Consider the following 111286-nt stretch of genomic DNA (forward strand, 5'->3'; position numbering starts at 1 on the left):
GGGCAATCTCGGTGGTCTTCAAGGGCAACAGATGGGCGAAGGCGCTGACCGTCACCGACAGCCCACCCAGCAGCGCCACGTTCATCGCCACGCTCAGGCGCAGCAGCCAGGCCAGACGCCGATGGGCCACCCCGAAGCTGTACGGATCGGCCCTGAACACCGCCGCATGGCTCACCGTCCGGTTCTCGTCCAGGGGGGTCAGCTCATCCATTTGAAGCCTCTTCCGTCAAACTGGAGGGGCAGGCAGGCACAGGGGCTTTGGCGCATCTCATCGGCCCCGGAACCCTCGTTGGTCGGCATTTCCACCTGTGGGGTGACGGCACAGCCGCCCAATCCAACGACGGCCAGGAGCAGCAGCAAAAGCACCAGCAGAACATTCCTCATGACGGTCGCCTCCTTCATGGCTTTGCGTTGATGTTGCGGACTCGGTTCAGGATTTCAGCGGCGCGGGTCGAGACCTGCTCGAAGGCCGCGATAGGATGGCTTGCGGCCCCGGCGGTCCAGCCGGTGGCCTGAGCGGCACCACTGGCCGCCTTCCCGAGAACCATCGCCGCAGGTCCGCCCGGCATGGCGACGAGGCCCTTCTTGGCGAAGGAGAAGGCCGTGCCAGCGATCCCCGCCGTCAGGACACCTGCCGCCGTGTTGGTGAGGGCCGATCCGGAGATGGAGTTGGCGAGGCCGGTGGCTTCGGTCATGAAGGCAGTGCCCATCCAGCCCAGGGCCATGGCCAGCAGCAACGCCGTGTTGTTCATCGACAGGTCTTCCTGGTCGAAGGTGACCGGATCGCCGACATTGAGCGCCGTCGTGCCGTACATGACCACGGCCAGGGCGGCGGTCGAAGCAAACAGGACCATGAACGACGAGATCAAGGTGCGCATGCCGCTGACCGCCATGCCGCGCCCCCAGCCGAAGCCAAAGCCCAGCATCAGATAGGGACTGAAGGTGGCCAGCATCATGATCCGGAAGATCGACACCACCACCTGGCTGAAGTAGACGATGAGCAGCAGGAAGTACGGAACGACCAGCGCGATGGCATAGAAGATCGGCAGGGTGTTGGTGAGCGAAGTCTTGCGGGCCAGCTGACCGGCCAGGCCGAGCACCTGCATGATCCCGGTCTCGGCTTTCTCCACCAGGGCCGTCATGCCCGCAAGGCCACTCGGTTGCACCGAGGATTGCCCCGCTTCGCCGACCGACAGGGCGACGCTCGCGGCCGATCCCATCACCGACAAAGAGGCCTGATAGATGTTGTTGACAAGATCCGGACCCTGGCCCGTCAGCAAAATCCATGCTATAAATACGAAGATGAACTCCTTACCAAAGGCTGCGAGATCGGCCTGCCCGAGGATCATCTTGAGACCGTGAATCACCACCCACAGACCGACCAACGACAGAAAGAGCAATTGCATCGGATCGACCAGAACCGCACTCAAATCCTGCGTGAACTGATTGGCCAGATTGACGTATTCGGTGACAATCTCGCAGGTGAAGCAGTTACCGGTCATGACCCGATCCTCCAGGAGAAAATGCGATGGATGTTTTGAGAGCGTTGATGGCCTGGTTGGGTGCGGCTGTTCTGCGAGCGGTCGTCTTCGTGATTGCCATCGCCCTCTTTGTGGGATTCATCGGCTCCGTTCTTGGCGCGTTGTACGTGTTCTTCGCCTACGACGAGTACAGCCTTTACGCGGGGGCCTATATTCTGGCGGTGGCTGCGTTGACCTTGTTCATTCAGGCCCGCCAGGGAGACAATCCCGTGACGGAGACCAAGGCCAAGCCCAAGCCCCAAAAGAACCCCAATCGGCCCATCGGTGGACTGCACACCGTCGAAGTGATGCTCTTCGAAGATGATCGCGAGACGGTCCGCTTGGCCCGCAAGTGGCGCAACATGTTGGACTGACGGAGCGCTCATTCGTCCTTCTCCTCTCCGTCCCCGGCCAAACGGCTGTCCAGCGGCACCCCGGCTTTCATCACGTAGGCCGACTGCACCTTCAGCAACTGCGCCAGGATCTGCGTCTGTTGCGCCATGGCCCGGGCCATCAGCACCTGCCCCTTGGCGATGACCGCCAGCCGGTCATTCTGATCCTTGGCCGCGTCGGCCGCCGTCTCCAGTTCGCCCGCCGCCTTGTTCAGGGCTTCCGCTCCTTGCGCTGCCACGTCGCCCTGACCCAGGCCCTTGGAGGCCGCATCAACGATCATGTTGTCGCGCCGCACCTCCACCGCCTTGCGCGCCTTTTCCTGGTCCTCCCAGGGTTTGGCGGTGATCGTCTTGGGATCAATCCATAGGGTTTGCCGATAGGCGTCTCCGGCCTCGCAGATGGAGGTGAAGTCCATGTCCTCGAACTCGACCGAGGGCATGAGCTTGCTCAGATCGGGCACCAGACATTGGGCATCCTGCCGCAGGTCGCGCCCGACCTTGGCCAGATTGATCAGCGGCAGGGTAATCTGTCCCATCTTGCCGAGGGCGTTGAGCTGTTCCTGAGCCTTCTTCGACAGCTCGGTGAGCTTGTCGATCTGCTGCTGCATTTTGCTCAACTGGTCGGTCAGCTTGCCGATGGCGGTGGTGTCGATGACCGGATATTCAGCCCGCGCCGGACCGGCGACGGCGAGCAGCAACAGCAGCGGCAGCGGCAGGGTCTTTTTTGACCGTCGTTCAACTTCTCCGATCCATTCCACCAGCAGCTCGAAGTAGCCGTCGTCCCAGCCCCTCACCCCGAGGAAGGACAACCGATGGCTCACCGTCGCGGGGGCGATCTTGAGCTTGCGCGCGATCTCCCGATTGCTCTTGCCCTTGCGGCGCAGACCGACCAAGGCCAGGTCCCGCTTCAGGGTCCAGTGGGTCACAGATGATCCGGCCATGCCGCCCCCCATTGTGCCTGAAGGGCCGCCAGTCGCCGGTTGGCGTCCGGTCCGGCCTGATAGAAGCGCAGCGCCGCGCCCAGGGGCCGCAGGTCCACGTCGATGATGGCGCTCTCGTCGAAGCCACTGGCCGCGTCACGCTTGATCACCAAGGCCCGCCGCTCGCCCGGACGCCGCTCTTCCCCATCGCCGCAGACGAAGGCGATCTGTTCGTCGTTCAGCTTGAATGGGCGCAACGAGGCTTCGCTGGCCTGACTGTTGGGCAGGAACAAAAAGGTCGAGGTGTTCTCGATGAAGGCGTCTGCCCCCGGCGACTTGAACAAGGCCGCCGGGTCCTGGAAGGCCAGACCGACCGAGCCGTTGAGCTTGCGGTACTCGCGGAACATCTCCATGGCCAGATTGCGGAAGCCGTCGTTCTGCAACAGCTTCGCCGCCTCGTCGATAAAGATGGTGAAGCCCTTGGCATGGCCTGCCGCCCGATAGATGGCCGAGGCGATATGCGCCACCACCGGCGGACCGACCACCGGATCGTCTAGCGCCTCGTTCATGTTGATGCCGACCATGTGAGAGCGATCAAGGAAGCCGCCCAGACTGTCGTGCGGGGCATTGAATATGTGGCTGTTCAGGCCCCGGTTGCCTTTCTCGTCCACCACCCAGCGGGCAAAGGCTTTGCGCAACGCCGTTTGCTTCTCGAAGGCGAAGGGATAGATGGTGTTGAGACTGCGTTCCGGCGGCTGCACGGTGAAGGCCAGTTCCACCGCATGGGCAAAAGCCGCGTCGTCGTCGTCCCCCTCGCCCCTTCCCGCGACCATGGCCTTGAGGATGGAATAGATGCGATGCCGGTTGGTCGGCGTATCCTCCCCCACGTCGAGCGGGTTCAGCGCCAGGTCGTCATAGCCCTGATAGACACCGCCCAGGGCCTCGACCATGAACCGGGCCCCCTCCTTGGAATCGAAGATGTAGGAACGCACCCCCTCGAACTTCGCCAGGCCGCCCAAGATATGCATCATCAAGGTGGACTTGCCGCCGCCGGTGGGCGCGAAGACCAGATAGTTGCCGCGCGACTTCGGCTTCTCCGAGACATGCAGTTGCAGGGCATAAGCCTGCCCCGAAGGGGTGCGGAACAGGCGCACCGGTGCCGCCCCATACGGCCCCTCGGTCATGCCGGTGGCCGAATGGGGAAAGGCCCACAAGGCGGCGATGTTTTCCTCGCGCAGGGTCAGCGGGCGCAGCAGGGAACTCATCCCCGGTCGCCGCGAGGTCCGGCGCGGCAGCCGGTCGAACCAGCACAGCGCCGCCGCCTCGGTCTCGACGCTATAGAGCACCCGGCGCTTGCCGAGCCGTTCGCCCGCCGCCTCGGTGAGAGCGTCCAGGGCCGCTTCGTCGGGAGCCCGCAAAATGATCTGGAACTGGGTATGGAACAGGGTCGTATGACCTTCGGCCAGCAACTGCATGGTCGCCTCGCATTCCGCCGCTACCGCCGGATTGCCGATCAGCCCGGTCTCTTGCGCCTGCTTCTTGCGCTTGAGCAGCATCAGCGCTTCCTCGCGTCCCCAGGGCTCGCAGAGCTGCGCCACCTCCACATCCCCATGCAGAGCCAGCAGTTCGCCGACCAGTCGTCCGGAGACCGCTTCCGGCCATTGGCGTACGGCAATCACCCGATGCAGTTGACGCGACGGCAGGCGGGCCGTGATCAGGCCGCTCCGCCGGTCGATGGACAGATCGGCGGCAGGCAGGTTGCCGGAGATCGCCCTGGAGACGGCGGGCAGATCCTGGCGCAGGTCGCCGCTGACCAGAAAGTTGAGGAACCCGGTCAGTTCACAGGGCGCGTCCGGATCTTCGGCCAGACCGAGCACCCGGGGGGCATAGTCCATCCCCATGGCCATCACCTTGCCCTGCCCCTCGTGCAGGGGGCGCAGACTGCGCGCCGACAGCACCAGATACCATTCGATGTGATAGGAGGACTGGAACAGCCCCCGTTCCGCCGCGCCGATCTCGGCCAGGGCCGGGGATGGCCAACGGGCCTCGAATCTCAGTTCCCGTCGCCGCTTGACCCCGAACAGTCGGATCGTCAGCCCCAGTTCGCCGAGCAGATGCAACAGCGCCGCCCGACCCTTGAGCATCTGCACCTGCTGCGTCTCCACCTTGGCATTGAAGTTGGAACCGCGCAGACGAAAGACCCGGAACAAAACCCCGTCCTTCAGCCGCACGGTCAGGCCATCCGGCTCGATGCTGTCCAGCTCCAGCTCGTCGGCCAGCCAGTCGTGATCGACCGCGCCGAGCATCAGCCGCCGGGCAGCGGGCACTACCAGACCGCCCGCCAGCAGGGCCGAGGTGCCGGTGAAGAGCAGCGACCCCCACATCAGCGGGGCGCTCCAGAGATCAACACCCGATGCGGGCGACCGCGCCAGAAGCGCTGACCCCGGAAAAGCAGGGTGGCGAAGTGCGGATCGGTGCGGTTCGCCTTGAACGGCAGCACCCAACTGACGGCCCCGACGGCCATGGCCCCGATCAGCGCCAGACCGATCAGATCGACGGCGACAAACACCCCGAAGGCGATGGTCGTCGCCGTGACAACCAGGATGAACATCTCCGGGGGCACGCCGAACTGGGTCAGCGGCATCTGTACCCCCCGCAGGATGACGCTCTGCGCCTTCATTGCGCCGTCTCCAGCAGGGCGCGCAGGGCCGCCGGACCGGTCATGATCAACAGACCGCCGATCACCACATAGCCGAACTTGGACCATTCCATGCGGCTGGTGATGCAGGCCACCAGGCCGACGATGATCACCCCGACCCCGACCGCCGCCGAGCCCATCTTGACCAGCCCGCTTTCCAGGCTCTCGATGAGGTTGGTTGCCGGGGCCACCCAATCGGCGGAACCCGCCGCCAGGGCCGGATCGGCCAGCGCAGCGGCGGCCAGCAGAACGAGCAGGGATTTGAACAAAAGGTTGGTGCTCATGGATCGTGTTCCTTATCGCAGAATGTGAAGAAGAACGGCCAACGCCAGGGCCACCGCGCCGACGTTGATCAGGGTGAGGACGCTCAGCAGCAACAAGGCGCTGCGCAGCCGTCCCCGGATGCGGTCGGCCAGGCGGACCTGAGCAGTCATCTGTTCGAGACGGTTTTCCAATCCGGCGGTCAGGGCCTTGTCGCGGAACGCCTCAATGGAGCCCAGGATCTCCGCCGAGAACCCCCGGGCCGCCGTGGCCACGGACGCCTGCAATACCTCCCCGTGCCGCGCCAGCAGCCGCTCCGTATCGGCCAGAAAGGCCCGGTGCAGGCTGTGCAGCAAAAGGATCGGATCGTCCGCCCCGACCGTCACCCGATGGACGCGCCACAGGTATTCCCGCAGCTCCTCCAGGGAGGCGTTCTCCGGCGGTGTGATCGCTTCGGTTCGGGGTGCGGGCAGGTCCATCAGAGCTGCGCCTTGTCCATGGCCTCACGCACCGCGCCCCAGACCATGCGCAGCCGTTGCCGGGCCATCAGGTTGAAGTCCCCGCTGGTCATGGCTTCGGCAAAACCGAGCCGGGCCTTCAGCATGGTCTCGATATCGAAGCCGAAGGTCTCGCGGCGCAGCTCCGGCAGCCGAACCAGAGCGATGATGCGCGCCATGTTCTTGCGGTAGAGGCCGGATTCTTCGAAGCTGACCGTCTTGCCGCCGCTGCGCTTCTCGACCCGCCCGAAGTATTCGTTCAGCCAGACGACGATGGGAGCCGAGGGAAAGCGCTCCAGAACCTGCGACAGGCCGAGCAGGGTGTCGTCGAAGGCTTGCCCGCCGGTCAGCACGCTGTGAATGCGCACTTCGTGCCCTGCCTCGGTCAGGATCTCCAGGGCGGCATTCTCCGCCGCATAAGAAACGAAGGGCAGAAAGGTCGCCGCGCCGTTGTCCACCACCACCACGGCCTCTTCCGAGGCCTCGACGATCTTCTCCAACAGCCCATCGAAGCAGCGCGGGTTCACCTCGTCCGCCGTTTCGCCGAGCCGCACCCGTTCCACGTTATAGGCCGGGAACCCGGCAAATGTGGCGTTCACCGGATCGGTGTCGAAGCACAAGGGCACTGCGCCGCGTTCCATGTGGTATTGGGCCAAGAGCCCGGCGACGAAGGACTTGCCCACGCCGCCCTTGCCTTGGAGCATCAGGTTGATCTGTGCCATTCAGTCTTCTCCATCGCTTTCGTTGGGTTCCCCCGTGTCGCCATCCCAGATCCTGGCGATCAGGTCCGGCGTGGCTTGCGGATTGAAGGTCACACGCGACGGCAGCCCGACCGGAGGAACCGTCGGGGCCGTCGTCGCGGGAACGTTCTTGTGAGGGCGGGCAAGAGGAGCAGTGCGCACGGGTACGGCCTGACCGGCCTCCTCCCGCGCCGCTTCGCTGCGCAGGGTGTTGACGTGGCGGTAGAAGGGCGACCGGGCCAGACGGATCTTCCCGCTCGCTGTCAGTTGCTCGTGAATCCTTTTGACCGGCAAACCTTGGCACATAAGGGCCAGGATCTGCTCTCGAAGTGCCGAGACCTCCTGTTTGCCCTCGCCCCAACACAACGGGGCGTCAGACAGATCCTTCTGACGATCTTCGATCAAGCATGAGCCGCGTTTTGACCGCACACTGGTTCTCCTTTCCGGGCGAAGAGATACCCATGAAAAGGCTGCTCACCATGCCTGTCAAACTTATATTTTGTTTAATAACAATGGCTTATATCACTACAGATCACCCAAGATCATGCCTGATCCGTTGTGGCAATTCCCGCCCAGAGGATTATTTTTTGAGAGGGGCCCGATGAATCGGCCCAGGCCACCCCAAGGGGAGATGGCTTCGGGAAAAAAATTGCGGCGAATCGGTTTGCTTGCGCCCTAGAGCGGGATGAAGCCGGAGTGAATCGAAAGGGGATTCCCAAAGTCTCGCAATTCTGATTCAACATACTGGCTGGAAAAGGAGGCCAGTATGGATGACGAAACCCTATTCGAACGATCTCCGCGAGCGTGTGGTCGCCGCCGTTGAGGAAGGCGGCCTCTCTCGGCACCAGGCCGCGGCGCGGTTTGCCGTTGGTGTCAGTTCGGTCATCCGCTGGGTGACCCGTTTCCGCGAGACGGGCAGTGTTGCGCCCGACAAGATGGGAGGGAACCGGCCGAAGACAATCCGAGGAGAACACCGTGATTGGCTTATCCAGCGGTGCAAGGAGAAGGACTTCACGTTGCGTGGGTTGGTGGCGGAACTGGCCGAGCGCAAGGTGATGGTCGACTACCGCAGCGTCTGGGAATTCGTGCATGCCGAAAAACTGAGTTTCAAAAAAAAGCGTCCTTCCCAGGGAACAGGATCGGCCCGACGTGGCGCGTAAGCGTGAACAGTGGAAGGCGTATCAGGACCGGGTGGCCATTGATCGCCTAGTCTTCATCGACGAAACCTGGACCAAGACCAACATGGCGCCGCTCCGGGGATGGGCGCCGGTCGGCCAAAGGCTCGACGCCAAGGTGCCGTATGGCCACTGGAAAACCATGACCTTCCTCGCCGCGCTCCGCCACGACCGCATTGAGGCGCCCTGGGTTCTCGACGGGCCGATCAATGGCGAACGCTTCCGGGTCTATGTCGAGAAGGTGCTCATCCCCACCCTCAAGCCCGGCGATATCGTGGTCATGGACAATCTCGGCAGCCACAAGGGCGAAGCCATCCGCCGCCTCATCCGAGGCGCGGGTGCCAAGCTGTTCTTCCTGCCGAAATACTCCCCCGACCTGAACCCCATCGAGCAGGTCTTTGCCAAACTCAAGCATCTGCTGCGCAAGGAGGCCGCGCGCACCGTCGATGCGCTCTGCGAGGCCATCGGAAGGCTACTCGATGCCTTCCCGCCGCAGGAATGCGCCAACCTCGTCAGAAACGCCGGATATGGACCAACCTAAATTCATCCCGCTCTAATTTCGAGGCCGCACGGGCATCGGCTCTGGCCGATGAAGGTCCAAAAAGCCGATGCCGAAGTCGAGAATACAGAGCGGCGTCACTCCCTACTCAACTGCTTCGGTGGAACGCTATGACGATGGTTGGTCGGACGATCCGGCGATCCAAGCGCGCCGCGTTGGAGGACATCAAGTCGAAACGGTTTGTCCGGTGAAGTTGCGCTTGTGGTCGTCGATCCAGGCTTCCAGATCAAGACGGTCATAGACCACCCGGCGTCCCGCCTTGGCATAGCGGGGTCCTTCGCCGGTGACCCGCATACGGTTCAACGTACAGATGCTCAATCCGACATATGCGGCCGCTTGTTTGGTGTTCAGATATCGGGTATCCGTCTGGCTCATCTCTCATTCCTCCTGGTGGTTCAGGACGATTCAAGACCGAGCATGACTTCTCGGGTACGGTCGAATATGGCCCCCATTGAATCGACCGCCCTCCAGAGCCCCAGACCATCGGTTCAAGACTCCCCCATCAACAAGGAGCGATAACCCCCATCTCGCAGATGCATTGCCTTTTGGATCCGACGTCGTACCCGGCTGCGGACCCAACTCCCTGCATCCCAATCGGCAGCGACTGTCGCCGCTCCGAACAGGTCCATGGCAATTTGTCTGTGGGATTTATTGACGCTCAAGCCATCAAGGGCAAGCAGGAGATCTGAAGGATTCGCCGGACCGCGAACACGGCTTTTTTGACACAACCGCCGTCGGCGAGACACCAAAGGTCATGGGCGGCGGCGAGCAACCCGGGTATTGAGGGGCCCAACGGCAAACGAAGAACGACGCCGAACCTTGCGTCTGGATCAAACTTCCGGGCAAAACGGAGTTGGACTTCCGTCAGGCCTTGCCCGATCCGCAACAGGAAACCTCCATCAAGCAACGACAGGCCGGACAGTCGTGCCGACGACCGAAAAAGCGTCGGCATAAACGGCGTGGCGTCGTTCTCTACGATATGGGCCTCCAAGGTTGGACCAATGTTCCAAAACGGCATAGTGGCACCACCGTCCACATTGGCATGCTCATAAACATGCAGGCCCCATTTTGCGGCAACCCGATCCCGTTCGGTCTGTTGGCGGATCGGGAATCTGCCAGGGTCAGTTCTGACCGGCGGACCGGACAGGGCCTGCCCACATTCGCGTCGATAAGCCGGATTCCGACGCAGGAATTCCCAGGCCAGGAGCGGGTCGGAGAGTGTTTGAGACATCATGGTAACCTCTATGATTGCCAAATCAGACAAACACCATGACATCGCATTTATTAAAAATGGTTCTACTTTTGGGATAACGGCAGTCAATTTTTTAGGCTCCGCAGAATTGTCCACTCGAATTCGCCGCCCGATCCTCTCATTGCTCGTTGCAGACCGAGCGTATGGAACGCCGAGAGGAGCGACAATGGACAACACACACGCGCAGAATGCCATGACCGAGATCGCCCTGGCCCTGGCCATGGGATTTTTCTGCATCATGATTCTGGCAATGGTCTCCATGGGGGTGAGCCCGGAACAGGCGGCGCCCTCGAAGTCCGCCTTTGAGGGCGCGGTTCTGGCGCCTCCGCAACAGGACGCCAAGACCACACAAGCGCCCGACGACACCACCATCCTTATCTTTCACGACAACCGGTATTTCACGCCGGATCTGTTACCGTTGGATCCTGGTGCGCTGGCCCGTAACAAGCCGGTCATCCTGGCCGTCGCCCCTGGCCTGTCCATGGCCGAGGCTTTGCAGGCCCAGTCCGATCTTGCGGTTGATAGCATTACCCTTTCCACCCTGAGCCCTGAATGGCAGGCGCGCCTGGCGCATCTGTCCCGCTAACGGAGGACCCGTCATGTTACATCCAAGAAAATTGCGTCTTTTCATTTTGTCTGGCCTCGGGGCTCTGTTCCTGGGGATCGGTACTGCCGCTGCCACGGTTCCGGATAAAGCCGAAATTCAGCAGTTGGTGGTCGAGGAGGCGCTGCATAACGGGACGGTGCCCCCGTCTCTGGCCCTTGGCGTGGCCAAGGTGGAGTCCGGGTTTGATGCTCGGGCGGAAAGTCGGGTGGGTGCCCGGGGCGTCATGCAGATCATGCCGGCGACGGCACGGGGCGAATTCCAGGTTTCGGCTGACAGTCTGTGGGATGCGCGGACCAATATCCGGCTCGGCGTGACCTACCTGGAACGGCTCTATCGTCAGTATGGCAACCGCTGGGATGCCGCCCTGTCCCATTACAATGGCGGCACCTTGAAAGACGGCCGCCCGCACGACTATACCCGGCGCTATGTGGCCGACGTGATGGCCTGGGCCCGGCGGTTTGAGCGGGACCGCACGGCGGCAACCCTGGTCGCGGACGCCGGCACCATGCCGCCTGCCGATGCGGTCGCTTCGTCCCCTGCTCCCTACTGGCTGTTCGAAGAGCCGGGCATTGAGCGCAATTGGCGGGATTACCTGAAAACCGCCGACCGCTGGCTGAAGGACCCCAAGGGCGCCCGCCTGCCCGAAGCTGAGCCGTTCCGCGACGTGTGGGAGCCCCCGTCCACCAATACCTGGACGCCGGTATCGGATACGACCCGCCCCTCGGAACAACTGCGCCAAAAGATCCAGGACTTCCGGCGTGGCATTCTGAATCGGATCAACGAGGCCCCCGATCATAAATCCGCCCCCCGGGTCGGTCCCCGGTTCGGCTGAGAGGGTAAAAGGCAGTTCAACTTTTGAGATGGGTGGGTTATGGTTGCCCGCCCATCAAGACGGGGGACGGGGATGAAACAGTTCACCAAATCGCGGACAGGATCCCTTGCGGCGGCGCTTTTGCTGGCCGGGGTGATGCTTGCATCCGCCGGTGCCGATGCCAAGACGCGCGGCCTCAGCGTTGAGGTCAAGGAACGCGGTGGCGATACCGTGGCCCTTTACGCCGAAAGCCATGCCCTGCTGATCGGGGTATCGGACTACAATAACGGCTGGCCGCGTTTGCGCGGTGTGAAGGAAGACATCCCGGCGGTCAGGACAGCGCTGGAGAAGCAGGGTTTTGATGTGACCGTGGTTATGGACCCGGACCGCGATGGGCTCGACAGGGCTTTCCGCAATTTTGTCAGCCGCCATGGCCAAAATCCAGCCAACCGCCTGTTGTTCTATTTTGCCGGACACGGCCATTCCATGAAGCTGGGTTATGGCGGCCAGATGGGCTATCTGGTTGGCCTGGACGCGCCCAATCCCCGGCTTGACAAGATCGGCTTCAAGAACAAGGCGCTGTCCATGCAGGTCATTGAGACCTACGCCCGCAATATCGAGAGCAAGCACGCGCTGTTCGTGTTCGATAGCTGCTTTTCCGGATCGGTGTTCGAGGCCACCCGGGCCATCCCCGATGCCATCCAGATGAAGACCGGGCAACCGGTGCGCCAGTTCATCACTTCGGGCACGGCGGATCAGAAGGTGCCGGACCGCAGCGTTTTCCGCAGTCAGTTCGTTGCGGCGCTGGAGGGTGAAGGCGACTTGGACAACGACGGCTATGTGACCGGGGCGGAACTGGGGCAGTTCCTGGAAACCACGGTGACCAACTACACCCGGCGCAGCCAGACCCCGCAATACGGAAAACTGCGCGATCCGCTGCTGGACAAGGGGGACTTCGTGTTCGCCCTGCCCGGTGCGGGGAAATCGGCTCCTGCGACATCGGCAAAGCAAGTGACCAATAGCATGACGCCGGAAATGATGTTCTGGCAGTCGATCCAGTCGAGCAAGCAGGCTTCTGACTATGAGGCTTATTTGAGCCAGTATCCCAACGGTTCTTTTGCGGCTCTAGCCCGCAGCCGGGCGGCGCAGTACAAGCCGCAACAGGTAGCCTCCCTGCCGCCGGAGCCGCAGCCAGCGCCGCGCCCGAGTTATCGAGTTCAGGTGATGGACGAGACGTTGTATGCGGTAAAGACGGCGAACGTTAGGTCTGAGCCGAGTGCGACATCGGACAAGCTGGGTTTGCTGGATGCCGGTCGTCCGGTGGGGGTGACGGGCAGGACGGAGGTCTCCGGGGCGACATGGTACCGGGTGGCCTTGGCCAATGGGGAAGCCGGGTATGTCTATGGCAGTCTGTTGGGCGAGCGGGAGCCGCTCCCCATTGCCCCCATAGGTCCTGCCGCCCCGGTCCGCACGGGGAATCTGTCGCCGGGCAACACGTTCCGGGACTGCGAGAACGCGCTGGTGGCGACGGCGGGGCAGTCGGTGCCGTCGGGGGTGTTCTGCGGCCCGGAGATGGTGGTCATCCCGTCCGGATCATTCCAGATGGGCTCCAACGGCGGGGATGGTGACGAGAAGCCGGTGCACCGGGTGAACATTGGGTATCAGTTCGCGGTCGGGAAGTACGAGGTGACCCAGGCCGAATGGCAGGCGGTGATGGGAAGCAACCCGAGCTATTTCAAGGGCAGCAATCGTCCGGTGGAGAAGGTGTCCTGGGAAGACGCTCAGACGTTCATCGAGAAGCTGAACCGCAAGACGGGCCAGCGCTATCGGCTATTGAGCGAGTCTGAATGGGAATATGTGGCCCGCGCCGGGACGACGACGACGTACAGTTGGGGCAACAGCGCCGGATCGGGCAATGCCAACTGCGCCGACTGTGGCAGCCGCTGGGATAACAAGGAGACGGCTCCGGTGGGAAGTTTCCGGGCCAACCCCTTTGGCGTTTACGACATGCATGGCAATGTTTGGGAATGGGTACAGGATTGCAAAGACAGCTACGCCAATACCCCGGCCGACGGCAGCGCCAGAGGAGGAAATAATTCCTGCTATCGCGTCGATCGCGGCGGGTCCTGGTACAGCGGTCCGAGGGGCCTCCGCTCGGCCTATCGCAGCGGGAACCCTCCAGGCTACCGTAACAGCTATCTGGGGTTCCGCCTTGCCCGGACGCTTTAGGCATGCATGCCTAAAGCTTACCTTTTATGTTTTAACCCTTTTACCTTTTGGGGGTCTGGGGACGCAGCTCCCAGCGGAATTAATAATGGGATTTTGACATGCGACGGAGCCTTTCGATTGGTCTGGTCATTCTGGTGTTTCTGGGTTGGGCCCTCCCGGCCCAGGCCGAGAAGCGGGTGGCGCTGATCATCGGCAACAACAGCTATGCCACCCTGAAGGACCTGCGCAATGCCCGCAAGGACGCCCAAAGCGTTGACGCCAAGCTCAAAACCTTGGGCTTTGAGACCATTCTCCGGCTGGATGTCAAACTGCGCGACATGGGCCGCACCCTCGACCAGTTCGAAGCCAAGCTGGCCAAGGCGGATGTGGGGCTGGTGTTCTATGCCGGGCATGGCATTCAGGCCAATGGGCGCAACTATCTGATCCCGTCCGATGCCCGGGTGGAGACGGAAAGCGATTTGGACTACGGCGGCGGCATCCCGGTGCGCAATATTCTCGAAACCATGAAACGGGCCGGGACGGCGCTGAACATCATCATCCTCGATGCCTGCCGCGACAACCCCCTGCCGACCCGCTCCGGATCGCGGGGGCTGACCGTGGAGACCGCGCCGTTGGGCATGGGGGCCAAGGGCACGGCGATCCTCTATTCGGCTGCCCCGGGTCAGGTGGCGCTGGACGGTCCGGGCGGCGGCCATGGGGTGTTCACCGGCGAACTGTTAAAGGTGCTGGATGAACCGGGCCTGACCGTGGAGCAGGTGTTCAAGCGCACGGCGGCCGAGGTGGCGGCGAAGACCCACAACAGCCAGGACCCCTGGATCAATTCGTCGGTCAAGGGCGACTTCTATTTCAAGCCGGGGCAGTCGAAACCGGCGCAGGTTGCTTCGTTGCCTCCGGCGTCCACACCCTCTGTAAACGCGGCGGCCCTGTTCTGGGAAGGGATCAAGGACAGTGGGGACAAGTCCGATTTTGAAGCTTTTCTGAAGGGCTACCCAAACAGCCCGTTGGCCCATCTGGCCCACAAGCGGATCAGGGACCTTTCCTCGCCCGAATACGTTGTCGCCAGTCTAAACACCCGGATGTGGGTGTAGGGCAATGGCGCGGTAAACGTACGCGTTGAACCGACGACCGAGGGGGCCAATGTGGGACGCCTGGAGGGACGCTCGGAGGTTCGGGTCACCGGGCTTGTGGAGGACGGTGACTGGTACCGGGTTGATTTGCCGACAGGAGGGGTTGGCTACGTTTACAGCAATCTCCTGACGGGCAGTGAACCGCAGCTTGACCCCGCGCACAGTCTATCGCCGGGCGACACCTTCCGGGACTGCGAGAACGCCTATGTGGCGACGTCAGGACGTTACGCACCCTCCGGGGCATTCTGCGGCCCGGAGATGGTGGTCATCCCGTCGGGCAGTTTCATGATGGGGAGCACGGACCGGGAGCGGCGCTGGTTCACCGATGACATGGGTGGGGACCAGGAGTTTCTGGACTGGGAGACACCGCGCCACCGGGTAGATATTGGCTATCAGTTTGCCGTGGGTAAATACGAAGTGACCAAGGGTGAGTTTGCCCGTTTCGTGCGCGAGACCGGACGCGATGTGGGCGGCAACTGCTATTATTACGACGATGGCTGGAAACAGGAGGCCTCGAAGAACTGGCGCAGTCCCGGATTCAGCCAGTCGGACAATGAGCCCGTGGTCTGTGTGAATTGGGACGACGCCAAGGCCTTTGCCCAATGGCTTTCCCGCAAAACAGGACAGAAATATCGCCTGTTAAGTGAATCCGAATGGGAATATGCGGCGCGAGCCGGAACGCAGACCATGCGCTACTGGGGTGACGACTGGGAGAATGAGCAGGGTTGCCGCTATGGGAACATGTCAGACATTGTTCATGCCAAGGAACTCGCCTTTCCTCAGGACAAAAAGAACTTCTTCATGTGCCGGGACGGAGAGACCTATACGGCCCGGGTGGGCAAGTACCAAGCCAACGCCTTTGGCTTGCATGATATGATCGGCAATGTCATGGAATGGACGGAGGATTGCTGGAACGAAACCTATCGCGGTGTACCGACAAATGGCAAGGCAGATACAACTGGTGATTGTTCCCTGCGCGTTAATCGTGGCGGCTCCTGGAGCTACATCCCCGGGTCCGACCGCGCGGCTCAACGCGGCAGGGGCACCACATCAGGCCGGAGCCTCAATTTGGGGTTTCGGCTGGCCAGGACCTTTTAGGTGGGACACCTAAAAGTTACAACTTGGATCTTAACCCCTTTACCCCTTGGGGGTCTAGGGGCGAAGCCCCCAGCGAATCGGAACGGACTGCGAGGTGGAGACTCTTAATCGGCCATTTGGCCCAACGGGCTTCCGTGATGGGCCTTTGGCCCCCAAGCGGAAGACTGGCGCTCCCGGTGATCCAAGCGCGTCAATCGTGGCGGCTCCTGGAACAACAACCCCAGGAACGACCGCGCGGCACAACGCAACAGGAACACCACATCAAACCGAAACAACAATTTGGGGTTTCGGCTGGCCAGCACACCCCTTTGCCGGAGCCGATGCATTCAAGGATGTATCGGGTGTGCACCGGGTGAGTCCAGGGGGCGTCATTGTGATAAGTCGGCATTGAGCCGCACGGCCGACATCCGTCTTGCCTCCGTCGCGAGGGACGGGTGTCGCCCTCCTCCTTCGCCTTCAAAATCGGGTTTTGTGTCTGTCCCGGAGCTATTTTTCCGAGCAAAAACTGAAAAAAACTTGCCTGTCCATCGCGGACCTTGGAATATCCATCGGCGATATTAAAAAACTTTGCCCGGCCTCTCATTGGCGGGAACAGTTGAACGCCATTTAACGGAGGGACCCATCCATGTTGAGCCATTTGACCAAATTCGCCCGCTCGTCGAGCTTCGCTGCCCTGGCCCTGGCCGCCGCTGCTTGCAGCACCACCGGCTTTCCGGCCCACGCCCAGACCCAGGACAACATCCCGGTCATCGTCATGCCCGAAGACTCCGACACTCGGTCGGTGACGCGCTCCAGCGACATCAACAAACGGGTGTCGGCGGCGCTGAAAGACAGCATGTTCCGCCACGGCTTCCGCATGGTCGATGAGGAAATGCTGGCCGTCGATCTGGGCTGGGCGGTGCGTGACCGTCGCCCGAAGACTGAACTGGTCGACAGCGCCAAGCTGGCCAACAAGGCGGCCAAGGCCAACCTGCAATCCCGCGCCCTGGCCCTGTACCGCATCCATGCCTATAAGAAGGATGTGGGTTACGCCACCAAACTGGAAACCCGCATCGACGGCGAACTCTACGATCTGGACAACAACACTTTCATTGGCAGTTTCGAACTGCCGCGCGAGTCCTATCCCGCCCCCGCCGATTGCAGTGCAGCCTGCATTACTGAAATTGTCGGCGACAAGGCCGCTGAAATCGCCGCCAGCATCGGCGACGTGTTGGGCTCCAAGCTGGCCTACCTATCGCCCGCTGTGGGCCAGGGCAATAGCACTCCGGTCGGCTCCTCCGCGCCTGTTGCAGCCTCCAACGATCCGCGCTGCCAAAACATGGTCTCGGCCTTCACCATGACCTTCAAGCGCTTTGAGCAGGACGAGATCTATCAGGTCATGAACACCATGACCAACAATGCCGGGGACATCGCCGAAGCCGACCGCTTCCCCTGCTTCGTGCGCAGCGACCTGATGGACAGCAAGCCCGCCATTTCCAAGTACAGCTACACCTCCACGGCCAACCGCGGCAAGCTGAAGCAGTGGGTCGACATGATCCTCATGGACATGGGCCTGACCCCGAACCGCGAAGTGGCGGTCATCCAGCAGGGTAATGAATTGATCCTCGACAAGATCATCACCCGCACCCCCCCCATGCAGCGGGTCCCGACCGGCGCCCGGTTCAACTGACCAACATAAATGGGCAAAAGGGCGGTCTTAGGGGCCGCCCTTTTTTCATAACATATTTGGAGGTCTGCACGGTGAAAACGGTATTCAATCCCCTAAACCTGTTGTTTGGACTTGCCGCTTTCGCAGTGGTGAGCGGCCCTGCCATGGCCTCCCCTCCGACCCGTACGGCTTTCGTTGGCGACAATGTGGTTCAGGTGACGATCAAAGGGGCCACCCCGGAGAGGCTTGCCCGTATCGGATATCTGGATTTGGTGGGGCATTCCGACAATCAGCTTGATCTGATGTCGGGTATCCGCCATGGTCAGAGGCAAAAAGACAGACTGGAAGATGCTTTCTGACACGATCTTTGCTGGTGAACCTTTCGATCTCCGACTCACCACATCGAACGATATTCAATGGCAAGAGGCTGACCTCCTCGTCTGGGCACCGGGCGGCGATGTGGCGCTCAAACTGCCTGTGAATATAGCTTCCAACGGGTCATTCCAGGTTCCACATCTAAAAAAGCCAGGGCTTCATCGTTTGCAAGTGAATGCAGCGGGAGTGACTTCAGTCGGGGACCGACTCAATCGAGTGTTCGACCGAACAATTGATGTGCAGCCCTCACGACCGAAGGTTCAGCCGGTTGCGCCAAAACCCGTCGTGAAGGCGGCTCCCGCACCGCCACAAAAACCGCTTCCGAAACCAGTGCGGCAACCCACTCCAGCCGCCCCTTCGTCTGACGGCTGGCAGTCGATTACCGATTAAACCCTCAGTTCCGCACCGTCACCGTCATCGAAGCCTCCGAAATGCGAACACCGGGGATCGAACGGAAAGCGGCGGATAGCTTGCGGAAATCCTCCTGTGGGATCGGCTCCAGGTCGGTGGCCCCCAGCGCGGGGGGAAGTTTGGCGCTGACCGCCTGATCGGTGGCGAAGCAATGGACCGTCTCCGTGCCCTCTGGGGGCGTCATGGTGAAGGAGAACGGCATCCCGGAACCGGGGAGCTTGTTGATCTCTCCCGCCTTGACCCGGTTGCCGGTGGTCAAATGGCGGTTGGGGAAAAAGCGGAAGGCGGTGCCGTCGGCCTGTTTGTAATAGCAGTTGAGATGAGCATCCCGTTGCACCTCGACCATCAACACCATGGTCTCGCCGAGCCGGAAACGGGGGTTGCGTCCCTTGTTGGTGCTGAGTTCCAGGCCGATGGGGCCCACGTCGTCCTGCGGCACGCTGGCAACGGTGGCCTGGGCCTCGGGATCGGCCAACAGTTCGGCAGGGATGCTGGCCCGTCCGATGCGTCCGGTCCAGTTGGCCCGTTCGCCAAGACCATTCTGAACCGCCAGATTCACGTCGATGCGGTCGGGAAACACCCAATAGGATCCGCCCAGCTTGAATGTCGTCGCGGCGGATTTGGGATCCGGTTCCGACGCACTGCCGCTGACCGCCTTCGGTCCGGCGGTAATCGGAATACCCCGGGTGCGGACGCTGGACTCGGTGAAGGTGGCATCCTTCACCTTGAGCCGGAAGTCCACCAGGGTGGCGCTGATCTGCTTTTCAATTTCGGCCGCCAGACGGTCGCTGAAATAGTCGCTGAACGGGGCCACCCGCTTGCTGGGTTCCTCGCGCAGGCCATAGATTTCCAGGGTCTCGATGTCCAGACCACGTCCGGCGATGGCCTTGGCCGCCTGGGTGATGGCGGCGGTCAGCGGCAGGGTCTTCTCCCGTCCCTCCGCCTCGCCCAGGTCGAGCGGAAACAGCCGGTGGCGGGTCGAGGCCACCAGTTCACCGGTGGCGACGTTGACCCCCTTATAGGCCAGTTCGACCCCGCCGGTGGCGGCCCGGACCTCGCCAATGATCAGGAAGTTGACGGCGGCGTTGCGGGCCAGGGTCTCGGTGGGGTTGACCACATCTTCGAAGGCTGTGATGGATTGGGTTTCGAGCAGCAGCTTTTTAAGGTGCTGGCGGGTGATCATGCGCATGTGAGCGGGTTTCTTGCGCACCATGGCGGCGACCAGTTTTTCATTCCAGCGGTCGGCGGTGGTCTTCGGCACCGGCAGGTCTTCGCCCTGGAACGGCCAGACGGCAACGGAAAGCTGCCCGAACCCGGCCTGGAACAACATCCCCTGCAGCATCGGGTTGGCGGGCAGAGAGGGTTGCGCCACCGCGTTGCGCTGGATGGTGGCGATGAGTTCGTCGGCAAAATCCTCGAACGGCGTTTCATCGGCCCCGGCGGACCCGGGAAGGACCGCAAAGACGGCAATCATGACCCCACAGATCAGCATCTGCCCACGTTTCAGAATTTCCACCCGCACCTCCTTTTGCTTGATCCCTGACCTCAATGACAGGCCGGGAGCCCTTTTCACCAGGGAACCATAGTCATTGCTGAATCGCAATGCGGCAAGGTTGCGTCTTTATCCCCTTTATTGTTGAATTGAGCCCTGAGCCTTGCATTGGGGAAAATGGATAAAACAAAGGCTAAGGGGTAAGGTCATGAATCTGGCTCGTCGGATCGTAATGCTGTTTTTGATCGGCGCGGCGTTCTCTGTGATCGCCGCAAACGCCGAAGCCGCCAAGCGCGTAGCCTTGGTGGTCGGCAATGACAGTTACGCGACCCTGCCCAATCTCAACAACGCCCGCCGCGATGCCCGTGACGTGGCGGCCAAGCTGAAAGCCCTGGGGTTCCAGGTGATATTGCATCTCGACGCCGGGGAACGGCAGATGGGCCGGGCCATGGCCGATTTCGAAAACAAGCTGGCGGGCGGCGATGCTGGCTTGGTGTTTTATGCCGGGCATGGGGTGCAGGCGGACGGCCACAACTGGTTGATTCCGTCTGACGCCAGGGTCGAGGACGAGACCGACCTGCCCTACGAAGCCATCGACGCGGCGGATTTTCTGACCCGGATGCAGCGCGCCGGGGCACCGGTCAATATTGTCATTCTCGATGCCTGCCGCGACAATCCGCTGCCCAAGCGCAAGCGCAGCGCGGCCCGCGGATTGTCGGTGACGGCGGTCCCGGCGGTGCAGGGCATCGCCATGCTGTTTTCCGCCGGTCCGGGCGAGGCGGCCCAGGACGGCGCGCGTGGCGGCAACGGCGTGTTTACCGGAGCGCTGCTGAAGTCGTTGGATCAACCCGGCCTGACCGTGGAGCAGGTGTTCAAAGAGACCGCCCGACAGGTCAACCGGGCCACCCTGGGCCAACAGACCCCCTGGATCAACGCCTCCCTGACCGGAGATTTTTACTTTGCGCCCGGCGCGGCCAACAAAAGCGCGGCGACGAAGAGCGGCAACAATGCAGAATCCGAGCTATGGCGCCTGGCGGAAGAGTTGCAGGCACGTAGCGGTTATGAGGCCTACCTGAAGGACTATCCGTCGGGCCAGTTTTCTACCCACGCCCGGCTTCGGCTGCAGGCGCTTGAGCCGCAACAGGTAGCCTCCCTGCCGCCGGAGCCGCAGCCAGCGCCGCGCCCGAGTTATCGGGTTCAGGCGATGGACGAGACGTTGTTTGTTGTGAAGACGGCGAACGTTCGGTCTGAGCCAAGTGCGACATCGGACAAGCTGGGTTTGCTGGATGCCGGTCGTCCGGTGGGGGTGACGGGCAGGACGGAGGTTTCCGGGGCGACCTGGTACCGGGTGGCCTTGACCAATGGGGAAGCCGGGTATGTCTATGGGAGCCTGTTGGATGAGCGGGAGCCGCTCCCCATTGCCCCCATACGCCCTGCCGCACCGGTCCGCACGGGGAATCTGTCCCCCGGAGATATCTTTCGGGACTGCGAGAACGCCTATGTGGCGACGGCAGGACGTTACGCACCCTCCGGGGCATTCTGCGGCCCGGAGATGGTGGTGATCCCGTCCGGATCATTCCAGATGGGCTCGAATGATGGCTACGATAACGAAAAGCCGGTGCACCGGGTGAACATCGGTTATCAGTTCGCGGTGGGCAAATACGAGGTGACGCAGGCCGAATGGCAGGCGGTGATGGGCAGCAACCCGAGCAAGTTCAAGGGCAGCAATCGTCCTGTTGAGCAGGTCTCCTGGAACGATGCTCAGACGTTCATCGAGAAGCTGAACCGCAAGACGGGGCAGCGCTATCGGCTATTGAGCGAGTCTGAATGGGAATATGTGGCCCGCGCCGGGACGACGACGACGTACAGTTGGGGCAACAGCGCCGGATCGGGCAATGCCAACTGCGACGGCTGTGGCAGCCGCTGGGATAACAAGGAGACAGCACCGGTGGGAAGTTTCCGGGCCAACCCCTTTGGCGTACACGACATGCATGGCAATGTGTTGGAATGGGTGCAGGATTGTTACCAGGACAGCTACGCCAATACCCCGACCGACGGCAGCGCCAGAGGAGGAAATAATTCCTGCGATCGCGTCTATCGCGGCGGGTCCTGGATCAGCATTCCGAGGGACCTCCGCTCGGCCAATCGCTACGGGCTCCAACCTGACTACCGTAGCCTCAGTCTGGGGTTCCGCCTTGCCCGGACGCTTTAGGCATGCGTGCCTAAAGCTTACCTTATATGTTTTAACCCTTTTACCCTTTGGCCGCCGAAGGCGGCCAAATTTTGTTGGGGATGGCATGACCATTGACCGCAGCCCCCGACGGGCGAACGCCATTGGAGCCCTGATCGGCGGCAACGCGCTCATCCAAACGGATTCACCACCGGCACCCCGGTGGGTTCGAAATGGCGGACGTTGCGGGTGACCACGGCGAGACCGTGTTCCAGCGCCGTGGCGGCGATCATCAGGTCGGCCCCGCACATCCCCGGATGACAGCCTGAACCGGTTTGTCTATCCTTTCCCGCCATGGAACAGGTCACCGCGCAATCGTTGGTCATGGAAGCGGGCAAGAGCGCCGAACTGCGCGCCTTGTTCCTCGCCCTGGCCGACATGCGGACGGTAAAGGGCGACCCCTGGCACCTGCCCAAGGCGCGGCGCTGGGTCGAACAACTGATCGCCTGTCGGGCCTATGCCCCGGCGCTGCATCAGCTTTGCCATTTGCTGCCGGTGGCGGAAGCCCTCGGCGGTCGGGACGGCTATCTGGGCTTCTTCTGGCGAGAGTCCACCGCCCGGAGTGCCGGGTGCCGGGCCTTGCTGGCCGACCTGCCGCGCGCCGCCGGACGATTGACCGAGGGCACCCTCACCATTGCCCTGGCCGACCGTTCCTATGATCTCTCGGTAGGCACATTGCCCCGACTGGTCTGTCTGATGCATTTCCTGCAATCGCTGCTCGGTTATGCCACCCTGCGCGATGTATTGACGCCCCTGCGGTCGAGCGGCCTGCGGTCCGCCGAGGTCTCCAGGGTGGCCAACGACATGGCCAAGCGGACCTATGACGCACTGGCGGCCCATCTGCCGACCGTCCAGGCGCAACGGCGCACTCAGGCGGTGCTGGTGTTCATGACCGAACGGGCCGGGCCGGGGTTCGGGAGGGACGCCGTCGACGATGCGGCCATTCTCGATCTGTGGGATGGCCTGATCGACCTGGACGGCGACCTGGGGCGCTCCTTCGAGGCCGCCTACCATGCCGCCCTGGATCTGCGGCGGCTCCTGGCCCAGGGGCACGACCTGCGGGTCTTCGAGCACCAAGCTTCCATCGGCGGCGACCGCGAGGCAGGCGAGGTGGAGCCCGACAACGCGGCCCTGCTGGCGGCCTGTGAAACCCTGCAGGAACGGACCTCGCCGCTCGATCAACTGGCCGAGCCGCCGGCGGATACGGTGAAGGCCCTCAACAAGCGCGAAACCGCCCGGCTGGCCGATCTGGTCGAAGCCGGGGAGGAAGCCGGGGCGCTGGCCCTGTCGCTGCTGCGGCTGGCGGTGTTCCGTCCGGCTCAGTTGCGGATCAGCCAGGGTCTGCGCCGCAAACTCACGGCCGCGCAAATGAAAGAGCTGATCGAAACGGCGGCGGAAACCGACTATCCGGCGGAAACCGACGAATTTACCGCCCTGGCCTCGCATTTGCTGACAGTGAGGCTGGCGAGTGCCGCCGTCCTGGCCCAGGCCGGACATGAGGCGACCTTCACCCTGGCCAGCCATTTGCTAACCCATGACGAGCGGCAGGACATGCAACAGATCATTTCCCAACAGCCGGACCTGATGCGGGCCTTGGAAGACTGCGGCTTCCTCAAGCGGGCGGCGGCGGGACTGAAGAAGATCAACCGGCAGGGTTTCCGCCCGACGGATCTTGAGGATGCGGCCACCATTGAGGGCCACGGACAGGCCATCGCGCCCTTGCAGACCGTGACTGAACAACTGACGGCTTTCGAAGCGGCCCTGGCGCGGTTGGATGCGGAGCATCCCTGGGCGACACGGTTCGCCGAAGACCTGCCCCGTTTCACCGACCGCTTCCACCGCCTGTATGGGGAGGCCTCATGATGAGCGACCGGACCCCCGACCTCTTGCACATTCTGACCGCGCGGGAAACCGCCCGCCTGATCGGGGCCGATCTGGCCCGCGCCGAGGGCGTCGAACCGGCGGCCTGTTTCGCCGATCTGTATGCCTATGTCGCCGGCGGCGATCCGGTGATGGCCCCCGGACTGGCCCGCGCCCTGGCGGTGGATGCCCGGTTGCAGGCCGACCTCAGGGCGCTGGTTGCCGACATGGCCGTCTACCGGGCCGACCGGGTGGCGGCGGCGAGCAGCGGTGGCGTGACCCAGCGCCGGGGCGACGGCTTCACCCTCGACCTGCGTCCCTCGCGCAGCGGCGATGGGCAGGTCTATGGGCTGATTACTCTGGTCGAGGCGCAAAAAGTTCCCCGAGTGCTGTTCGTGCAGCCGCAAGACGGCCCGCCGATGAAGGCGCTGCTTCCCGAGGCGGCGCGCGGACGGGTACAGGTGATGTTCGAGCCGGAAGATCCGATCCTCGCCGCGTTGCAAGACCCGGCCTCGGAGGTCTATCTGGCATGACTACCCTGCGGGTTTACATCGCCACCACGGACGGCCCGTCGGAGGTCCAGCGGCTGACCCCCGAGGACCCGGACCTGCAATCGGTGATCTGTCTGAACGGCCGGGCGCAGCCGCTGCCCATCAGCGCCGCCTACGACGCCTTCGTGCGCAAGCCGACCGGGGTGGTTGAGCGGATGGTTGGGCACCCGGTGTTCCGGGCCGACGTGGCCCGCCCAATCACCGATGGTACGAGCTGGCAACTGGGGTTGCTGCTGGCCCATGTGCTGCATCATCGCGGACGGCTCTGCGGGCGGGAAACGGATCCCGACGCCCTGGTCTGGGTAACCGGCGAGGTGGATACGGACCTCAATCTGCATCCGGTGGCGGGGATCGCGGCCAAGATCGCGGCGTCCGCCGCCCTGTTCCAACAGGCGCGGGCGGACGGCAAGCCGGTGCACCTGATCGTGCCCACGGACAACGAGGCGGCGGTTCGGGCCGCCCTGGGGCAAGACATCGCGGGCCTGGAGGTGGTGGCCGTCGCCCGGTTCGACGATGTTGAGTCCCATGTGGGCATGAGGCAACCTCTCCCTCGACGACGTTTCGGGTGGGCGATGGTTTTTTCTCTCCTGCTGGTTCTGGCCTTGGCCGTTCCCCTTGTGGCCGGACTTGCGCAGGCGCTCGATTGGCGCGCCATGCAGCGGGACGGCCAGTATATTGATCTCGCCGAGGCCCTCGCCCAGAGGCGGGCCACGGGAGGCATATTGGATCGCGTCACCCTGGCGCTTTTCTCATGGGCAGTGCAACCGGCTCCATCTTTGCCGACGCCGGTGTTGCATTATGCGCTGCTCAAGCCGTCCCGCTTCGGCGGCTGTCCCGATGAGGCGGGCCTCGCCGCTCTGAAGCGTGCGCCCATCGAGCCGGTGGACGGGCAACTCGATATCGGAAGTCTAAAAATCTGCGGCCTGCATGTCAGCCTGGAGGATATGGAAAACAGCAAGGAGATCCTCGCGGGACAGGTGGGGCACACTATGTATAACGGCGCCACGGCCATGACCTTGCCCCTACAATCAGGCAAAGAGACATCGACGATCAGCCTCACCGCCATACGAGTCTCCGATATTCTGGCCGACGAGGCCTCTGCATGGGTTCGGGAAGGGACTGCACTGGAAGCGAGGGCTCTCGACATCCTGGCGCTGTCCGGAGGGCAAGTTGTCCATCAGGAGTTGACCATCGTTCGCGAAGATGTACCATCACCTAAACGCTATAAGTTTAATTGACCCTGGGGGGGGGAGGACTGATGCGTCAACAAAAAATTTGGGGTGTTATTATTGGCGCGTCCCTGCTGATTTCGGGGACCGCCGCCGCTGAGGATTGCCAAGAAGCGGACCGGCTGTTTGAAACCTCTCGGACAGCCAGTCAACCAGAGGCGCTGCTGGAAAAGGCCATCGGCCTTTGCCCCACCCATGCCACATCCCTCAACAATCTGGCCGTCCTCAAGGAGCAACAGGGAGACTTGGCGACCGCCGAGGCCCTCTATCGGCGGGCCATCGCCGGTGGCGGCGGGGCAGTGCCCTATGCCGGTCTCGGCGACATCCAGGCGGTGCGCGGCGACAAGTCGGGCGCGCGGCAGGCCTACAGCCGGTTCCTGGAATTGCTTGCCCAAGAGATCGCGGCGGGAGATCCCTTCGGCCTGGCGCCCCACGAGGCGGCCTATCGGGAGAAGCTGCGCGCCCTCGGTGGCGCGGCAACCCAGGTGGTGAACGCCGACGTGGTGACCCGGGGTCTGACCCAGAAGCCGGTCCTGACCCGCGGCCTGACCGTGACCCACCACGAAGAGCCACATATCGACATCCCCATATTGTTCGAAGTGGATTCCGCCCGCCTGTCGTCCGAGGCGGAGAGCCAGTTGCTGGAGATTGCCCGCGCCCTGCAAACGCCGCAACTGAGCAGGACGCGCATTCTGGTCGAAGGTCATACGGATGCCACCGGGGATGCCGGCTATAATCTCTCGCTCTCGGCACAGCGGGCGCGGGCCGTCCAGCAGAGCCTTGTCGACCTGGGCGTCGATGCCCAACGGTTGCGCCCCGAAGGCCGGGGAGAAACCCAACCGGTCGCCGACAACGCCACCGAGGACGGTCGCAGCCGCAACCGGCGGGTGACCTTGGTGAATATCGGGGGAGGAAGCTGATGCGATGGATTATTTGTCTGGTCGCTGTTTTTTGGCTTCTGGCCCTCCCGGCCCAGGCCGAGAAACGTGTTGCCCTGATCATCGGCAACAACAGCTATGCGACCCTGAAGGACTTGCGCAATGCCCGCAAGGATGCCCAGGGCGTTGACGCCAAGCTCAAAACCTTGGGCTTTGAGACCATTCTCCGGCTGGATGTCAAACTGCGCGACATGGGCCGCACCCTCGACCAGTTCGAAGCCAAGCTGGCCAAGGCGGATGTGGGGCTGGTGTTCTATGCCGGGCATGGCATTCAGGCCAATGGGCGCAACTATCTGATCCCGTCCGATGCCCTGGTGGAGACGGAAAGCGATTTGGACTACGGCGGCGGCATCCCGGTGCGCAATATTCTCAACACCATGAAACGGGCCGGGACGGCGCTGAACATCATCATCCTCGATGCCTGCCGCGATAACCCCCTGCCGACCCGCTCCGGGTCGCGGGGGCTGACCGTGGAGACCGCGCCGTTGGGCATGGGGGCCAAGGGCACGGCGATCCTCTATTCTGCGGCCCCGGGTCAGGTGGCGCTGGACGGCCCGAGCGGCGGCCATGGGGTGTTCACCGGCGAACTGTTGAAGGTGCTGGATGAACCGGGCCTGACCGTGGAGCAGGTATTCAAGCGCACGGCGGCCGAGGTGGCGGCGAAGACCCACAACAGCCAGGACCCCTGGATCAATTCGTCGGTCAAGGGCGACTTCTATTTCAAGCCGGGGCAGTCGAAACCGGCACAGGTGGCCTTGCTGCCACCAGCCTCGACAAGTGATCGGGATACTGAGTTCTGGACCGCCATCAAGGACAGCAGCGACAAGGCAGACTTCGAGGCGTATCTGCGCAAGTTCCCGAACGGCACTTATGATTACCTCGCCAAGAAGCGGATCGAGGACCTTTCCTCGCCCGAATACGTAGTCGCCAGTCTAAACACCCGGATGTGGGTGTCGGGCAATGGCGCGGTAAACGTCCGTGGTGAACCCACGACCGAGGGGGCCAAGGTGGGTCGCCTGGAGGGACGCTCGGAGGTCCGGGTCACCGGGCTTGTGGAGGACGGTGACTGGTACCGGGTTGATTTGCCGACAGGAGTGGTTGGCTACGTTTACAGCAATCTCCTGACGGGCAGTGAACCGCAGCTTGACCCCGCGCACAGTCTATCGCCGGGCGACACGTTCCGGGACTGCGAGAACGCCTATGTGGCGACGGTAGGACGTTACTCACCCTCCGGGGCATTCTGCGGCCCGGAGATGGTGGTGATCCCGTCGGGCAGTTTCATGATGGGCTCGAATGATGGCGATGGCGACGAGAAGCCGGTGCACCGGGTGAACATTGGCTACCAGTTCGCGGTCGGGAAGTACGAGGTGACGCAGGCCGAATGGCAGGCGGTGATGGGCAGCAACCCGAGCAAGTTCGAGGGAAGCAACCGTCCTGTTGAGCAGGTCTCCTGGGACGATGCGCAGGCGTTCATCAAGAAGCTGAACCGCCGCACGGGGCAGCGCTATCGGCTATTGAGCGAAGCGGAATGGGAGTATGTGGCGCGCGCTGGGACGACGACGACGTACAGCTGGGGCAACAGCGCCGGATCGGGCAATGCCAACTGCAACGGCTGTGGCAGCCGCTGGGATGACAAGGAGACAGCACCAGTGGGAAGTTTCCGGGCCAACCCCTTTGGCGTTCACGACATGCACGGCAACGTTGGGGAAAGGGTACAGGATTGCATAGACAGCTACGCCAATACCCCGACCGACGGCAGCGCCAGAGGAGGAAATAATTCCTGCCTTCGCGTCTATCGCGGCGGGTCCTGGTTCAACCTTCCGGGGGACCTCCGCTCGGCCAATCGCGGCAGGGACCTGCCAGGCGGCCGTGGCAGCCTTCTGGGGTTCCGCCTTGCCCGGACGCTTTAGGCATGCGTGCCTAAAGCTTACCTTATGTGTTTTAACCCTTTTACCTTTTGGGGGTCTGGGGGCTCAGTCCCCAGCGAGAGCCGCAAGGAAGGCAGAGATGAAGCGAACAATTATATTCTACCTCTGCTTGATAGTGGCGATGGCATTTGCAGCTCCCGCCCAAGCCGAGAAGCGGGTCGCCCTGGTGATCGGCATCAACGACTACCGGCATCTGCCTAGTCTCAACAACGCCGAGACCGACGCCAAGGGCATGGCCAGCAAACTCCGGTCCCTCGGCTTTGACGTCACCCTCAAGCTCAACGCCCGTCAGCGGGACCTGTATCGCGCCCTGGACGCCTTTGAGGGCAAGCTATCCGGTGGTGCCACCGGCCTTGTGTTTTATGCCGGGCACGGCATCCAGGCCGACGGCCACAACTATCTGATCCCCACCGACGCCGATGTGGAAGTGGAATCCGATCTGGCGGCGGAGGCCCTGCCCGCCGAACGCATCCTCGCCGCCATGGAGCGGGCGGGCAATCCGATGAATATCATCATACTCGATGCCTGCCGGGACAATCCGTTGCCCAAGCGCAGCCGGTCGGCGGCCCGTGGCCTGACGGTACTGAACATGCCTCGGGGGGCCAAGGGCACGGCGATCCTCTATGCCGCAGGGCCCAACCAGACGGCCCAGGACGGCGACCCAGGCGGACACGGACTGTTTACCGGAGCGTTGCTGAAGGCCATGGGCCAGCCGGGCCTAAAGCTGGAGGAGATCTTCAAGCAGGTCAGCCGCGAGGTGGTTGAGGCCACAGGCGGACGGCAGCGGCCCTGGTCGCTGGCATCGTTGCAGGGAGACTTTTACTTCATGCCCGGCGCGGCCAACAAAAGCGCGGCGACGAAGAGCGGCAACAATGCCGAGATCGTCTTCTGGCAGTCGATCCAGTCGAGCAAGCAGGCTTCTGACTATGAGGCTTATCTGAGCCAGTATCCGGATGGAGCCTTTACCGCATTGGCCCGCAGCCGGGCGGCGCAGTACAAGCCGCAACAGGTGGCCACCCTGCCGCCGGAGCCACAGCCTGCGCCGCGCCCGAGTTATCGGGTTCAGGCGATGGACGAGACGTTGTTTGTTGTGAAGACGGCGAACGTTCGGTCTGAGCCAAGTGCGACATCGGACAAGCTGGGTTTGCTGGATGCCGGTCGTCCGGTGGGGGTGACGGGCAGGACGGAGATTTCCGGGGCAACCTGGTACCGGGTGGCCTTGGCCAATGGGGAAGCCGGATATGTGTATGGGAGCCTGTTGGGTGAGCGGGAGCCGACGCCCGTGCGTCCTGCCGCCCCGGTCCGCACGGGGAATCTGTCGCCGGGCAACACGTTCCGGGACTGCGAGAACGCGCTGGTGGCGACGGCGGGCCGGTCGGTGCCATCGGGGGTGTTCTGCGGCCCGGAGATGGTGGTCATCCCGTCCGGATCATTCCAGATGGGCTCCAACGGCGGGGATGGTGACGAGAAGCCGGTGCACCGTGTAAACATTGGCTACCAATTCGCGGTGGGCAAGTTCGAGGTGACTCGCGGACAGTTCGCTGAATTTGTCCGCGCCACCGGATATGATGCTGGAAACAGCTGTTATGTTTTTGAAGGTAGCTGGAAAAAGGTGGATGGCAAGAGCTGGAGAAACCCGGGATTTTCGCAGACTGATAGCCATCCGGTGGCATGTGTAGATTGGAGTGCGGCCAAGGCCTATGTGAAATGGTTATCGGGCAAATCGGGCCAGCGCTATCGGCTATTGAGCGAGTCTGAATGGGAATATGTGGCCCGCGCCGGGACGACGACGACGTACAGTTGGGGCAACAGCGCCGGATCGGGCAATGCCAACTGCGACGGCTGTGGCAGCCGCTGGGATAACAAGGAGACGGCTCCGGTGGGAAGTTTCCGGGCCAACCCCTTTGGCGTACACGATATGCATGGCAATGTGTGGGAATGGGTACAGGATTGTTCCCAGGACAGCTACGCCAATGCCCCGACCGACGGTCGCGCACGCACAATCGGAGATTGTCGCGTTCGCGTTCTGCGCGGCGGTTCCTGGGACGTCAAACCGAGGTTCCTGCGCTCCGCCAACCGCGTCAGGGTCAGCTCCGGTGACCGGGGCGACTACTACGGGTTCCGCATCGCCAGGACCTTTTAGGCGATACGCCTAAAAGTTATATCTTGGATCCTTACTCCTTTACTTCTTGGGGAGAGTCCAGAGAGGCCCCCCCCTCTCTGGCCGCCGGAGAGTGTCCGTCCGGTGAACCCGCCCTTGTTATTAGGACTGCGAGATCATCCGGCTTGGGCGGCGTAGTTCCAGGGGAGCAATTCGTCGATGCGGTTGATCTTGTGATCGGCGATGCGATCCAGCACCCAGGTGAGCCAGGATTGGGGATCGACTTGGTTGAGTTTAGCAGTTTCGATCAGGGTGAAGGCGATGGCCATGGCTTTGCCCCCGCCCTCGGAACCGGCGAAGAGCCAATTTTTTACGTCCGAGGGCCACGGGTTTCACGGCCCTCTCGATAGTATTGTTGTCCAGTTCCAAAATGCCGTGGTCCAGATAGGGGCGCGCCTTGGGCATCCTCATGAACAATTTCGCCTTCCGGGGCACATGACCACCGCCGATCGACCGCATCACATCCGGTCAGTCCATGGTCCTTAAAAAAAATCCTGCTCCGCCTTTCATTGCCGGTTTCAGAACGCAACCAGCAACGGGGCCGAACCATGAAAACCCATATTCTGAACACCAAGGGAGCTTTCTCCCGCTTCGCCCTCAAGGGGGCACTCGTGCTGCTGGCGGGGACCACCCTCGCCGCCTGCCAGACCGTCGGCAACCAGCAGAGCGAAGGCATCGGCTTCCGCCAGGCGCGGTTTGCCGAGGTGGAAGCCCTGCGCGGCTACCGGGCCTGCCGCGACGACGCCTTGAAGCTCGACGAGCAAGCCCGCAAGACCTCCAACCCCGGCCAGTATCTGGCCAGCGCGCGGCTGCTGGAATCCTGCGAGGCCGACCTGGGGCCGGAAGCCGACGGCATCGCCCCGGAGGAACGCATGCGGGCCTATGCCCTGTCGGTGCAGAATCACATGAAGGGCGGCGACCTGAGTGCGGCGCGGGCCAATCTGGAGAACTTCAAGCGCGCCTTTCCGGGCCAGGACCTCTATCTCACCGGCGGCGCATCGTTCCTCGACACTTATTCAGTGCTGTTCGATTTCGGTCGCGCCACCCCCTACACCATCTCGGTGGCCAACATCGGCGAACCGCTGCGCGACGAAGTGCGCCGCACCCGCCATTGGAAACAGAACTGACGGCCACCGTCACAGGGAGACATGATCCATGAAAACCCATCCTCTCCGTTCCACCCTGCTCGCCGGTTGTGCCGTTTTGGCACTGCTGGCCGCCGCCCCCCAGGGGGCCCAGGCCGACACCGCGACCTGGAACCCGTCTGCCAGCGAGCGGCTGGTCAAGCTGCCGCCGCAGATGCTGAAAAAGGCCATCGACCGGGACTATAAGGCCTCCGCCCTGGCCGCCGCCATCGACGACAGCAGCGGCAAGATCACCGCCAAGGGCCAGACCTTGGCCGATCTCAAAGGGGCGGCGGAAAAGGCCGAAGGCCCGTTGTACACGGAACTCCAGCACCAGTTCCTGGCCGAGAAGCAGGCCTATGTCCAACTGATGGGCGAACGTTTGGAAATGCGCCAGAAACAGGCCGAGACCCGCAAGAAGCTCTATGAGCGCCTGCTCGACAAGGCCCGCCGCAGCGGCGGGGCCGCCGACCAGGTGACCGCCGATCTGCTGGCCAACCAACAGGCCGCCAGGGAGCGGTTCAAATCCAGCCTGGACGAGGTGGATACGCAGATTTTCGGCACCGAGTTCGCCTCGGAAAGCCGCTACGGCGCTGAATACGCCAAGAACAAGACCGCCATGGACAGCCTGATCGCCGCCATTGCCGCCCACCCCATGAATCAGGGGCCGACCCTGGACGGCGAGGCAATCAGCCGCGAGGACTACCTGCGCCAACTGGTCGCTGACTCGGAGGCGGAAATCGCCCTCATCGCCCAGGAGGAACAGATCCTCGGCTTCATGGCCAAACTGGTGGCCCTGGACGCCATCGCCCTGGCCGAAGGGCTGGACGGCAACCCGGACGATGGAGATAGCCCCGACGAGTCCGCCGCACCCAGCCTGACCGCCGCCGTCTCTTTATTCGTCGGCAACTGATCCCCCTCTTCGAAGGAGACTTTCGAGATGACCACCCTCTTTCCCCTGAAGACTTTCGTTCTCGCCACCGCCCTCGTCCTCGCCAGCACCGCTGCCCAGGCGGGCAGTCTGGAAAACCTGGAACGGGAACGGGCGATCCTGGTCGACACCATTTTCGCCCCCGATTTGACCCCCGACGAGCGGCAGAAGAAAATCGCCCAGTCGAAGCATCGTCTGGTCGATCTGGAACGCATGGCCATCCGCGACAAAACCCTGGAAGGGCAGAACACCCCGGTGGTCCGGCGGGCCTTCGCCAGCTACGACCTGACCTTTCTGGTCCATGCCTCGGTGGAGAAGGATCGCGGCATCACCGATCACTGGCTGGACACCGTGGGCCTGTCCACCGACAGCCTGATGAATGCCCGCGTCGGGCGGCGCTACTAAGATGGGTGCGCTGCTCAATACCCTGGACACCGGCTCCAAGGCCGTCAGCCTGATGCTCGGGGGCGGTGTGGTGGTGACGGCGGTCGCCGTGGCCGCCACAAGCATGGATGCCAACGAACTGGCCCGCCGCGCCGCCGAAGTTTTCGGCATCACCTTTATCGGGCTGCTCGGCGGCCTGGTGCTGACGGCCCTCTATTGCTGGGTCCAACTCACCCGAAGCGGCGGACGGCCGCTGTGGCTGGAAGCGGGCCTGCAGGCGGCCAACGGCATCACCACCCTGGCCCTGACCTATACCCTGCTCGGCATCAGCCTGGGCATCGGCACCCTGGCCCAGCAGACCCTGGGGCCGGATACCGTACAGGCCATCATCCGCGACTTGACGGCCCAGTTCAGCATGGCCTTTCTGACCACCGTGGTCGGCCTGCCGCTGTCCGCCGTGCTGCGCACCCTGTTGCTGGTCAGCCATGCCCGCCTGCTCGAGCCCCCGACCACATCTGACTGAGGGAGACCCATCATGCGTTATCTGTTGTTCAATCTCGTCGTCTTTGCTGCCCTGGCCTATCTGGCAGTCGGCAACGGAACCGATCCCCGCGCCTGGTTGGCGGATGTGACCGCTGCGCCGCCCGCCGTCGAGCGCGCGGAACCTATCGTGGAACCGTTGCCCTCTCCAAAAGTCGAGCCGGTCAAACAAGCAGCGGAGCCCGAGCCGGTCGTGGAAACACCGCCGCCCTTGCCACCGACCCAGGTCGTCGCCCAGATACCGGTCCATGAAGTGCCGATCCAGCAAACCGAAGTCCCGCAAGCGCCCGTTGAAACGGCGACCTTCATGAGCCCCACCGAGCGTCGCCGCGAACTGGCCCGCCTGATCGACGACATGGAAGGCCGGTTTCTCGACCGGCTGGGGAACTGAGCCATGATCCGGCGCGCCCGAACCACCCCCTGGATGGGTTTGCTCCCGGTGGTTCTGGGCGCGCTGCTGTTGGTGATCCTGCCCCGTCCCGACACTTCCCCCGAAGAACAGGCACCGACTGAAAACGAAATGGTGCCCCCCCCATCCCCCATGACCTTGCGGCATGTCACCATCCCGGCCCCGCCGCCCGTGCCTCTCCCCGCACTTGCGCCAGTCCTGCCCGCGCCCGTCGAGGTTCAAGTCGTTGCCCCCCTCGCCCCAACGGCTCCCGAGCCGCGCCATCCGCAACTGCAACAGGCTGAAAAACCGGTGGAATCGGCGGTCGTGACGCTGCCCAAAGAGGACCTTCAGGAAGGACGGGTGGCCCTGCGCTTTCTCGAACATGGGCAAGGCCCGGTTATCGAACTGGCTTGGCCGGAAGATCCAACAGCAAGGGTTCGGTTGTATGACCATCTGAGCCACTGTATCGGGATGTCCACCGTGCTGATGAATGCGGAGGGCCTGGTTTTTGACAAGCAAACCGGCCCGACGGGCCGTCTGCCCGACCTGGATCGTTACAGCGGCTTCGTGCGTCAGGTGGAAGGGTTGCAGCCGCCTCGGGAAGCCCGCCTGATCCAGGATCTGCGACGCGCCCATGCTGGACGGTCCGAACTGATCCCCGTGCGCCTGTTTCCGCGCGCTCAGGATGCGCAACTGCTCGGCGGGCTCACCCGGCTGGTCGGCAAGGGCTATGCCATAGCCCAACATATTCACGCCCGCTATCGCCTGGAAGGCCGGTCCCTATTGCTCTTAGACATCCAGGTCGATGGGCAACGGCGATCTGGTGTGCTTCGACTGCCCGCCTCGTCCTGCCATCGGAAAGGGACTTAGGCCATGCTCACCTTTTGCCGAAATTTATGGGGTCCGGTCCTCGCTGCCGTCATGCTCGCGGGCTGCGTCAACACGCGCACCGTCGCATGGAATGACGGCAAACAGGAAAGTTCGGAGATTTTCGGGCGATCCGTTGAAACCCACTCTGATCGCGCACTCTATGGCCAAAGCCCTTCCTGCGTCGTGGTGTTGGCCCCCACGTCGGAAGACGGGACAGCCGCCGCGCCCATGATTGAGGAGATGGTCGCCCGCCATCTGTCCGGTCGGATCGACCGCGTGGTCGGCCCTATGGAGCGGCAGCAGATGGCGCGCCATTTGGCATTGGACCTCGCGGACAACCGAGACGAAATCCCCCTGGCCCGTGAAAGCGGCTGTACTCATGTGGTCGAGACCGAGGTGATGAGCACGCAAAGTGTCTACGCGCTGGTCTGGACCCGCGAGGCGGTGGGATTGCATCTGCGGCTGCGCAAGGCAGGGTCGGCGGACATTCTCTGGCAGGCCCGGCACATCGCCACCCGATCCGACGGCGGGTTGCCGCTGTCGCCCCTGTCGGCCCTGTTGAGCGTCGCGGAGGCCGGGATGATGGCGGGGGATGACGACCTGCGTCCCTCGCTGACCGACGACGCGCTACGCCGGATCATGGCAACCCTGCCGGATTTTAGAAGTGGACGTGGCACGGGATACTCGACGAGCGCCCTCGCCCGGCGTTATGGTTTCAACTGAAAATATGGGGGACCCACATCATGTTCAGCAAGTCGTTATTTTTGATATCCATTGTCATGGGCCTTGTTCTGGCCTTACCCGCCCGGGCCGATGACAGCCGCCTCAACGCAGAGTCCATCGTCGAGGGTCTGGTGCCGATCAGCGGCCTTGAGGGGCTGCCTGAGGCCCGCTCGGTGGATCTCACCGTTGAATTCGATTTGGGGGCTGCCGACCTGACAGCCCAAGGCGAGGCGCAGTTGGATGCCCTCGGGGCCGCCCTCGAGGATCCACGGCTGAATGCCCTGAGCTTCGACATCATCGGTCATACAGACGCCAGCGGCGATGCCGAACGAAACCTGGAACTTTCCGAGCTTCGGGCCGTAGCTGTGGCCCTGTATCTGGTGCAGGCTCACGGGATCGCCCCGGACCGTCTCTCACCGCGCGGCGAAGGGGAAACCCGGCTCAAGAACCCGCTGGACCCGAACGGAGCGGAAAACCGGCGGGTCGAGATCATGGCCTATATTCCCCGGGTGACCCCGTCAAACAACATCGCCACACCCGCCACCGAGGAGGCAATCACCGAATAATGTGAGGGCAACCCCTTAGTTCGCCGAGCCACCCTCGCCGACCACGAAGAACGGTGCCCAGAAGGCTGGGTGAGCATATTGCGGGGTGGTCTCGTCATCCAGCAGCGCCATCATGGATCTGCGGTACGCTTCAGAGCGACCGATCTTCGGATGGTCCTTGGCTTCCTTCAGCGCCCCCGTGGTCAGCCGCACCGCCGCATTGGACTCCACCGGCCAGTGGGAAACCAACAGCGCCCGGCTGCCCGCGTAGAAGAACGCCTTGGCCAGACCCGACAGGGCGCTGGCATTGGGCGTGCCATCGGCGGCGGCGGTATTACAGGCCGATAGGATCACCCAGTCGGCATTGAGCTTAAGGTCCCGGGCCACCTCACTGGCCGTCAGCAGGCCGTCATCCTCGGCAGTCGCCCGGTCCGGCGGGGTCAAAACCAGGGCGGGCTCAGCCAAGCCTTCAAGATCGCCCGCCACGAGGCCGTGAGTCGCGAAAGCCAGCACCCGGTAGTCAGACAGCTTCGCCTTCTTGATGGTACTCTCTCGGGCTTTGTCGCGCAGGTACAGGGCGGATTGTGTATCTCCGAGGATGCGGGCCATGGCATGGAGTTCACCGGACGTTTCCGGCAAGGCAGGCAGGCCCCGTACAGCGCGGATATCTGCGGTGCCTTTGTATGTATACAGCTTGCCCAGTGTCAGACCCCGGTCGATTCCAGGACTCCCGTCGAGCACCGGATCTCCGATCCCCGCAAAGGGCTTGCCAGCCATCGCCACCTTGGTGAAGCGGCGCAGGGCGCGGAGGGAGGATACCGAGGGCAGGGTGGTCAGGGCATAGCGGCGGGCCAGCCAGGGTACATTGCGGTAGTCGGCGGCGGATTTAAGAGTCCCGCTTGGCTTGGCGGTCACCAAGGTGCCGAGAGGCAGACTGCCGAGGGCTTCGTCGGGGACGACAAACAGGTGGTGAACACCCTTAAGGCTCTTTTCGGCGGGGGCCAGCAGCTTGGTATAGAGATCATGCGCGGTCTTGGTGTCGAAGGGTGGCAGTCCGTTGGCTGTGCCTGCCTTGCTCAGATCGACAGTCGCCAGGAGTTGGGTGATGGACTCCTTGAGGTCCTTGCTGCCGGTTTCCAGCCGATACAGGGTAGTGCCGTCGGGGCGGACGACCCACAGGAAGCTCTCCTCGGGCTTCTTGGTTTCATCAACAGCGTTCTTCTCCACGGTATAGACGAGCATGGCTTCATCGGGGGCCAAAAGCTGTTGCGCCTCGGCCAACGGAAGCGGCTCAGGTGAAGTCAGCGCGAAGTAGTCAGGGAAATCCCGTGCCAGCACCTTATCCAGTGCCGAGATGCGCTTTATTACGGCCTCTTTCTCTGCCCGAAGTTTGGCCTCAGTTTTCATATTGCGCTTATCGGCAGGCTTGCCCAAGGCATCGACAATTTGGTCGTCCAGGCGTTGCCAGAGGTCGGCTTCGTCTTGCCGCTGACGGATACTGCGCGCCAAGGCATCATCACTTGCAGCAAAGCGGGCACCGACACCTGTAATGGCAGCGCCCGTGCTGGAAGCCGAGGCCAACTGCGCCACTTCAAAACTTTCGGCGGTCAGAGCATCACGTTTTGCAGCATCTGTCTGAGCGAGGTGGTCAGCGATGTCGATGTGATTGACAAAATGACCTCGAACATCATGCTGTTCCGCTAATCCCCCGCTTGAAAGCTGTGACGCTGCCTCCATGGCCCGATGGCGACGAATGTTCGTGGAACGGCGACTATAAGTCAAAGCGATATCGTATCGGTCCTGGTCGCTAAATAAGACAGCCATTCCGTTGAGAGTGGATCCCACATGGGGATGTTCCGTCCCCAGAACCTTTTCCCGGATCGCCAGGGCCCGCTTGTACAGCAGCTCGGCCTCGGCGTAGCGGCCTTGCTTCCTATAGAGATTGGCAAGGTTTCCGGTCGTCCAGGCCACTTCCGGGTGATCGGCACCATAGACCTTCACCTGGATAGCCAAGGCGCGTTTGTACAGAGGTACGGCTTCGGCGTAGCGGGCTTGGGAGTTGTACAGGAGCGCTAGGTTGTTGAGACCCGAAGCGACATCCGTGCTCCACGGACCACTGGCCTTTTCGAAGATGGCCAAGGATTTCTTGTACAGCGGCTCGACCTCGGCGTATCGGTCTTGCGCTTTGTAGAGCACGGCAAGGTTATTGATAACCCAGGCCGTATCCACATTGTCCGGACCCAAAACCTTTTCCCGGATCGCCAGGGCGCGATTGAACAGCGGCTCGGCCTCAGCGTATCGGCTTTGCAAATAATACAGCACACCAAGGGTTTTAAGGCTGCTCGCAACATGAGGATGTTCCGTCCCCAGAGTCTTTTCCCGGATCGCCAAGGCCCGCTTGTGCAGCGGCTCAGCCTCGGCGTAGCGGCCTTGCTTCTCATAGAGATTGGCAAGGTTGCCGGTCGTCAGGGCCACTTCCGGGTGATCGGCACCATAGACCTTCACCTGGATAGCCAAGGCGCGTTTGTACAGAGGTACTGCTTCGGCGTAGCGGGCTTGGGAGTTGTACAGGAGCGCTAGGTTATTGAGACCCGAAGCGACATCCGTGCTCCACGGACCACTGGCCTTTTCGAAGATGGCCATGGATTTCTTGTATAGCGGCTCAGCCTCGGCGTAGCGGGCTTGCACTCTGTAGAGCGCGGCAAGGTTATTGATAACCCAGGCCGTATCCACATTGTCCGGACCCAAAACCTTTTCCCGGATCGCCAGGGCGCGTTTGAACAGCGGCTCGGCCTCAGCGTAACGGCGTTGCAAATAATATAGCCAGCCAAGGCCTTTAAGGGGGTAAGCGACATGTGGATGTTCCGTCCCCATGGTCTTTTCCATGATCGCCAGGGCCCGCTTGTACAGCGGCTCGGCCTCGGCGTAGCGGCCTTGCGCCTGGTAGAGCAAGGCAAGGTTATTGATAACGCTGGCCGTAGCCACATTGTCCGGCCCCAGAACCTTTTCCCGGATCGCCAGGGCGCGTTTGTACTGCGGCTCGGCCTCGGTGTAGCGGCCTTGCTCCTTATAGAGATTGGCAAGGTTGTAGAGGCTCTGGGCCACATCAGCATGATCCGCCCCAAGCGTTTTCTCTCTGATCTCCAGGGATTGCTTATATAGGTGCTCGGCCTCGGCATAGCGGACTTGATTAACTAGTTGGACCGCTTGATCATTAAGCGCATTTGCTCGATACGTATCATCGTCCTTATAGGGCCCTAAGAAGGAAGTTGCCTGTTTCAAACCATCTGGGAGCACATCTTGAATTGTCTGACACCCCGCCCCAGCAAAAGCCAGGACAGCCACAATCATCAATGCTACGGATTGACGCATAGATACTCCCCCCGGTATTCCCTCGCCCCCCACATTGACAATGTCTCTCAACAGCATCAACGAGCTTGGATCCCGCATTCTTGTTTATCACGGTTGTCACCCAGGCACAATTCTGCAGGGTAATGATAAGCTGAATGACCGCAGGATCTTGACAACCAGTATCGTCATGACACTGGAACTGTAGAGAAAAATCTCCAGACACTGACCTTCGTTCAACAAAATCGTCCCCCTCCTCTCATTGCAGAACCCAGATCTATGTGCATCTGTGCCTGGCCCGTTTGGGCGTTCAACTTTCAAGATTGCTGGGGTATGATGTTTGCCCGCCAGGGGGGATCATGTTCGAGGGGATCACATGAGACGGGGATTATTGTTCATTGTCGTTCTGATCGGCGGGCTGGCTTCCTGGCCTGCAGCCCAGGCCGAGAAGCGCGTGGCCTTGGTGATTGGCAACTCCGCCTATCAGCACACGGCCAAGCTGGCCAATCCCAGCCACGATGCCAAGGCTGTCGCCGCTGCTCTGCGCCGGTTGGACTTCGACGTGGTCGATGGCTACGACCTGAACATCAACGCCTTCCGTTCCCTGCTGTCTGGTTTTGGCCGCAAGGCGGCTGATGCTGATGTGGCAACGGTCTACTACGCAGGCCATGCCCTGCAAGTGAACGGCACCAACTATGTGCTGCCGGTGGATGCCCGGCTGGCGCGGGAGCAGGATCTGAACTGGCAGGCCATCCCCATGAACTTCATCCTTGATGAACTGGCCGGGGCCAAGAAGCTGAAGATGGTGCTGCTCGATGCCTGCCGCGACAATCCCCTGGCCAACAGCATGTCCCGTGCCATGGGATCCCGCTCCTCCAGCGTCGGGAGGGGTCTGGCGGTGATCGGCGGGCGGGTCAGTAAGACCTTGATCGCCTACGCCACCGGCGCGGGCGACACGGCGTCGGATGGGGCCGGGAAACACAGCCCCTTCACCAAGGCTCTTTTGGCCAACCTGGAAACCCCTGGACTGGAAATCCGGCTACTGTTCGGCAAGGTTTCCGATAACGTCCGCAAGGCCACCAGCGGGCGTCAGGAACCCTATGTCTACACCTCGCTGGGGGGTGACGCGTTTTATCTCAAGCCAGGGACACCAGCAGCGGTGTCGGTGACGTCGAGTGGTGCCGACAAGGAGGCCCTGTTCTGGCAGTCGATCCAGCACAGCAAGCAGGCTTCTGACTATGAGGCTTATCTGAGCCAGTATCCCAACGGTTCTTTTGCGGCTCTAGCCCGCAGCCGGGCGGCGCAGTACAAGCCGCAACAGGTGGCCTCCCTGCCGCCGGAGCCCCAGCCAGCGCCGCGCCCGAGTTATCGGGTTCAGATGATGGACGAGACGTTGTTTGCGGTAAAGACGGCGAACGTTCGGTCTGAGCCGAGTGCGACATCGGACAAGCTGGGTTTGCTGGATGCCGGTCGTCCGGTGGGGGTGACGGGCAGGACGGAGGTCTCCGGGGCGACATGGTACCGGGTGGCCTTGGCCAATGGGGAAGCCGGGTATGTCTATGGGAGCCTGTTGGATGAGCGGGAGCCGCTCCCCATTGCCCCCATACGCCCTGCCGCACCGGTCCGCACGGGGAATCTGTCCCCCGGAGATATCTTTCGGGACTGCGAGAACGCCTATGTGGCGACGGCAGGACGTTACGCACCCTCCGGGGCATTCTGCGGCCCGGAGATGGTGGTGATCCCGTCCGGATCATTCCAGATGGGCTCGAATGATGGCTACGATAACGAAAAGCCGGTGCACCGGGTGAACATCGGTTATCAGTTCGCGGTGGGCAAATACGAGGTGACGCAGGCCGAATGGCAGGCGGTGATGGGCAGCAACCCGAGCTATTTCAAGGGCAGCAATCGTCCGGTGGAGAACGTATACTGGATCGATACTCAGACGTTCATCCAAAAGCTGAACCGCAAGACGGGCCAGCGCTATCGGCTATTGAGCGAATCTGAATGGGAATATGTGGCCCGCGCCGGGACGACGACGACGTACAGTTGGGGCAACAGCGCCGGATCGGGCAATGCCAACTGCGACGGCTGTGGCAGCCGCTGGGATAACAAGGAGACGGCTCCGGTGGGAAGTTTCCGGGCCAATCCCTTTGGCGTTCACGACATGCACGGCAACGTTTGGGAATGGACGGAGGACTGCTGGAACGACAGCTACGCCAATGCCCCATCGGACGGCAGCGCCAGAGAAGGAAATAATTCCTGCAATCGCGTCCTTCGCGGCGGGTCCTGGTACGGCAATCCGTGGGTCCTCCGCTCGGCCTATCGCAGCAGGGGCCTACCTGACTACCGTAACGACGATCTGGGGTTCCGCCTTGCCCGGACGCTTTAGGCATGCATGCCTAAAGCTTACCTTTTATGTTTTAACCCTTTTACCTTTTGGGGGTCTGGGGGCGCAGCCCCCAGCGGATTTAAAAATGGGATTTTGACATGCGACGGAGCCTTTCGATTGGTCTGGTCATTCTGGTGTTTCTGGGTTGGACCCTCCCGGCCCAGGCCGAGAAGCGCGTGGCGCTGGTGATCGGCAACAACAGTTACGCGACCCTGCCGGGCCTGCATAACGCGGTGCAGGACGCCAAGGACGTGGCGGCCAAGCTGAAGGGCCTCGGGTTCGAGGTGATCCTGAAGACCGACGCCGGACGGCGGGAACTGGGCCGGGCCCTGTCTGCATTCGAGGGCAAACTGTCCGGCGGCGACGCGGGATTGGTGTTCTATGCCGGGCATGGCATCCAGGCCGACGGCAAGAACTATCTCATTCCGACCGATGCCCGTGTCGAGGTGGAGGAGGATCTCCGCTTCGAAGCCGTCGAGGCGACCGCGCTCCTCGATACCATGCGCAATGCCGGGGCCCCGATCAACGTGGTAATCCTCGACGCCTGTCGCGACAACCCGCTACCCCGGCGCAGCCGCTCGGCGAGCCGGGGGTTGACAGTGGCCAAGGTGCCCTCGGGGGTCAAGGGGGTCGCCATGCTCTATTCCGCCGGGCCCGGGGAGTCGGCCCAGGACGGGCCGAAGGGCGGCAACGGCGTATTCACCGGCCAGTTCCTGCAGGCGCTGGAACAGCCGGGCCTGACTGTCGAGCAGGTCTTCAAGGAGACGGCGCGCCGGGTCAATCAGCAGACTCACGGCAAGCAGACCCCCTGGATCAATACCTCGCTGACCGGCGATTTCTATTTCAAGCCGGGGACAAAAACTGCGGCCCTCCCGTTGCCCACTGCCGCCGTGGACAAGGAGGCCCTGTTCTGGCAATCGATCCAGGACAGCCGCAATCCGGCCAGCTTCGAGGCCTACCTGTCGCAATATCCCAACGGGGCCTTCGCGCCGCTGGCCCAGGTCAAGGTCAAGGAACTGAAAGTCGCCTCCCTGCCGCCGGAGCCTGCACCGCCAAGCTATCAAATATCTCCGCTGAATCGGGCCCTGTTCATTCGCGGCAACGCCAATTTGCGTGAACTGCCGTCGGTCACCTCCAATAAGAAAGGCCTCGTGGGCAAGGGCGCGGTGATCGCCGCCACCGGTCAGACCGTCGTCGCCGGGGCAACCTGGTACCGCATCGCGGTCAATGGCACCGAGGCCTTCATCCACGAATCCCTGGTCAGCGACCAACCGGTCATGACCGACGCGCCAGTCGCCGTTCCGCAAAAAACCTGGTCCAACCCGGACAACCAGCAGGCCAGCCTGACACCGAGCACCGGTCCCGCCGCCCCGGCACCCTCGCGGCTGACACTGAAGGCACCGGACATCGCCGAGAATGGGGCCGTTGTCCCGGTTTCTGTGGACCTGGATCGCCCGTTAGCCGGCGGGGATGTATTACGCCTCTCGTCCAACGGCCATCATGCCATGGACATTCAGGCCGATCAGGCGGTGGGGCTGAAGCAGGTGAGCACTCGACTGAAATTCGACCGCACCGGTGACTTCGAAGCCGTTGTTCTGCGTGGCGGTCAGTCGGTTGCAATGGGAAGCCAACGGATCAAGATTACCATCGGAGATTCCCCTCGCAACGGCACGAACAGCGGCGAGACAACTATCCGTCATCGGGCCAATGGCGAAACGATCAAAATCCTGCTCAAGCATGGCATGTACGCCAATGACTACCTTAAGGAGTTGGTGGTCCGCGCCGACGGAGGCAATATCATCGCCAAGTTGACGCCCTGGGTGTCAATGAACCCCTACTTCGGCTTCACGGCATCTCGATCCCTGCAGACGGCGAAAATTTCAGCACGCTGATCTCGCTCCGCTTCCCAAGGCCATTCTGTACGATCAAATCAAAAAACCGCTCTGCCACTGCCATTGATCAAGGTAAATGAGCCAGGGTGGGAGAAGTTGATGAAAAGTCATTTGAAGTTCATGACGTTGGTGTTGGTCTGTGCAGCCTTAGGTGCCTGTACGTCCATCAAGCTGGGTTATAACTCACCGCTGACGCCAGCGCAGGACGGCGCATTGCCGGAAGAGGCCACAGCCCTCTTTGGCCACTGGACGCCTCTGAGCCCAAAGCACGATGATTTCGTCTATGTCGGTAAGATGAAGCTCATTGGCCGGGATGCCAGTGGCAGTCAGAATGAACGCTTGGTGATTATCAACCTTGATCCCCATAAACCGGATGGCTGGAATGTTGCGCAGGGTCACTTCTCAGAAATTGAGGGGGTGCATTACGTCAACATGCTTCTGGGAACGAGCGAAGGAACGCAAATGTGGATGTTTGCGGCCTACGAGGTGAACGGTGATCCACCGGTCTTATCACTTACTCCCGTCAAATCCACGTCCATGGAGACTTTTGAAAAAGCTGGAATCATTGGCTTTGACAAAAACAATGAGGGAGGAGCCGTCGCCGAATATCTCCGTCGGTTTGGTGGCAAGGGGTTGCTGCACGATACGCCGTCCAAGTTTGTTCCCACCATCCCACCGAAGCCAGAGGACAAACACTGATCTAGCGTTGTTGTGGGTGGTTTTAACTTTTCACAAGAGATGTTAGGCTTTGCGAGCCGCATGAGTTGGGGGATGAAATGCGTATTTCCAAGTTATCCGTATCACGGGGCATGACCCGCATGGCTGCATTCCTCGGTTTGCTCCTTCTGCTGGGGCTGTCCGTCAGTTCTGCACAGAGTGCCGATTTGCTGGACAAGTTGGGCCGTTGGGCCATCGGCCAATCGGGCGGCGATCCGAATTCCAGTGAAGCGGATAACGCGCTCTCAACCACACGTGAGATTCTGCACAACGATGCCAATTGGTCGGAGAATTTCAAGCAGCGGTATGAGGAAGGAAATTCAAAACCGGGAAAGGCGTCTTCGGGTACGTCTTCAGGCGCCGATACCCCGCCGCGTTCAAATCAGGTCCAGGCGGCGGCACTCCAGGCAGAAACAGCGGCTCCCGTTGTGACCCCACAAGGCAGTAAAACAACTATCGCCGTGATCATTGGCAATCGGGATTACAAGGCACCCATTCCAGATGTTTTATACGCGGAGAACGATGCGGCGGCCTTTGGATGGTATGCGCTAAATGTCCTGGGCGTCGAGCCAGCAAACCTCATTGACCTGCGAAATGCTACATTGGGTGATTTGACTGCGGTATTTGGGGGGCACGAGAACGGCAAAGGGCGGATTTTCGACCTTGTCAGTGGCAATCAGACGGACGTAGTGGTTTTCTATTCCGGTCATGGGGTGCCGGGATTGAAGGACAAGCGAGGCTATCTGCTGCCCGTTGATGGCGATCCCAACCGGGCGGAATTGACCGGCTATTCCCTCGACATGATGATGAGTAATCTCCAAAGCCTTAAGGCTAAGTCCGTGAAGGTCTTCATTGATGCCTGCTTTTCCGGCACCAGTTTCGCGGGACAAATGGTAACGGGGGTGTCTGGGTTGACGGTCGAGCCTCACCTCCCGGCGTCGGGGAACCGCGTTCATGTACTGACGGCGGCTCAGGCGGACGAAGTCGCCAGTTGGGATGCCAAGGCGGAACACGGTCTGTTTACCGAGTACCTGTTGCGTGGCCTGCATGGGGAGGCAGCCAAGGGCACTTACGGCAACGGCACCGGGCGTATCACCCTAGCCGGGCTGAAAGCCTACCTGGATGATCAGATGACCTTCGCCGCCCGTCGGGACTACGGTCGCGATCAGCATTCTTCATTGGATGGCAATGGCCAAATTGTCGTGGCGGACGTGAACCTGCAAGCCCTTCCCGCACGCCCAAAGATCGTAACAGGCAAGGCAATTGCGCCAGACAAGCCCACCCTGGCGGCAGTTCCGCAAGTTCCCGATGATGTCTTGATGCGCAACGGCGACAGGTTCAAGGCAAAGCTGTTGCAGGACGCGGTATCCATTTTGACTCCTTATGGCCGATTGGCTGTCCCTCGTTCGGCGATTGCCGAATTGCACCTGACAGGTGACAATAAAAACGTCGAAACGATCCTCACCGTTTACGGCGGTCGGTTCAGTGGCCAGCTTCTTGACGACAAAATCGAGGTTGAGGTGGCGGGCAACCCGCTTCCCCTGCGCAAGGAAAAGGTTGCCAGCATTAAGCTCGCCCCAGCGGGCAAGCCAGCCGACCCGAAGACTTCCGTCCAGGTAATGATGCGCAATACCGATGCCTTCTCTGTTGATTTGGTGACCACCGAGTTCAAGGTTCGCACGTCCTACGGCGAATTGGCTTTTCCCAAGGACAAGATCAAGGAAATCGCTTTTGAGGGTAACCAACGGGTGATCGGCAAAATCACCTTGAAGGAAAACCAGGGGGTATTTCAAGGTGACCTGCTGAACGAGGACATCGAGATCCGGACGGCATTCGGGGCCGGACTGCTGGTTTACAAGGATAAACTGGCAATGGTTGACTTGATGCCGGAAAAGCTCGGCGAAACGGTTGGGGTGGTTGCCCAGGCCACATTTCCTCCAAAGACGGCAACAGCGTCCAAACAATCCGGCCAATCGTTCCAGGATTGCCCGCAATGCCCAGTTATGGTCGTCATCCCGTCCGGATCATTCCGCATGGGTGACCTGAGCGGTGGCGGCGGTAGCGATGAAAAGCCGGTCCATCGGGTCTCCATCGACTATGCCTTTGCAGTGGGAAAATATGAGGTGACCCAACAAGAATGGGAGTTCATCATGGGGGGCAATCCCAGCAGGTTCAGCGGCATTGACCGTCCTGTGGAACAGGTCAGTTGGGACGACGCCCAGGAATTTATACGGAAACTGATCAAGAAAACCGGCAAGAAGTATCGTTTGTTGTCCGAAGCGGAATGGGAGTACGTGGCCCGCGCCGGGACGGATACCAAGTGGTCCTGCGGTAACAGTGACTTGTGCCTGAATGATGTTGCTTGGTTCGATAAGAACAGCGGGAGTCAAACTCATTCGGTAGGAGGGAAGCAGCCAAACCCCTTTGGCGTTCACGACATGCATGGCAATGTGTGGGAATGGGTGCAGGATTGTTACCAGGACCGCTACGCCAATACCCCGACCGACGGCAGCGCCAGAGAAGGAAATAATTCCTGCCATCGCGTCGTTCGCGGCGGGTCCTGGAGCAACGTTCCGAGGGACCTCCGCTCGGCCTATCGCGACTGGGGCCCTCCAGACGGCCGTGACAGCTATCTGGGGTTCCGCCTTGCCCGGACGCTTTAGGCATGCGTGCCTAAAGCTTATCCACAAGCAGACCCGTCAAGAAGATCCCCCTACAGCACGACTACTCAGAATTCAGCCCCCCTCTTGCTTCCACAGTGCCTCCACGGGGGCGATTGAGTCATTTGAGACAAAATCAATAATACCGTAACCTATTGAACTTTTATGCTAATTTGGTGTCAGGAGTAGGGTTTTAACCAACGGTCTTCAAGTTGCGATCAAGCTACTCAATCCCCGATTTTACAGGCTGTTCTTAAATAATCCGTCACCCGCTGCTGGCTGGCCCGCAAGGCTTCGGTATGCGGGCTGATATAACCTGCCGTTACATCGCCCTTCGGCAAACTGTGGTTGGCCAGCATCTTCATGTCGTAGGGGGACAGGCCCGCCGCATTGGCCGCCGACATCCACGTATGCCGCAGCCCGTGGATGGAAAACGGAACCGCCATGGCGGCCTTCTCTTTCGGGGAGAGTTTCGGTTCGGCAATGTGTCCGGCCTTGGTGCCCGCCGCCGGAAAGACCCAGGGGCTGTCTTCCGCGATTAAGTCATTCTCGCTTTTACGACGGAGAAGGATTTTGACCAGGAAATCTGACAAGGGCAGCACAAAAGCCCGCGCGGCCCCGCCCTTCGGGTTCGGCACCAGTAAGTTTCCGGCATCCAGGTCTATATGTGCCCAACGTATCTCGGCAGCACTTTGGCGACGCAGCCCGCTAAACTGGACGAACAAGTAGTAGTCCCGTCGAACCGGGTTTTTGATCGCCATGACGTCCGCATACCATGCGGGCAGCCGGTCGGCAGTTATTGCGGCGTCGCGGGGCTTCTCGGGGAACCAGTCGACGTTAACGATGGGGTTGGGCGGCAGGTCCTCGTGTTGGCGCATGGCCCGATTGTAGGTGGCGCGGAAGGCCCGCATGGCCGCGTTGGCCGCATATGTCCCCCTGGTCTTGCCGATGCGCTGGTGGCGGTCGTAGACCATCTTGCGGGAAATTTCGGCCAGCGGCTTATCTTGCCAATCCTTGAAGTACAGGCGCATCGAATCTCGGAAACCGTCAATGGTCTTCGGCGAACGGCCCGACAAACCAGAAAGATACAGAGCGGCGGACTCGCCCAGAGTAACGGTTCGGTCCTTGGCAGCCTGCTTGGCCTTGTTCGGGTCGATACCCTTGCGCATAAGATTCAGGGCGTCTTCTGCCTCTTTGCGCGCTTGGGCGGTCGAAACCAGACCGTGCCGCCCAATGGTAAATCGTACTGCTCGTCCGCCAATGTCCCGTTGGGCAATGTAGGTTTTGCTCTTGGCCCCGACCAGCAGGCCAAAGCCCTTCAGCGTGGCATCCATGTAGAGGCGCTGCCCCTTGGCGGGATGCGCCACATGATCGACGACGCTCTTGGTGATCTTAAGGACGGTCATTTTAATAAGGTTATAATAAGGTTTTTAGGGAAAACTAGAGAGTACAGGATGAGTCATGCGAAAAAAATATAGCTTATTATCTGTGAGTTATCAACACACAAGAGGCCTCGATAGGGCTGTAGATAATATACACCCTGTAACTCTTAATCAGCGGGTCGTGGGTTCGAATCCCTCACAGCCTACCATTAAAATCAACGCCTTAGCCGGTTTCGGCTAGGGCGTTGTTCTTTTCGGGTAAGCAGCGTGCTTGTAGCGCGACACATGGTTTTGCAGCAGAACCAAAATCCGAAATTACATATTCGCGGTTGACCGCCTGTCCTGTGGACGGGTGCGGCGGGCTGCCATATCATCGGGGCTGCGGTCATCGTGACAACTGGGAAATCGCCGGTCCAGTTTGGAGGCCCTTCGGGGCGTCCGTTACGGGGAGTGTGGCGTACCCCCTCGGTGATCGTTTTTTTTGGCCTTGGGCACGGCTCGAAGGCAGGACGCCCGCCCCGGAAACAACGAAAGGCCTCCAAGGAGACCTTTCGAGGAAAGAGCGAATCCGCTCCAATTGACACTTTCGTTTTATTCCATGGATAGCCGCCCCACGCGGTCATGGTAGACCCTCATATACTACTTATTAGGGTTTCCCATGTAAAGATATAATTCATGGCTATCATTGAAATCGCCACTCGGGGTACTGTCGTCACCGTCCAGCATGGGCTGCTGTCCATTGGCGGGACGACGGTCAACCTGGACGATCTGGACTTGATCCTGGCCCAGGTGCCCGCCGTGACCTTCACCGGCGAAGCCCTGGCCTTGCTGGGACGCGCAGGGATCGAACTGCTGATTTGCGATCACCGGCACACCCCGGTTTCCAGCCTGGGACCGCTGGTCGGCGGCCATGTGCAATCGGCGCGCTTGTTGCGCTTGCAGGCCACCTTGAACCCGCGCAAGAAACAGGCCCTGTGGCGAGAGATCGTGCGGGTCAAGATCCGCAATCAGGCGGCCCTGTTGGAGTCTTCCCGTCACAAGGAGGCGCGCCTGTTGAAACTGGCGGATGCTGTGACGGCGGGCGATCCGGAAAACAGGGAAGCCCAGGCCGCCCGCCTCTACTGGCCCAAACTGTTCGGCGCGGCTTTTCGGCGCCATGCCGAGGACGACACCAACGCTCTGCTGAATTTCGGCTATGCGGTGCTGCGCGGGCAGATCGGACGGCATCTGCATGCCACGGGTCTGCACCGATCCTTGGGGATTCACCACGACAATGCCGAAAATGACGGCAATCTGGCCGATGATCTGATCGAGCCCTATCGCCCATTGGTGGATGCCTTGGTCCTGGATCTCGTCGGACGCGGCATCCCCCTCGACCCGTCGGCGAAAAGCGCCTTGGGTGGTCTGGGGGACTGGCCGGTGCGCCATGGAGGGCAATGGATCACCTGCCGCACATCGACGCAGCTCTTCTGCCAGTCGTTGAAAGCCATTTTGGAAAAGCGGGCCAGCCGATTGAGTTTGCCCACACAGATCGGGAGCGCGGACGATGCCCGGAGGTTGGCGAAAAGTGTGGATTCTGGTATTTTATGATCTCCCCGTCGTGGCGGAAAAGGAGCGCAAGGCCGCGACCCATTTCCACAAGTTCCTGCTCAAGGAAGGGTTCGACCGGATTCATTATTCGATCTATGGTCGATTCTGTGGCTCCATGGAACGGGCCCAGACCTTCGAGCGGCGGGTCGAAAAAGCGGTGCCCGAGCGGGGCTCGGTCTGCCTCCTGAAACTGACCGATCGGCAAATGGTCAACATGCGGCGCTGGGTCCGAGGTGGATACGGCACCCTCGACTCGGCGGATTTCAACCCGCCGGAACAGTACAGACTCTTCTGAAAGGCCCGAATTCTGCCAGCAAAAACCCCGATATACCCTTCTTTCTCAAGGGGATATCGGGGGTATCAGTCTACCATAACCGCGTGGGGCGGGGCCATGGAACAAGGTCCCCCACATAGAAAGAGTTGCTATCAGTCTACCATAACCGCGTGGGGCGGGGCCATGGAACCGGCGGCGGGCCGGACTACCGAAACGGATGAGTCTACCATAACCGCGTGGGGCGGGGCCATGGAACTAGGTGCTGCGGAAGTGTCAAGCCTGACAAAGTCTACCATAACCGCGTGGGGCGGGGCCATGGAACCGTGCGGCAGGGAGATCCAATACGGCTCTTAGAGCGGGATGAATTTAGGTTGGTCCATATCCGGCGTTTCTGACGAGGTTGGCGCATTCCTGCGGCGGGAAGGCATCGAGTAGCCTTCCGATGGCCTCGCAGAGCGCATCGACGGTGCGCGCGGCCTCCTTGCGCAGCAGATGCTTGAGTTTGGCAAAGACCTGCTCGATGGGGTTCAGGTCGGGGGAGTATTTCGGCAGGAAGAACAGCTTGGCACCCGCGCCTCGGATGAGGCGGCGGATGGCTTCGCCCTTGTGGCTGCCGAGATTGTCCATGACCACGATATCGCCGGGCTTGAGGGTGGGGATGAGCACCTTCTCGACATAGACCCGGAAGCGTTCGCCATTGATCGGCCCGTCGAGAACCCAGGGCGCCTCAATGCGGTCGTGGCGGAGCGCGGCGAGGAAGGTCATGGTTTTCCAGTGGCCATACGGCACCTTGGCGTCGAGCCTTTGGCCGACCGGCGCCCATCCCCGGAGCGGCGCCATGTTGGTCTTGGTCCAGGTTTCGTCGATGAAGACTAGGCGATCAATGGCCACCCGGTCCTGATACGCCTTCCACTGTTCACGCTTACGCGCCACGTCGGGCCGATCCTGTTCCCTGGGAAGGACGCTTTTTTTTGAAACTCAGTTTTTCGGCATGCACGAATTCCCAGACGCTGCGGTAGTCGACCATCACCTTGCGCTCGGCCAGTTCCGCCACCAACCCACGCAACGTGAAGTCCTTCTCCTTGCACCGCTGGATAAGCCAATCACGGTGTTCTCCTCGGATTGTCTTCGGCCGGTTCCCTCCCATCTTGTCGGGCGCAACACTGCCCGTCTCGCGGAAACGGGTCACCCAGCGGATGACCGAACTGACACCAACGGCAAACCGCGCCGCGGCCTGGTGCCGAGAGAGGCCGCCTTCCTCAACGGCGGCGACCACACGCTCGCGGAGATCGTTCGAATAGGGTTTCGTCATCCATACTGGCCTCCTTTTCCAGCCAGTATGTTGAATCAGAATTGCGAGACTTTGGGAATCCCCTTTCGATTCACTCCGGCTTCATCCCGCTCTAGTCTACCATAACCGCGTGGGGCGGGGCCATGGAACCTCGTAGGTGACTTTTACGCGGGCAACCAAGTCTACCATAACCGCGTGGGGCGGGGCCATGGAACCTGGGAGCGCGGGGATACTCGACCGCCTGTAGTCTACCATAACCGCGTGGGGCGGGGCCATGGAACCTTCGGCTCAGACGACCATCGCCGCCCTGGAGTCTACCATAACCGCGTGGGGCGGGGCCATGGAACCGGACGCCCTTGGAGGTACGTTCCGCAATAGTCTACCATAACCGCGTGGGGCGGGGCCATGGAACTATGGTGCTCACCGATCTGCTGGTCGACAAAGTCTACCATAACCGCGTGGGGCGGGGCCATGGAACCCACGGCCTGTTAGACGATGCCACATTCCGAGTCTACCATAACCGCGTGGGGCGGGGCCATGGAACGAGCGCCCCATAGCGGTCCGTGCAAGGCTCAGTCTACCATAACCGCGTGGGGCGGGGCCATGGAACAGCGCCAAGAGTACGGCCTAGCCGCTCAAAGTCTACCATAACCGCGTGGGGCGGGGCCATGGAACGCAGACGGCATTCGCGGACTTTAAGGCTTAAGTCTACCATAACCGCGTGGGGCGGGGCCATGGAACGTAATCAATCGTTACGCTTTCCACGCGCTCAGTCTACCATAACCGCGTGGGGCGGGGCCATGGAACCCACAGCGTCATAGCCGTTCGCGCACCCTAGTCTACCATAACCGCGTGGGGCGGGGCCATGGAAGGGCAGGACTACGTGATTTCCTTGACCCGCAATCGCCCCAGAATCGAGATGCTTGCCGGTTGTATCTTGGCCTTTCGCAAACCTTCCGCAGAGGCAAACTTGTAGCCCTCATCCCCATTCAGATTGATGCCGGGGAATAGCTTTTGAACGCTTGGAGCCGGTTTTTTTCCGGTTCCATATCGGACCGGCCAAACGTAGATTCGACCATTTTTCACCATCTTCTTCACTCGAAACACCTTCTCAGGGTGTGCGTCGGGCCAATAGATCAGATCGTCCCGGGAAAACGCCATCAACCGTTTGGCGTCCGGTCCAAACGGCTGCGGGTCGGCGGATTTGGTCGCCACCGCGTGGCGGGTGATGACCCGCGCCTGCCATTTGATTTTGCCATTGCGTTGGGGGACTTCCCAGACCTCGTAGACCTCGTTGCCGCCAGGCTTGGCGATGCCGCGCGGCAGGGCGATCAGGCCCGGTTTCACCGGGTCGCCGCGCAGGCTGTTGCCGGTCATGCCGCGCGGCCCCCAACACTTGTCAGCGGCCGTGAGGCGGCAAAGCTCGGCGTATCCGGCCTCCGGATGGGCCTGCGCCAGTTCGTCCATCCGCTTTTCAAAGCGTTGGCGCATGCGGTCGCTGGCGAATTTTTCCACCGCCTTGCGGGCCTTGGCATCATCGGTGAACAGGGTGGCGGCCTTGTGCCGGAGCACCAGATAGGCCCCCTCCCCGTCTTTTTCCCGGCGCAGACCGTAGACCATCGCCTCATGCAGCGCCCCCTCGCCCGTTCGATTATGCATCGGTCGCAGGGAAGGCCACAGCCGATCAAACCGGCGGATCACCTGCGCCCGATACCCCGGGAATGGCTCCGGCAGATCCACTTCGTCTGGGTCCGGCAGGGTATCGCTGCCGTGGCGGGCGCTCTGGCTGTTGGCCCAGCGGATCAGGCCGCGGTCGGTCACCGCGATCACCGCCGCATCGATGAAGTGGCTGCGATGGTCGCCCCGCCACTTGGGCAGGTCCCAGGCGCGCCGCAGCCAGCCGGTCAGCCGCCCCTTGGTCGCCACGACGTCGTCCGCCACATGCAACAGGTACTGCCGGGCCACCTTGGCGATGTAACTGGTATCGGTTTCCTGTCGGGGTGCCCAGCCGTCGCCTTCCTCGAAATCCTCGGCCAGCTTCACCGCCTTGTCACCAAACCGCCAGGCCAGAGCCTTGTGATCGAGCTTGCCCAGGTTGCGCAGAAAGTCCTCAATGGCTTGCAGGGCTGCCGGAGAGTTCCCGAAGGCCTCCCTGGGGGTTTGATTGCCCTTGGCCCGGTTCGATTCCGATGTACAGAGCACCATGTTGTTGAAGCTGTCGCGACCGCCCCGCGACAGGGGAATGATATGATCCACCTCGTAGGCGTCGGTCAGCAAGTCCGCCGCCCCGATGGGACGGCCGGAATAGGGACACAGCCCCCTCTGGCGCTTGGCGAGGCGGAAGCGGATGCGCTGCTCCCGCCGGTTGGCCAATTCCCCGGCACCGCTGGCTTTCAGTTCGGCATCAATGGTCTCGTTTTCCTTTTCCCGTTGGCGCTGCTCGCTGAGAATCTTGCCTCGCTCCTCGGCCCCCGCCTTGAGATCGCGGGTGGTCTCCACCACCACAAGGCGCGGCCGGCCGCCGTAGCGCTTGAGCAACTCATTGACCACCTTGGCAATTTCGTTCATTGCGATATGCACCGAGACATTGCCAATCCGCCCGTATCGCCTGGTGGGGTCCTGCTCCGCAGGATCCCCCGTTCCGCCAATGCCCGTATCGGCGAGGATGCTGGCATAATAGGGCAGGCTCTCAAGTTTCTCCTTCGGACGTTGATCGCTGTGATGTACCCCGGTGCCATTCAGAATCGCCACGTGATGCGGAATGCCGGGACCACTCGCCGCCACCACGTCCCGCGCCGCCCTGACCGACAGATTCAAGCGACCGGACGGCAGTTCGAATTGCAGCACATCGGCGATGATTTCCGCCGTGTTTCGATCCACTCCCACATGCCCGTTGGGGTCGATCAGAAAGGCGATCAGGTCGGCACGCTTCGGACGGTGTTCCAGCATCGCCTCCATCAGCCGATCCCTGTCCTCCAGAGTCAGACGCGGCCAGGCAGGAATCAGCGGCCGCAACAGAGTATCGGTGACATGGCCCTCGCAGCCCCTGGCCGCCCGCTTGCCCCCCTGGGCGGCGGTCTCGACGGTGAATTTCGTGCCGCGCCTCCAGCCCAGGGCGGCCCGCAACTTGGACCATTCCACCCGTCGATTGGATTGCATGTACTCCAGCGCCACGGCGTATTCTGCCGCATTCAGGGGTCGGTCGAAGCCTTCCGGCCCGTCGGGCGTACGCAGATTGGCGAGATTTTGTCGCACCAGATAAGCCTGTGCCGACGGCATTAGTCGGTGCGCCCGATGTTCCTCGGGGTAAAAGGTGCAATGCCCCCCATCCACCCAGCGCAGAGGACGTTGCTCGAAGATCAAGGCCTCCACCGCGTCCCAGTCCAGGGCCTTGAAGCGTTGGGACTGGATCGCGCGGATCAGGGCGAATTCTTCGCGCAACAGGCTACGGGTGGGGGCATAGCCCTGGTCTTCGAAGGCCTCCCCATAGCGCATCCGCACCGGGCGCCCGGCCGCATGGTCCACGGCCAGCAATTCTCCCACCGTGCGCACCTTGGCATCGGCCATGCGCTGTCGCAGGACTGCCTCGGCCCCAAGCCAGTACCCGGCCCCCTGCTCTTCCTCGTCGGACTCGGTCGAAGCGCTCGCTTCGCCGCCGCGCTGCTGAATCCGGTTGCTCATGAATCCCCGGTGTTTGGACATGTGGGCCAGCAACCGCCAGAGTTCCGTTTCCATCAGCGGCCCGTCGAGCGCCCGTATCCGCAAACCATGCACGTCTGAATTATCCGGTCCCTGAGGGGGCACGATCCCGCCCTGACGCAATAATTTTTCAAGTTCACGGCGCCGCCAGACCTTGCCACGCGGCAACCGGCGGGCGCGGCGCTTGAGGCCCCGCTCGCGATGCCAGGAGGTTTGTTTTTCCGGGTCCCGGCCACTATCGAACAGCCGCACGCCGCCGGCCAGGAGCCCACCGGCCATGGGCTTTTCCGCCGCCGGATCGCAGGCGAATGCCGCCCACCCCAGACTGTCCGTCCCGACGTCCAGACCCAACATCCAGTTCCTCCGCATGCCCCCACTCCTATGAAGCCACTCGCAAATCTATTTTTTATACTACGATAATGCCCCCAGCCACGAGAAACCACAACCTTAATAACATATTGATTATCTGATTCCATCTAAAAACGCGCCCAGGCCGCCAACTTGCCCGTGTGCAACAGATATGCAATGATAGGAGCCGTGCTCATGCATTTCTTGATCGCTGGGGGGGGACGGCAAGGATGCCTCAAGAGGACCCGGATTCATTGCCCGAGAGCCGGGCCGAACTCATAAAGCTCCGTCGCCGGGCCGAGGATCTGCTGGGGGTCGAGGAACACCCCTTCGAGGACATGCCCCCCAATGACATTCGGGCACTGGTGCATGACCTGCGGGTCCATCAGATCGAGTTGGAAATGCAGAATGATGAGCTGCGCAATACCCAGCAGATCTTGAACAGCACCCGTCAGGAAATCGTCCATTCCCGCGACCAGTTCATGCATCTCTACAACAACGCCCCGGTGGGCTACCTCACGGTGGATGACAACAGCCTGATCCATCAGTGCAACGACACCTTTCTGAATTTTTTATCGCTCGAACACAAAGACGTCATAGGACGTTCCCTGGCCGCCTTTATCGACCCCAGGGATCGGGACTCCTTCATCGCCCGCTACCGCGCCTTCTACAAGCAACCGGACAACAAGAACCTGGAGGTCCGCCTGCGCCCGCCCCGGGGAAACCCGGTCTGCGTGGAACTGGAAGGCCGACGGGACATGGACATCGAGACGTCGGAGAGCACCGAACAGGACCGGGCTCTGGTCATTGTGCATGACATTGAAAAACGCAAGCAGGTCGAAATCCAACTGGCCGCCGCCCTGGCACGGGTCCAGGCCTCGAACAACGAGCTGCAACAATTCGCCTATGCCGTCTCCCACGACCTCCGCGAACCGTTGCGGATGATTACCCAGTATTTGCAGTTGATCGAAAGCCGCTATGCCCCGTTGCTGGATGAGAAGGGGCACCAATTCTTCGCCTTCGCCACCGACGGGGCCCAACGGATGAACCGCATGATCGAGGATATCCTCGATTTTTCCAGGATCAATCAACAGTCGCCCCAGATGTCCATGGTGGACCTGAATCAGGTCTTCGCCGAGGCGACCCAAAACCTCAAGGCGGCCATCGGCGAACGGACCGCCGAATTGACGGTCGGCGATCTGCCCTTCGTTCGCGGTTGCCATGCCGAACTGGTAGGATTGTTCCAGAACCTGATCGGCAATGCCTTGAAATACTGCCCGCCCATCCGCATTCCGTCCATCCACATCGAGGCTCAGGCGGTCGAGAACATGAACGAATGGCTGATTTCCGTGGCCGACAACGGAATCGGCATCGCCCCTGAATTCCGCGAACGGGTGTTCGAGATTTTCCAGCGGCTGCACTCGCGGGAGCAATACGAAGGGACCGGGATCGGTCTGGCCCTTTGTCGAAAAATCGTCGAGCATCATGGGGGGCGCATTTGGGTCGATGCCCCGGCCCCCCAGGGCAGCACGTTCTACTTCACCCTGTCCGCATCGTAACCACCACGGCCCGGCGCTTTCCCCAGGTCCGCCTGTTTCCTGCATACAGGGAACACAGAACTCTCACGCATACGTGAAGCGCTGTTAATTGCGACCATTTCACAGTTGCTCCATCATCATTCCATCGAATGTCCCATTAAGGCTCGCAAGTGACCGCCCATCACCCTTTTGCACAGTGAGGAAAGACCCATGTTGAAACAGACCCTGACCGCTACCGCCCTGGGTGTTGCCGCCCTCGGCGTCGCCGCCTCCGCCAACCTGCTGCCCACCGCCCAGGCCAAGATGCCGGTGCAGGTGGCCTATTGCAGCCCTTGCGCCGCAAAAAGCCCGTGCAGCCCCTGTGCCGCCAAGAACCCCTGCGCCGCCAAGCATCCGTGCAGCCCCTGCGCCGCCAAGACCCCCTGCGCGGCGAGCAATCCCTGTGCGGCCAAAAACCCCTGTGCGGCCAAGAACCCCTGTGCCGCGAAAAACCCCTGCAAGCCCATGTAATTGCGGGTTCCAGCCGCGCATGGATCGGGCCGGGTCAAACCGGTCCGATTTTTTTCCTTCGTTGAGTCAAAGCGAAAGGGGCGGAGGAAACCTGCCGCCCCTTTTCCGTGAAATTGAAACCCGACGTCTTACAGCGCGGCCTTGCGCGCCCGGCGACGGGCGAAGCCCAACCCGGCCAGACCGACACCCAACAGCGTCAGGGAAGCGGGCTCGGGGACGGCGGCCGTCCCGTAGGTGAGATTGTCAATGATCAAATAGGAAGCCGTCTGGCTGAAGGCCACCGTGGTCAGCGCGATGTCCGAAATGATACCGAAAAACCCGGAGCTGGCCGACGCCGTGAACCCCTCGAGAACCGGAAGCGCGCCGTAGTTGCAGCACGACGGATTGGCAAAGTCGAACCCGAACCCGTTGGTCGGGGTGTCAAAGGTGAAGGTGTGTACCCCCTGATAGGTCCACATATAGGAATTGTCAAAGCCCAGGCCGGCATTGTTGCCACAGCCCCCATGGTTGATACAGCCATACATGCTGCCCGACCAATCGTAGTCGGGGCGGGCTTCGAAGCCATGGGAATAGGCGGTAATGCCATTCAGGGAATCAACCGTGTACGACTGCATCGCCGCCTCGAATGCGCCGCGGTCCGAGTAGGTCACGACAGCGGCATTGCCAATCGACGAAAAAAAGAGAAATCCAAGTGCAGCCAGCAGGACGGAGAATTTCATTTTTTTGTTTCCTTTTTTGACAGAAATGAGCACCTGAATAGCGAATATGCAAACGTCACGCCAATTGCCAACAAAATATCTATTCCACTGAAATCAAATTGTTTTTTTGCGCCTGAAAAGGGCGGGTATATTAAAAACTATCCTAAAGCGTAAAGATTTATGACACTTTTGGATCTCGCCGATAGAGTCCTTTCCAGCGGAATTCTTGCTAGACTGAACCCCACGGCGATTCGAGTTGAAAGGAGCCTTCATGGATCTCACCGGCCTGCCTCGCGACCGGCTGGAGCGCATGGCCCAGGCTGCGGCGCGGATCGAGGAATGCACAAGGGTTCTGCGCAAATCGGACGACAACATCGTCGGCGAAGTGCTGCGGGGACAGGGCACCTTTTACGAATACGACCACTATCCATCGGGGGATGTGTTCGACCCGTCCAGCCACAGCCAATATTACTACCATGCCCACCGGTCCGGAGAGCACGGCCATTTCCACACCTTTTTGCGCGGCGACGGCATCCCCGCCGGAATCGCGCCGGTGGCCCAGAGCCACGCCGACTATATGGACGAGCGGGAAGATCACCTATGCCATCTGATCGCCATTTCCATGGACCATGCCGGGTTTCCCATCGGCCTGTTCACCACCAACCGCTGGGTCACCGCCGAAAACTGGTATGCCGCGCCGGATGTGCTGACCCTGATCGAGCGTTTCGAGATGGACCTGGTGCCGCCGTCCTGGCCGGTCAATATCTGGATCACCGCCATGGTGCAGCTGTTCCAGCCGCAAATTGCCCAATTGATCCAACAACGGGACAAAACCCTGCAAGCCTGGCAGAACGACCACAAGCGGATTGATGCCTTCGAGGATCGCGGCCTGGAAATCATTTCCGAAATGCCCATATCGGTCACTGAACAGCGCGACAAGATCGCCGAGGCGCTGGCGCGGATATGAAATCGGATTTATAACTCGCCCATGACACAAAACCCTCCCCGGATCGGGCTGGTCAGCCTCGGCTGCCCCAAAGCGCTGGTCGATTCCGAACGCATCATGACCCGCCTGCGGGCCGAGGGCTACGGTATTGCCGACGACTATGACGGGGCCGATCTGGTGATCGTCAACACCTGCGGCTTCCTCGACAGCGCCAAGGCGGAAAGCCTGGAGGCCATCGGCGAAGCGTTGACGGAAAACGGTCGCGTGGTGGTCACCGGCTGCATGGGAGTCGACCCGGCAGCCCTGCGCCATGCCCATCCCGGCATCCTGGCCATCAGCGGCCCGCAACAATACGAGGCGGTGGTCCAGGCGGTGCATGACGCCCTGCCGCCGCCGCACGATCCCTATCAGGATCTGGTACCCGCCGCCGGACTGAAGCTGACGCCGCGCCATTATGCCTATCTGAAAATCTCCGAGGGCTGCGGCCATGGCTGCACCTTCTGCATCATCCCCGACATTCGCGGCCCGCTGGTCAGCCGTCCGGCGGGCGAGATTTTGGCCGAGGCCGAGGCCCTGGCCATTGCCGGGGTCAAGGAACTGCTGATCGTCTCCCAGGATACCGGGGCCTATGGTCTGGACCTCCAGCACGCGGCCAGCCCCTGGGCCGGCGGCCATCTGCGCGCCCATGTGACCGATCTGGCCCGCGCCCTGGGACAGTTGGGGATTTGGGTGCGGCTGCATTACATCTACCCCTATCCCCATGTGGATCAGCTCATTCCGCTGATGGAGGAAGGGCTGATCCTGCCCTATCTGGACATTCCGTTCCAACATGCCAACCCGCGCGTACTCAAGGCCATGCGCCGCCCCGCCCAGGGCGACAAGATCCTCAACCGGATCGCCAAATGGCGGCGGACCTGCCCCGACCTGACCCTGCGCTCGACCTTCATTGTCGGATTCCCCGGCGAGACGGAATCCGAGTTCGAAGACCTGCTGGACTGGCTGGAGGAAGCGCAACTGGACCGGGTCGGCTGCTTCAAATACGAGCCGGTCGCGGGGGCCAAGGCCAACGCCCTGGCCGACCACGTGGACGAGGACGAGGCCGAGGAACGCTGGCACCGCCTGATGGAACTGCAAAGGCAAATCAGCGCCGAACGCATGGCCGCCAAGATCGGCAAAACCGTCGATGTGCTGATAGATGTGGTCGACGAGAACGGCGCCCAGGGCCGCACCGCCGCCGACGCCCCGGAAATCGACGGCTGCTTCCACCTGGATGGCGCCAGCGGATTACAACCGGGCGACCTGATCAAAGCCACCATTGACGGGGCGGATGACTATGATTTGTGGGGGCATCCCGCGTAAATTCGTTTACCCCAACCCATAGGCTCCCTTGGCCCAGCCCCACCAGGGCTTGGCTTCTTCGGCGGTCCAGGCGGGGCCGTGGCCGCTGAACATCACCGTATCGGCGGGCACCTCGCGCAACAGGGTGTCGATGGAGCGGCCGAGGGTCGGGCCGCTGCCGCCCGGCAGGTCGGTACGGCCGACCCCCTGGGCGAACAGGGTGTCGCCGGTGAAGGCAAAGCCGTCGAACAGGAACACCACGCCGCCCGGCGTATGGCCCGGGGTCTCGATGACCTTGATCGCCGCCCCGCCCAGAGTCAGATGCGGTTTTGCGTCAAACCAAGTGCAATCGAACCGGCCCTGATAGCCGCGCATTCCGAAGGACCCGGCCAGCGCTGGGCCGCGCTCGATGACTGGCTTTTCCGCCGTATGCACGTGGCATGGCCCTTTGATGGCCCGCTGCAATTCATCCACCCCGCTCACATGGTCCGGGTGACCATGGGTCAACAGAATCTGTCCCAGCGTCCCGCCCGCGTCTTGCACCGGCCCGAGAAAGTTCACGGCGGCGCAGCCGGGGTCGATGGCCGCCGTGTCGCCGCTCGGGACATGGCGGACCAGATAGCCGTTCTCGTAAAACGGCGGATCGCCGACGATGAAAGTAACCTGCCAATCGCCAAAGAGGTGGGTTTCGTTATCGCTCATGTTGTTATCCTGTTTCTTCGGGGCTGGGATCGGGCACCGGCTCGCGCATCAGCACCAGTTCCTCGGCCGAGGTGGGATGCACGGCCACCACGTCGTCCAATTGCGCCTTGGTCAGGCCCGCCTTGACCGCCAGTCCGAGCACCTGGATCAGTTCCGGGGCCTCGTGGCCGACCAGATGTGCCCCGAGCAGCTTCTGGCTGTCCCGCGCCACTACCAGCTTGAACATCACCCGCTCGTCGCGGCCGGCCAGACTGTATTTCATCGGTTTGAAGCGCGAAATGTAGATGTCCACCGGCCCCAACTGCCGGGCTTCGTCCTCGGTCAGGCCGACCGTGCCCAGCGGCGGCTGCGAGAACACGGCGGTCGGGATGTTGTCATAGTCCAGGACCATCGGGTTGTCGTTGAATCGCGTCTGGAAAAAACACACTGCCTCGCGAATGGCCACCGGGGTCAGATTGGCCCGGTCGGTCATATCGCCAATGGCGTAGACCCCCGCCAGGGAGGTCTCGTTATAGGCATCGACCAGCACCGCGCCGGTGTCGTTTAGCGCCACCCCCGCCTCGACCAGACCCAGGTCCTGGGTATTGGGCACCCGTCCGGTAGCATAGAGGATTTTGTCGGTGGCGATCTCCTCGCCTCCGGCCAGACGCAGGGAATAGGTGCCACCCGGACCCGTTTCGATGGAACGGACCAGACATTCGCGGCGAATATGAATGCCCTTTTTCTCCATTTCACCGGTCAGAGTGGCGCGCAGATCCTCATCGAACCCGCGCAACACGCTGCCCGCCCGAATAATGATCGTCACTTCGACCCCCAGGGCATTGAACACCCCGGCGAATTCCACCGCGATATAGCCGCCGCCGACAATCACCATGCTGTCTGGCAAGTGAGGCAGATCCAACGCCCCGTCGGAAGTCATGGCCGCCTCGATGCCCGGAATGTCGGGCAACGAGGGCCGCCCCCCCACGGCAAACAGAATGCATTCAGCGGTGATTGGACGGCCATCCACCTCGACCGTATGCGGCCCGGCCAGACGGCCCCGCCCTTCGATGATCTCGACCCCGTTTTCCCGCTGCACCCGACGATAGATGCCCTCCAGGCGATCCAACTCGGCATTCTTGGCGGCCATGAAGGCGGGCCAGTCCAGAGACGGCATGCCCGGAAAGCGCCAGCCGAAACCCTTGGCATCCTCGAATTCCTCGGCAAAATGGGAGGCGTAGAACATCAGCTTCTTGGGCACGCAGCCGCGCAACACGCAGGTGCCGCCGACCCGGCCCATTTCCACCAGCGCCACCCGGCGCCCGCTGGCCGCCGTCAGCCGTGCGGCCCGCACGCCGCCCGACCCCGCCCCGACCACGATGAGGTCATAATCAAAGGATGCCATGGCCGACTCCGCAGTTGTTCGAGCCCCGCACCATAAGGGATTTCGAACCGCCTGTCAGGTGCCGGTCACAGGTATTAGTACAGTGCGGACCGGCTCCAACAAAAGGTGGAGTCCGCGCCCCTCCACCGTAAGTTGGATGGACCGACTCCGCATTGCGTGTCACTCTCATCGGGTCAAAACGAAACCCGAGAACTCTAGGAGGGACATCGGATTCATTTCAACCGGGGCAGAAAGCGCCGGGAAACCAGGAGTAGAAACTATGATCAAATCATGCCTCAAGGCCGGTGCCTTGTTCGTTTTTCTTGTCACCGGCGTGCAGAACGCACAAGCCACCCCCGTGCATTTCGATTTTTTCGGGGCCTTCAATGACCAATATACCGGCGGCGGCGATTTCGCGGGCCAGTCCATCACCGGCTCTTTCACCGTCGATGTTTCGAACCTTGCGGCACCGTTCCTGATGTTCGCCGATCCGGTCAATGCCGCGGCTTCCCCCTTCGACCCGCTGATTGATTTCCATATTCAACTGGGCGACAGCGGCCAGTACAGCTTCGATTTGCCGGATATGACGCCGACCTTTCCCAGTCAGTCCGACCGGGGGGCTTTCAGCTTCATCGCCCGCGACGATTCGGGCCTCGGCAGCTCCCAGGACTTCACGCAAATCAACGCCCTGGACGAACTGGGGTCCCAGTTGATGATCCAACAATGGGACCAGGAAATCGTGCAGTTGCTGTTCCTGGGCTACGACGGCAGCTTCGGCATCGGCACCCTGACCGAACTCAGCGAAGGTCGGCTGGAAGTGCCGGAACCCTCGACGGCCTTGATGCTGATCCCGGGGTTGCTGGGGTTTTTCTATTGGACCCGGCGACGGGTTCACGCCTGACCCTCGATTCAACCCACCTCCCTCTCTCTCCCTCCCAATACCGGGGAACCCGCAAGGGTTCTCCGGCCCCCACCGCTTAATTGACCAATCGTTCCATATTGGCACATCCGTGTGCCTGGAGGTCAATCATGGCCTGGGCCAGCGTTTGGGCATGGGTCACCATGCGGGACTGTGGCGGTTGCCGCAACATGCGGTCGATGGCCCGCCGGTCGGCAGCGGTGAAGTCATAGCCCAGTTCCGCCGCCGTCGCCGCGAGCGTTTGCGGCGTCACCTGCCCTCCGGCGGCATAGATGCGGGCGCAGATGCGGAAGCACCGGCGATAGGTCCGGTGGGTGAAATGGTCGGCCGTGAGCCGAGGCGCCAGTTGGTCATGCACATGCCGGGAATGGATCACCCCCCAAATGACCGCCTTTTCGGGACTCAGCCTGTTGCACATTCAACACCCCCTGGGGCCAGAGTCACGACAGAAGTCGCGCAATGCGCCCAGGTCCCGGATATGCACCCGCCGCCCCATGGTGGAGATTCCCCGACCATCCAGTCGCCCGAACAGCCGGGACAGGCTTTCCGGCGTGATCCCCAGCACCTTGGCAACCATGGCTTTTTCGTAGGGCAGGGTGAGGGTCGCTTCACCCTCTGTCTGGGGGGCGGCCAGGTTCATCAGCAGCGACACCAGACGTTCGGCCGGGGTATGCAGTTTGAGCTGGTTGATCTGGCGCGACAACTCCTGCTCCCGGCGGGCCAGGGAGGCCAGAAAGCCGGAGGCCAGCTCCGACGAGCCCGCCAACAGGGCCATCAATTGACGGACCGGAAACCGGACCAGCATCGTCCCCGCCGCGTATTCGCCGGTCACCGGATAGGTGCCGAGCAACAAGGCCGCCGCTTCGGCAAACGTGCGCACCGGATGAACCGTCTCGACCACGGCCTGAGAGCCATCCGCATGGTATATGGACAAACTGACCATGCCCTCCAGCACGACGAAAAACGCTTCCGCCGGGTCGCCTTGGGAAAACAACAATCCGGCTTCCGGACTGTGCACCAGCGTTGCCGTCGCCATCAGGGTTTGCAAATGGGGATTGGCCAGACCCTCGAACAATTCGGCCCGCGCCACGGCCTGCATGTGAGGGTCACTGGAGCGAAGAAGCTGTTGATGGGACATGTTGCGACTATCAGACCTTGACCGACTCGAACAGATAATCCTCAAGGACGGCGGCATCGGCAATGGAGACCCGCTTGCCGTCCATGGACACACCCATCTTACGCAATTTGGAGATGGAACGGGAAAGACTTTCCGGTGCAATGCCCAGATGGGCTGCCAGGGTCTTCTTGTCATAGGGAAGATCGAAGCTCTCTGCCCCCCGATTTTCCCGCATCAGCCCCAGCAGATGTTCGGCCAATCGCTGGTCGGCCCGCTTGGTCTTGAGCATGTTAACCTGACTGACCAGGGCATGCAGGCGCAGGCTCAAGGCCCCGATCATGGACTGCAAGAGATGCGGATTTGTGCTGATCAAGGCCAGCAGACGATCCACCGGCAAGGCCAGGGATTCCACCTCGTCAGCGGCGAAAAAGGAGTGCCCATAGGGCTCCCCGAGCAGGGCCTCGGATAGACCGATCATCTGCGGCGCAGGCATCAGATCCACCAGATAGTCGTTTTGCCGCGTCTCCCCCTCGAACATGCCCACATGCCCGCGCAACAGCACATGGACGCTGTCGGGCACGCTGCCGCGGCCGATCAGACATTCCCCGGCCTCCAGATGACACAGGGAGGCCTGCTCCAGTAGAAAGCCGAGACTCGGCCCCGGTGCCTTGGAAAACACCGGCACCTCACGGACGCGCGCCAGGGTGGACGCCAGATCCGCCATATCTAGGGGGGTATTTTTCATGGCTCAACCACCTTCGATCAATGATCGCCCGTTCATATGCGCACAGGTTTCATACTATGAAACGATTTTTTCAATAAATGCCTTGATCAACGTCAAGGCTCTATTGTTGTTCCGGGTGTTAGCTTATGCTCAAGCGTGGGGGTCAACCCCACGTTTGCGATGCGCGAAATTCTGCTTACCGTTTCGGGGGCGCGCCCGGTGGGTGCGTGCGGGCTCGGGCATCGAATCATTTTGGCATGGGAAAATTGAGGAAGAGTCATGACTCAGCGACTAAGTAAAGCCGTAGGCTTGGCGGTTGCTCTGGGCTTCGGCCTGGCAGCGTCCGGCGCTTCCGCCCAGGACAATCTGCAACAAATCATGCAAGACCGTGGTTTGACGCAGAAGGACATCCTGGCGGCGGCCAAGACCTACGTTCCGACCGGCAAGCGAGATGAATTTCTTGCCTTCAGTTCCGGTGGACAAAGCGGACAGATCATCGTTTACGGCATTCCGTCGATGCGGATTTTGAAATACGTCGCCGTATTCACACCTGAACCCTGGCAGGGTTACGGCTTCGACGACGAATCCAAGGCCGTCCTGGATCAGGGCAAGATCAACGGCAAGACCGTCACCTACGGTGACACCCACCACCCGGCGATCTCCGAGACCAACGGGGAATACGACGGTCGTTACCTGTTCATCAACGACAAGGCCAATCCCCGCATTGCGGTGATTGATCTGGCCGACTTCGAGACCAAACAGATCGTCGTCAACCCGATCATGAAATCGGAACATGGCGGGGCCTTCGTGACTCCGAACACCGACTATGTGATCGAAGCCACTCAATACGCCGCCCCGTTCTCCAAGGAATATGTGCCGTTGAGCGAGTTCAACGACAAGTATCGCGGGGCCGTCACCTATTGGAAGTTCGACAATGAGAAGGGCCGCATCCAGCAGGATCAGTCGTTCTCGGTGGAACTGCCGCCCTACAGCCAGGATCTGTCCGATTTCGGCAAAAAGGTTTCCGATGGCTGGTCCTTCACCAACTCGTTCTGCACCGAACGCTACGTGGGCGGCATCGAAAATGGCCGTCCGCCGTTCGAAGCCGGCTGCTCGCAGAAGGACACCGACTTCCTGCACATGATCAACTGGAAAAAGGCCGCCGAACTGTTCAAGGCGGGCAAGACCACCAAGATCAACGGGCATGATGTCATCACCATGGACACGGCGGTCAAGGAAGGCATCCTGTTCCTGATCCCGGAACCCAAGTCGCCGCACGGCGTCGACGTTTCCCCGGACGGCAAGTTCATCATCGTCGCCGGCAAGCTCGACACCCATGCCTCGGTCTATAGCTTCGAGAAGATCAAAGCGTTGATCGACAGCAAGGACTTCGCGGGCAAAGACCCCTATGGCATTCCGATCCTCGACCTCAAAAAGTCCCTGCATACGCAGGTTGAAGTCGGCCTCGGTCCGCTGCACACCCAGTATGATTCCAAGAACTGCGTGGTCTACACCTCCATCTACGTGGACAGCCAGGTCACCAAGTGGGACTACTGCGAAGGCAAGGTGCTCGACAAGATCTCCATCCATTACAACATCGGTCACCTGATGACCATGGAAGGCGATTCCGTCACGCCGCAGGGCAAGTACCTGGTATCGTTGAATAAGCTGGCCATCGACCGGTTCAACCCGGTGGGTCCGCTGCATCCGCAGAACCATCAGCTCATCGACATTTCGGGCGACAAGATGGAACTGCTCTATGACATGCCGCTGCCGCTGGGCGAACCGCACTATGCCGTGGCCATCCGGGCCGACAAGCTGAAGCCCCATATCCGCTACAAGGTGGGTTGGAACAGCCGGGCCGACGAAACGTCTCCGTACAAAACTCGTCCGGGCCGCGAAAAGATCGAAAAGGTCGATGGCGTGACCCACGTCTACGGCACCCTGATCCGTTCGCACATCACGCCTGAAATCATCGAGGTCGAAGAAGGCGAGACCGTTTCGCTGCACTTCACCAACCTGGAGCGGGCGGAAGACGAAACCCACGGGTTTGCGCTCTATGAGCACAACGTGAACCTGTCGGTGGAACCGGGCAAGACCGTCTCGGCGACCTTCGTGGCCGACCGTCCGGGCGTGTACCCCTACTACTGCACCGAGTTCTGCTCGGCGCTGCATCTGGAAATGCAAGGCTACCTGCTGGTCCGTCCGAAGGGCATGAAAGCCACTACGGCGGCGCTTCAAGAGGGCACCATCTATGCCCAGGCCGACTACGACAAGCAGGTCAAGACCAACAACGACACCCAGGCGGTGATCGACTCCGTGGTCGCCTTCATTACCGGGCGGAACTTCAAGGACTTCGCGCCGGTCGTGGCCCTCGTCGAGGATGCCACCGATCAGCTCAACTTCGCGGCCGATGCCAAGAAGAAGTCCGAGGACTATGCCGCCAAGCAGGACTGGCACAATGGGACCCTGTGGGCCCAGCAGTGGTTCCAGTATCAGGTCAAGGCGGCCGACATCGGCCTGCGTGCCAAGACCTTCCTGGAGCAGAATGGTGCCGTCGAAGTCAAACAGTAGGACTGCGACCGTTTGAACGCATCGACCATGAGGGGGGACGGTCTCCGTCCCCCCTTACCTTCGAACCGAAATTTGAAATTTATCAAGAGGTCCTGACCATGCGCCGCACATCTCCCCTTCTCAAATCCACCCTGTTGGCCTGCATGATGACCTTGCCCTGGATCACCGGCACGACCTCCGTCGCCCTGGCCGCCGAGCAACCCGCCGCGAGCGCCGCGACCGAAGAAGCCAAGCCGAAAAATCACCCGGGCAAAAAGCTGTTTTTGCGCCGCACCTGCATCGCCTGTCACGGGCGCAACGGGGCCAAGGCCATCCAGGATTACCCGAATCTGGCCGGGCAGGATGCCAAATACATGGCCTCTCAGATCGAAGACATCCTGAACGGCAAGCGCACCGGTTCCCCGGACGCCACCGGCAATCCGCGCGTCAATGGCATGCGTGGCGCCCTGATCACCCCCGAGGGTGATATCCGCATCACCCCGGAAGAAATCAAACAGGTCTCCGAATGGCTGGCCAGCCTGGAGCCGCCTGCCCCCGGGGCCAAGGAAGGTCTGGCGCAGGATCGGATCGACGCCGGTGAAAAGCTGTACAAAAAAGCCAAATGCACCACCTGCCACGGCAAGGAAGGTTTGAAGCCGCTGAAGGGCTACCCCTACATCGCCGGACAGAAAGCCGCCTACATCATCGCCCAGATGACCGATATCCGGGAGAAGGTGCGCGACAATGGCAAGGTCAAGACCATGTATCCCTTCGTTAAGAAATTGCAGGACGACGAAATCGCCCTGCTGGCGGACTACCTGTCCCAGGTCGACCGCCGCACAAAAAAATAACACTGCGAGACAACAATCTGTTTTCAGAGACAGGAGAATACCCCATGAAAACGACCCATACCCTCGCCGCCCTCGTCATCGGTGTCGGTTTGTCCGCCGCTCCGGCCCTGGCCTGGAACGAAGGCGGCGGCGAACAGGATGAAGCGCTCCATATGACCCCCAACCACGAGAACGGCATCGAGGTCTACGAAGTCTGTTCCGCCTGTCATCTGCCAGAGGGCTGGGGCCAGTCGGATGGCACCTTCCCGCAATTGGCCGGACAGCACAGGAAAGTGCTGATCAAGCAGTTGGCCGATATCCGGGCACTTAACCGCGACAATCCGACCATGTACCCCTTCGCCCTGCCCAGCGAGATCGGCGGCCCACAGTCCATCGCCGACGTGGCGGAATATATCTCCAGGTTGCCGATGAATCCCGAGCCGGGCCTCGGTCCGTGGGAAGAAGGCACGCCGGAATATGAAAAGGGCAAGGCGCTTTATGACAAGAACTGCCCGCAATGCCACGGCAAGAACGGGGAAGGCGACGGCGACAAGTACTTCCCGCGCATCCAAGGTCAGCACTACAAGTACATTCTGCGCCAGTTCGAATGGATTCGCGACGGCAAGCGCCGCAATGCCAATCCGGACATGGTCAAGCAGATCTCGGAGTTCAGCGACGACGATATGAAGCAGGTCATGAACTACGTTTCGCGTCAGAAGCCGCCGAAGGAAAAGCTGGCGCCGTCCGCCGATTGGCTCAATCCCGACTTCAAATAATCCGTCCGCCTGGGGCGCCCACCGTCTTGAAGTGGTGGCGCGCCCCGACGGGTTGATGTCACAACCGGACAGAAAATAATGAACGATTTTGACTCCCCCGATAAGCGGGGCTGGATCATCCGTGGGTTGACCCTGGCCGCCCTGGTGATGCTGGTCGGCATCTTTTTCACGCCCACCTGGTGGGTCTCCCTGACCGCCCCCAACTACCCCGCCGAAGCCTTTCCCGACGGAGTGCGGATCAACTTCCACATGGACGGCGTGTTCAACGGCTGTCAAAAACTCGACGTGGCCGAGAAATTCGAGGCCGAGGCCCTGGATTGCGTCCACGAGATGGATGCCATCAATCACTTTGTCGGCATGTATCCCATCGCTGCGGGCGGCGTGGTGGAAAAGGCGTTCGCGCCCTTCCTGCTGTCCCTGCTCGGGGTGATGCTGGTCGGCTTCATGATCTTCAATCCCAAACTGCGCATAGGGGTGATGACCCTCGGCTTTGTCGGCATCGGTGTCTGGATGGGCCTGACCTACTATGGGGAGGGCGGCCTGAAATACCAATCGTCGGGCTATCTGTCGGCGATGGTCACCTCCCTGGGCCAGGGACACGAGGAAGAGGGCGAGGAACTCAGCCCGATCATCGCCCTGCTCAAGGACTCGCTGCAAAAGAGCGGCGAAGGCAGCCTGCTGACCCGTGATCAGGTTCAAGAGACCCTCAAACGCTCCGGTCAGACGGCCCTGATGGATACCCTGAGCAAGCTGCATTCGGGCAGCGGAGCGGCCGCCGAAACGGCGCGCGCCAAAAGCCTGAAGGCGATCCTGGCTGAGGCCAAGGAAAGCGGTGAAGCGGGCAAGGAGCTGAACATCTACATCCTCAAGGGGGCGTTCGAGGCCGATCAGGCCCGCAAGCCCGCCGACCAACGGGAAACCTGGACCGGCAGCGGTCAACAGGTCCTGTTCTGGCATTACGCCAAATCCCTCGGCCGCTGGTTCAACAATCCGACCGAAATCGAACCGTTGGTGGCGACCATGAAGGCGGCGGGAACGGTGGTGTTCTGGGGTGTCCTGGCCGCCATGCTGTTTCTGCTGTTCGCGGCGCGCAAGAACGGCGGTCTGCTCTATTGGGTCCTGGTGGTCGTCCCCATCGCCCTGCCGCTGTTTTTCATCATCGAATATTCAAGCTGGCTGTGGTGGTACGGGCATAGCCTCAACGACATGGGGGCCTTCACTCTCAAGCCGTTCATGCCGACCGTCTTCGGTCAGGGCAAGGTGGCACAGTTTGCCACCCATTCCTATCCGCAGATCGGGTTTGGTTTGATGGTCCTGTCCTCCTTGTTCCTGGGCCTGGCGGCTTTGTTGCGCCGCCAGCAGTTGCGGGACGAGGACGACTGAGTCAACGAACCGGAAACGGAAAATGCTCACGTTTCGTTTTCTGCTGCTGATCACGACCATCGCCGGGCTCCTCATCGGGGGTCCGGCGGAGGCGCTTCCATCGTTGCAGGAGATGATCGACAATGCGGAAAAAGGGGCCGTTCTGACCCCGCCGCCGGGCACCTACCAAGGCCCCATCGTCATCGACAAACCCCTGGTGCTCGATGGGCAGGGCCAGGTGACCATCGACGCGGGGGGCGTCGGCACGGTGCTCACCCTGGATACCGACGGGGCCACGGTCAGTGGGCTGATTCTTGTCAATTCCGGTGAATCCCACAACGACATCGATTCCGGGGTGCGGGTGGCCGGAAACTACAACGTGGTGCGCGACAACGTCATCGAGAACTGCCTGTTCGGGGTCGATCTGCAACAGGCCAACAACAACGTGATCAAGCGCAACCGCATCTCCTCCAAGCCGTTCAACATGGGCGTGCGCGGCGATGCCATCCGGCTTTGGTACTCCAAGGATAACAAGGTCACCGACAATCAGGTGACCGATACCCGGGATCTGGTGGTCTGGTATTCCGCCAACAATGAAATCGCCCGCAACACCGTCCGTGGGGGTCGCTACGGGCTGCATTTCATGTATTCCAAATATAATCTGGTCGAGGACAACAGTTTTCGCGACAATTCCGTCGGTATCTTCCTTATGTATAGTGATGACGTGGTGCTGCGCGGCAACCGCATCGTCCATGCGCAAGGAGCCACCGGCATGGGCATCGGCATGAAGGAGACCAGCAATATCGAGATGACCGACAACCAGATTCTTTACTGTGGCACCGGGATCTATCTGGATGTGTCGCCCTTTCAACCGGATACCACCAACCGGCTATTCCGCAACACGGTGGCCTTCTCGAAGATCGGCATTTTATTTTTGAACGACTGGCATGGCAACGAGATGAAAGACAACCGCTTCATCGACAACATCCGACAGGTCTCGGTCAATGAATATGCGGGGGCGACAAAGAACGTCTGGGAGGGCAACTACTGGGACGATTACGAGGGATTCGACGAAGACGGCGACGGCATCGGAGATCGTCCCCACGCGCCCAAGGTGTTCGCCGACCGGCTGTGGATGGACGTGCCCCCGGCGGCTTTTTTCCTCGGCACGCCGCTGCTCAGTCTGGTGGATTTTCTCGAACGTCTGGCCCCCTTCACCGAACCGCTGCTCATGCTGACCGATGCCCGTCCGCGCATGACCCCCGACTTCACACCGCAAACCCAGCGCCCGGCAAAGTCCGCCGAGGGTGAAGACGTGGGCACCCGGCGCTTCGACCCCTTTGGTCTGGACGACCCCCACGCCGGGACTCTCGCCCAATGAATGAAAAGGAAAAGAACGTGTCTGCGGAAGCGAAGAAGAAAAAGCCCGGTCCCGTGACCCAGCGCGCCCGCCGGGCGGCCTTGCGGGCGATGGTGGCGGGCGTCGGGGTGACCGGCGTCGCGCTGGCCGGATTCCTTCCGGTGGTCGCCCGGAGTCATCCGCGCCTGCGCCCCCCCGGAGCCCTGGACGAACCGGATTTCCTGGCTTCCTGCATCAAATGCGGTCAATGCGTACAGGTCTGTCCGGTGGAAGCCATCCTGCTTGGCGATGTGTTTGACGGCTTTGGACTCGGCGTCCCCTATGTGTCGGCACGGGATCAGGCCTGCGATTTCTCCTGCGATGCGGTGCAATGCGTGCTCGCCTGCCCCACCGGCGCCTTGAGCCATGACATCGACAAAAAGGAACAGGTGCGGATGGGACTGGCCGAATTGACCCGCCCCGACGCCTGTCTGGCCCGTCAGGGCAAGGGCTTCCGGGGCGCGGCCCGGGGAACCGCCTTTCCGGGGCTGCATCGCTACACGGAGGTGGACCGCTGGAAGCCCATCCCCGTCGCCGACCATCCCTACGATCTCGAATTATGCGACCTCTGTGTTCGGGAATGTCCGATCAAAAACGCCATTTCACTGGAACCGCTGAACGATGATCCGGCAGACAAACGCCGCACGCCCAAGATTCACGAAGCCTGTGTCGGCTGCGGCATGTGCGAGATGATCTGCCCGGTGGAGCCTACCTGTATCGAAATCATCCCCGGCAAGAAATGGGGGGCGGCATGAGTATTCTGGCGAACCTCAAGGAATCGCTCCGCCTGCTGTTTGGCGGCACCCTGTCGTTGCCCAAGAAGCAGGACTATGCTCCCGAGGCGGCGGAACTCCATGCCTTCAAACGGACCAGCGAGGAAAAACAAAAACGCATTGCCGCCATCCAGCATGAGCTGGACGAAGGCCTGCACGGCGGCAACAAATGGCGGTTCCGCCGCTGGGCCTCCATATTGCTGTGGAATTCCTTGTTCGTACTGTCCTTTCAATTCGACATCCAACTTGTGGAAGGGGCGTTGACCGCTTCGCGGTTCGTCGGCTTCCACATGGCCGACCTCAATTCGTCTCTGCAAGTCATGCTGGCCTTCAAGGAAGTTCTGATCAATCTGGCCATCGGCTCGATCACCGTGCTGATTTTGTGGTGGCTGCTCGGCGGGCGTACCTTCTGTTCCTGGGTCTGCCCCTATCATCTGATTGCCGAATGGGCCGAATGGCTGCATTTGAAGTTGGCTGATCGCAAGATCATCTCCGACCACCCCCTGGACCGTCGGTTGCGCGGCGTGCTCTATGTGATCTTTGCCTTGATGGCCATCATCAGCGGCTACACGGTCTTCGAAACTATTTCCCCGGTGGGCATTGTGAGTCGGGCACTCACCTACGGACCGAGTCTGGCGCTGGTTTGGGTTGGCTTCCTGCTGTTGATAGAGGTGTTCTATTCGCGGCGATTCTGGTGTCGCTATGTCTGTCCCATCGGTCTGACCTACGGGCTGGTGGGGACGACCTCGCCGACCCAGGTCCGCTATAACCTCAACAACTGCCTGCACGAAGGGGAATGCCGCAAGGTCTGCATGGTGCCCCATGTGCTCGATATCACCAAACTGGGCTACGCCAAGAATGTCATGATGGATGTGGGTGCCGACTGCACCCGCTGCGGCATGTGCATTGACGTTTGCCCCACCGAAGCCCTGACCTTCCGCATCAAGGGACTGGATCGACTGCTGTGAGAGCCCCCATGAACGATAGCGGACTGCCCGTGGTCTCCGTCGAGGGGCTGACCAAGTCCTTTCGCGGCCATCGGGTGGTCAATGGGCTGAACCTGACCCTGGGAGCGGGCGACCGGATGGCACTGATCGGCTCCAACGGAGCCGGAAAAACGACCCTGATCCGTTGTTTGTTGGGGGAATACCGCCATTCGGGCCGGGTGCGGCTGGCCGGGGCCGACCCGCGCCGGGACCGCACCTGGATCTTGAAACGGGTTGGCTTCGTGCCCCAATTGCCGCCGCCGCTGAAAATGCCGGTGCAGGAATTGCTGCATTATGCCTCGCAGTTGGTGGGCGTGCCGGTCCATCGCATGACCGACATCGCCGAGGCCATGGGACTCGACCTCACGGAGGCGCGACGCAAACCGTTCAATAAATTATCAGGTGGTCAAAAACAGAAACTGCTCATTGGCATTGCCCTTGGGCGGCCGTGCGACCTGTTGATCCTCGACGAACCCACCGCCAATCTGGACCCGGCGGCTCGTCAGACCCTGTTCAAGCTGCTATCCCAGCGCCTGGATAGCGCCATGATCATATCCTCCCATCGCCTGGAGGAAGTGGCGTCGCTGGTCAACCGGGTAGTGGAAATGGATCGCGGCACCATCATTCTCGATGACCGGGTGGAGGATGCCGTCGATGCCGCCGCTATTCAGGACTGCCGCATTCGATTGGCCCGCCCCGACGAGGCCTTCGCCCACACCATTTCCGATTGGGGATTTACCTCGGCCGACGGGAGGGAATGGCGGGGCCGGGTGGCCGGGCCGGATCGCCTGAAGTTCCTCGGCACCCTGTCGCGCTACGCCGGGGTGCTGGTGTCGGTGCATTTGGACGAGGCCCAAAAAGCCCCGGAGGCTGTGTCATGAGATCACTTGTCGTGCTTTCGCTGCTGCTGTTGAGCGGCTGCTTCGAGCCGGAAACCGGCCCGGGACAAATCCGCTATGATCGCGACACCTGCGAGATCTGCCGCATGATCATCAGCGATCCGCGTTTCGGCACCCAGGTGCGGGTCGGTCCCGATCATGACTTGCACAAATTCGACGACATCGGCGATGCCCTGCACTGGATCAAGGAAAACAACCACGAGAACGATCCCGCGCTGGAAATCTGGGTGCCCGACATGGAAGCCCCCGAGACTTGGCTCGACGCCCGCACGGCGTCCTATCTGCCCGGACAGGTGACGCCGATGGATTACGGTTTCGGGGCTCTCGCCCAGGCCCGCATCGGCACCGTCGGTTTTGTAGAGATGCGCGCCGCCGTCATCGCCCGGGGCGTCACCAGCCGCTGCGACACGCCGGACGGCCAACCCGCCGCGCCGTCTCACGACCATCCATCCGGAGATTCCAAATGAAGGCGCTGTTTTTGACCATGCGGTTGGATATGGCGGAATCGGTCCGCGCCCGCTGGTTTTTGATCTATACCCTGGTTTTCGGTGGATTGGTGGTCGGGCTGATGGTATTCGGGCTCACCGAATCACGGGTCATGGGAGTGACCGGCCTGTCGCGCATGCTGGTCACCTTCATTCAGATTTCACTGGCCATCCTGCCCATCTTCATTCTGCTGAGTACCGTCCGTTCTCTGGCCGGGGACCGCGAGGCCGGGGTCTTCGAATATATGCTGTCGCTGCCGGTGTCCCTGTCTTCCTGGTATTGGGGCAAATTCGCCGGCCGCTTCGCGGTGGTCTTTCTGCCGGTATTCCTGGCCATGGCGGTGGCGGTGGTCTGGGGACTGGTGACCGGCCTGGAGGTCCCCTGGGGCCATTTCGCCTATTACGTGGGGCTGCTGTTCTCCATGGCCTTCTGCTTTCTCGGGCTGGGCTTCCTGATTTCCAGTATCGCCCGGGGCACCGATGTGGGCCAGGGCATGGCCTTCATTCTCTGGCTGACCATGTTGTTGTTTCTGGATCTGATTCTGCTCGGCATGATCATCCGCACCAAGGTGCCCATGGAATGGATCGTCGGCATTGCCCTGGTCAATCCGCTGCAATCCTTTCGCACCGCCGCCATGATGCTGTTCGATCCGCAACTGATCCTGCTCGGCCCCTCGGCCTATGTGATTCTCGATGCCTTCGGTCGCACCGGCTACATGATCTTCGCCGCCCTCTATCCGGCCGCCTTCGGCGCCTTGTGCGGCGGCATCGGCTATTGGTTTTTCCGCCGGGGGGACCTGCCGTGATCAGGTGGGGGCTGGCGCTGGCTTTGCTGCTGCCCCTGCTCCCGGCGCACGCCGATCCGGCGGTTCAGGGCGACCCCGAAGAAGGCGAAGCCATTTTCATGACCTGCGCCCCCTGCCACGGGGATCAGGCCCAGGGCGGCGGCGGCGGCAAATATCCCCGCCTTGCCGGGATGTCGCAAAAAGTTCTGGCCGAGCAACTGCACGACTTCAAAAGCCGCGAACGGATCAATATCCCCATGTTCCCCTTCACCTCGGAACGGGAATTGCCGGATCAGGATATTCTCGACGTCACCGCCTATATCAGCGGCCTGCACCTGTCCTCCGTTCTGCCGCCCGCCGACGGACGGGTGGACGGACTGGAGCGGTTGCTTGCCGCCAAGCGGGTGCTGCAAATTCCGCGCGCCCCGGGCGATCTGAAAAACGGCCACACCCTGTATGTAACATACGAATGCGACCGCTGCCATGGGGAAGCCGGAGAGGGCGGCCCCAACGATCCGCCGCTGGCCGGACAACATATTCCCTATCTGGAACGGCAGTTCGAGGAAATGGCTGCCGAGCGCCGATTCCATCCCAAGCCGCGCAAATACATCGCACCGCTCAGTGAGACCCAAAAGCGCGACCTGCTGGCCTACCTGTCGATCCTCGACGATCCCACGCCGCCCGACTTCTGAGTCACCCGCGCCCGAAAGGCCTGCTCAATCCGACGCGCCGACGATTGCAGGACTCGATCCACCATTCCCCGCCACAGGGGCGAGTCCAGGTCCAGGTCCATGCAAAAGCGCACCTGCGTCCCCCCAGGGCCGTCTGGACGAAAATGCCATTGAATGCGAAATGCCGGACCCGGACCCACCGACCGCACGTCGATCTCCCACGGCGGGTCGAAACGTGCCCGGCTGCGAAAGCGGGTTGTCAGCGGCCCCCAGCGGAACAGGTTGTCCACCAGCATGTTGTTGTCTTCTCGTTCAATAATTCGCGCCCCGACGCAATTGGGCAGGAACTGGGGATAGGCCTCGATGTCCGCCGCCACGTCAAACAGCATCTCCGACGGCTGTTCAACGCGATATTGGCGGACGACGCTGGCCATTCAAACGGACTGGGACACGGCCTCGGCGCGCACCTTGAGCAGGAACAAACCGGCCGTGATGTTCATGACCAAGGCATAAATGATCGCCGGGATCACCATCATCGGTTCGCCGAGCAGAGTGGTGGCGACGAAGATGGCCAAGGCGGCGTTTTGCAGTCCTGATTCCAGACAAATAGCGATGCTGTCCGGGCCGTTGAGGCGCAGTCCGCGGGCCGCCAGCAACCCCAGCACCATGGTGCCGCCGTTGAGCGCCGCCACAAAGGGACCGATGTCGGTGAAATAGCGCAGGATGTTGTCCATCTGGCCGACGAAGGCGCTGGCAACAATCAGCGCGAAGGTGATGGTCGCCAGCAGCCGTGCCTTGGGCCGCAGCCAGTCGGCCCATTTCGTCTTCCAACGGGCCAGCGCCATGCCCAGGGCGATGGGCAGGCCGGTGATGGCAAACACCCCGCCCATGATCATGCCGATGGGCATGGTGACCTCTTGCACCCGATCGAGCAGCAGCATCTGGCTGATCCCGAGAATGAGCGGCAGGGTGACCACGCTGGCCAGACTGGCCACCGCCGTCATGGAAATGGACAAGGCCGTGTTGCCGCCGGCCAGCAGGGTCAGCAGATTGGAGGTAATGCCGCCCGGCGAGGCGGCGAGAATCATCAATCCGATGGCGAATTCCGGCCGCCCGTCATACAGCCACACCAGCCCCGCCCCGAGCAACGGCAACAGGACGATCTGATTGACCAGCCCCACCCCCATGGCCGCCGGATGGCGCAAGACATAGGTGAAATCAGACAGCTTCAAACCCAGTCCGATGGACAGCATGATAAAGGCGAGCCCCATGGGCAGCATCTGTTCAACGGTCATGGGACTGCTCCTCAAATGATAGGATAACTTTGTAGCACCCTTCAGGGTCGCACTCAAACAGGCAGCACGAGACCGAGACAAAGCAGCAGGCAAAACAGCGCCTGGGCCCGGGCCGTGGCCCCCAGGCAGGCATTGTATTCACTGCCGCTGTCGCTCCAGTGAAAGCGGAACATCGCCCGTCCGACCACCGGCAGCGCCGCCAGCGCCGCCAACCCCCCCCACAATCGCTCATCCACCGAAACCAGCCCCATGACCAGGACAAAGGGCAGGCTCATTAAAATCATGTAGAGTCCTCTGGCGCGCCCCGGACCGATCAGGATGGACAGGGTGCGGCGCCCGGCCTTGGCGTCACCCATGCGGTCGCGGGTATTGTTGACCAGCAGCACCGCTCCGGCGGGCATGCCCACCGCCAGCCCCAAGACCAAGGCCAGGACGGACGAATTTCCGGTGACCAGATAGGACGTGCCCCAGACCGCAGCAATGCCGAAAAACAAGATGACGAACAGTTCCCCAAATGGCCCGCGCGAGATCGGCCAGGGTCCGGCGGAATAGGCATAGCCCGCCACCAGGGAGGCGACTCCGATGCCAAAAATCGGTCCGCCACCGATCCAGACCAGATAACTGCCCCCCAACACCGCCAGCAGAAAAGCCACATGGGCGGCATTCAGCACCTGGGCGGCGGACGCCCAGCCCCGCTCGGTAATCCGGGGCGGCCCCAACCGTTCCCCCGAATCGGTGCCGTTGAGGCCGTCGGCGGCATCGTTGTGCAGATTGGTGCCCGCCTGAATGGCAATGGCGCAGAGCATCGCCACCAAGGCCACATCCCAGCCCAGCCGCCCGCTTTCCACCCAGGCCACGGCAACCCCGACCAGCACCGGTGACAGGGCAAGAATCAGGGTGCGCGGCCGGATGGCCTGCCACCACAGGGCCAGACCTTGCGGATCAGGGGAAGGGGCGCTTGCGTCCAGCATGAATGGCGGCAATTCCAAACGACAGGTTTTCATAAGTGACGGCCTGAAAGCCCGCCCGTTCCATCATCCCCCGCAAGGTCTCCTGATCGGGAAACTCGCGAATGGAGTCGACAAGATATTCATAGGCTTCCCGGCGTCCGGCGACCAGCGCGCCAAGCCGGGGAATCCCGTGTCGCGAATAGATATCATAAAACGGGGCCAGCCAGGAGACCGGTTTTGAAAATTCCAGGCACAGAAAATGTCCGCCCGGCTTGAGCACCCGCAGCGCCTCACCCAGCGCCATTTCGGGATGGGTCATGTTGCGCAGACCGAAGCCGACCGTCAGCAGGTCCACCGACTCCCCGGCAAAGGGCAGGGCTTCGCCGGTGCCTGCGACCCAGGTCACGGACGGGTCGACCGGCCCGCTTTGCATCATCGGCACACTGGGATCACAAACGGTGACCTTGAACCCCCGGCGGGCCAAAAGCCGGGCAATATCGCCGGTGCCCCCCGCCAGATCCACCGCCACCCCACCCGTTTCGCCCTTCACATGGGCCAACAGGCGGCGCTTCCACAGCCGATGAATGCCGAAACTCATCAGGTCGTTCATCAAGTCATAGCGCGGCGCAACCAGGGCGAACATCGCCTGGATGCGATTCCGGTGCGCGTCAGGCGGCAAGGGGGTTTTGGTCAAGGTCATGCGGGGGAGACTCGTTAAAAAAGACAGAATATCGGTACCAAAGGACCAGAGAGTTGACCAAAGTTAAGTCGTTGTCGCGGCGGTTTCCATAGCTTTATCGGGCAGGCCGATCCTGGGGGTCGTTCTGCTTGGTCTGGGCATGCCGTCTAGGCCAATCGGGGGAACTTTAACAGAGAGACATAATGCGATGTCAGAGGGTTTAACCAAGACAGCCGCAAGAAACATTTTCTTCGGCGGCTCGCTGTTCTTTCTCGTCATTCTGGTCGCCCTGGTGGCGCAGAGCGTGTCCTATGTCAAGAACACCTCGACCGACGAAAAGACACTCACCGCAACCGTTGCCCACGGCAAGGCCGTGTGGGAACGCCACTCCTGCATCAACTGCCACTCCATTCTCGGGGAAGGGGCCTATTTCGCACCGGAGCTGGGCAATGTCTGGGTCCGTTACGGCGGAAAAGACGATGCCGAAGGTGCCCGGTCCGGCATCAAGGAATGGATCAAGTCCCAGCCCACGGGCATCGAGGGACGCCGTCAGATGCCGCAGTTCAATCTCACCGAAGCCGAATTGGATGCGCTGGTCGATTTCTTCCAGTGGGTCAGCACCATCAAGACCCAAGGCTGGCCACCCAACGAGGCCGGATGATCGGCGTGCAAGGAGTTCATGGTTATGAAATATGAAACACAAAAGCTGGCCTATCCCTACTTCCTCGCCGCCATGGGTCTGTTCGTGGCCCAGGTGCTGGGGGGATTGCTTGCCGGCACGGTCTACGTCTTCCCCAATCTCCTCTCGGAATTGGTGCCCTTCAACGTCATCCGCATGATCCATACCAATGCCCTGATCGTGTGGCTGCTGTTCGGCTTCTTTGGGGCCGCCTACTATCTGGTGCCCGAGGAAACGGAAACCGAAATTCACAGCCCGATGATCGCCAAGATCCAGTTCTGGCTGTTCCTGTTCGGCGCTGCGGCGGCGGTCGTCGGCTACCTGTTCGGCATTCACGAAGGCCGGGAGTTCCTCGAACAGCCCCTGTGGATCAAGGTGGCCATTGTCGTTGTCGCCTTGATGTTCCTCTATAACCTGTCGATGACCGTGCTCAAGGGCCGCAAGACGGCGGTATCCATGATCCTGTTGCTGGGTTTGTGGGGACTGGCGATTTTCTTCCTGTTTGCCTTCTACAATCCGGCCAATCTGGCCCTGGACAAGGTGTTCTGGTGGTGGGTCGTGCATCTGTGGGTGGAAGGGGTCTGGGAGCTGATCATGGCCTCCATCCTGTCCTACCTGCTGATCAAGATGACCGGCGTCGATCGCGAGATCATCGAAAAATGGCTCTATATCATCGTCGCCATGAGCCTGTTCACCGGCATCCTGGGCACCGGCCACCATTACTACTGGATCGGCACCCCGGGCTATTGGCAGTGGATCGGGTCCGTCTTCTCGACCCTTGAAGTGCTGCCGTTCTTCGCCATGGTCGTCTTTGCCTTCGTCATCGTTCGCAAGGGCGGTCGCGATCACCCCAACCAGGCGGCCATGTTGTGGACCCTGGGCTGCGCCACCCTGGCCTTCTTCGGGGCCGGTGTCTGGGGCTTCATGCATACCCTGGCGCCGATCAACTACTACACCCACGGCACCCAGATCACGGCGGCTCACGGTCATCTGGCCTTTTTCGGAGCCTACGTGATGCTCAACCTGGCCATGATCACCTATGCCATGCCCATGTTGCGCGGGATGCAGCCCTATAACCAGGTGCTCAACATGTGGAGCTTCTGGATCACCTCCAGCGGCATGGTGTTCATGACCTTTACCCTGACCGGGGCCGGCGTGTTGCAGACCCACCTGCAAAGGGTGATGGGCATCTCCTTCATGGAGGTGGCCGAACAGCTCCAACTGTTCTTCGTCCTGCGCCTGTTGTCCGGTGTGGTGGTGATCGTCGGGGTGCTGCTGTTTGTTTATGCCATCTTGACCTCGGACAAGGCCCAGGCTCGGGCCGGAGTCCGGACGCAAGCGGCGGAGTAACATTGCCAAAACAAAAACACGACCCCGTGAAAACTGTCTGATCTAAGACCCCCCGGGGTGGCTGGCCCGTTCTTTCCCCAAGGAACACTCATCCCCCAGCCACCCCGGATTTTTTTCGACCGGAAGCACCATGACCCAGAATACCCAAGACATTCCGTTTTATCTTCCCGTGGGCAACGAATGCGATCTGTTCGAACAGGCTCACCGCAACAATCTGCCCCTTTTGCTCAAAGGCCCGACCGGCTGCGGCAAGACCCGTTTCGTCGCCCATATGGCGGCCCGTCTGGGATTGCCCCTGCATACGGTGTCCTGCCATGACGACCTGACCGCTGCCGATTTGACCGGACGCTATCTGCTCAAGGGCGGCGAGACCACCTGGGTCGACGGCCCGCTGACCCACGCGGTGCGCGCCGGGGGCATCTGTTATCTGGACGAGGTGGTGGAGGCGCGCAAGGATGTGACCGTGGTGCTGCACCCGCTGACCGACGACCGTCGCATTCTGCCTTTGGAGCGCACCGGCGAGACCCTGGAAGCGCCCGACAACTTCATGCTGGTGGTGTCCTACAACCCCGGCTATCAAAACATCCTCAAGAGCCTCAAGCCGAGCACCCGGCAGCGGTTCATCGGAGCGCACTTCGATTATCCGAAGCCTGACCTGGAAGTGAGCATCGTCGCCCGGGAATCCGGTCTGTCTGCCGAAAAATGCGCCCCCTTGATCAATCTGGCGGTGCGCATCCGGGGCATGAAGGATCAGGACCTGGAAGAAGGGGCCTCGACCCGGCTGCTGGTTTATTGCGCCACTCTCATCCGCTCTGGCATGACCCCTCTGGACGCCGCACGGGCCAGCCTGATCGAACCACTGTCCGACGACGAGGATGTGAAGGCAGGACTGGACGAAGTGGTCCGGGCCACCTTCGGGGACTGACATGGATTGGCGTCGTCTTTTCGAACCGGAAGAATGGGTCGGGCGCCATTGGCACGGGCTGGTTGGCGGCCAGAGCAGCTATGCCCATTTTCCCGAAGCGGCGGTCACCCTGGAAAGCGTCCGTACGCTGGTCAGCGTCTTCTTTCATGGCATCGGCGGCGATCCGGGCCTGCAATTGGCCGCCGCCGTGGCGCGCGACAAAAAGCACCGTCTGGGCTTCGTGATGAAACTGGGCATGGATGCCGAAAGAATGGCGACGGCGCAGCGGGACGACCAGTCGCTGGTCCTGCCGCCCCGCCTCGACCTGTTTCCGGACAAGGCCCTGAACCGCCGCCTGTATCTGTGGCTGGCCGCCTATCTGGCTTATGCGGGTACCGTGCAACGGATTCCCGAGGATCCCTTGCAGGCCGACCTGTTGGCCTTGCGCCGCGCTCGGCAGACTGCGGAACGGGCGCTGGCCGCCCTACCCGGTCTGGTCCCGCTGCACGCCCAGTTGGGTCAGGCCCTGCGCGCCCATCGCCCCACTCGCTCCCTGCCGCCTCAGGAAGCCCTGATTGAGGCATGTGTGCGTCATCTGCTCGGCGGGAGCGCCGATCCCAAGGCCGCCCCGATGCTGGCGTTTATTTTTAACCAGTCAGACCATTTGGCATCGTTAAAGGCCCCGGTGGGCTATCGTCCGTTCCTGCCGGTGCCTTTGTGGGGTGAGGTGGTGCGCGGGGGCTTGGGGCCAGCCGCCGGGGATCTGGATGAAGACCCCGCCGACGGAGAGAACGCCGAGGATGCCCGCGACGGCCGCAAGTTCAGCGCCTCGCGGCAGGATAACGATCAGGCCGAGCGGGACGATCCGCTGATTCTTGACCGATTTGAAAAAATCCTCTCCATGGCCGAAATGGTCAATGTCAACCGACCAGACGACGATGAAGGCGACAAGGACCCCTTGCGCGCCGCCGAGGACCTGGAAGAGATCGCCCTGTCGCGCAACAGCAAGAAAACCGCCTCCAAGATCAAGCTGGATCTGGATCTGCCGCCGGGCGCGGTAGATGCCGGGCGCCTGGAAGGGGTCAAAACCTTTCCGGAATGGGACTATCGCAAAAAAGCCTATCACCCGGACCATTGCCGGGTGCTGACCGGCGAGGCCGACACGGAGGGCGAGGATTGGACCCCCGATGACCGCGCCCGACAGCAGATCCGCAAGGTACGCCGCCAGTTCGAGGCCCTGCGTCCGAAGCGGGAACGGGTGCCGCGGGAAATGGACGGTCGTGACCTGGATGTGGATGCGCTGATCCGCTCGCGCTGCGATCTGGCCGCCACCGGCGAAGGCAGCGACCGCATTTTCGTGCAATTTCGCAACGAGAGCCGCGATCTGGCGGCCCTGATCCTGGTTGATGTGTCCCTGTCCACCGATTCCTGGATGGAGGGACGGCGGGTGCTCGACGTGGAAAAAGAGGCGTTAACAACTCTGACCCATGGCTTGGCCGCTTCCGGCGACGATCACGCCATCTATACCTTCACCTCGCGCAAACGCGCCTATGTGCGTCTGGATCGGGTGAAGGATTTCGAAGAACCGGTCTCACCGATCGTTGATCGACGCATTGCCGCCCTCAAGCCGGGCTACTATACCCGCATCGGTCCGGCCCTGCGCTTCGCCGCCGAGACGCTCAACACGCGCCCCAACCGCCATCGCCTGCTGCTGTTGATCAGCGACGGCAAACCCAACGACCTGGACCACTACGAGGGCCGCTACGGCATCGAAGACACCCGCATGGCCATCCGCGAGGCCCGCCAACAGGGATTGGCGGTGTTCGGCGTCACCGTGGATACCGAGGCGCGGGACTACTTCCCCTATCTGTTCGGGCGCGGCGGCTGCGCCATCGTCTCCCATATGGACCGACTGACCACCGCCCTGCCCGCCATTTTCCGCCATTTGGTGGCCTGATATGGATGCCCGCCCGATGACCTCTGCCCCTCCTCCGGCTCCCGTCGCCGACAGCGGCTGGGGTCCGTTGTCCAGCCTGCCCGGCAATCCGCTGATGTGGATATTGATCTGGAGTGAGCTGCTGGTGTTCGGGGCCGCCCTGCTCGGCTTTGCCGGAGCCCGGTTGCTCGACCCACAGACCTTTGCCGAGTCTCAGGCCCATCTGGATCGGCTGGCCGGGGCGGTCAATACCATGATCCTGCTGACCAGCGGACTTTGTGCCGCGCTGGCGGTGCGGGTCCGCTCGGAAGGGCGCAATCGGGCGTCGCGCCGGTGGATGATCGCCGCCATGGGCATCGGTGTTTTTTTCCTGGTGGTCAAAATCATTGAATACCGAGCCAAACTTGCCCAGGGACTGGACATCGAGACCAACACCTTCTTCACCCTCTATTACCTGATCACCGGCTTTCATGCCCTGCATGTGGTGCTGGGGCTGATCATCCTGGCCGTGGTGATCTGGAAAAACAGTCTGGAGAACCTGGAAACGGGGGCTGCCTTCTGGCACATGGTCGATCTGATTTGGGTGTTGATTTTTCCCGTTATCTACCTCATGAGATGATTCTTATGTATAGCACCCTGCCCTCACCCAAATTGCTGTGGACCGCCTGGACGGTGTTGATGGCCCTGACCCTCGGCACCATGGGCGCCGGCCGGGTAACCGGTGCCGATTCCCTGGCGGCGTCGGGCGTCACCGCCTTGCTGCTGCTGGCCGGGCTGAAGGTGGGGATCATTCTGTGGTTCTACCTGAATCTGCGGCACAGCGGACGGGGATGGCAAAAGGGCTTTGCCGTCTTCCTGAGCCTGCTGATCGGGTCGATCATCGGACTCTCCCTGCTGACCCCGGGAGTTCCGGCATGAATGAATTGAACGGAGCCAGTGGCATTGCCCTGCTGTTCTGCGGCTTGCTGATCATGGGCATGGCCTTTTTCATGCATCGCGGTGGGGCTTTGGCTTTGCGCGGCCTGCTGCTGGTGTGCGGCGTCACTGGGGCTATTGTCGCCTTTCTCTATCTCACGCTCAACTGACAAGGAAATATGACCAATGATCGTTCTCCCCTGGACCGAAGACTTCAAGGTTGGCGTTGATTTCATGGATGAGGACCACCAGGAGGCGGTGGATTTGATCAACCGCATGGCCGAGACCTCTGGATCGGAACGCCGGGAATTGATGGCGAAATTCCTCGACCATTGCACGGCCCATTTCGCCCGCGAGGAGGAGATGATGCGCCAGATCGGTTTCTTCGCCTATCCCATGCACCAAGGTGAACACGAGCGGGTTTTGGCGGAATTGCGGGTGGTCCTGTCGCGACTGGACTCCGGGGAGGAAGACCAACTCTCCGCCTATTTCACCACGGCCCTGCCCAACTGGCTGATCGACCACCGCAACACCATGGACATGATCACGGCGACATTTTCCCTGCAATTCAAGGCGTCCCAGTAATAAATTTTCTACATATACAAAAGATTTAGTGCAACAATACTGGACTTTTCAGGCCCCTTGATCATGAAGGGATGGGTTCGGTGATTCTGCCGTTCAGGGTCGTGCGAGTTGCGATTCTTTTTTTTCTGTTGGTGTTGTGGATCGGAATGGCCGGTTCCGTGGCGGCGCAGGAACGGGGGCTCTCCGTCCGGGTCGGGGTTTACAATAATTTCCCCCAGGTCTTTCTCGACGACGACGGCACGCCGCACGGCATCTATGTGGATTTACTGAGCGAAATCGCCACGCTCGAAGGCTGGACCCTGCACTTCGTCCCCGGCACTTTCGCCGAGGGGCTGGAGCGGGTGCGCAGCGGTAACATCGACATCATGACCAGCATCGCCGCCACCCCGGAGCGGGATCAGGTGATTGATTTCTCCAAGGAAACCATTGTTTCCGTGTGGGCGCAACTGTACGTCCAACCGAACTTCGAGCCACAGAATGTCTTTGACATGGCCGACAGGAAGGTCGCCGTCATGCGCGACGGCCTTCTCGGCATCCGTTTCGGGCAACTGTGCCAGGATTTCGAGGTCCCCTGTGTCCTCGTCCCCGTCGAATCCTATGACCATGCCTTGCAGGCCGTCGATGACGGTGTGGCCGACGCGGCGGTGGTCAACAGCTTGCTCGGGTTTTCCAGGGAAGACCGCTACAAGGCCCGGCGCAGTTCCATTGTGTTCAGTCCATTCCGTCTTCAGGTGGCCTTGCCCGAGGGCCAGAATGCCGCACTGGGCGCCGCCATCGACCGCCATCTGGCCGACTGGCGCAAAGACAAGAACAGCTTCTATTACAAGACCTTGGATCGTTGGCTGGGAATTCGTCAGGAACCCACGGTTTTGCGGCCAATGTGGGTCTGGTGGCTGGTCGGTGGGATCAGTTTTGCCCTGCTGCTGGTGTTTGCCTGGACACGGCTGTTGAGCCGACAGGTCGCCCTGCGCACCGCAGCCTATCAGGAGTCCCAGGCGCGCTATCAGGAACTGGTCGAACATATGACCAGCGGTGTCGTCGTCTACCAGGCGGTGGACGATGGACAGGACTTTGTTTTCAAGGCGGTCAACCGGGGGGCCGAAACAATCGAATCGGTGGATCGGACCAGCCTGATCGGGAAGCGGTTGAGCGAAACTTTTCCCGGTGTCGAGGCCTTCGGACTGCTGGAGATCCTGCGTCGGGTCTGGCGCAGCGGTGAACCGGCCTACATGCCCGCCACATTGTATCAGGACGGCGAAAAGCAGAGTTGGCGTGAAAACCGACTGTTCAAAATTCCCACCGGGGAGGTGGTGGCCCTGTTCGACGACGTGACCCGACGGGTCGCGGCCGAGGCGCAATTGCGCCGCTCCCATGACGAGTTGGAACGGCGCGTCCGGGAGCGCACGGAGAGCCTCCAGGCCAGCGAGGAACGTTTCCGCTCTCTGGTCGAAAACACCCATATCGTCGCCTGGGCGTTGGACTTGCAGTCGTCGCGCTTCACCTATATGTCCCCCCATGCGGAGGCCCTGTTCGGCTATCCCCTGAGCGAATGGTGCGATATGGACTTCTGGGCCAGCCATATTCATCCGGAGGACCGGGAACAGGCCCTCAATACCTGTTCGGTCGAAACCGCCGCCGGACGGAATCATACCTTTGAATATCGCATGATCAAGGCCGACGGACAGGTCATCTGGCTGCAAGACATCGTGAATGTCGGCAAGGACCCGAGTGGAACGGCGACCGAGCTCAACGGATTCATGGTCGACATCACCAGGCGCAAGGAATTCGAGGAAAAACTGGCCTCATCCAACGCGGAGTTGGAGAAATTCGCCTACGTGGCTTCCCATGACCTGCGCGAACCCCTGCGCATGGTCACCTCCTATTGTCAGCTTCTGAGCAAACAGTATCAGGACAAGCTGGATGACACGGCCAAAGAATATATCGCCTTTGCAGTGGATGGGGCGACCCGCATGGATCGCCTGATCCAGGATCTGCTGCACTATTCCCGGGTCAACACCCAACGGGAAGCCTTCCGCGAGACGCCCCTGGGTGATTTGCTAAACCAGGCCCTGGCCTATCTGCGCCCGCGCATGGAGTCCCTGGAAGCCAAGGTAATTGCCGGGCCGCTGCCGACCCTCGCCGTAGACCAGAATCAAATGATACGGTTGTTCCAAAACTTGATCGCCAATGCCTTGACCTATCACCGCAAGGACGTCCCGCCGAAAATCATCATCTCCGCGCTCCGGCACGGGGACTTTTGGCAGTTCACCATCGAGGATAACGGGTTGGGCATCGAGACCGTTCATTTGGAGCGTATTTTCGTCATATTCCAGCGGCTGCATACCCACGACAAATACGAAGGAACCGGGATCGGCCTGGCAGTCTGCCGCAAGATCGTGCAGCTGCACGGGGGAAAGCTCTGGGCCGACTCCGTTCCCGGAGAGGGCTCCCGCTTTCATTTCACCCTGCCGGTCACATCTCCGTCCAGGGTTGCCGAGGACGGGCCACCCGACGGAGCACGCCCCTGAAATCAGACCCATGGAGCAGGCTGTCCATCCCGGGGCCGAGGCTCAATTACCCGGGAGTGGCGCTGTCGTCTTCGGGATGCGCCCCTGCCCTGCCCTGTCCGACCAGCGGCAACTCGATCCAAAAGGTGCTGCCTTGGCCCGGCGTGCTGTCAAAACCAATGCGACCGTCCATTTCCTTAACCAGCTTCTTGGTCAGGAACAGACCGATTCCGGTGCCTTCGATGGGCGCGCCTCCGGTCTCCAGCCGACCGAACGGCTGAAACAGCGCCTTGTGTTTGTCCGCCGCGATGCCCAACCCGGTATCGGTCACGCTGAACCGCAGATAGTCGCCGCCCCTGATTCGGGCCTCGACCCTGACCTTGCCGTCGGGACGATTATATTTGATGGCGTTGGACAAGAGATTGAGCAGCGCCTGCTTCGCCCGCAGACGATCGGCCCAGATGGTCGGCACGTCGGCCCCGACCCTGTTCTCCAGGGTGATGTTCTGTTTCTCCGCCATGGCATGGACAACTGCGAGACAGTCATCGAGCAGGCTCGCGGTATCCACCACGTCCGGCGAAAAGCTTATTTTCCCGGCTTCGATCTTGGCCAGATCCAGAATTTCGTCGATCAGGGCGAGCAGATGTTCACCGCTTTCAATGATCCGCTGGACATGGGTGTCCTGACGCTCAGTCAAGGGCTGCCGCTTGCTCTGTCTGAGCAGTTGGGCGAACCCCAATACCGCATTCAAGGGGGTGCGCAGTTCGTGGCTCATGGAGGACAGAAAATCCGACTTGGCGGCATTGGCGCGGTCCGCGTTTTCCTTGGCCTGATGTAGGCGCCGCTGAGATTCCAGGCGGTCGGAAATGTCGTGCATGATGCCAATGAATTTGGTGTCGCCGAAAACGGTCATGGTCGAGATATTCAACTCGATGGGAATCTCAGAGCCATCCCGTCGCCGTCCGTACAAATCCCGGGCGGCATTGATGATTCGAGGCGCGTACAAGGTTGAATTCTTGATATAGATCTCGTGTTGGGCACGTTCCTTCTCGGGGAGAAGACAATTGACACTCTGGCCGATCACCTCCTCGGCCGCATACCCGAACATTTTTTCCGCCGCCGGATTGAAGGATTCGATGATCCCCTCTTTGTCGATGGTGATGATTCCCTCGGCGATGTTCTCGATGACCGCCTGCTTGTTGACTTCGCTGACATGCAGTTCGTTGGTGCGCGCCCTGACCGTTTCCCGAATCAACTGCGTCTGACGCTGCGAAACGAAGGCGATGTAGGAAAGCAGCATCGCGAGCAGCGTGCCGAGAACAAGCACGATCAAGGATTGATATTGCGGATTGTTTTCGAAAAAACCCGCACTGGGTCGCATCATGATGCGCCATTGTCGGCCACTGATCCCCAGTGGCGACTTGAAACTGATTCCGGATTTCGCAATCAGCGCGCCATAGTCGAGGGGCGCCGTTTCCGGATTCAGCCGCGAGGGGTGGAAATAGATGAACTCCTCCCCCGGGGCGGCCTCCAGATCGACGATATAAATGTGCGTCCCCCGGGGTTTCAATCGCCGGACGGCCGCTTCCAGGGCCAGACCGATATCGAATTCCAGCAAGACGAATCCGCCATGATTCAACCGCCGTTGGCGGATGGTCAGCGGGGCAGCCGAGCCGCCATAGACCGGTTGAATGAAAATGACATTGCCTTTCCATTTCGCCTGCCCTGCGTCCCCCCGATGCGGCAGAGGGACCCCGGTCAGCGGGACGACCTCGTTTTCATCGCGGGCCTGTTCCAGCAGCGGCAGAATCTCAGTATTGCCGCCCAGGTCATAGCCCAGAATTTCGGGACTGATATCGGTGGATTGCATGTACAGGACAGGAAAGTATGCGTCCCGCATCGGGGCCGGGACAAACTTGGAATCCCCATCCGACGCCTTGAGGTCGTGGATCGGACGGCGGCTCATTTCATCGAGAAATCTCTCGTCCTCAAAGGCCTGCCGCTGCCCATCGGCAACCCGGGGCACCCACAGGAGGGATGTTATTTCATCCGTATCTTCGACCGTGCCTCGCGTAAAATTCCGAAATTCATTGGGTTCAAGGGTTTGCGAGTTTTCGATGAACCGCGCAGTCGAATCGATCTGAATCAGAATGTCCCGGATACGACTTTCCAGAAGCTGCGTGTAGATCTGCGCATTATGGTCGAACGTATCCCTGAGAACCCGCTGTTCCCCATTGCGGGTAAAAACGAAGGCCACCAGCACGATCATCAGACAGATGGCGAACACGACGAGCCCGCTGGCGATCGGCGAAATCAGACCGCCCGTCGTCGCTGACCGATCTTGGTGAGTCGTTTGCGAATAGTCCAATCCTATGGAACCAATCTCCCGAGGGTTTGATCAAAAATCGCCTGGTAGGTGCCGTCTTGCTTCATCTTCGCCAGAGCCTGGGCCAGGGGTTCTATTGTTGCACGGTGTTTTTTATGCATATAGACAAACATTTCCGTCTCGACCAAAGGCTGCGGATTGGTGGTCAAGGTAATGCCGAATTGGCGGGCCCGCCAGAGCCCCTGCCACCGCTCGTACAGAATGTAATCCACCTGCCCGGAAATCAGAAGGTCGAACAAATGCTGTGGATTGCGGGCCAACGTGGTGGTCTTGTGATCCTTGAGGTTATTCTGAAAGACCTGCCAGCCCTTGATGTAGGCGATGTTGAGACCGTCCAGGTCGGCCCAGTTCTGCGCCGTGACAGGCTTGTTCAAACCGTAAATGACGAACTGATTGTCCATCAGTTTTTCCGGCACCCGCACCAGATTGGGATAGGTCTCTTCCAGGCCCTTGATCCGCAGGGCGGCGCCATCGTCGATTCCGAGATTGGCGTTTTCCAATGCCTTGGCGGATTTCTGATAGACTGAAACGGTGGCCTCCTTGCCCATGCGCAGGAAGGCTTGCTGGATCAGCCGATCAATGAATCCATTTTGCTCACCGGTGGTGAACGGGTCGCGGATTCCGGTGTTCAATATCAACGTCTCGGACGCGCTCACGGGCGTGACAGGATAGATGGCGAGCATCAACAACAAGCCAAATTTCGCAAGTCTCAACATGGGGCTCCTCCGGCAAAAACACTCATTTTTTCTTGTCCGTTCATTCTGTACGGGACTTTTATTGCTGACCCCTTAATTTATGCATGGCGGTCCGGACGGTCCCTGGTCCCCCTCAACTTTTCAATCGGAAACTTGGCATGCCCCCCCTTCATCGTCTACACCCATATGGTTGGGGATTTAGTTCCCCCCCAGGCCAAGGAGAATTTTGATGATCCCGCGTTATTCCCGTCCCGAGATGACCGCCATTTGGGAGGCGGCCAACAAGTTCCGCATCTGGTTCGAGATCGAGGCCCATGCCTGCGACGCCCAGGCGGAACTGGGGGTCATTCCGAAGGCCGCCGCCGTCGCGGTGTGGGAGAAAGGCAATATTCCCTATACCCCGGAGCGCATCGCCCGGATTGATGCCATCGAGATGGAAACCAAACATGACGTGATCGCCTTTCTGACCGAATTGGCGGAACATGTGGGCGAGGAAGCCCGTTTCGTGCATCAGGGCATGACCTCCTCCGATGTGCTCGACACCTGCTTTGCGGTGCAACTGAGCCAAGCCACGGACATTTTGCTGGCCGACCTCGACCGGGTGCTGGCGGCGCTCAAGAAGCGCGCCATGGAAACCAAGATGATGGTCTGTATGGGACGCTCGCACGGCATCCATGCCGAGCCGACCACCATGGGCCTGAAGTTCGCCCGCTTCTATGCCGAGTTCGCCCGCAACAAGGAACGGCTGCAATGGGCCCGCGAGGAAGTGGCCACCTGCGCCATTTCCGGGGCCGTCGGCACTTTTGCCAACATTGATCCGAAAGTGGAATTCCATGTGGCGAGCATGCTCGACCTACAGGAGGAACCCATCTCCACTCAGGTCATCCCGCGCGATCGTCATGCTATGTACTTTGCCACGCTGGGCGTCATCGCCAGTTCCATGGAAAATCTGGCGACCGAGGTCCGCCACCTCCAACGCACCGAGGTGCGCGAGGCACAGGAGTATTTCGCGCCAGGTCAGAAGGGCTCCTCGGCCATGCCCCACAAGCGCAATCCGATCCTCACCGAAAACCTGACCGGACTGGCCCGCATCGTCCGTTCGGCGGTGGTTCCGGCGCTGGAGAACGTCACCCTGTGGCACGAGCGCGATATTTCCCATTCCTCGGTGGAGCGCATGATCGCCCCGGATTCCACCATCACCCTGGACTTCGCCCTTAACCGCTTGGTCGGGCTGGTGGAAAAGCTGGTGCTCTATCCGGAAAACATGCTCGACCACCTGAACGCCTTTGGCGGCATTCACGATGCCCAACGGGTACTGCTGTTCCTGACCCAGAACGACGTGTCGCGGGAAGACGCCTACAAGATCGTCCAGCGCAACGCCATGCGGGTCTGGAAAAGCTTCGGCATCGACCCGGACAATCCGAGTCAGGAAGCCGAGTTGGATGCCCTCGACCGGGAAGCCGCAGAACATGACAACCGGCTGTTCTTCTTCCTGTCCAAGGACGAAGATCTGGCCCGGCTGCTCGATGTCTCGCAGTTGAACAGCCTGCTCGAAGAGGACTCCCTGGCCTATCACACCAAGCGGGTGGATACGATTTTCCGCCGCATCTTCGGCGAGAGTTAATCCCCGATCCAGCGGACGAAAGCCTCGCGATCGCGCGGCGGTCCGTCCGTTGGCCAGGAACGGCCCTTTTCCTGAAGCCGCAGGGCCATGTCGAGCAAAGTCGGCGGCTGCATCCCGACCCCGGCCAGCAATTCCCGGTCGGACAGGATCTCCGTCGCCGCCCCCTGGGCCAGCACCTGCCCATCCTGAAATAGTGCCACCTGCTCGGCCCAGGCATAAGCATGATCCACGTCGTGGGTGGCGAAAACCAGGCTGGTGCCCTGCTGTTCCAAGGCCGCCAGCGCCTGCATCAGCAGGGCCGTGCCCCGTGAATCCAGCCCGGCAGTGGGTTCGTCGAGAATCAGCACCTCCGGCTGCATGACCACCACACCGGCGATGGCGACGCGCTTTTTCTGACCGAAACTCAACATGTGGGTCGCCCGGTCGGCCAGGTCCTCGATATGCAGGGCGGCCAGTGCCGCCGCCACCCGGTCATGGGTTTGCCCTTCGTCCAGACCCTGATTGCGCGGGCCGAACGATACATCCTCGGCCACGGTGGCGGCGAACAGCATGTCGTCCGGGTCCTGAAACACCACCCCCACCCGCTGCCGCCATTGGCGCAAAGCGGTGCGACCATAGCCCGGACAGGTGCCCTCCAACATCACTTCCCCGGCAGTCGGCTTCAGGGTCCCGTTCAGATGCAGCATCAATGTTGTTTTGCCCGAGCCGTTGGGCCCCAGAATGGCCAGACGCCGCCGCCGCTCGACGCGCAGATCGAGACCCCGCAAGGCCGTGATGCCCCCGGGGTAACTGAAATGCAGATCACGCGCTTCCAGTAGCAGGGTTGTCACCTCAGCCCCCACCACAGTACCGGCCCGATAAGTGCGGGCAGGGCAATACCAACGGCACAGGCCCACAAATGAGTCTGCGAGAGGGGGCGCCGGGTGGCCAGCATGTGGAATTCCCCCTCGAAGCCCCGACTCGCCATGCCCTGCTCCAAACGCCGCGCCCGCTCAAGGGTACGCAGAAACAGTCCGCCGCCCAACTGCCCGGCGGAGCGCAGGGCCAAACGGGGCCGGTCATAGCCGCCACGGCTCAGTTGCGCCTGATAGCCGGTGACCAGAGTGCCCACCAACAGGAATATGAAACGATAGATCAAGAATGCCAATTCAACAATGATCGGCGGCACCCGCAGGCGCAGCAGCAACGGCAGGAGATCGGTCACCGGGGTGGTCAGCACCAAAAACCCCAGACAAGCGACCGCCCCCAGCGCCCGCACCAGCAAGACCCCACCCTGGCGCAAGCCTTCGGGAGAAAAAGTCAGGGCGAAACTTGGCTCCAGGCGCAGCCCGACGGCCAGCAATGGCGCACTGAACAACAGAAATCCACTGGGCAGGGCGAGCACCGCCAGATAGACCTTCAACGGAATCCCCGCCCCCTTGACCACACTCCAGGTGAGCAGGATCAGTACCAGCGGCACGGTGGTCAGCGGCGGGGCCAGCAATACGGTGAGCAGCAGTCCCAAGGCGAGAAACAGTTTTTCTCCGGCATGCCATGTGGCCCAGCGGTTGCTATGCGCCCAAGTGTCGATGGCCCACATGTCAGACGGGTTCGGAGTCGCGCGGGTCTTCGGTCTCGGGGACGGGGGATTGCTTACCCTTGCGCAGGCCGATGTAATAACCAAGCAGTCCGGCCCCCAAGGCTGCCTGCAAGGTAAACAACAGACTTTCCACTTCCCCCGACGGCGGCGACCACAGGCAGTCGAACCAAGGTTCATAGGCCGGATGACCGGCGGCGATCATCTCCACCGCCTGACCATCGGTGCCGGTGAAGGCCCCATCGCCCGGCAGTAGCAACGGCAAGGCAGCCATAGCCAATATCAACACAATCAGGATGATGTTCTGACGTTTCATCTTCAGGCCCTCCGCCGGGCAAAGGACAGCAGATTCAAATCCGCCGCCCCATAGGCCCGCATCATGTTGAACACCAGTAAGGTGAACAGACCCTCGGTGATCGCCAGGGGCACCTGGGTCACGGCGAATATGCTCATGAATTTCAAGGCGGCACCGAACACCCCGGTGGTCGGATCGGGGAAGGCGGCCGCCAATTGCAGGGAGGTCGCCATATAGGTCCCTAAATCCGCCAGCACCACAGCAAAAAACAGACATAACGCCAACGGCGCATTCAGCTTCAGCAGCCCCCGATAGATCGCCCAGGCGATCCATGGACCGGCCACAGCCATGGAAAATACATTGGCCCCCAGGGTGGTGAGCCCGCCATGGGCCAGCAACAGAGCCTGAAACAGCAACACGATAGTGCCGATCAGCGGCATCACCGCCGGCCCGAACAATACGGTGCCGAGACCGATTCCGGTGGGATGGGAAGTGCTGCCGGTGACCGAGGGCAGTTTCAGCGCCGAAAGCACGAAGGCGAAGGCTCCGGTGGCGGCAAACAGCAGTTTCAATTCTGGCTTTTCACGCAGCAGTCGAGTCGTACGTTTGACGCTATAAACCACAAAGGGCGCGGAAACCGCCGTCCAGGCCAGGGCATGTTCGACCGGCAAATAACCTTCAGCGATATGCATCTTGGACATTTCTCCGCTGCGATGAGGGACGCCCCTTTGTAACGCCTGCCGGTGAAATCGGACAAGCAGCTTCTGACAACAGGTGCCATATGCTGCCGGTTGGTCTAAACTCCTCCGCACGCAGCCAATGACGAGGGACCCCATGAGCTATCATTTCACCACCACCCTTTCCACCGACATGGACAGCGCCGTCCTGCACGTCACCGAGGCCCTGAAACAAAAAGGTTTCGGCGTGCTGACCACCATTGATGTGGGGGCGACTCTGAAGAAAAAACTCGACGTGGATTTTCGACCCTATGTGATTCTGGGGGCCTGCAACCCCAATTTTGCCCATCAGGCCCTGCAAGCGGAAGACAAGATCGGCGTCATGCTGCCGTGCAATGTCATTCTGCAACAATCAGCCCCCGGCACCATCGAGGTCTCGGCGGTGGACCCCATTGCCTCCATGCAGGCCATCGAAAACGAGAGCCTCGGCGGCATTGCCACCCAGGTGCGGGATTTGCTCAAGTCGGTCATCGACGACCTTTGATCCCGGCTCTATCCAGGATCCCGGCATGGACTCGGCCTCTCCCCCACCGCCTCGCCTGCAATTGATCGGTGTCAGCAAACGCTTTCCCGGTTGTCTGGCCAACGATGATATCCACCTGACCCTGGCGGCCGGGGAGATCCATGCCCTGTTGGGGGAGAACGGGGCTGGAAAAAGCACCCTGGTGAAGTATGTCTATGGGGTCCAGCAGGCGGATTCAGGTCGCATGCTTTGGGCAGGTCGCGAGGTGCATCTGCAATCGCCACAGGATGCCCGGGCGCTGGGAATCGGCATGGTATTCCAGCATTTTTCCTTATTCGAGGCGATGACCGTGCGCGAAAACATTGCCCTCGCCCTGCCCGCCGCCGAAGCCGGCACGGGATCGGGGTTGAGCAACCGCATCCGCGAGGTGTCGCGGACCTACGGCCTGCCCCTGGACCCGGACCGCCACGTCTACAGCCTCTCCGCTGGGGAGCGGCAACGCATCGAGATCGTCCGCTGTTTGCTGCAATCTCCGAAGCTGTTGATCATGGACGAGCCCACATCGGTACTCACCCCCCAGGAGGCCGAGCAGTTGTTCAAGACCCTGCGCCGTCTCTCCTCGGAAGGAGTGTCGATTCTATATATCTCCCATCGGCTCAATGAAATCCGCGACCTCTGTCACCGCGCCACCATCCTGCGCCAGGGCCGGGTGGTGGATCATTGCGACCCACGCCAAGAAACCCCGCACTCGCTGGCCGAAAAGATGATGGGGGAACAGGCCGCCGTGGCTCGCGACCGGGCGGCGGTGCAACTGACATCGGAACGCCTGCGCCTGACCTGCGCCTATTTGGAACCGGAAGAACCGCATGGGACTCCGTTGCGCGATGTGCGGCTGTCGGTGCGTGGCGGCGAGATCCTCGGCATCGCCGGAATCGCGGGCAACGGTCAGGCCGAATTGATGGCGGCGATCAGCGGTGAATGCAGACTTCCCAACGCCCGTGACCTGCGGATTGACGGCACGGCAGCCGGACACATGGGGCCGCGCCATCGTCGGCGGTTGGGCCTGTATTACGTCCCCGAGGAACGCCTCGGCCATGGCACGGTGCCCGATATGGCGCTGTGGGAAAATGCCTTACTCAGTGCACGCGGGAGCGGTCTGGTGGCCCGTAGCGGCTTCATCGGTCGCCGCCCGGCCAAATCCTTTGCCGAATCGGTGATCGCGCGGTTCCGGGTCAAGACATCCGGCGTCGGCCATGCGGCGACCAGCCTGTCGGGTGGCAATTTGCAGAAATTCATCATCGGTCGGGAAATTCACCAGACCCCCAATGTGTTGGTAGCCATGCAACCGACCTGGGGCGTCGATGCCGGGTCGGCCCGGGCCATCCGCGAGGCGTTGCTCGATCTGGCCGCCGGGGGAGCCGCCGTGGTGGTGGTCACCCAGGATCTGGACGAGTTGCTGGAAATCAGTTCCCGGGTGGCGGTGATGTGCGAAGGGCGGCTGATTGACGCCGGTCCCACCGACACGGTGAGCATCGACCATGTGGGGCTGTTGATGGGTGGCATGCATCAATTGCCCGAAATCCCGGAGGCGGTGGCCCTATGATCACCCTGGAAGCCCGCCCGGAACTGTCGCGCACCTGGGTTTATTTGAGCCCCGTTCTGGCGGTGGTGCTGACCATGATCAGCGGGGCGCTGCTGTTCGCATTCATGGGGCATGCCCCACTGGCCGCCCTGGCCGCCTATTTCATCGAGCCCCTGTCGAGCCTCTACGGGCTCGCCGAACTGGCGGTCAAGGCGACTCCACTCGTGCTCTGCGCGGTCGGTTTGGCGATGGGATTCCGGGCCGGGGTGTGGAACATCGGGGCAGAGGGGCAACTCACCCTGGGCGCGCTGGGCGGCGGCGGATTGGCATTGCTGTTTTACGATGTTCAGGGAGTCTGGCTGCTGCCGTTGATGGCCCTGGCAGCGATGGCGGCGGGCATGGCCTGGGCGGCTCTGAGCGCCGTGCTGCGCACTCGGTTTAACACCAACGAGATCCTGACCAGCCTGATGCTCGTCTATGTGGCCCTGGAACTGCTGAAATTCTTGGTCCATGGGCCGTGGCGCGACCCGGACGGCATGAACTTTCCCGAGTCCCGGCTGTTCCATGACTCGGCCCTGCTGCCCCTTCTGCTCGATGGCACGCGGCTTCATCTGGGTTCGCTGATCGCCCTGTTGGCGGTGGCCGTGGCCTGGCTGCTGTTCGGGCGCCATATGATCGGGTTTCAGATCCGGGTCATCGGTCAGGCCCCGCGCGCCGCCCGTTTCGCCGGATTCAGCGAAAAGAACAGCGTCTGGTTCGCCATGCTGTTGACCGGTGCGCTGGCCGGGCTGGCCGGATTGTTCGAGGTGGCCGGACCGATGGGGCAACTGATGCCCAGCATCTCGCCGGGCTACGGCTTCACCGCCATCATCGTCGCCTTTTTAGGGCGGCTGCATCCGGTGGGGGTACTGCTGGCCGGTCTACTGATGGCGCTGACCTACCTGGGCGGCGAAAATGCGCAGATCGTGCTCAACATGCCCAACGCGATAACCGGGGTGTTCCAGGGCCTGTTGCTGTTCTATCTGCTGGCCTGTGATTTGTTAGTGCGCTACCGCCCCCGCTGGCGACGCGCCGGAGCGGCCTCATGAGCGGCGAGCACGCCCTGTTCATCTCGGCCCTGCTGACCGTGGTCACCGCAGCGACACCGCTGGTGCTGGCCGCCACCGGCGAACTGCTGACCGAAAAGGCGGGGGTGCTCAACCTGGGGGTCGAGGGCATGATGGTGGTCGGCGCGGTGCTCGCCTTCATGACCGGCATCAGCACCGACAACAGCCTGCTCGCCACCCTGGCCGGAGCCGCCGGGGGAGCAGGCATGGCCCTGCTGTTCGCCCTGTTGACCTTGACCCTGATGGCCAATCAGGTGGCGACCGGGCTCGCCCTGACCCTGTTCGGGCTCGGCTTGAGCGCCCTGCTCGGCCATGGTTTCGTCGGTGAGAGTTTCCACGGTCTGGAGAAAATCCATCTCCCTGGACTGAGCGACATTCCCATCCTCGGTCCGCTGCTGTTCGGCCTCGATCCGCTGGTTTATCTGTCGGTGGTCCTGGTGGCCGGGGTCTGGTGGTTTCTGGAAAAGACCCGCGGCGGGATGATTTTGCGCGCCGTCGGCGAAAATCACGAGGCAGCGCATCTGATCGGCTATCGGGTGATCGCCATCCGCTACGCCGCAGTGGTTTTCGGCGGCGCCTTGTCAGGGCTCGGCGGGGCATATCTCTCGCTGGTCTATACGCCCCTGTGGGTCGAGAATATGACCGCCGGACGGGGCTGGATCGCCCTGGCTCTGGTGGTGTTCGCTTCCTGGCGACCCTGGCGGGTGATTCTCGGGGCCTATCTGTTCGGCGGCATCACCATCATACAATTGCATGTGCAAGGCGCGGGCATCGCCATCGCCCCGCAGTTCTTGACCATGCTGCCCTATCTGGCGACCATCCTGGTGCTGGTCGTCATTTCGTCGCGGGCGGGCCGCAACCGCCTCAGTGCCCCGGCCTGTCTCGGCCGGCAATTCCATGCGTCCGGTTAACGGACATATTTTCAGAGAGTAAGGAGTTCTCACCCATGAAATCCCTGCGCAAGATTTTGACGGCGGCAGCCGTCGTCACCGCCTTCGGCCTGGGCACGGCACAAGCCGCCGACCCCTTGAAGGTCGGTTTCGTCTACGTCGGTCCCATCGGCGACCACGGCTGGAGCTATCAGCATGATCAGGGCCGTCTGGCCGTCGAAAAAGCCTTTGGCGACAAGGTCGAGACCACCTACGTGGAAAAGGTGCCCGAGGGGGCCGACGCCGAACGGGTGATCAACCAATTGGCCCAATCCGGCCACGGCCTGATCTTCACCACTTCCTTCGGCTTCATGAATCCGACTCTGAAAGTGGCCAAGCGCTTCCCCCATGTGAAGTTTGAACATGCCACCGGTTTCAAGCGCGCCGACAATGTCGCCACCTATTCCTCGCGTTTCTACGAGGGGCGCTACGTGGTCGGCCATATCGCCGGCAAGATGACCAAGACCAATGTACTGGGTTACGTGGCCTCGGTGCCGATCCCGGAGGTGGTGCGCGGCATCAACGCCACCTTGCTGGGGGCGCGAAAGGTCAATCCCGATGTCACCATCAAGGTCATCTGGGTCAATTCCTGGTTCGATCCGGGTAAGGAAGCCGACGCCGCACGCGCCCTGATTGACCAGGGGGCGGACGTGATTTTGCAACATACGGACTCTCCGGCTCCGGTGCAGGTGGCCGCCGAGCGGGGTGTCTGGGCGGTCGGTCAGGCCTCCGACATGACTCATTTCGGCGAGAAGGCGCATCTGACCGCCATTGTCGATAATTGGGCCCCCTACTACATCCAACAGACCCAGGCCGTGCTCGACGGCACCTGGACATCCACCGATACCTGGGGCGGCCTGAACAGCGGCATGGTGCGGTTGACCGACTTCAATCCGGCCATTCCCGCCGACGTGGTGGCCCTGGCCGAAGAGATCCGCAGGGGCATCGAAGACGGGACGGTCAAACCCTTTGCCGGCCCCATCAAGGGCCAGGATGGACAGATCATGGTCAAGGACGGGGAGTCCCCGGACGATAAGGCTTTGGCCGGTATGAAATATTTCGTCGAAGGCGTACAGGGGAACCTGCCCCAGTAGTCGGCTTTTCGAAGCTGGATAAAGAAATCTCCTGCCCTTTTTCGGCAGGAGATTTCTCCGTCCCCACCCACAAATCAGGTCCGCTCAGTTGCCGTCGATATGTCCACGCAGCCAGGCACAGAGCTCGAACGCCATTTCGCGGCGTTCGCCACTTTCAGAAATTTGCAATTCTCCCAGTTTGGCCGCCACCTCGTCGAGAATTTGTCGATAGCGCCCGGCCATGTGACTTTCAATCATCAACTGGGCAGTCAGGTGGCGCACTTCGTCCGCCAATTGGTCGTGGGGTACCGCAAGGGAGGAATCGTGCAACGGCTTACTGAGGTTATCGCGGATCGAATCAACCCGTTCGACCATCAACGAACTGGCCAGTCCCAGGGACGGCGCAATGCATTTGACTTTCTCCAGGTCCACATGCCCTTCGAAGGTCGGTATCCCCGCCGCCAACAGACGCTTGTTGAAATCCGTCCGATTGACGCCCAACATCCGGGCGGCCTTGGAAACGGCGATGTGTTTACCCATGATCCCGGCCTTTGCAGTGATTGATTTTCATTCACAGAACATATTGAGATGTCCTATTAAATTTACAAGATAATTATGCATTAAATTAGAAACTTAATATATGCACGAAAGTTAAACTTCATGCCGCTTGGCCAATTGCACGAAACCATCACCTATTTGGACATGTCCGCGCCCACCGCCCCGCGACCGCTGCCGGAAAAGCCCACGGGATGGGATCTCTCACGTATTGAACGCCCGGCCCTGGCCTTCTATCGCGGCCTGCAAAGGCGCATCGGGGAGCCCTGGCTGTGGCGGGAGCGGTTGCTGCTGTCCGATGCCGATCTGAAGGCCCTGCTGCATGTCCCCGAGACCGAGCTGCGCGTGCTGCGCCTGGGGGATGAACTGGCGGGCATGCTGGAACTGGACTGGCGGGTCCCCGGTCATGTGGAGATTGCTTTTCTGGGACTGGTGCCCGAACGGATCGGGCAGGGTCTGGGTCATCACATGATGGCCGAGGCCCTGGCGCGCGCCTGGAGCGACCCGCGCACCAAGCGGGTCTGGCTGCATACCTGCAGCTACGACCATCCCAAGGCGCTGGACTTCTACCGCGCCTGGGGGTTCACGCCCTATCTGCGAGAAGAAAACGATTTCGACGATCCGCGTCTGAGCGGGCTGCTGCCGCTCACGGCGGCCCCAGGGGTGCCGCTGGCCAGATCGCGCTAGGCGCTCGGCAGACCTCCATCATGACGGCCATCCACATAGCCGGTATGATAAATCTCGAGCAGGGTGAGAAGACCCAGGACCACCGGCACCGCCAGGGCCATGAGAACCACCAACGCGACGAACAGGGTGAGAATGGAACCCATCTTGTACCTCCTTTCCTGAAGGAACGAGTACATCAGCTTATTCTAATATAAAATGGTGAAAAAATCAATGGAAAAACAATTTTCCTGTTTGATCCCCTCCAAGGAGGAACGATAAAATAAAGGCCTATCCCTTATTCTGAATCGGCCAAAGGATAACAAAATATTCATGCCGATATGTGATAATATATACTTTATCGTACCTTGGCGACCCGCGAGAAACTTATCAACCCAGTGAGATGGAAAGCACGCCATGCCCCGCCTGTGGCATCATCTTTGGGAGGTCCCGGACGACTATCGCATCGTCACCGCCTTGTTTCTCAAAGGGCTGGCGCTCATTTACGCCATTGCGTTCGGGTCGCTGGCGGTGCAGATCGTCGGGTTGGCGGGCAGCGAGGGGATGTTTCCCATCGCCGAACAACTGGTCAATGCGGAAAATGCCCTGGGCGCGGCACGCTACCGGTTGGTGCCGTCGGTCTTCTGGCTCGATCATTCCGACACCGCGCTGCTCGCCGCCGCCTGGGGCGGGGTGGCGCTCAGCATTCCCCTGCTGTTCGGGCTGTGGCCGCGAAGCTGTCTGATCGTCCAGTTCGCGCTTTATCTGTCGCTGCAACAGGCGGGCACGATTTTCCTGCATTTCCAGTGGAATTACCTCATTCTCGAAGCGGGATTTCTGGCCATTTTCCTGGCCCATGGCGGCTCGCGACTGGTCATCTGGATGATGCGCTGGCTGCTGTTCCGGCTGCGTTTTTTATCGGGCATATCAAAAATCATCAGTGGCGATCCGTCCTGGATCGGCCTGACCGCCCTGAGCAGCTATTTCGAGACCCAGCCGCTGCCCCACATCGGGGCCTGGTATGCCCATCATTTGCCCCCGTGGCTGTTGCAGGCCGGCACCCTGGCCACCTTGATCATTGAGATCGCGGTGCCGTTTCTGTTCATCGCCCCGCGTCGCTGGCGCATGGTCGGGGCCGCTTTGACCATTCTCATGCAGGTGCTGATCATCGCCACCAGCAACCATAACTTCATCAACCTGCTGACCATACTGCTGTGCCTGTTTTTGTTCGATGACTCGGCGCTGCGCCGCCTGATCCCGTCCTGGACCGCGCCCCTGGGCCGGGCGATTGCCGGAAAGGGCCACCGGTTGATTTTCGGCCCCCTTGCCGCATTGATCCTGCTGGTCAGTGGCTTGCAGGCGGCGAGCATGATCACCGGCTGGCGCGCCCAGGGCTTGCTGGGGTCCCTGGTGGAGCAGGCCAATGCCCTGCGGTTGGGCAGTGTCTATCATGTGTTCCCGACCATGAACCGCGAACGTCTGGAAGTGGTCATCGAATGGTCCGGCGACGGCACGACTTGGCAGCCGCTGGCCTTCAACTACCGCCCCGGCGACCCGGCCCATCCGCCCGGCTTCGTCATGCCGCACCAGCCCCGGCTGGACTGGCTGATCTGGTTCCTGCCGCCGCAATCGCCGGTGTTCATGGTGGCCTACTGGCGATTTCTGGAAGCGCTTCTCGACGGCTCCCCCGCCGTGCTGAACCTGCTTCCCGAAGGCACCTTCGCCGAGGGACCGCCGCGATACCTGCGCGCCTCCTTGTGGCATTACCGCTTTACCACCGCCGAGGAGCGCGCCCGCACCGGAGACTGGTGGGTGATGGAGTGGCGCGCCCCCTTCCCGCCCTGGCCCTATCTCGAACATCCCGCCATCTAGAAAGTGAGTCCATGCCCCGATACATCGACATTACCCTGCCCATTCGTGCCGCCATGCCGGTCTGGCCCGGCGATCCGGCCCCGCAGATCACCCTGAGCAACAGCATCGTCGGGGGCCATTCGTGCAATGTCAGCCATTTTGCCGCAGGCGTGCATCTGGGCACGCATCTGGACGCCCCCCGCCACTTCATCGACGACGCTCCGGCAGTCGAAGCGCTGGACCTGCACACCCTGATCGGCCCGGTCTGGGTGGCCGATGTGGGCGAGGCGGATCGGGTCGATGTGGCCGAACTGGAGGCCATGGCCCTGCCCGCCGACTGCACCCGTTTGCTGATCCGCAGCCGCAACTCCGCCCTGTGGTCGCTCCCCGGCACCGACTTTCACCCGGACTACGTGGCACTCACCCCCGACGCCGCCCGCTGGCTGGTGGCGCGCGGCATGCGGCTGGTCGGCATCGACTACCTGTCCATCGAACGTTACAAGGAACCGGGCCATGTGACCCATCACGTGCTGCTCGGGGATGGAGTGATCGTGATCGAGGGGCTTGATCTGCGCCATGTGACCCCGGGGGCCTACAAGCTGATTTGCCTGCCCCTGAAACTGGTCGGTTCCGACGGGTCGTTCGTGCGGGCGGTGCTGGAGGCAGAGTAGGAACGCTCGCGCCTCAGCGTCCGTCGCCGATGGCGGCCATCACGGTTCCCAGGGCGTTTTCCACCGTTTCCTCGAACCCGCAGGTGCAGGTCCCGTAGGCATGTTCGCAGGAGTCCTTATGGGTGGCGTACTGGCTCAACTTGGCGACGCTTCCCAGCAGGTTGCGGCTGTGATGATTGATCGTTCGCTGCACGATGATCGCCAGATATTCCAGGTCGAACGGCTTGGGCAAGAAGTCGTTGGCCCCGCTGCGAAAGAACTGCACGGCGGTATTTTGATCGGCGTTTGCCGTCATGATGATCACCGGGTCCAGAATCCGCGCAGCCCGCAGTTCCCGCAACACGGACAGCCCGTCCAGATCCGGCATCTGGTAGTCGAGCAGAATGGCATCCGGCTCTTCGGCCCTGACTCGCTGCGCCAGCCCCACGCCGCTCTCCAGGAGAACCGTGTCGATCCCATAGCCGCTCAGGACGGATTTGACCAATTCCCGCACATGGGCGTCATCGTCAACAACCAGCACTTTTTTCAAAATCGGACTCCACGGTTCCCTTTGCCGGTCACGCCTCAATGACGTTGAAGTTGAACATGGGATACTGTTTGTCATGCTGCAATTATACCCTGACGAGATTTCTCAAATCAATCTCTCAAAGATGATGATCCTCATCCAGAGGCATGGGGTATTCATGTCCCAGTTCATTCATCGCCACGGCGAAAAAATGATCGAGCCGATGGGCCAGTTCCGCTTCGCTGGTGGTCAGTCCCCGGGCCATCAGATCTCCGGCCACCATGGCGATGACGTCCTGATCCCCCGGTTCCTTGAAATCCTCCTCGATGACCTTGCGCGCATAGTCATCGGCGTCGGACTCGTCGAGGCCGAGACGTTCCGCCACCCACAGGCCGAATTTGCGATTGCGGCGCGCCTGGGCCTTGAAACGGGTTTCCTCGTCCAGTTTGTACTTGGCCTCGAAGCTGCTTTCCCGCTCGTCGAAAATCTCGCTCATGGGACTCCCCATTGCTGCTGGTCGTTATCGCTCCCTGTCATATAGTCGTCTATTCCCATTGACGCCAGAGAGCGCATGGTGACAATTGCCGCCATGTGCAGTGTCATCCTCCTCCGTCGCCCGGGACATGACTGGCCGCTGATGCTGGCCGCCAACCGGGACGAAATGGCCGGGCGCCCCTGGCGGTCGCCGGGACGTCATTGGCCGGAGCATCCCCATGTGCGCGCCGGTCTGGACGAGGTGGCCGGAGGCACCTGGCTGGGGCTCAATGATGATGGCCTAGTTGCCGGGGTGCTCAATCGAGTCGGCACCCTGGGCCCCCTGGAAGGCTATCGCAGCCGTGGCGAACTGCCCCTGGAGGCCCTGTCGCACGGCACCGCTGTCGAGGCCGCCGAGGCGCTGCGCCATCTCGACCCGGCGGCCTATCGCCCGTTCAACATGATCCTCGCTGACGCCCTGTCGGCCTTTTGGCTGCGCTCGGATGGGCATGCGCTAGATGTCGCCCCGGTGCCGGTGGGCATTTCCATGCTCACCGCCCATGACCTCAACGATACCCAAGCCTCGCCCCGGCAAGCCAAGCACCTGCCGCGCTTCCGGGCCGCCCCGACCCCCGATCCGCTGGGCGACTGGTTCGTCTGGCAGGGCCTGCTGGCGAGCCGCGACAGGGACCCGCAGGCCGCCCTGTGCGTCCAGACGGAAAGCGGTTTCGGCACCTCCTCTTCATCGCTGATCGCCCTGCCCGCCCCGCCGACCCAGCAGCCCCCGGTCTGGCTGTTCTGCCCCGGCAAACCGGGCGAGGCCGACTATGCACCGGTCCCCCTGACTTGATGCGTTGCCCCGCCCCATGACTCCTGCTATAGGGTCTGCTCCCCATATGACAAGGATTGACCCCGCCATGGCGCGACGCAGGCAGATTTACGAAGGCAAGGCCAAGGTTTTGTTCGAAGGGCCGGAGCCCGGCACCATCGTGCAATATTTCAAGGACGACGCCACCGCCTTCAACAACAAGAAAAAAGGCACCATCACCGGCAAGGGCGTGCTGAACAACCGCATTTCCGAATTCCTGATGTTGCGCCTGGGCGAGATGGGCATTCCGACTCATTTCATCCGTCGCCTGAACATGCGCGAACAGCTCATCCGGCAGGTGGAAATCGTGCCGGTCGAAGTGGTCGTGCGCAATATCGCCGCCGGGTCCATCTCTCAGCGCCTGGGGATCGAGGAAGGCACGCCGCTGCCACGCTCCATCGTCGAATATTGCTACAAGAACGACGAGCTGAACGATCCGCTGGTGGCCGAGGAACATGTGACCGCCTTTGGTTGGGCGACGCCGCCGGAACTGGACGAGATCCTGGCCCTGTCCCTGCGCATCAACGACTACCTGTCGGGCATGTTCTACGGCATCGGCCTCAAGCTGGTGGACTTCAAGCTGGAATACGGGCGGCTGTGGGAAAACGACCAGATGCGGATCGTCCTGGCCGACGAGATCAGCCCCGACTCCTGTCGCCTGTGGGACGTCACCACCAACGAGAAGATGGACAAGGACCGCTTCCGCCGCGATCTGGGATCGGTGGAAGAAGCCTATCAGGAAGTGGCGCGGCGTTTGGGCATTCTCCCCGAAAGCGGACCCGCCGACATGAAAGGCCCCGAGGTCGTACAGTAACAAGGACAAGACCGATGAAAGCCACCGTCACCGTCACCCTGAAGAACGGCGTTCTGGACCCCCAGGGCAAGGCCATTGAACATGCGCTCGGCTCGCTTGGTTTTTCGGGCGTCGACAGCGCCCGCCAGGGCAAGATCATCCAACTGGATCTGGCCGAGACCGACGAAGCCAAAGCCCGCGCCCAGGTGGAGGAGATGTGCAAGCAACTGCTCGCCAACACGGTGATTGAGAATTACGCCATCGAAATGGCCTGAGGTCGGAGCCCTGCCCATGAAAGCCGCCGTCATCGTCTTCCCCGGCTCCAACTGTGACCGGGACATGCAGGTTGCCCTGCGCCACGCCATGAAGGCCGAGCCGATCATGGTCTGGCACCGGGACACGGCACTGCCCGACGTGGACCTGATCGCCGTCCCCGGTGGGTTCTCCTACGGCGACTACCTGCGCTGCGGGGCCATGGCCAGCCATTCGCCGATCATGGCGGAAGTGAAACGCGCCGCCCTGCGCGGGGTGCATGTGCTCGGTGTCTGCAACGGCTTCCAGGTGCTGACCGAGGCCGGGTTGCTGCCCGGCGCCCTGATGCGCAACCGGGATATCAAGTTCATCTGCCGCGACGTCTGGCTGTCGGTGGAAAACAATGCCAGCCCCTATACCGGCCACTACGAAAAGGGCGAGGTGATCCGCATTCCCGTGGCCCATCACGACGGCAATTACTTCACCGATGCCGATACCCTGAAGCAGATCGAAGACAACGGCCAGGTGGCCTTCCGCTATTGTTCCGCCGATGGAACGGTGGACGCAGCCCACAACCCCAATGGCAGTTGCAATAACATCGCAGGCGTCACCAACGAGGCCGGCAACGTACTCGGCATGATGCCGCACCCCGAACGCCTCGCCGACCCCCTGCTCGGCGGCACCGACGGCCGCCCGATGTTCGAAAGCCTGGTGGCGGCGCTGGGGTAGCCCAAACCGCCACCCCCGCCGCGCCCCATTTCGTCATTCGAGAATGGCATGGACACTCCCTTTGCTGATCCGTTTCGACACTCACCAGTAGGGCTCATCACGAAGCCGCTGGGGGCGACCATGCTATGACCGAAACCTACATGTTAGCTCAACCCCAATTTAGGGGAGCGTCACCGTAATCCCGCAAGGCGGAAACCATCGGCCGCCCCGTCGGCAACGATGCCTTCCATCAAGAGGTCGAAGCGCGCACAGGCCAACATCTGAAGCCCGCCAAACGGGGACCCAAACCCAATCCGGAACAGCGGCAGGATAGGGAATAAAGTGCACTGTCACCGTAATCCCAGGATAGGGAATAAAGTGCACTGTCACCGTAATCCGGGGTTTGGTTGTCGGCGTGGGGGGGTGTTGTTTGGGTGTGGCGGCACATGCCGCGTAGTTAGTGGCGTGTCACTGGAACCCCGTAACCCCGCAATTAATGCACTGTCACCGTAACCCCAATCTAGTAGCGGGGGGTCTTCTGGAGGCGCTGGCGGGGGCTCCGGGAGCGGCGGTAGTGGATTTTAAGGTTAAGAACTGATGGCATGGCGCGGTATTCATATTTCAAACCCAGCCCGGTTGCAGTTGGTGGATAAGAAGATCGAGGTGGAACAGGATTCCGGATCGCACCGTTTTCCATTGGAAGACGTGGACTGGATCATCCTGGATACACCCCAGGCCTCGGTGACGGCAAAGTTGATGAGTGAATGCGCCGAGCGAAATATTACCCTGATCGTTTCGGACGAAAAACACATACCGTCGGGGCTCTGTAGAAATCAGGTTGAGCGGTAACCCTTCACGGTGTTTTCATGGGAGATAAAAAAATCTGCCCCAATTGTGTTTTTTTCTGCGCGTGTGGCCTAGATGAATAGTGACATTAACATTTCAAGAAAGGTCACGAACCATGAACACCCCCACCCAAAGCTACTCTTCCGCCGTTTCCACCCTTCTCCCCCTGGCTCTCTATCATGATTGCGGCGGCGCAAAAGCTGCCGCCAAAATCCTGCTCAACGCCTACAACATTTTTGAATGGACCATGTCGACCGATGACATCATGTCCCTTCACGATCAATACCGAGAAGCGGCATATGCGGTAATCTTCTGGCGCTGTGAATCACTGCGCGAACCGCATGAGGTCATCCCAGATGGTGATAAACTATTTCGGCAGTTGGCCCGCGAATGGAATCACCTCAGCGAGGAAAATCGCGACGCGGCGTAAGACACGTTCAGGCAGAAAAAACAGGCCAATGGCATTATCCCGTTGGCCTGTTTTGGTGTTCGCAGTTGGGGCGTTATGGAAACCCCAGCGGGGTTGGGCAGGGTTACCCCCCAGAACCGCCGGCGCCGCTGCCGCTACCTCCACCCTTGTTGTGGACGAGCAAGTTCGCGGTGAATGCGTTTCCCGGCTCCCTATCCTCCGCGCTGCCGCCAGGGACAACGTAGTAGGTGTGGGTGCTGTCCACGGTCATGTTGAAGATGTCGGTGGGGCGCTCGAAGCGTTGAATGTCCGACAGCGTGGTTTCCCCGTCGGAGGTCACCAAGGTCGACCCGGCGCGGAGATTGCCCGCCGTAATCCAGTCGCCGTTGGGTCCGGCAAACGGATGACCGGATGTAGTGGTGAGGCCATGGCCGTTCACGTCCATGTTCAACACATGATCGGATTGGCCGTGGAACAGTTTGGTCACACGCGACGTGGTCTGACGACGGGCCTTGGTATCATAGCTCACCACCTCGTCACCGATTTCAATCAGGGCGATGGGCTTATAGCCGCCGTCGGCCATCCACACAACGGTCTCGCCGGTGAAGCAATCGCCGCCGCCGGATGATCCGCCGCCGCCGGATGATCCGCCGCCGCCACCAGAGTCCGATCCACCATCGCCCGCCGAACTGGACGCGCCGGAACTGGACCCGACACTGGCGGAACCACCGATCGCCGCGCCGACGGCGCTGACGCCCTCGGTCGCGCCCTCGGCGGCCACGGAAATGTCGTTGGCCATTGCTTCGCCTACGCCGCTGCGCCGGTCACAGCGCCTTGTGTGGCTTGAGCGATTTGCACGGGTTCCAAACTGGCCAGTTGAATGCCACTCGTGCCGATGAAAGCCAGATCGCCCACATTGGGCGGCGTGCCGCGATAAAGCCGGGGCACCAGAAGTTCACGGCCCGTATAGAACCGGGTGGCCTCGGCCATTTCTTCCGGGTCGCCCGTCACGAGGGATCCGTTGTACCCCCGGTGAATGCGGTGCAACAAATCCATGGCGATTTTCTTTTGCGCCTCGCTGGCCGTATCCAGCGCCCAGTCGCCCAAGTCGTTCCGGCCCAGTTCCCGGTCCGACAGGGTCAGCAGAAAATGGTGCGTATATTCGCCGGGCAGGTAGGAATCTTTCAGTTGCGAGAAAAAGCCCAGGCCTTCGTTGCGTTTTTCGATATCGACGATTGAATAAC

110 protein-coding genes, 3 pseudogenes and 1 CRISPR repeat array (1 of these 114 cut by a window edge) are annotated in these 111286 nt (G+C 61.3%); of the genes and pseudogenes, 71 read left to right on the forward strand and 42 right to left on the reverse strand.

Features of this window, described 5'->3' with window-relative positions; all coding sequences use genetic code 11:
* The 3 genes and pseudogenes from ACYQ1P_RS00005 to ACYQ1P_RS00015 form a co-directional block, all read right to left on the reverse strand.
* Positions 1-211 (reverse strand): annotated as a pseudogene (locus ACYQ1P_RS00005) (hypothetical protein); the annotation flags it as partial.
* On the reverse strand, positions 199-384 hold the full coding sequence (locus ACYQ1P_RS00010; protein WP_460018330.1) for a hypothetical protein: 186 nt from the start codon (positions 382-384) through the stop codon (positions 199-201). The gene ACYQ1P_RS00010 and the pseudogene ACYQ1P_RS00005, both read right to left, overlap by 13 nt.
* A gap of 14 nt (positions 385-398) precedes the next feature.
* Positions 399-1502, reverse strand: coding sequence for a TrbL/VirB6 family protein (locus ACYQ1P_RS00015; protein WP_460018331.1), 1104 nt, complete (start codon positions 1500-1502; stop codon positions 399-401).
* Between the two features lie 26 nt (positions 1503-1528).
* Here ACYQ1P_RS00015 and ACYQ1P_RS00020 point away from each other — a divergent pair, with 26 nt between their 5' ends.
* Complete coding sequence (locus tag ACYQ1P_RS00020; RefSeq protein WP_460018332.1) at positions 1529-1894, forward strand: hypothetical protein; 366 nt, start codon at positions 1529-1531, stop codon at positions 1892-1894.
* A gap of 8 nt (positions 1895-1902) precedes the next feature.
* On the opposite strand, the gene ACYQ1P_RS00025 is transcribed toward ACYQ1P_RS00020, so the two are convergent.
* The 7 genes from ACYQ1P_RS00025 to ACYQ1P_RS00055 are packed head-to-tail and all read right to left on the reverse strand — an operon-like array spanning position 1903 to position 7433.
* Positions 1903-2853 carry a hypothetical protein gene (locus ACYQ1P_RS00025; protein ID WP_460018333.1) on the reverse strand — a complete coding sequence of 317 codons (951 nt, stop codon included), beginning with the start codon at positions 2851-2853 and terminating at the stop codon, positions 1903-1905.
* Positions 2835-5216: a VirB4 family type IV secretion system protein gene (locus ACYQ1P_RS00030; RefSeq protein ID WP_460018334.1), complete on the reverse strand. Its 2382-nt coding sequence runs from the start codon at positions 5214-5216 to the stop codon at positions 2835-2837. Before ACYQ1P_RS00030 ends, ACYQ1P_RS00025 begins: the two co-directional genes overlap by 19 nt.
* Positions 5216-5512 (reverse strand): hypothetical protein, encoded by a 297-nt coding sequence (locus ACYQ1P_RS00035; protein WP_460018335.1) that lies wholly within the window; start codon positions 5510-5512, stop codon positions 5216-5218. Before ACYQ1P_RS00035 ends, ACYQ1P_RS00030 begins: the two co-directional genes overlap by 1 nt.
* Positions 5509-5814: a TrbC/VirB2 family protein gene (locus ACYQ1P_RS00040; protein ID WP_460018336.1), complete on the reverse strand. Its 306-nt coding sequence runs from the start codon at positions 5812-5814 to the stop codon at positions 5509-5511. The genes ACYQ1P_RS00035 and ACYQ1P_RS00040 overlap by 4 nt, the downstream gene beginning before the upstream one ends.
* A gap of 12 nt (positions 5815-5826) precedes the next feature.
* On the reverse strand, positions 5827-6270 hold the full coding sequence (locus ACYQ1P_RS00045; RefSeq protein ID WP_460018337.1) for a hypothetical protein: 444 nt from the start codon (positions 6268-6270) through the stop codon (positions 5827-5829).
* Positions 6270-7010, reverse strand: a complete 741-nt coding sequence (locus tag ACYQ1P_RS00050; RefSeq protein WP_460018338.1) for a P-loop NTPase family protein — start codon at positions 7008-7010, stop codon at positions 6270-6272. The genes ACYQ1P_RS00045 and ACYQ1P_RS00050 overlap by 1 nt, the downstream gene beginning before the upstream one ends.
* Positions 7011-7433, reverse strand: a complete 423-nt coding sequence (locus ACYQ1P_RS00055; protein ID WP_460018339.1) for a hypothetical protein — start codon at positions 7431-7433, stop codon at positions 7011-7013.
* Between the two features lie 365 nt (positions 7434-7798).
* On the opposite strand from ACYQ1P_RS00055, the gene ACYQ1P_RS00060 reads away from it, so the two are divergent.
* A protein-coding gene (locus tag ACYQ1P_RS00060; protein WP_460018340.1) for an IS630 family transposase occupies positions 7799-8744 on the forward strand; the annotation gives its coding sequence in 2 pieces (ribosomal slippage) (positions 7799-8137 and positions 8139-8744; 945 coding nt in all).
* A 183-nt stretch (positions 8745-8927) separates the two neighbouring features.
* Here the strand turns inward: ACYQ1P_RS00060 and ACYQ1P_RS00065 are convergent.
* The 3 genes from ACYQ1P_RS00065 to ACYQ1P_RS00075 form a co-directional block, all read right to left on the reverse strand.
* Complete coding sequence (locus tag ACYQ1P_RS00065) at positions 8928-9137, reverse strand: helix-turn-helix transcriptional regulator (RefSeq protein ID WP_460018341.1); 210 nt, start codon at positions 9135-9137, stop codon at positions 8928-8930.
* 113 nt (positions 9138-9250) lie between these two features.
* On the reverse strand, positions 9251-9391 hold the full coding sequence (locus ACYQ1P_RS00070) for a DNA -binding domain-containing protein (RefSeq protein ID WP_460020108.1): 141 nt from the start codon (positions 9389-9391) through the stop codon (positions 9251-9253).
* A 29-nt stretch (positions 9392-9420) separates the two neighbouring features.
* Positions 9421-10083, reverse strand: coding sequence for a transcriptional regulator domain-containing protein (locus ACYQ1P_RS00075; RefSeq protein WP_460018342.1), 663 nt, complete (start codon positions 10081-10083; stop codon positions 9421-9423).
* 97 nt (positions 10084-10180) lie between these two features.
* Between ACYQ1P_RS00075 and ACYQ1P_RS00080 the strand changes: the two genes are divergently transcribed.
* The 8 genes and pseudogenes from ACYQ1P_RS00080 (at position 10181) to ACYQ1P_RS00115 (ending at position 17893) form a co-directional block, all read left to right on the forward strand.
* Positions 10181-10600 (forward strand): hypothetical protein, encoded by a 420-nt coding sequence (locus ACYQ1P_RS00080; protein WP_460018343.1) that lies wholly within the window; start codon positions 10181-10183, stop codon positions 10598-10600.
* Between the two features lie 13 nt (positions 10601-10613).
* The gene (locus ACYQ1P_RS00085) at positions 10614-11453 is read left to right on the forward strand and encodes a lytic transglycosylase domain-containing protein (protein ID WP_460018344.1); all 840 of its coding nucleotides are present in this window, start codon (positions 10614-10616) and stop codon (positions 11451-11453) included.
* Between the two features lie 72 nt (positions 11454-11525).
* A complete protein-coding gene (locus ACYQ1P_RS00090; RefSeq protein ID WP_460018345.1) occupies positions 11526-13661 on the forward strand; it encodes an SUMF1/EgtB/PvdO family nonheme iron enzyme in 2136 nt (711 codons plus the stop codon).
* 98 nt (positions 13662-13759) lie between these two features.
* The gene (locus tag ACYQ1P_RS00095; protein ID WP_460018346.1) at positions 13760-14749 is read left to right on the forward strand and encodes a caspase family protein; all 990 of its coding nucleotides are present in this window, start codon (positions 13760-13762) and stop codon (positions 14747-14749) included.
* 21 nt (positions 14750-14770) lie between these two features.
* Positions 14771-14905: pseudogene (locus ACYQ1P_RS00100) on the forward strand (SH3 domain-containing protein); the annotation flags it as partial.
* A gap of 171 nt (positions 14906-15076) precedes the next feature.
* Positions 15077-15886 carry a formylglycine-generating enzyme family protein gene (locus ACYQ1P_RS00105; protein ID WP_460020109.1) on the forward strand — a complete coding sequence of 270 codons (810 nt, stop codon included), beginning with the start codon at positions 15077-15079 and terminating at the stop codon, positions 15884-15886.
* Between the two features lie 625 nt (positions 15887-16511).
* Entirely contained in the window at positions 16512-17555 is a 1044-nt protein-coding gene (locus tag ACYQ1P_RS00110; RefSeq protein WP_460018347.1) for a hypothetical protein, read from the forward strand.
* A 143-nt stretch (positions 17556-17698) separates the two neighbouring features.
* A complete protein-coding gene (locus ACYQ1P_RS00115; protein WP_460018348.1) occupies positions 17699-17893 on the forward strand; it encodes a hypothetical protein in 195 nt (64 codons plus the stop codon).
* Positions 17894-18303: 410 nt separating this feature from the next.
* Here the strand turns inward: ACYQ1P_RS00115 and ACYQ1P_RS00120 are convergent, their stop codons facing one another.
* Entirely contained in the window at positions 18304-19836 is a 1533-nt protein-coding gene (locus ACYQ1P_RS00120) for a DUF4384 domain-containing protein (protein ID WP_460018349.1), read from the reverse strand.
* A gap of 184 nt (positions 19837-20020) precedes the next feature.
* On the opposite strand from ACYQ1P_RS00120, the gene ACYQ1P_RS00125 reads away from it, so the two are divergent.
* Positions 20021-22024 (forward strand): SUMF1/EgtB/PvdO family nonheme iron enzyme, encoded by a 2004-nt coding sequence (locus ACYQ1P_RS00125; RefSeq protein WP_460018350.1) that lies wholly within the window; start codon positions 20021-20023, stop codon positions 22022-22024.
* Between the two features lie 149 nt (positions 22025-22173).
* Here the strand turns inward: ACYQ1P_RS00125 and ACYQ1P_RS00130 are convergent, their stop codons facing one another.
* Positions 22174-22338, reverse strand: coding sequence for a PIN domain-containing protein (locus ACYQ1P_RS00130; protein ID WP_460018351.1), 165 nt, complete (start codon positions 22336-22338; stop codon positions 22174-22176).
* Between ACYQ1P_RS00130 and ACYQ1P_RS00135 the strand changes: the two genes are divergently transcribed.
* From ACYQ1P_RS00135 to ACYQ1P_RS00160, 6 genes are all read left to right on the forward strand, one after another.
* Positions 22337-23905 carry a hypothetical protein gene (locus tag ACYQ1P_RS00135; RefSeq protein WP_460018352.1) on the forward strand — a complete coding sequence of 523 codons (1569 nt, stop codon included), beginning with the start codon at positions 22337-22339 and terminating at the stop codon, positions 23903-23905. The genes ACYQ1P_RS00130 and ACYQ1P_RS00135 overlap by 2 nt on opposite strands.
* A complete protein-coding gene (locus ACYQ1P_RS00140; RefSeq protein ID WP_460018353.1) occupies positions 23905-24435 on the forward strand; it encodes a hypothetical protein in 531 nt (176 codons plus the stop codon). The genes ACYQ1P_RS00135 and ACYQ1P_RS00140 overlap by 1 nt, the downstream gene beginning before the upstream one ends.
* A complete protein-coding gene (locus ACYQ1P_RS00145; protein ID WP_460018354.1) occupies positions 24432-25691 on the forward strand; it encodes a hypothetical protein in 1260 nt (419 codons plus the stop codon). The genes ACYQ1P_RS00140 and ACYQ1P_RS00145 overlap by 4 nt, the downstream gene beginning before the upstream one ends.
* 20 nt (positions 25692-25711) lie before the next feature.
* Entirely contained in the window at positions 25712-26602 is an 891-nt protein-coding gene (locus ACYQ1P_RS00150) for an OmpA family protein (protein WP_460018355.1), read from the forward strand.
* Positions 26602-28530, forward strand: coding sequence for an SUMF1/EgtB/PvdO family nonheme iron enzyme (locus tag ACYQ1P_RS00155; protein WP_460018356.1), 1929 nt, complete (start codon positions 26602-26604; stop codon positions 28528-28530). The genes ACYQ1P_RS00150 and ACYQ1P_RS00155 overlap by 1 nt, the downstream gene beginning before the upstream one ends.
* 139 nt (positions 28531-28669) lie before the next feature.
* Positions 28670-30691: an SUMF1/EgtB/PvdO family nonheme iron enzyme gene (locus tag ACYQ1P_RS00160; RefSeq protein ID WP_460018357.1), complete on the forward strand. Its 2022-nt coding sequence runs from the start codon at positions 28670-28672 to the stop codon at positions 30689-30691.
* A 134-nt stretch (positions 30692-30825) separates the two neighbouring features.
* On the opposite strand, the pseudogene ACYQ1P_RS00165 reads toward ACYQ1P_RS00160, so the two are convergent.
* Positions 30826-31096 (reverse strand): annotated as a pseudogene (locus ACYQ1P_RS00165) (transposase domain-containing protein); the annotation flags it as partial.
* A 161-nt stretch (positions 31097-31257) separates the two neighbouring features.
* Here ACYQ1P_RS00165 and ACYQ1P_RS00170 point away from each other — a divergent pair.
* The 8 genes from ACYQ1P_RS00170 to ACYQ1P_RS00205 are packed head-to-tail and all read left to right on the forward strand — an operon-like array spanning position 31258 to position 36238.
* A complete protein-coding gene (locus tag ACYQ1P_RS00170) occupies positions 31258-31836 on the forward strand; it encodes a hypothetical protein (protein ID WP_460018358.1) in 579 nt (192 codons plus the stop codon).
* Positions 31837-31864: 28 nt separating this feature from the next.
* Positions 31865-32746, forward strand: coding sequence for a hypothetical protein (locus tag ACYQ1P_RS00175; protein WP_460018359.1), 882 nt, complete (start codon positions 31865-31867; stop codon positions 32744-32746).
* 27 nt (positions 32747-32773) lie between these two features.
* On the forward strand, positions 32774-33169 hold the full coding sequence (locus ACYQ1P_RS00180; RefSeq protein ID WP_460018360.1) for a hypothetical protein: 396 nt from the start codon (positions 32774-32776) through the stop codon (positions 33167-33169).
* A gap of 1 nt (position 33170) precedes the next feature.
* Positions 33171-33671 carry a hypothetical protein gene (locus tag ACYQ1P_RS00185; protein WP_460018361.1) on the forward strand — a complete coding sequence of 167 codons (501 nt, stop codon included), beginning with the start codon at positions 33171-33173 and terminating at the stop codon, positions 33669-33671.
* Between the two features lie 12 nt (positions 33672-33683).
* Entirely contained in the window at positions 33684-34079 is a 396-nt protein-coding gene (locus ACYQ1P_RS00190; RefSeq protein ID WP_460018362.1) for a hypothetical protein, read from the forward strand.
* A 3-nt stretch (positions 34080-34082) separates the two neighbouring features.
* Positions 34083-34949: a hypothetical protein gene (locus ACYQ1P_RS00195; protein WP_460018363.1), complete on the forward strand. Its 867-nt coding sequence runs from the start codon at positions 34083-34085 to the stop codon at positions 34947-34949.
* Between the two features lie 3 nt (positions 34950-34952).
* Complete coding sequence (locus ACYQ1P_RS00200; RefSeq protein ID WP_460018364.1) at positions 34953-35672, forward strand: hypothetical protein; 720 nt, start codon at positions 34953-34955, stop codon at positions 35670-35672.
* 56 nt (positions 35673-35728) lie between these two features.
* On the forward strand, positions 35729-36238 hold the full coding sequence (locus tag ACYQ1P_RS00205) for an OmpA family protein (protein ID WP_460018365.1): 510 nt from the start codon (positions 35729-35731) through the stop codon (positions 36236-36238).
* A 15-nt stretch (positions 36239-36253) separates the two neighbouring features.
* On the opposite strand, the gene ACYQ1P_RS00210 is transcribed toward ACYQ1P_RS00205, so the two are convergent.
* A complete protein-coding gene (locus tag ACYQ1P_RS00210) occupies positions 36254-39589 on the reverse strand; it encodes a tetratricopeptide repeat protein (protein WP_460018366.1) in 3336 nt (1111 codons plus the stop codon).
* 352 nt (positions 39590-39941) lie between these two features.
* Between ACYQ1P_RS00210 and ACYQ1P_RS00215 the strand changes: the two genes are divergently transcribed.
* From ACYQ1P_RS00215 to ACYQ1P_RS00230, 4 genes are all read left to right on the forward strand, one after another.
* Positions 39942-41954 (forward strand): SUMF1/EgtB/PvdO family nonheme iron enzyme, encoded by a 2013-nt coding sequence (locus tag ACYQ1P_RS00215; RefSeq protein WP_460018367.1) that lies wholly within the window; start codon positions 39942-39944, stop codon positions 41952-41954.
* Between the two features lie 98 nt (positions 41955-42052).
* Complete coding sequence (locus ACYQ1P_RS00220) at positions 42053-43846, forward strand: caspase family protein (protein WP_460018368.1); 1794 nt, start codon at positions 42053-42055, stop codon at positions 43844-43846.
* Positions 43847-43945: 99 nt separating this feature from the next.
* Positions 43946-44545, forward strand: coding sequence for a hypothetical protein (locus ACYQ1P_RS00225; protein WP_460018369.1), 600 nt, complete (start codon positions 43946-43948; stop codon positions 44543-44545).
* Positions 44546-44622: 77 nt separating this feature from the next.
* Positions 44623-47226: an SUMF1/EgtB/PvdO family nonheme iron enzyme gene (locus ACYQ1P_RS00230; RefSeq protein ID WP_460018370.1), complete on the forward strand. Its 2604-nt coding sequence runs from the start codon at positions 44623-44625 to the stop codon at positions 47224-47226.
* Between the two features lie 224 nt (positions 47227-47450).
* Here ACYQ1P_RS00230 and ACYQ1P_RS00235 read toward each other — a convergent pair whose 3' ends face one another.
* The gene (locus ACYQ1P_RS00235; protein ID WP_460018371.1) at positions 47451-48629 is read right to left on the reverse strand and encodes a tyrosine-type recombinase/integrase; all 1179 of its coding nucleotides are present in this window, start codon (positions 48627-48629) and stop codon (positions 47451-47453) included.
* Positions 48630-49280: 651 nt separating this feature from the next.
* Here ACYQ1P_RS00235 and cas1 point away from each other — a divergent pair.
* Positions 49281-50195 carry a type II CRISPR-associated endonuclease Cas1 gene (gene cas1 / locus ACYQ1P_RS00240; RefSeq protein WP_460018372.1) on the forward strand — a complete coding sequence of 305 codons (915 nt, stop codon included), beginning with the start codon at positions 49281-49283 and terminating at the stop codon, positions 50193-50195.
* Positions 50173-50490, forward strand: a complete 318-nt coding sequence (gene cas2, locus ACYQ1P_RS00245; protein WP_460018373.1) for a CRISPR-associated endonuclease Cas2 — start codon at positions 50173-50175, stop codon at positions 50488-50490. Before cas1 ends, cas2 begins: the two co-directional genes overlap by 23 nt.
* 345 nt (positions 50491-50835) lie before the next feature.
* Here the strand turns inward: cas2 and ACYQ1P_RS00250 are convergent.
* Positions 50836-51781 (reverse strand): IS630 family transposase gene (locus ACYQ1P_RS00250; protein WP_460018340.1). Its coding sequence is split into 2 segments (ribosomal slippage): positions 50836-51441 and positions 51443-51781, totalling 945 coding nucleotides; the frame shifts between segments, so codons are not numbered across the junction.
* Positions 51782-51874: 93 nt separating this feature from the next.
* Positions 51875-52632: direct repeats of the CRISPR family, unit length 36 nt; unit sequence AGTCTACCATAACCGCGTGGGGCGGGGCCATGGAAC.
* A 7-nt stretch (positions 52633-52639) separates the two neighbouring features.
* Entirely contained in the window at positions 52640-55813 is a 3174-nt protein-coding gene (gene cas9, locus ACYQ1P_RS00255) for a type II CRISPR RNA-guided endonuclease Cas9 (RefSeq protein ID WP_460018374.1), read from the reverse strand.
* 224 nt (positions 55814-56037) lie between these two features.
* On the opposite strand from cas9, the gene ACYQ1P_RS00260 reads away from it, so the two are divergent.
* On the forward strand, positions 56038-57366 hold the full coding sequence (locus tag ACYQ1P_RS00260) for a sensor histidine kinase (protein WP_460018375.1): 1329 nt from the start codon (positions 56038-56040) through the stop codon (positions 57364-57366).
* A 189-nt stretch (positions 57367-57555) separates the two neighbouring features.
* A complete protein-coding gene (locus tag ACYQ1P_RS00265) occupies positions 57556-57855 on the forward strand; it encodes a hypothetical protein (protein ID WP_460018376.1) in 300 nt (99 codons plus the stop codon).
* 128 nt (positions 57856-57983) lie between these two features.
* On the opposite strand, the gene ACYQ1P_RS00270 is transcribed toward ACYQ1P_RS00265, so the two are convergent.
* Positions 57984-58574 (reverse strand): PEP-CTERM sorting domain-containing protein, encoded by a 591-nt coding sequence (locus ACYQ1P_RS00270; RefSeq protein WP_460018377.1) that lies wholly within the window; start codon positions 58572-58574, stop codon positions 57984-57986.
* Positions 58575-58824: 250 nt separating this feature from the next.
* Here ACYQ1P_RS00270 and ACYQ1P_RS00275 point away from each other — a divergent pair, with 250 nt between their 5' ends.
* Together ACYQ1P_RS00275 and rimO are read left to right on the forward strand one after the other, a co-directional pair.
* On the forward strand, positions 58825-59520 hold the full coding sequence (locus tag ACYQ1P_RS00275; RefSeq protein ID WP_460018378.1) for a DUF6969 family protein: 696 nt from the start codon (positions 58825-58827) through the stop codon (positions 59518-59520).
* A gap of 21 nt (positions 59521-59541) precedes the next feature.
* Positions 59542-60858 carry a 30S ribosomal protein S12 methylthiotransferase RimO gene (rimO, locus tag ACYQ1P_RS00280; protein ID WP_460018379.1) on the forward strand — a complete coding sequence of 439 codons (1317 nt, stop codon included), beginning with the start codon at positions 59542-59544 and terminating at the stop codon, positions 60856-60858.
* Between the two features lie 6 nt (positions 60859-60864).
* On the opposite strand, the gene ACYQ1P_RS00285 is transcribed toward rimO, so the two are convergent.
* Both ACYQ1P_RS00285 and gorA read right to left on the reverse strand, forming a co-directional pair.
* Positions 60865-61539: an MBL fold metallo-hydrolase gene (locus tag ACYQ1P_RS00285; RefSeq protein ID WP_460018380.1), complete on the reverse strand. Its 675-nt coding sequence runs from the start codon at positions 61537-61539 to the stop codon at positions 60865-60867.
* A gap of 4 nt (positions 61540-61543) precedes the next feature.
* Complete coding sequence (gene gorA, locus ACYQ1P_RS00290) at positions 61544-62923, reverse strand: glutathione-disulfide reductase (RefSeq protein ID WP_460018381.1); 1380 nt, start codon at positions 62921-62923, stop codon at positions 61544-61546.
* Between the two features lie 259 nt (positions 62924-63182).
* On the opposite strand from gorA, the gene ACYQ1P_RS00295 reads away from it, so the two are divergent.
* Positions 63183-63803, forward strand: a complete 621-nt coding sequence (locus tag ACYQ1P_RS00295) for a PEP-CTERM sorting domain-containing protein (protein ID WP_460018382.1) — start codon at positions 63183-63185, stop codon at positions 63801-63803.
* A gap of 76 nt (positions 63804-63879) precedes the next feature.
* On the opposite strand, the gene ACYQ1P_RS00300 is transcribed toward ACYQ1P_RS00295, so the two are convergent.
* The 3 genes from ACYQ1P_RS00300 to ACYQ1P_RS00310 are packed head-to-tail and all read right to left on the reverse strand — an operon-like array spanning position 63880 to position 65683.
* A complete protein-coding gene (locus ACYQ1P_RS00300; protein ID WP_460018383.1) occupies positions 63880-64239 on the reverse strand; it encodes a DnaB-like helicase N-terminal domain-containing protein in 360 nt (119 codons plus the stop codon).
* Positions 64240-64959: a Crp/Fnr family transcriptional regulator gene (locus tag ACYQ1P_RS00305; RefSeq protein WP_460018384.1), complete on the reverse strand. Its 720-nt coding sequence runs from the start codon at positions 64957-64959 to the stop codon at positions 64240-64242. It lies immediately after the preceding gene.
* Positions 64960-64969: 10 nt separating this feature from the next.
* A complete protein-coding gene (locus ACYQ1P_RS00310; protein ID WP_460018385.1) occupies positions 64970-65683 on the reverse strand; it encodes a Crp/Fnr family transcriptional regulator in 714 nt (237 codons plus the stop codon).
* Positions 65684-65941: 258 nt separating this feature from the next.
* Here ACYQ1P_RS00310 and nosZ point away from each other — a divergent pair, with 258 nt between their 5' ends.
* The 11 genes from nosZ to ACYQ1P_RS00365 all read left to right on the forward strand — a co-directional run bounded on the left by nosZ (position 65942) and on the right by ACYQ1P_RS00365 (position 77202).
* A complete protein-coding gene (gene nosZ, locus ACYQ1P_RS00315) occupies positions 65942-68236 on the forward strand; it encodes a Sec-dependent nitrous-oxide reductase (RefSeq protein ID WP_460018386.1) in 2295 nt (764 codons plus the stop codon).
* 98 nt (positions 68237-68334) lie between these two features.
* Positions 68335-69066 carry a c-type cytochrome gene (locus ACYQ1P_RS00320; RefSeq protein ID WP_460018387.1) on the forward strand — a complete coding sequence of 244 codons (732 nt, stop codon included), beginning with the start codon at positions 68335-68337 and terminating at the stop codon, positions 69064-69066.
* A 44-nt stretch (positions 69067-69110) separates the two neighbouring features.
* Positions 69111-69821 (forward strand): c-type cytochrome, encoded by a 711-nt coding sequence (locus tag ACYQ1P_RS00325; RefSeq protein WP_460018388.1) that lies wholly within the window; start codon positions 69111-69113, stop codon positions 69819-69821.
* A 78-nt stretch (positions 69822-69899) separates the two neighbouring features.
* The gene (locus ACYQ1P_RS00330; protein ID WP_460018389.1) at positions 69900-71204 is read left to right on the forward strand and encodes a hypothetical protein; all 1305 of its coding nucleotides are present in this window, start codon (positions 69900-69902) and stop codon (positions 71202-71204) included.
* A gap of 22 nt (positions 71205-71226) precedes the next feature.
* On the forward strand, positions 71227-72564 hold the full coding sequence (gene nosD, locus ACYQ1P_RS00335; protein ID WP_460018390.1) for a nitrous oxide reductase family maturation protein NosD: 1338 nt from the start codon (positions 71227-71229) through the stop codon (positions 72562-72564).
* Positions 72561-73337 (forward strand): 4Fe-4S dicluster domain-containing protein, encoded by a 777-nt coding sequence (locus ACYQ1P_RS00340; RefSeq protein ID WP_460018391.1) that lies wholly within the window; start codon positions 72561-72563, stop codon positions 73335-73337. The genes nosD and ACYQ1P_RS00340 overlap by 4 nt, the downstream gene beginning before the upstream one ends.
* Positions 73334-74323 (forward strand): NapH/MauN family ferredoxin-type protein, encoded by a 990-nt coding sequence (locus ACYQ1P_RS00345; RefSeq protein ID WP_460018392.1) that lies wholly within the window; start codon positions 73334-73336, stop codon positions 74321-74323. Before ACYQ1P_RS00340 ends, ACYQ1P_RS00345 begins: the two co-directional genes overlap by 4 nt.
* An 8-nt stretch (positions 74324-74331) precedes the next feature.
* A complete protein-coding gene (locus tag ACYQ1P_RS00350; RefSeq protein ID WP_460018393.1) occupies positions 74332-75222 on the forward strand; it encodes an ABC transporter ATP-binding protein in 891 nt (296 codons plus the stop codon).
* Complete coding sequence (locus ACYQ1P_RS00355; RefSeq protein WP_460018394.1) at positions 75219-75707, forward strand: nitrous oxide reductase accessory protein NosL; 489 nt, start codon at positions 75219-75221, stop codon at positions 75705-75707. The genes ACYQ1P_RS00350 and ACYQ1P_RS00355 overlap by 4 nt, the downstream gene beginning before the upstream one ends.
* Positions 75704-76531, forward strand: coding sequence for an ABC transporter permease (locus tag ACYQ1P_RS00360; RefSeq protein WP_460018395.1), 828 nt, complete (start codon positions 75704-75706; stop codon positions 76529-76531). Before ACYQ1P_RS00355 ends, ACYQ1P_RS00360 begins: the two co-directional genes overlap by 4 nt.
* On the forward strand, positions 76528-77202 hold the full coding sequence (locus tag ACYQ1P_RS00365) for a c-type cytochrome (protein ID WP_460018396.1): 675 nt from the start codon (positions 76528-76530) through the stop codon (positions 77200-77202). Before ACYQ1P_RS00360 ends, ACYQ1P_RS00365 begins: the two co-directional genes overlap by 4 nt.
* On the opposite strand, the gene ACYQ1P_RS00370 is transcribed toward ACYQ1P_RS00365, so the two are convergent.
* The 4 genes from ACYQ1P_RS00370 to ACYQ1P_RS00385 are packed head-to-tail and all read right to left on the reverse strand — an operon-like array spanning position 77160 to position 80126.
* Entirely contained in the window at positions 77160-77615 is a 456-nt protein-coding gene (locus ACYQ1P_RS00370) for a type II toxin-antitoxin system RatA family toxin (RefSeq protein WP_460018397.1), read from the reverse strand. The genes ACYQ1P_RS00365 and ACYQ1P_RS00370 overlap by 43 nt on opposite strands.
* Positions 77616-78476, reverse strand: coding sequence for a bile acid:sodium symporter family protein (locus ACYQ1P_RS00375; RefSeq protein ID WP_460018398.1), 861 nt, complete (start codon positions 78474-78476; stop codon positions 77616-77618).
* A gap of 53 nt (positions 78477-78529) precedes the next feature.
* Complete coding sequence (gene menA / locus ACYQ1P_RS00380; RefSeq protein WP_460018399.1) at positions 78530-79447, reverse strand: 1,4-dihydroxy-2-naphthoate octaprenyltransferase; 918 nt, start codon at positions 79445-79447, stop codon at positions 78530-78532.
* Positions 79419-80126, reverse strand: a complete 708-nt coding sequence (locus ACYQ1P_RS00385) for a class I SAM-dependent methyltransferase (RefSeq protein ID WP_460018400.1) — start codon at positions 80124-80126, stop codon at positions 79419-79421. Before ACYQ1P_RS00385 ends, menA begins: the two co-directional genes overlap by 29 nt.
* Positions 80127-80313: 187 nt before the next feature.
* On the opposite strand from ACYQ1P_RS00385, the gene ACYQ1P_RS00390 reads away from it, so the two are divergent.
* From ACYQ1P_RS00390 to ACYQ1P_RS00430, 9 genes are all read left to right on the forward strand, one after another.
* Positions 80314-80766 (forward strand): c-type cytochrome, encoded by a 453-nt coding sequence (locus ACYQ1P_RS00390; protein ID WP_460018401.1) that lies wholly within the window; start codon positions 80314-80316, stop codon positions 80764-80766.
* Positions 80767-80790: 24 nt separating this feature from the next.
* Complete coding sequence (locus tag ACYQ1P_RS00395) at positions 80791-82134, forward strand: cbb3-type cytochrome c oxidase subunit I (RefSeq protein ID WP_460018402.1); 1344 nt, start codon at positions 80791-80793, stop codon at positions 82132-82134.
* 130 nt (positions 82135-82264) lie between these two features.
* Positions 82265-83059 carry a CbbQ/NirQ/NorQ/GpvN family protein gene (locus ACYQ1P_RS00400; RefSeq protein WP_460018403.1) on the forward strand — a complete coding sequence of 265 codons (795 nt, stop codon included), beginning with the start codon at positions 82265-82267 and terminating at the stop codon, positions 83057-83059.
* A 1-nt stretch (position 83060) separates the two neighbouring features.
* Entirely contained in the window at positions 83061-84995 is a 1935-nt protein-coding gene (locus ACYQ1P_RS00405) for a nitric oxide reductase activation protein NorD (RefSeq protein ID WP_460018404.1), read from the forward strand.
* A gap of 16 nt (positions 84996-85011) precedes the next feature.
* The gene (locus ACYQ1P_RS00410) at positions 85012-85593 is read left to right on the forward strand and encodes a cytochrome c oxidase subunit 3 family protein (protein ID WP_460018405.1); all 582 of its coding nucleotides are present in this window, start codon (positions 85012-85014) and stop codon (positions 85591-85593) included.
* Between the two features lie 5 nt (positions 85594-85598).
* The gene (locus ACYQ1P_RS00415; protein ID WP_460018406.1) at positions 85599-85892 is read left to right on the forward strand and encodes a cytochrome C oxidase subunit IV family protein; all 294 of its coding nucleotides are present in this window, start codon (positions 85599-85601) and stop codon (positions 85890-85892) included.
* The gene (locus ACYQ1P_RS00420) at positions 85889-86059 is read left to right on the forward strand and encodes a hypothetical protein (protein ID WP_460018407.1); all 171 of its coding nucleotides are present in this window, start codon (positions 85889-85891) and stop codon (positions 86057-86059) included. The genes ACYQ1P_RS00415 and ACYQ1P_RS00420 overlap by 4 nt, the downstream gene beginning before the upstream one ends.
* 16 nt (positions 86060-86075) lie before the next feature.
* Complete coding sequence (locus ACYQ1P_RS00425; protein WP_460018408.1) at positions 86076-86474, forward strand: bacteriohemerythrin; 399 nt, start codon at positions 86076-86078, stop codon at positions 86472-86474.
* Positions 86475-86620: 146 nt separating this feature from the next.
* Positions 86621-89002: an ATP-binding protein gene (locus ACYQ1P_RS00430; protein WP_460018409.1), complete on the forward strand. Its 2382-nt coding sequence runs from the start codon at positions 86621-86623 to the stop codon at positions 89000-89002.
* Between the two features lie 46 nt (positions 89003-89048).
* Here ACYQ1P_RS00430 and ACYQ1P_RS00435 read toward each other — a convergent pair whose 3' ends face one another.
* Both ACYQ1P_RS00435 and ACYQ1P_RS00440 read right to left on the reverse strand, forming a co-directional pair.
* Positions 89049-91268 (reverse strand): ATP-binding protein, encoded by a 2220-nt coding sequence (locus tag ACYQ1P_RS00435; RefSeq protein ID WP_460018410.1) that lies wholly within the window; start codon positions 91266-91268, stop codon positions 89049-89051.
* Between the two features lie 83 nt (positions 91269-91351).
* Positions 91352-92083: a substrate-binding periplasmic protein gene (locus tag ACYQ1P_RS00440; RefSeq protein ID WP_460018411.1), complete on the reverse strand. Its 732-nt coding sequence runs from the start codon at positions 92081-92083 to the stop codon at positions 91352-91354.
* 208 nt (positions 92084-92291) lie between these two features.
* Here ACYQ1P_RS00440 and purB point away from each other — a divergent pair, with 208 nt between their 5' ends.
* Positions 92292-93686 (forward strand): adenylosuccinate lyase, encoded by a 1395-nt coding sequence (gene purB / locus ACYQ1P_RS00445; protein WP_460018412.1) that lies wholly within the window; start codon positions 92292-92294, stop codon positions 93684-93686.
* Here purB and ACYQ1P_RS00450 read toward each other — a convergent pair.
* Genes ACYQ1P_RS00450 through ACYQ1P_RS00465 form a run of 4 tightly spaced genes read right to left on the reverse strand, consistent with a single transcriptional unit; the run spans position 93683 to position 96249 of the window.
* The gene (locus tag ACYQ1P_RS00450; RefSeq protein ID WP_460018413.1) at positions 93683-94516 is read right to left on the reverse strand and encodes an energy-coupling factor ABC transporter ATP-binding protein; all 834 of its coding nucleotides are present in this window, start codon (positions 94514-94516) and stop codon (positions 93683-93685) included. The genes purB and ACYQ1P_RS00450 overlap by 4 nt on opposite strands.
* Entirely contained in the window at positions 94513-95265 is a 753-nt protein-coding gene (cbiQ, locus tag ACYQ1P_RS00455) for a cobalt ECF transporter T component CbiQ (protein WP_460018414.1), read from the reverse strand. The genes ACYQ1P_RS00450 and cbiQ overlap by 4 nt, the downstream gene beginning before the upstream one ends.
* Before the next feature lies 1 nt (position 95266).
* Positions 95267-95578, reverse strand: coding sequence for an energy-coupling factor ABC transporter substrate-binding protein (locus tag ACYQ1P_RS00460; protein WP_460018415.1), 312 nt, complete (start codon positions 95576-95578; stop codon positions 95267-95269).
* Between the two features lie 2 nt (positions 95579-95580).
* Positions 95581-96249 carry an energy-coupling factor ABC transporter permease gene (locus tag ACYQ1P_RS00465; RefSeq protein WP_460018416.1) on the reverse strand — a complete coding sequence of 223 codons (669 nt, stop codon included), beginning with the start codon at positions 96247-96249 and terminating at the stop codon, positions 95581-95583.
* A gap of 142 nt (positions 96250-96391) precedes the next feature.
* Here ACYQ1P_RS00465 and ACYQ1P_RS00470 point away from each other — a divergent pair, with 142 nt between their 5' ends.
* Genes ACYQ1P_RS00470 through ACYQ1P_RS00490 form a run of 5 tightly spaced genes read left to right on the forward strand, consistent with a single transcriptional unit; the run spans position 96392 to position 101468 of the window.
* Positions 96392-96778, forward strand: coding sequence for a DUF302 domain-containing protein (locus ACYQ1P_RS00470; RefSeq protein ID WP_460018417.1), 387 nt, complete (start codon positions 96392-96394; stop codon positions 96776-96778).
* 25 nt (positions 96779-96803) lie between these two features.
* Positions 96804-98360 (forward strand): ABC transporter ATP-binding protein, encoded by a 1557-nt coding sequence (locus ACYQ1P_RS00475; protein ID WP_460018418.1) that lies wholly within the window; start codon positions 96804-96806, stop codon positions 98358-98360.
* A complete protein-coding gene (locus tag ACYQ1P_RS00480; protein WP_460018419.1) occupies positions 98357-99427 on the forward strand; it encodes an ABC transporter permease in 1071 nt (356 codons plus the stop codon). The genes ACYQ1P_RS00475 and ACYQ1P_RS00480 overlap by 4 nt, the downstream gene beginning before the upstream one ends.
* Positions 99424-100356, forward strand: coding sequence for an ABC transporter permease (locus ACYQ1P_RS00485; protein ID WP_460018420.1), 933 nt, complete (start codon positions 99424-99426; stop codon positions 100354-100356). The genes ACYQ1P_RS00480 and ACYQ1P_RS00485 overlap by 4 nt, the downstream gene beginning before the upstream one ends.
* Positions 100357-100391: 35 nt before the next feature.
* Entirely contained in the window at positions 100392-101468 is a 1077-nt protein-coding gene (locus tag ACYQ1P_RS00490) for a BMP family ABC transporter substrate-binding protein (protein WP_460018421.1), read from the forward strand.
* Positions 101469-101552: 84 nt separating this feature from the next.
* Here the strand turns inward: ACYQ1P_RS00490 and ACYQ1P_RS00495 are convergent, their stop codons facing one another.
* The gene (locus tag ACYQ1P_RS00495) at positions 101553-101987 is read right to left on the reverse strand and encodes a hypothetical protein (protein WP_460018422.1); all 435 of its coding nucleotides are present in this window, start codon (positions 101985-101987) and stop codon (positions 101553-101555) included.
* Between the two features lie 120 nt (positions 101988-102107).
* Between ACYQ1P_RS00495 and ACYQ1P_RS00500 the strand changes: the two genes are divergently transcribed.
* Positions 102108-102689: a GNAT family N-acetyltransferase gene (locus tag ACYQ1P_RS00500; RefSeq protein WP_460018423.1), complete on the forward strand. Its 582-nt coding sequence runs from the start codon at positions 102108-102110 to the stop codon at positions 102687-102689.
* Here ACYQ1P_RS00500 and ACYQ1P_RS00505 read toward each other — a convergent pair.
* Entirely contained in the window at positions 102686-102832 is a 147-nt protein-coding gene (locus tag ACYQ1P_RS00505; RefSeq protein ID WP_460018424.1) for a hypothetical protein, read from the reverse strand. The two genes, ACYQ1P_RS00500 and ACYQ1P_RS00505, sit on opposite strands and share 4 nt — an antisense overlap.
* A 250-nt stretch (positions 102833-103082) precedes the next feature.
* Between ACYQ1P_RS00505 and ACYQ1P_RS00510 the strand changes: the two genes are divergently transcribed.
* Together ACYQ1P_RS00510 and ACYQ1P_RS00515 are read left to right on the forward strand one after the other, a co-directional pair.
* On the forward strand, positions 103083-104537 hold the full coding sequence (locus ACYQ1P_RS00510) for a lipase maturation factor family protein (protein ID WP_460018425.1): 1455 nt from the start codon (positions 103083-103085) through the stop codon (positions 104535-104537).
* An 11-nt stretch (positions 104538-104548) separates the two neighbouring features.
* Entirely contained in the window at positions 104549-105187 is a 639-nt protein-coding gene (locus ACYQ1P_RS00515) for a cyclase family protein (protein WP_460018426.1), read from the forward strand.
* A 13-nt stretch (positions 105188-105200) separates the two neighbouring features.
* On the opposite strand, the gene ACYQ1P_RS00520 is transcribed toward ACYQ1P_RS00515, so the two are convergent.
* A complete protein-coding gene (locus tag ACYQ1P_RS00520; protein WP_460020110.1) occupies positions 105201-105707 on the reverse strand; it encodes a response regulator in 507 nt (168 codons plus the stop codon).
* Between the two features lie 124 nt (positions 105708-105831).
* A complete protein-coding gene (locus ACYQ1P_RS00525; RefSeq protein ID WP_460018427.1) occupies positions 105832-106188 on the reverse strand; it encodes a DUF1476 domain-containing protein in 357 nt (118 codons plus the stop codon).
* A 75-nt stretch (positions 106189-106263) separates the two neighbouring features.
* On the opposite strand from ACYQ1P_RS00525, the gene ACYQ1P_RS00530 reads away from it, so the two are divergent.
* From ACYQ1P_RS00530 to ACYQ1P_RS00555, 6 genes are all read left to right on the forward strand, one after another.
* The gene (locus tag ACYQ1P_RS00530; protein ID WP_460018428.1) at positions 106264-107016 is read left to right on the forward strand and encodes an NRDE family protein; all 753 of its coding nucleotides are present in this window, start codon (positions 106264-106266) and stop codon (positions 107014-107016) included.
* 67 nt (positions 107017-107083) lie between these two features.
* Positions 107084-107848, forward strand: coding sequence for a phosphoribosylaminoimidazolesuccinocarboxamide synthase (gene purC, locus ACYQ1P_RS00535; protein ID WP_460018429.1), 765 nt, complete (start codon positions 107084-107086; stop codon positions 107846-107848).
* Positions 107849-107862: 14 nt separating this feature from the next.
* A complete protein-coding gene (purS, locus tag ACYQ1P_RS00540; protein WP_460018430.1) occupies positions 107863-108102 on the forward strand; it encodes a phosphoribosylformylglycinamidine synthase subunit PurS in 240 nt (79 codons plus the stop codon).
* A gap of 16 nt (positions 108103-108118) precedes the next feature.
* On the forward strand, positions 108119-108808 hold the full coding sequence (gene purQ, locus ACYQ1P_RS00545; RefSeq protein WP_460018431.1) for a phosphoribosylformylglycinamidine synthase subunit PurQ: 690 nt from the start codon (positions 108119-108121) through the stop codon (positions 108806-108808).
* Positions 108809-109384: 576 nt separating this feature from the next.
* On the forward strand, positions 109385-109636 hold the full coding sequence (locus ACYQ1P_RS00550) for a CRISPR-associated endonuclease Cas1 (RefSeq protein WP_460018432.1): 252 nt from the start codon (positions 109385-109387) through the stop codon (positions 109634-109636).
* Between the two features lie 112 nt (positions 109637-109748).
* Entirely contained in the window at positions 109749-110063 is a 315-nt protein-coding gene (locus tag ACYQ1P_RS00555) for a DUF7673 family protein (RefSeq protein ID WP_460018433.1), read from the forward strand.
* Positions 110064-110166: 103 nt separating this feature from the next.
* Here the strand turns inward: ACYQ1P_RS00555 and ACYQ1P_RS00560 are convergent, their stop codons facing one another.
* Both ACYQ1P_RS00560 and ACYQ1P_RS00565 read right to left on the reverse strand, forming a co-directional pair.
* Positions 110167-110841, reverse strand: coding sequence for a polymorphic toxin-type HINT domain-containing protein (locus tag ACYQ1P_RS00560; protein WP_460018434.1), 675 nt, complete (start codon positions 110839-110841; stop codon positions 110167-110169).
* A gap of 8 nt (positions 110842-110849) precedes the next feature.
* Positions 110850-111286, reverse strand: partial view of a hypothetical protein gene (locus ACYQ1P_RS00565; protein WP_460018435.1) — the 3' portion only. Its footprint extends 259 nt past the window's final position; the window shows 437 of its 696 coding nt (coding positions 260-696); its start codon lies off the right edge, out of view; it ends in the stop codon at positions 110850-110852.

It is taken from the genome of Magnetospira thiophila (assembly GCF_054657015.1).

What these genes read in the sequence shown, in the direction of transcription:
- ACYQ1P_RS00010 (WP_460018330.1), bottom strand. Translation starts at nt 384, where the DNA reads ATGAGGAATGTTCTGCTGGTGCTTTTGCTGCTGCTCCTGGCCGTCGTT.
- ACYQ1P_RS00015 (WP_460018331.1), bottom strand. Translation starts at nt 1,502, where the DNA reads ATGACCGGTAACTGCTTCACCTGCGAGATTGTCACCGAATACGTCAAT.
- ACYQ1P_RS00020 (WP_460018332.1), top strand. Translation starts at nt 1,529, where the DNA reads ATGGATGTTTTGAGAGCGTTGATGGCCTGGTTGGGTGCGGCTGTTCTG.
- ACYQ1P_RS00025 (WP_460018333.1), bottom strand. Translation starts at nt 2,853, where the DNA reads ATGGCCGGATCATCTGTGACCCACTGGACCCTGAAGCGGGACCTGGCC.
- ACYQ1P_RS00030 (WP_460018334.1), bottom strand. Translation starts at nt 5,216, where the DNA reads ATGTGGGGGTCGCTGCTCTTCACCGGCACCTCGGCCCTGCTGGCGGGC.
- ACYQ1P_RS00035 (WP_460018335.1), bottom strand. Translation starts at nt 5,512, where the DNA reads ATGAAGGCGCAGAGCGTCATCCTGCGGGGGGTACAGATGCCGCTGACC.
- ACYQ1P_RS00040 (WP_460018336.1), bottom strand. Translation starts at nt 5,814, where the DNA reads ATGAGCACCAACCTTTTGTTCAAATCCCTGCTCGTTCTGCTGGCCGCC.
- ACYQ1P_RS00045 (WP_460018337.1), bottom strand. Translation starts at nt 6,270, where the DNA reads ATGGACCTGCCCGCACCCCGAACCGAAGCGATCACACCGCCGGAGAAC.
- ACYQ1P_RS00050 (WP_460018338.1), bottom strand. Translation starts at nt 7,010, where the DNA reads ATGGCACAGATCAACCTGATGCTCCAAGGCAAGGGCGGCGTGGGCAAG.
- ACYQ1P_RS00065 (WP_460018341.1), bottom strand. Translation starts at nt 9,137, where the DNA reads ATGAGCCAGACGGATACCCGATATCTGAACACCAAACAAGCGGCCGCA.
- ACYQ1P_RS00070 (WP_460020108.1), bottom strand. Translation starts at nt 9,391, where the DNA reads ATGGACCTGTTCGGAGCGGCGACAGTCGCTGCCGATTGGGATGCAGGG.
- ACYQ1P_RS00080 (WP_460018343.1), top strand. Translation starts at nt 10,181, where the DNA reads ATGGACAACACACACGCGCAGAATGCCATGACCGAGATCGCCCTGGCC.
- ACYQ1P_RS00085 (WP_460018344.1), top strand. Translation starts at nt 10,614, where the DNA reads ATGTTACATCCAAGAAAATTGCGTCTTTTCATTTTGTCTGGCCTCGGG.
- ACYQ1P_RS00090 (WP_460018345.1), top strand. Translation starts at nt 11,526, where the DNA reads ATGAAACAGTTCACCAAATCGCGGACAGGATCCCTTGCGGCGGCGCTT.
- ACYQ1P_RS00095 (WP_460018346.1), top strand. Translation starts at nt 13,760, where the DNA reads ATGCGACGGAGCCTTTCGATTGGTCTGGTCATTCTGGTGTTTCTGGGT.
- ACYQ1P_RS00105 (WP_460020109.1), top strand. Translation starts at nt 15,077, where the DNA reads ATGGGGAGCACGGACCGGGAGCGGCGCTGGTTCACCGATGACATGGGT.
- ACYQ1P_RS00110 (WP_460018347.1), top strand. Translation starts at nt 16,512, where the DNA reads ATGTTGAGCCATTTGACCAAATTCGCCCGCTCGTCGAGCTTCGCTGCC.
- ACYQ1P_RS00115 (WP_460018348.1), top strand. Translation starts at nt 17,699, where the DNA reads ATGGCCTCCCCTCCGACCCGTACGGCTTTCGTTGGCGACAATGTGGTT.
- ACYQ1P_RS00125 (WP_460018350.1), top strand. Translation starts at nt 20,021, where the DNA reads ATGAATCTGGCTCGTCGGATCGTAATGCTGTTTTTGATCGGCGCGGCG.
- ACYQ1P_RS00135 (WP_460018352.1), top strand. Translation starts at nt 22,337, where the DNA reads ATGGAACAGGTCACCGCGCAATCGTTGGTCATGGAAGCGGGCAAGAGC.
- ACYQ1P_RS00130 (WP_460018351.1), bottom strand. Translation starts at nt 22,338, where the DNA reads ATGGCGGGAAAGGATAGACAAACCGGTTCAGGCTGTCATCCGGGGATG.
- ACYQ1P_RS00140 (WP_460018353.1), top strand. Translation starts at nt 23,905, where the DNA reads ATGAGCGACCGGACCCCCGACCTCTTGCACATTCTGACCGCGCGGGAA.
- ACYQ1P_RS00145 (WP_460018354.1), top strand. Translation starts at nt 24,432, where the DNA reads ATGACTACCCTGCGGGTTTACATCGCCACCACGGACGGCCCGTCGGAG.
- ACYQ1P_RS00150 (WP_460018355.1), top strand. Translation starts at nt 25,712, where the DNA reads ATGCGTCAACAAAAAATTTGGGGTGTTATTATTGGCGCGTCCCTGCTG.
- ACYQ1P_RS00155 (WP_460018356.1), top strand. Translation starts at nt 26,602, where the DNA reads ATGCGATGGATTATTTGTCTGGTCGCTGTTTTTTGGCTTCTGGCCCTC.
- ACYQ1P_RS00160 (WP_460018357.1), top strand. Translation starts at nt 28,670, where the DNA reads ATGGCATTTGCAGCTCCCGCCCAAGCCGAGAAGCGGGTCGCCCTGGTG.
- ACYQ1P_RS00170 (WP_460018358.1), top strand. Translation starts at nt 31,258, where the DNA reads ATGAAAACCCATATTCTGAACACCAAGGGAGCTTTCTCCCGCTTCGCC.
- ACYQ1P_RS00175 (WP_460018359.1), top strand. Translation starts at nt 31,865, where the DNA reads ATGAAAACCCATCCTCTCCGTTCCACCCTGCTCGCCGGTTGTGCCGTT.
- ACYQ1P_RS00180 (WP_460018360.1), top strand. Translation starts at nt 32,774, where the DNA reads ATGACCACCCTCTTTCCCCTGAAGACTTTCGTTCTCGCCACCGCCCTC.
- ACYQ1P_RS00185 (WP_460018361.1), top strand. Translation starts at nt 33,171, where the DNA reads ATGGGTGCGCTGCTCAATACCCTGGACACCGGCTCCAAGGCCGTCAGC.
- ACYQ1P_RS00190 (WP_460018362.1), top strand. Translation starts at nt 33,684, where the DNA reads ATGCGTTATCTGTTGTTCAATCTCGTCGTCTTTGCTGCCCTGGCCTAT.
- ACYQ1P_RS00195 (WP_460018363.1), top strand. Translation starts at nt 34,083, where the DNA reads ATGATCCGGCGCGCCCGAACCACCCCCTGGATGGGTTTGCTCCCGGTG.
- ACYQ1P_RS00200 (WP_460018364.1), top strand. Translation starts at nt 34,953, where the DNA reads ATGCTCACCTTTTGCCGAAATTTATGGGGTCCGGTCCTCGCTGCCGTC.
- ACYQ1P_RS00205 (WP_460018365.1), top strand. Translation starts at nt 35,729, where the DNA reads ATGGGCCTTGTTCTGGCCTTACCCGCCCGGGCCGATGACAGCCGCCTC.
- ACYQ1P_RS00210 (WP_460018366.1), bottom strand. Translation starts at nt 39,589, where the DNA reads ATGCGTCAATCCGTAGCATTGATGATTGTGGCTGTCCTGGCTTTTGCT.
- ACYQ1P_RS00215 (WP_460018367.1), top strand. Translation starts at nt 39,942, where the DNA reads ATGAGACGGGGATTATTGTTCATTGTCGTTCTGATCGGCGGGCTGGCT.
- ACYQ1P_RS00220 (WP_460018368.1), top strand. Translation starts at nt 42,053, where the DNA reads ATGCGACGGAGCCTTTCGATTGGTCTGGTCATTCTGGTGTTTCTGGGT.
- ACYQ1P_RS00225 (WP_460018369.1), top strand. Translation starts at nt 43,946, where the DNA reads ATGAAAAGTCATTTGAAGTTCATGACGTTGGTGTTGGTCTGTGCAGCC.
- ACYQ1P_RS00230 (WP_460018370.1), top strand. Translation starts at nt 44,623, where the DNA reads ATGCGTATTTCCAAGTTATCCGTATCACGGGGCATGACCCGCATGGCT.
- ACYQ1P_RS00235 (WP_460018371.1), bottom strand. Translation starts at nt 48,629, where the DNA reads ATGACCGTCCTTAAGATCACCAAGAGCGTCGTCGATCATGTGGCGCAT.
- cas1 (WP_460018372.1), top strand. Translation starts at nt 49,281, where the DNA reads ATGGCTATCATTGAAATCGCCACTCGGGGTACTGTCGTCACCGTCCAG.
- cas9 (WP_460018374.1), bottom strand. Translation starts at nt 55,813, where the DNA reads ATGTTGGGTCTGGACGTCGGGACGGACAGTCTGGGGTGGGCGGCATTC.
- ACYQ1P_RS00260 (WP_460018375.1), top strand. Translation starts at nt 56,038, where the DNA reads ATGCCTCAAGAGGACCCGGATTCATTGCCCGAGAGCCGGGCCGAACTC.
- ACYQ1P_RS00265 (WP_460018376.1), top strand. Translation starts at nt 57,556, where the DNA reads ATGTTGAAACAGACCCTGACCGCTACCGCCCTGGGTGTTGCCGCCCTC.
- ACYQ1P_RS00270 (WP_460018377.1), bottom strand. Translation starts at nt 58,574, where the DNA reads ATGAAATTCTCCGTCCTGCTGGCTGCACTTGGATTTCTCTTTTTTTCG.
- ACYQ1P_RS00275 (WP_460018378.1), top strand. Translation starts at nt 58,825, where the DNA reads ATGGATCTCACCGGCCTGCCTCGCGACCGGCTGGAGCGCATGGCCCAG.
- rimO (WP_460018379.1), top strand. Translation starts at nt 59,542, where the DNA reads ATGACACAAAACCCTCCCCGGATCGGGCTGGTCAGCCTCGGCTGCCCC.
- ACYQ1P_RS00285 (WP_460018380.1), bottom strand. Translation starts at nt 61,539, where the DNA reads ATGAGCGATAACGAAACCCACCTCTTTGGCGATTGGCAGGTTACTTTC.
- gorA (WP_460018381.1), bottom strand. Translation starts at nt 62,923, where the DNA reads ATGGCATCCTTTGATTATGACCTCATCGTGGTCGGGGCGGGGTCGGGC.
- ACYQ1P_RS00295 (WP_460018382.1), top strand. Translation starts at nt 63,183, where the DNA reads ATGATCAAATCATGCCTCAAGGCCGGTGCCTTGTTCGTTTTTCTTGTC.
- ACYQ1P_RS00300 (WP_460018383.1), bottom strand. Translation starts at nt 64,239, where the DNA reads ATGTGCAACAGGCTGAGTCCCGAAAAGGCGGTCATTTGGGGGGTGATC.
- ACYQ1P_RS00305 (WP_460018384.1), bottom strand. Translation starts at nt 64,959, where the DNA reads ATGTCCCATCAACAGCTTCTTCGCTCCAGTGACCCTCACATGCAGGCC.
- ACYQ1P_RS00310 (WP_460018385.1), bottom strand. Translation starts at nt 65,683, where the DNA reads ATGAAAAATACCCCCCTAGATATGGCGGATCTGGCGTCCACCCTGGCG.
- nosZ (WP_460018386.1), top strand. Translation starts at nt 65,942, where the DNA reads ATGACTCAGCGACTAAGTAAAGCCGTAGGCTTGGCGGTTGCTCTGGGC.
- ACYQ1P_RS00320 (WP_460018387.1), top strand. Translation starts at nt 68,335, where the DNA reads ATGCGCCGCACATCTCCCCTTCTCAAATCCACCCTGTTGGCCTGCATG.
- ACYQ1P_RS00325 (WP_460018388.1), top strand. Translation starts at nt 69,111, where the DNA reads ATGAAAACGACCCATACCCTCGCCGCCCTCGTCATCGGTGTCGGTTTG.
- ACYQ1P_RS00330 (WP_460018389.1), top strand. Translation starts at nt 69,900, where the DNA reads ATGAACGATTTTGACTCCCCCGATAAGCGGGGCTGGATCATCCGTGGG.
- nosD (WP_460018390.1), top strand. Translation starts at nt 71,227, where the DNA reads ATGCTCACGTTTCGTTTTCTGCTGCTGATCACGACCATCGCCGGGCTC.
- ACYQ1P_RS00340 (WP_460018391.1), top strand. Translation starts at nt 72,561, where the DNA reads ATGAATGAAAAGGAAAAGAACGTGTCTGCGGAAGCGAAGAAGAAAAAG.
- ACYQ1P_RS00345 (WP_460018392.1), top strand. Translation starts at nt 73,334, where the DNA reads ATGAGTATTCTGGCGAACCTCAAGGAATCGCTCCGCCTGCTGTTTGGC.
- ACYQ1P_RS00350 (WP_460018393.1), top strand. Translation starts at nt 74,332, where the DNA reads ATGAACGATAGCGGACTGCCCGTGGTCTCCGTCGAGGGGCTGACCAAG.
- ACYQ1P_RS00355 (WP_460018394.1), top strand. Translation starts at nt 75,219, where the DNA reads ATGAGATCACTTGTCGTGCTTTCGCTGCTGCTGTTGAGCGGCTGCTTC.
- ACYQ1P_RS00360 (WP_460018395.1), top strand. Translation starts at nt 75,704, where the DNA reads ATGAAGGCGCTGTTTTTGACCATGCGGTTGGATATGGCGGAATCGGTC.
- ACYQ1P_RS00370 (WP_460018397.1), bottom strand. Translation starts at nt 77,615, where the DNA reads ATGGCCAGCGTCGTCCGCCAATATCGCGTTGAACAGCCGTCGGAGATG.
- ACYQ1P_RS00375 (WP_460018398.1), bottom strand. Translation starts at nt 78,476, where the DNA reads ATGACCGTTGAACAGATGCTGCCCATGGGGCTCGCCTTTATCATGCTG.
- menA (WP_460018399.1), bottom strand. Translation starts at nt 79,447, where the DNA reads ATGCTGGACGCAAGCGCCCCTTCCCCTGATCCGCAAGGTCTGGCCCTG.
- ACYQ1P_RS00385 (WP_460018400.1), bottom strand. Translation starts at nt 80,126, where the DNA reads ATGACCTTGACCAAAACCCCCTTGCCGCCTGACGCGCACCGGAATCGC.
- ACYQ1P_RS00390 (WP_460018401.1), top strand. Translation starts at nt 80,314, where the DNA reads ATGTCAGAGGGTTTAACCAAGACAGCCGCAAGAAACATTTTCTTCGGC.
- ACYQ1P_RS00395 (WP_460018402.1), top strand. Translation starts at nt 80,791, where the DNA reads ATGAAATATGAAACACAAAAGCTGGCCTATCCCTACTTCCTCGCCGCC.
- ACYQ1P_RS00400 (WP_460018403.1), top strand. Translation starts at nt 82,265, where the DNA reads ATGACCCAGAATACCCAAGACATTCCGTTTTATCTTCCCGTGGGCAAC.
- ACYQ1P_RS00405 (WP_460018404.1), top strand. Translation starts at nt 83,061, where the DNA reads ATGGATTGGCGTCGTCTTTTCGAACCGGAAGAATGGGTCGGGCGCCAT.
- ACYQ1P_RS00410 (WP_460018405.1), top strand. Translation starts at nt 85,012, where the DNA reads ATGACCTCTGCCCCTCCTCCGGCTCCCGTCGCCGACAGCGGCTGGGGT.
- ACYQ1P_RS00415 (WP_460018406.1), top strand. Translation starts at nt 85,599, where the DNA reads ATGTATAGCACCCTGCCCTCACCCAAATTGCTGTGGACCGCCTGGACG.
- ACYQ1P_RS00420 (WP_460018407.1), top strand. Translation starts at nt 85,889, where the DNA reads ATGAATGAATTGAACGGAGCCAGTGGCATTGCCCTGCTGTTCTGCGGC.
- ACYQ1P_RS00425 (WP_460018408.1), top strand. Translation starts at nt 86,076, where the DNA reads ATGATCGTTCTCCCCTGGACCGAAGACTTCAAGGTTGGCGTTGATTTC.
- ACYQ1P_RS00430 (WP_460018409.1), top strand. Translation starts at nt 86,621, where the DNA reads ATGGCCGGTTCCGTGGCGGCGCAGGAACGGGGGCTCTCCGTCCGGGTC.
- ACYQ1P_RS00440 (WP_460018411.1), bottom strand. Translation starts at nt 92,083, where the DNA reads ATGTTGAGACTTGCGAAATTTGGCTTGTTGTTGATGCTCGCCATCTAT.
- purB (WP_460018412.1), top strand. Translation starts at nt 92,292, where the DNA reads ATGATCCCGCGTTATTCCCGTCCCGAGATGACCGCCATTTGGGAGGCG.
- cbiQ (WP_460018414.1), bottom strand. Translation starts at nt 95,265, where the DNA reads ATGTGGGCCATCGACACTTGGGCGCATAGCAACCGCTGGGCCACATGG.
- ACYQ1P_RS00460 (WP_460018415.1), bottom strand. Translation starts at nt 95,578, where the DNA reads ATGAAACGTCAGAACATCATCCTGATTGTGTTGATATTGGCTATGGCT.
- ACYQ1P_RS00465 (WP_460018416.1), bottom strand. Translation starts at nt 96,249, where the DNA reads ATGCATATCGCTGAAGGTTATTTGCCGGTCGAACATGCCCTGGCCTGG.
- ACYQ1P_RS00470 (WP_460018417.1), top strand. Translation starts at nt 96,392, where the DNA reads ATGAGCTATCATTTCACCACCACCCTTTCCACCGACATGGACAGCGCC.
- ACYQ1P_RS00475 (WP_460018418.1), top strand. Translation starts at nt 96,804, where the DNA reads ATGGACTCGGCCTCTCCCCCACCGCCTCGCCTGCAATTGATCGGTGTC.
- ACYQ1P_RS00480 (WP_460018419.1), top strand. Translation starts at nt 98,357, where the DNA reads ATGATCACCCTGGAAGCCCGCCCGGAACTGTCGCGCACCTGGGTTTAT.
- ACYQ1P_RS00485 (WP_460018420.1), top strand. Translation starts at nt 99,424, where the DNA reads ATGAGCGGCGAGCACGCCCTGTTCATCTCGGCCCTGCTGACCGTGGTC.
- ACYQ1P_RS00490 (WP_460018421.1), top strand. Translation starts at nt 100,392, where the DNA reads ATGAAATCCCTGCGCAAGATTTTGACGGCGGCAGCCGTCGTCACCGCC.
- ACYQ1P_RS00495 (WP_460018422.1), bottom strand. Translation starts at nt 101,987, where the DNA reads ATGGGTAAACACATCGCCGTTTCCAAGGCCGCCCGGATGTTGGGCGTC.
- ACYQ1P_RS00500 (WP_460018423.1), top strand. Translation starts at nt 102,108, where the DNA reads ATGCCGCTTGGCCAATTGCACGAAACCATCACCTATTTGGACATGTCC.
- ACYQ1P_RS00505 (WP_460018424.1), bottom strand. Translation starts at nt 102,832, where the DNA reads ATGGGTTCCATTCTCACCCTGTTCGTCGCGTTGGTGGTTCTCATGGCC.
- ACYQ1P_RS00510 (WP_460018425.1), top strand. Translation starts at nt 103,083, where the DNA reads ATGCCCCGCCTGTGGCATCATCTTTGGGAGGTCCCGGACGACTATCGC.
- ACYQ1P_RS00515 (WP_460018426.1), top strand. Translation starts at nt 104,549, where the DNA reads ATGCCCCGATACATCGACATTACCCTGCCCATTCGTGCCGCCATGCCG.
- ACYQ1P_RS00525 (WP_460018427.1), bottom strand. Translation starts at nt 106,188, where the DNA reads ATGAGCGAGATTTTCGACGAGCGGGAAAGCAGCTTCGAGGCCAAGTAC.
- ACYQ1P_RS00530 (WP_460018428.1), top strand. Translation starts at nt 106,264, where the DNA reads ATGGTGACAATTGCCGCCATGTGCAGTGTCATCCTCCTCCGTCGCCCG.
- purC (WP_460018429.1), top strand. Translation starts at nt 107,084, where the DNA reads ATGGCGCGACGCAGGCAGATTTACGAAGGCAAGGCCAAGGTTTTGTTC.
- purS (WP_460018430.1), top strand. Translation starts at nt 107,863, where the DNA reads ATGAAAGCCACCGTCACCGTCACCCTGAAGAACGGCGTTCTGGACCCC.
- purQ (WP_460018431.1), top strand. Translation starts at nt 108,119, where the DNA reads ATGAAAGCCGCCGTCATCGTCTTCCCCGGCTCCAACTGTGACCGGGAC.
- ACYQ1P_RS00550 (WP_460018432.1), top strand. Translation starts at nt 109,385, where the DNA reads ATGGCATGGCGCGGTATTCATATTTCAAACCCAGCCCGGTTGCAGTTG.
- ACYQ1P_RS00555 (WP_460018433.1), top strand. Translation starts at nt 109,749, where the DNA reads ATGAACACCCCCACCCAAAGCTACTCTTCCGCCGTTTCCACCCTTCTC.
- ACYQ1P_RS00560 (WP_460018434.1), bottom strand. Translation starts at nt 110,841, where the DNA reads ATGGCCAACGACATTTCCGTGGCCGCCGAGGGCGCGACCGAGGGCGTC.